The sequence below is a fragment of the Streptomyces sp. CA-243310 genome (assembly GCF_050936775.1).
Classification (GTDB): Bacteria; Actinomycetota; Actinomycetes; order Streptomycetales; family Streptomycetaceae; genus Streptomyces.
Genome location: NZ_JBNJMF010000001.1, coordinates 904,367 through 1,014,288, shown reverse-complemented (window position 1 = coordinate 1,014,288; position 109,922 = coordinate 904,367). Strand labels below are relative to the sequence as shown.

At 69.9% G+C, this 109,922-nt stretch carries 116 protein-coding genes, 5 tRNA genes and 1 pseudogene (1 of these 122 cut by a window edge); 25 read left to right on the top strand and 97 right to left on the bottom strand.

From position 1 onward, the window contains the following. Window positions 1-805 carry the 5' portion of a glycerol-3-phosphate dehydrogenase/oxidase gene (locus ACQEVM_RS04875; RefSeq protein ID WP_053682577.1) on the bottom strand. It extends 902 nt beyond the left edge of the window, so only the first 805 of its 1,707 coding nucleotides appear in the window; it begins with the start codon at window positions 803-805; its stop codon lies beyond the left edge, outside the window. A 251-nt stretch (window positions 806-1,056) separates the two neighbouring features. On the opposite strand from ACQEVM_RS04875, the gene ACQEVM_RS04870 reads away from it, so the two are divergent. Both ACQEVM_RS04870 and ACQEVM_RS04865 read left to right on the top strand, forming a co-directional pair. Further along, complete coding sequence (locus tag ACQEVM_RS04870; protein ID WP_433075329.1) at window positions 1,057-2,286, top strand: nucleotide sugar dehydrogenase; 1,230 nt, start codon at window positions 1,057-1,059, stop codon at window positions 2,284-2,286. A 181-nt stretch (window positions 2,287-2,467) separates the two neighbouring features. After that, complete coding sequence (locus ACQEVM_RS04865) at window positions 2,468-2,941, top strand: hypothetical protein (RefSeq protein ID WP_433075326.1); 474 nt, start codon at window positions 2,468-2,470, stop codon at window positions 2,939-2,941. Window positions 2,942-3,019: 78 nt separating this feature from the next. On the opposite strand, the gene ACQEVM_RS04860 is transcribed toward ACQEVM_RS04865, so the two are convergent. From ACQEVM_RS04860 to ACQEVM_RS04845, 4 genes are all read right to left on the bottom strand, one after another. Next, entirely contained in the window at window positions 3,020-4,144 is a 1,125-nt protein-coding gene (locus tag ACQEVM_RS04860; RefSeq protein WP_053682580.1) for a GuaB3 family IMP dehydrogenase-related protein, read from the bottom strand. 183 nt (window positions 4,145-4,327) lie between these two features. Then, window positions 4,328-5,833: an IMP dehydrogenase gene (guaB, locus tag ACQEVM_RS04855; protein ID WP_433075321.1), complete on the bottom strand. Its 1,506-nt coding sequence runs from the start codon at window positions 5,831-5,833 to the stop codon at window positions 4,328-4,330. Between the two features lie 149 nt (window positions 5,834-5,982). Then, on the bottom strand, window positions 5,983-6,612 hold the full coding sequence (locus ACQEVM_RS04850) for a sigma-70 family RNA polymerase sigma factor (protein ID WP_433075318.1): 630 nt from the start codon (window positions 6,610-6,612) through the stop codon (window positions 5,983-5,985). Window positions 6,613-6,876: 264 nt separating this feature from the next. Continuing rightward, window positions 6,877-7,488, bottom strand: coding sequence for a response regulator transcription factor (locus ACQEVM_RS04845; RefSeq protein ID WP_003948568.1), 612 nt, complete (start codon window positions 7,486-7,488; stop codon window positions 6,877-6,879). A 380-nt stretch (window positions 7,489-7,868) separates the two neighbouring features. Here ACQEVM_RS04845 and ACQEVM_RS04840 point away from each other — a divergent pair, with 380 nt between their 5' ends. Then, window positions 7,869-8,195, top strand: a complete 327-nt coding sequence (locus ACQEVM_RS04840; protein ID WP_030230767.1) for a WhiB family transcriptional regulator — start codon at window positions 7,869-7,871, stop codon at window positions 8,193-8,195. Window positions 8,196-8,361: 166 nt separating this feature from the next. Here ACQEVM_RS04840 and ACQEVM_RS04835 read toward each other — a convergent pair whose 3' ends face one another. After that, on the bottom strand, window positions 8,362-9,261 hold the full coding sequence (locus ACQEVM_RS04835; protein ID WP_433075314.1) for a LysR family transcriptional regulator: 900 nt from the start codon (window positions 9,259-9,261) through the stop codon (window positions 8,362-8,364). A 383-nt stretch (window positions 9,262-9,644) separates the two neighbouring features. On the opposite strand from ACQEVM_RS04835, the gene ACQEVM_RS04830 reads away from it, so the two are divergent. After that, on the top strand, window positions 9,645-10,418 hold the full coding sequence (locus ACQEVM_RS04830; protein WP_433075311.1) for an SDR family NAD(P)-dependent oxidoreductase: 774 nt from the start codon (window positions 9,645-9,647) through the stop codon (window positions 10,416-10,418). A 120-nt stretch (window positions 10,419-10,538) separates the two neighbouring features. Further along, window positions 10,539-11,240 carry an ester cyclase gene (locus ACQEVM_RS04825; protein ID WP_433075308.1) on the top strand — a complete coding sequence of 234 codons (702 nt, stop codon included), beginning with the start codon at window positions 10,539-10,541 and terminating at the stop codon, window positions 11,238-11,240. A gap of 134 nt (window positions 11,241-11,374) precedes the next feature. Here ACQEVM_RS04825 and groL read toward each other — a convergent pair whose 3' ends face one another. Both groL and groES read right to left on the bottom strand, forming a co-directional pair. Then, the gene (gene groL / locus ACQEVM_RS04820; protein WP_433075305.1) at window positions 11,375-12,997 is read right to left on the bottom strand and encodes a chaperonin GroEL; all 1,623 of its coding nucleotides are present in this window, start codon (window positions 12,995-12,997) and stop codon (window positions 11,375-11,377) included. 145 nt (window positions 12,998-13,142) lie between these two features. Beyond that, on the bottom strand, window positions 13,143-13,451 hold the full coding sequence (gene groES, locus ACQEVM_RS04815) for a co-chaperone GroES (RefSeq protein WP_053682586.1): 309 nt from the start codon (window positions 13,449-13,451) through the stop codon (window positions 13,143-13,145). A gap of 421 nt (window positions 13,452-13,872) precedes the next feature. On the opposite strand from groES, the gene ACQEVM_RS04810 reads away from it, so the two are divergent. From ACQEVM_RS04810 to ACQEVM_RS04795, 4 genes are all read left to right on the top strand, one after another. Continuing rightward, entirely contained in the window at window positions 13,873-14,553 is a 681-nt protein-coding gene (locus ACQEVM_RS04810; RefSeq protein ID WP_433075301.1) for a response regulator transcription factor, read from the top strand. Next, window positions 14,546-15,904, top strand: a complete 1,359-nt coding sequence (locus ACQEVM_RS04805) for an ATP-binding protein (RefSeq protein ID WP_433075298.1) — start codon at window positions 14,546-14,548, stop codon at window positions 15,902-15,904. The genes ACQEVM_RS04810 and ACQEVM_RS04805 overlap by 8 nt, the downstream gene beginning before the upstream one ends. Window positions 15,905-15,995: 91 nt before the next feature. Beyond that, window positions 15,996-17,231 carry an LCP family protein gene (locus tag ACQEVM_RS04800; RefSeq protein ID WP_433075295.1) on the top strand — a complete coding sequence of 412 codons (1,236 nt, stop codon included), beginning with the start codon at window positions 15,996-15,998 and terminating at the stop codon, window positions 17,229-17,231. Continuing rightward, the gene (locus ACQEVM_RS04795; protein ID WP_433075292.1) at window positions 17,219-18,652 is read left to right on the top strand and encodes an FtsW/RodA/SpoVE family cell cycle protein; all 1,434 of its coding nucleotides are present in this window, start codon (window positions 17,219-17,221) and stop codon (window positions 18,650-18,652) included. Before ACQEVM_RS04800 ends, ACQEVM_RS04795 begins: the two co-directional genes overlap by 13 nt. A 90-nt stretch (window positions 18,653-18,742) precedes the next feature. Here ACQEVM_RS04795 and ACQEVM_RS04790 read toward each other — a convergent pair whose 3' ends face one another. Both ACQEVM_RS04790 and ACQEVM_RS04785 read right to left on the bottom strand, forming a co-directional pair. Beyond that, window positions 18,743-19,696, bottom strand: a complete 954-nt coding sequence (locus tag ACQEVM_RS04790) for a polysaccharide deacetylase family protein (RefSeq protein WP_433079807.1) — start codon at window positions 19,694-19,696, stop codon at window positions 18,743-18,745. Between the two features lie 223 nt (window positions 19,697-19,919). Beyond that, window positions 19,920-20,855 carry a polysaccharide deacetylase family protein gene (locus ACQEVM_RS04785; RefSeq protein ID WP_433075289.1) on the bottom strand — a complete coding sequence of 312 codons (936 nt, stop codon included), beginning with the start codon at window positions 20,853-20,855 and terminating at the stop codon, window positions 19,920-19,922. 90 nt (window positions 20,856-20,945) lie between these two features. Here ACQEVM_RS04785 and ACQEVM_RS04780 point away from each other — a divergent pair, with 90 nt between their 5' ends. Next, window positions 20,946-22,124 carry a class I SAM-dependent methyltransferase gene (locus ACQEVM_RS04780; RefSeq protein ID WP_433075286.1) on the top strand — a complete coding sequence of 393 codons (1,179 nt, stop codon included), beginning with the start codon at window positions 20,946-20,948 and terminating at the stop codon, window positions 22,122-22,124. Here the strand turns inward: ACQEVM_RS04780 and ACQEVM_RS04775 are convergent. The 5 genes from ACQEVM_RS04775 to tsaB all read right to left on the bottom strand — a co-directional run bounded on the left by ACQEVM_RS04775 (window position 22,030) and on the right by tsaB (window position 25,503). Next, entirely contained in the window at window positions 22,030-22,770 is a 741-nt protein-coding gene (locus ACQEVM_RS04775) for a hypothetical protein (RefSeq protein WP_433075283.1), read from the bottom strand. The genes ACQEVM_RS04780 and ACQEVM_RS04775 overlap by 95 nt on opposite strands. Window positions 22,771-22,918: 148 nt before the next feature. After that, entirely contained in the window at window positions 22,919-23,191 is a 273-nt protein-coding gene (locus ACQEVM_RS04770) for a hypothetical protein (RefSeq protein WP_433075280.1), read from the bottom strand. Beyond that, window positions 23,188-24,330, bottom strand: a complete 1,143-nt coding sequence (gene tsaD, locus ACQEVM_RS04765) for a tRNA (adenosine(37)-N6)-threonylcarbamoyltransferase complex transferase subunit TsaD (protein ID WP_433075277.1) — start codon at window positions 24,328-24,330, stop codon at window positions 23,188-23,190. Before tsaD ends, ACQEVM_RS04770 begins: the two co-directional genes overlap by 4 nt. Beyond that, window positions 24,323-24,844 carry a ribosomal protein S18-alanine N-acetyltransferase gene (rimI, locus tag ACQEVM_RS04760; protein WP_433075274.1) on the bottom strand — a complete coding sequence of 174 codons (522 nt, stop codon included), beginning with the start codon at window positions 24,842-24,844 and terminating at the stop codon, window positions 24,323-24,325. Before rimI ends, tsaD begins: the two co-directional genes overlap by 8 nt. Then, window positions 24,841-25,503 carry a tRNA (adenosine(37)-N6)-threonylcarbamoyltransferase complex dimerization subunit type 1 TsaB gene (tsaB, locus tag ACQEVM_RS04755; RefSeq protein ID WP_433075271.1) on the bottom strand — a complete coding sequence of 221 codons (663 nt, stop codon included), beginning with the start codon at window positions 25,501-25,503 and terminating at the stop codon, window positions 24,841-24,843. The genes rimI and tsaB overlap by 4 nt, the downstream gene beginning before the upstream one ends. Window positions 25,504-25,672: 169 nt before the next feature. Between tsaB and ACQEVM_RS04750 the strand changes: the two genes are divergently transcribed. Further along, window positions 25,673-26,233: a hypothetical protein gene (locus tag ACQEVM_RS04750; protein WP_433075268.1), complete on the top strand. Its 561-nt coding sequence runs from the start codon at window positions 25,673-25,675 to the stop codon at window positions 26,231-26,233. Window positions 26,234-26,334: 101 nt separating this feature from the next. Here ACQEVM_RS04750 and ACQEVM_RS04745 read toward each other — a convergent pair whose 3' ends face one another. The 8 genes from ACQEVM_RS04745 to ACQEVM_RS04710 form a co-directional block, all read right to left on the bottom strand. Then, the gene (locus ACQEVM_RS04745; RefSeq protein ID WP_433075265.1) at window positions 26,335-26,514 is read right to left on the bottom strand and encodes a hypothetical protein; all 180 of its coding nucleotides are present in this window, start codon (window positions 26,512-26,514) and stop codon (window positions 26,335-26,337) included. Window positions 26,515-26,634: 120 nt separating this feature from the next. Then, window positions 26,635-27,210, bottom strand: coding sequence for a tRNA (adenosine(37)-N6)-threonylcarbamoyltransferase complex ATPase subunit type 1 TsaE (gene tsaE / locus ACQEVM_RS04740; protein WP_433075262.1), 576 nt, complete (start codon window positions 27,208-27,210; stop codon window positions 26,635-26,637). Next, window positions 27,167-28,306 carry an alpha/beta fold hydrolase gene (locus ACQEVM_RS04735; RefSeq protein ID WP_433079805.1) on the bottom strand — a complete coding sequence of 380 codons (1,140 nt, stop codon included), beginning with the start codon at window positions 28,304-28,306 and terminating at the stop codon, window positions 27,167-27,169. Before ACQEVM_RS04735 ends, tsaE begins: the two co-directional genes overlap by 44 nt. A 68-nt stretch (window positions 28,307-28,374) precedes the next feature. After that, window positions 28,375-29,511, bottom strand: a complete 1,137-nt coding sequence (gene alr, locus ACQEVM_RS04730; RefSeq protein ID WP_433075259.1) for an alanine racemase — start codon at window positions 29,509-29,511, stop codon at window positions 28,375-28,377. Between the two features lie 95 nt (window positions 29,512-29,606). Continuing rightward, entirely contained in the window at window positions 29,607-31,019 is a 1,413-nt protein-coding gene (locus ACQEVM_RS04725; protein WP_433075256.1) for an NAD(P)H-hydrate dehydratase, read from the bottom strand. A 66-nt stretch (window positions 31,020-31,085) separates the two neighbouring features. Next, window positions 31,086-31,454: a holo-ACP synthase gene (locus tag ACQEVM_RS04720; RefSeq protein WP_433075253.1), complete on the bottom strand. Its 369-nt coding sequence runs from the start codon at window positions 31,452-31,454 to the stop codon at window positions 31,086-31,088. A gap of 75 nt (window positions 31,455-31,529) precedes the next feature. Then, a complete protein-coding gene (gene glmS, locus ACQEVM_RS04715; protein ID WP_433075250.1) occupies window positions 31,530-33,377 on the bottom strand; it encodes a glutamine--fructose-6-phosphate transaminase (isomerizing) in 1,848 nt (615 codons plus the stop codon). A 110-nt stretch (window positions 33,378-33,487) separates the two neighbouring features. Continuing rightward, on the bottom strand, window positions 33,488-34,240 hold the full coding sequence (locus ACQEVM_RS04710) for a hypothetical protein (RefSeq protein ID WP_433075247.1): 753 nt from the start codon (window positions 34,238-34,240) through the stop codon (window positions 33,488-33,490). A gap of 302 nt (window positions 34,241-34,542) precedes the next feature. Between ACQEVM_RS04710 and coaA the strand changes: the two genes are divergently transcribed. Together coaA and ACQEVM_RS04700 are read left to right on the top strand one after the other, a co-directional pair. Further along, window positions 34,543-35,562, top strand: a complete 1,020-nt coding sequence (gene coaA, locus ACQEVM_RS04705; RefSeq protein ID WP_433075244.1) for a type I pantothenate kinase — start codon at window positions 34,543-34,545, stop codon at window positions 35,560-35,562. An 88-nt stretch (window positions 35,563-35,650) separates the two neighbouring features. Further along, complete coding sequence (locus tag ACQEVM_RS04700) at window positions 35,651-36,598, top strand: DUF389 domain-containing protein (protein WP_433075241.1); 948 nt, start codon at window positions 35,651-35,653, stop codon at window positions 36,596-36,598. Window positions 36,599-36,610: 12 nt separating this feature from the next. Here ACQEVM_RS04700 and glmM read toward each other — a convergent pair whose 3' ends face one another. The 37 genes from glmM to ACQEVM_RS04515 all read right to left on the bottom strand — a co-directional run bounded on the left by glmM (window position 36,611) and on the right by ACQEVM_RS04515 (window position 61,172). After that, on the bottom strand, window positions 36,611-37,969 hold the full coding sequence (gene glmM, locus ACQEVM_RS04695; RefSeq protein WP_433075238.1) for a phosphoglucosamine mutase: 1,359 nt from the start codon (window positions 37,967-37,969) through the stop codon (window positions 36,611-36,613). A gap of 135 nt (window positions 37,970-38,104) precedes the next feature. Then, window positions 38,105-38,626 carry a 30S ribosomal protein S9 gene (gene rpsI / locus ACQEVM_RS04690; RefSeq protein ID WP_433075235.1) on the bottom strand — a complete coding sequence of 174 codons (522 nt, stop codon included), beginning with the start codon at window positions 38,624-38,626 and terminating at the stop codon, window positions 38,105-38,107. 44 nt (window positions 38,627-38,670) lie between these two features. Further along, window positions 38,671-39,114, bottom strand: coding sequence for a 50S ribosomal protein L13 (rplM, locus tag ACQEVM_RS04685; protein ID WP_030230678.1), 444 nt, complete (start codon window positions 39,112-39,114; stop codon window positions 38,671-38,673). A 234-nt stretch (window positions 39,115-39,348) separates the two neighbouring features. Beyond that, window positions 39,349-40,647, bottom strand: coding sequence for a glycosyltransferase family 87 protein (locus ACQEVM_RS04680; RefSeq protein WP_433075231.1), 1,299 nt, complete (start codon window positions 40,645-40,647; stop codon window positions 39,349-39,351). A gap of 148 nt (window positions 40,648-40,795) precedes the next feature. Continuing rightward, entirely contained in the window at window positions 40,796-42,424 is a 1,629-nt protein-coding gene (locus tag ACQEVM_RS04675; protein WP_433075228.1) for an ATP-binding cassette domain-containing protein, read from the bottom strand. Between the two features lie 44 nt (window positions 42,425-42,468). Beyond that, window positions 42,469-43,320 (bottom strand): tRNA pseudouridine(38-40) synthase TruA, encoded by an 852-nt coding sequence (gene truA, locus ACQEVM_RS04670; RefSeq protein ID WP_433075225.1) that lies wholly within the window; start codon window positions 43,318-43,320, stop codon window positions 42,469-42,471. 112 nt (window positions 43,321-43,432) lie between these two features. Continuing rightward, the gene (rplQ, locus tag ACQEVM_RS04665) at window positions 43,433-43,897 is read right to left on the bottom strand and encodes a 50S ribosomal protein L17 (RefSeq protein WP_053682607.1); all 465 of its coding nucleotides are present in this window, start codon (window positions 43,895-43,897) and stop codon (window positions 43,433-43,435) included. A 98-nt stretch (window positions 43,898-43,995) separates the two neighbouring features. Next, window positions 43,996-45,018 carry a DNA-directed RNA polymerase subunit alpha gene (locus tag ACQEVM_RS04660; RefSeq protein WP_008739666.1) on the bottom strand — a complete coding sequence of 341 codons (1,023 nt, stop codon included), beginning with the start codon at window positions 45,016-45,018 and terminating at the stop codon, window positions 43,996-43,998. Window positions 45,019-45,155: 137 nt separating this feature from the next. Further along, window positions 45,156-45,560, bottom strand: coding sequence for a 30S ribosomal protein S11 (gene rpsK, locus ACQEVM_RS04655; RefSeq protein ID WP_053682608.1), 405 nt, complete (start codon window positions 45,558-45,560; stop codon window positions 45,156-45,158). 54 nt (window positions 45,561-45,614) lie between these two features. Continuing rightward, entirely contained in the window at window positions 45,615-45,995 is a 381-nt protein-coding gene (gene rpsM / locus ACQEVM_RS04650) for a 30S ribosomal protein S13 (protein ID WP_433075219.1), read from the bottom strand. A 199-nt stretch (window positions 45,996-46,194) separates the two neighbouring features. Beyond that, window positions 46,195-46,308: a 50S ribosomal protein L36 gene (gene rpmJ / locus ACQEVM_RS04645; RefSeq protein WP_003956441.1), complete on the bottom strand. Its 114-nt coding sequence runs from the start codon at window positions 46,306-46,308 to the stop codon at window positions 46,195-46,197. A 73-nt stretch (window positions 46,309-46,381) separates the two neighbouring features. Continuing rightward, window positions 46,382-46,603 carry a translation initiation factor IF-1 gene (gene infA / locus ACQEVM_RS04640; RefSeq protein ID WP_003956442.1) on the bottom strand — a complete coding sequence of 74 codons (222 nt, stop codon included), beginning with the start codon at window positions 46,601-46,603 and terminating at the stop codon, window positions 46,382-46,384. 142 nt (window positions 46,604-46,745) lie between these two features. Then, a complete protein-coding gene (map, locus tag ACQEVM_RS04635; RefSeq protein ID WP_053682610.1) occupies window positions 46,746-47,582 on the bottom strand; it encodes a type I methionyl aminopeptidase in 837 nt (278 codons plus the stop codon). Between the two features lie 92 nt (window positions 47,583-47,674). Further along, complete coding sequence (locus tag ACQEVM_RS04630) at window positions 47,675-48,322, bottom strand: adenylate kinase (RefSeq protein ID WP_433075215.1); 648 nt, start codon at window positions 48,320-48,322, stop codon at window positions 47,675-47,677. Further along, window positions 48,322-49,635 (bottom strand): preprotein translocase subunit SecY, encoded by a 1,314-nt coding sequence (gene secY, locus ACQEVM_RS04625; RefSeq protein WP_433075212.1) that lies wholly within the window; start codon window positions 49,633-49,635, stop codon window positions 48,322-48,324. The genes ACQEVM_RS04630 and secY overlap by 1 nt, the downstream gene beginning before the upstream one ends. A gap of 186 nt (window positions 49,636-49,821) precedes the next feature. Further along, window positions 49,822-50,277 (bottom strand): 50S ribosomal protein L15, encoded by a 456-nt coding sequence (rplO, locus tag ACQEVM_RS04620; protein WP_053682613.1) that lies wholly within the window; start codon window positions 50,275-50,277, stop codon window positions 49,822-49,824. Between the two features lies 1 nt (window position 50,278). Further along, window positions 50,279-50,461, bottom strand: coding sequence for a 50S ribosomal protein L30 (gene rpmD / locus ACQEVM_RS04615; protein ID WP_053682614.1), 183 nt, complete (start codon window positions 50,459-50,461; stop codon window positions 50,279-50,281). Further along, complete coding sequence (gene rpsE, locus ACQEVM_RS04610) at window positions 50,461-51,063, bottom strand: 30S ribosomal protein S5 (protein ID WP_053682615.1); 603 nt, start codon at window positions 51,061-51,063, stop codon at window positions 50,461-50,463. Before rpsE ends, rpmD begins: the two co-directional genes overlap by 1 nt. A gap of 45 nt (window positions 51,064-51,108) precedes the next feature. Continuing rightward, a complete protein-coding gene (gene rplR / locus ACQEVM_RS04605) occupies window positions 51,109-51,492 on the bottom strand; it encodes a 50S ribosomal protein L18 (protein ID WP_008739696.1) in 384 nt (127 codons plus the stop codon). Window positions 51,493-51,494: 2 nt separating this feature from the next. Beyond that, complete coding sequence (gene rplF / locus ACQEVM_RS04600) at window positions 51,495-52,034, bottom strand: 50S ribosomal protein L6 (RefSeq protein WP_053682616.1); 540 nt, start codon at window positions 52,032-52,034, stop codon at window positions 51,495-51,497. A gap of 20 nt (window positions 52,035-52,054) precedes the next feature. Further along, complete coding sequence (gene rpsH / locus ACQEVM_RS04595) at window positions 52,055-52,453, bottom strand: 30S ribosomal protein S8 (RefSeq protein WP_007265911.1); 399 nt, start codon at window positions 52,451-52,453, stop codon at window positions 52,055-52,057. A gap of 223 nt (window positions 52,454-52,676) precedes the next feature. Beyond that, a complete protein-coding gene (locus ACQEVM_RS04590) occupies window positions 52,677-52,862 on the bottom strand; it encodes a type Z 30S ribosomal protein S14 (protein ID WP_003956452.1) in 186 nt (61 codons plus the stop codon). 5 nt (window positions 52,863-52,867) lie between these two features. After that, complete coding sequence (rplE, locus tag ACQEVM_RS04585; RefSeq protein ID WP_030388859.1) at window positions 52,868-53,419, bottom strand: 50S ribosomal protein L5; 552 nt, start codon at window positions 53,417-53,419, stop codon at window positions 52,868-52,870. Beyond that, window positions 53,419-53,742 (bottom strand): 50S ribosomal protein L24, encoded by a 324-nt coding sequence (gene rplX, locus ACQEVM_RS04580; RefSeq protein WP_053682617.1) that lies wholly within the window; start codon window positions 53,740-53,742, stop codon window positions 53,419-53,421. Before rplX ends, rplE begins: the two co-directional genes overlap by 1 nt. Window positions 53,743-53,744: 2 nt before the next feature. Continuing rightward, entirely contained in the window at window positions 53,745-54,113 is a 369-nt protein-coding gene (gene rplN, locus ACQEVM_RS04575) for a 50S ribosomal protein L14 (RefSeq protein ID WP_053682618.1), read from the bottom strand. A gap of 123 nt (window positions 54,114-54,236) precedes the next feature. Beyond that, on the bottom strand, window positions 54,237-54,518 hold the full coding sequence (rpsQ, locus tag ACQEVM_RS04570; protein WP_053682619.1) for a 30S ribosomal protein S17: 282 nt from the start codon (window positions 54,516-54,518) through the stop codon (window positions 54,237-54,239). Then, complete coding sequence (gene rpmC, locus ACQEVM_RS04565; protein ID WP_008739703.1) at window positions 54,518-54,742, bottom strand: 50S ribosomal protein L29; 225 nt, start codon at window positions 54,740-54,742, stop codon at window positions 54,518-54,520. The genes rpsQ and rpmC overlap by 1 nt, the downstream gene beginning before the upstream one ends. Further along, window positions 54,742-55,161: a 50S ribosomal protein L16 gene (gene rplP, locus ACQEVM_RS04560; protein ID WP_030026326.1), complete on the bottom strand. Its 420-nt coding sequence runs from the start codon at window positions 55,159-55,161 to the stop codon at window positions 54,742-54,744. The genes rpmC and rplP overlap by 1 nt, the downstream gene beginning before the upstream one ends. 5 nt (window positions 55,162-55,166) lie before the next feature. Then, window positions 55,167-56,006, bottom strand: a complete 840-nt coding sequence (gene rpsC / locus ACQEVM_RS04555; protein WP_053682620.1) for a 30S ribosomal protein S3 — start codon at window positions 56,004-56,006, stop codon at window positions 55,167-55,169. After that, window positions 56,006-56,353, bottom strand: coding sequence for a 50S ribosomal protein L22 (rplV, locus tag ACQEVM_RS04550; protein WP_037792011.1), 348 nt, complete (start codon window positions 56,351-56,353; stop codon window positions 56,006-56,008). Before rplV ends, rpsC begins: the two co-directional genes overlap by 1 nt. Window positions 56,354-56,396: 43 nt before the next feature. Continuing rightward, the gene (gene rpsS, locus ACQEVM_RS04545) at window positions 56,397-56,678 is read right to left on the bottom strand and encodes a 30S ribosomal protein S19 (protein ID WP_023539342.1); all 282 of its coding nucleotides are present in this window, start codon (window positions 56,676-56,678) and stop codon (window positions 56,397-56,399) included. Window positions 56,679-56,690: 12 nt separating this feature from the next. Continuing rightward, entirely contained in the window at window positions 56,691-57,527 is an 837-nt protein-coding gene (gene rplB / locus ACQEVM_RS04540; protein ID WP_008739715.1) for a 50S ribosomal protein L2, read from the bottom strand. A 40-nt stretch (window positions 57,528-57,567) separates the two neighbouring features. After that, entirely contained in the window at window positions 57,568-57,891 is a 324-nt protein-coding gene (gene rplW, locus ACQEVM_RS04535; protein ID WP_037792012.1) for a 50S ribosomal protein L23, read from the bottom strand. Next, window positions 57,891-58,541: a 50S ribosomal protein L4 gene (rplD, locus tag ACQEVM_RS04530; RefSeq protein ID WP_433075198.1), complete on the bottom strand. Its 651-nt coding sequence runs from the start codon at window positions 58,539-58,541 to the stop codon at window positions 57,891-57,893. The genes rplW and rplD overlap by 1 nt, the downstream gene beginning before the upstream one ends. Window positions 58,542-58,545: 4 nt before the next feature. Next, window positions 58,546-59,190 carry a 50S ribosomal protein L3 gene (gene rplC / locus ACQEVM_RS04525; protein ID WP_053682621.1) on the bottom strand — a complete coding sequence of 215 codons (645 nt, stop codon included), beginning with the start codon at window positions 59,188-59,190 and terminating at the stop codon, window positions 58,546-58,548. A gap of 14 nt (window positions 59,191-59,204) precedes the next feature. Further along, window positions 59,205-59,513 carry a 30S ribosomal protein S10 gene (rpsJ, locus tag ACQEVM_RS04520; protein ID WP_003948644.1) on the bottom strand — a complete coding sequence of 103 codons (309 nt, stop codon included), beginning with the start codon at window positions 59,511-59,513 and terminating at the stop codon, window positions 59,205-59,207. 462 nt (window positions 59,514-59,975) lie between these two features. Beyond that, window positions 59,976-61,172 carry a hypothetical protein gene (locus tag ACQEVM_RS04515; RefSeq protein WP_433075195.1) on the bottom strand — a complete coding sequence of 399 codons (1,197 nt, stop codon included), beginning with the start codon at window positions 61,170-61,172 and terminating at the stop codon, window positions 59,976-59,978. A 486-nt stretch (window positions 61,173-61,658) separates the two neighbouring features. Here ACQEVM_RS04515 and ACQEVM_RS04510 point away from each other — a divergent pair, with 486 nt between their 5' ends. Continuing rightward, on the top strand, window positions 61,659-62,315 hold the full coding sequence (locus ACQEVM_RS04510; RefSeq protein ID WP_433075192.1) for a hypothetical protein: 657 nt from the start codon (window positions 61,659-61,661) through the stop codon (window positions 62,313-62,315). Here the strand turns inward: ACQEVM_RS04510 and tuf are convergent. The 4 genes from tuf to rpsL all read right to left on the bottom strand — a co-directional run bounded on the left by tuf (window position 62,305) and on the right by rpsL (window position 66,659). Next, window positions 62,305-63,498, bottom strand: a complete 1,194-nt coding sequence (gene tuf / locus ACQEVM_RS04505; RefSeq protein ID WP_053682624.1) for an elongation factor Tu — start codon at window positions 63,496-63,498, stop codon at window positions 62,305-62,307. The two genes, ACQEVM_RS04510 and tuf, sit on opposite strands and share 11 nt — an antisense overlap. 150 nt (window positions 63,499-63,648) lie before the next feature. Beyond that, window positions 63,649-65,775, bottom strand: a complete 2,127-nt coding sequence (gene fusA, locus ACQEVM_RS04500; protein ID WP_433075188.1) for an elongation factor G — start codon at window positions 65,773-65,775, stop codon at window positions 63,649-63,651. A gap of 39 nt (window positions 65,776-65,814) precedes the next feature. Next, a complete protein-coding gene (gene rpsG / locus ACQEVM_RS04495; RefSeq protein WP_433075185.1) occupies window positions 65,815-66,285 on the bottom strand; it encodes a 30S ribosomal protein S7 in 471 nt (156 codons plus the stop codon). A gap of 2 nt (window positions 66,286-66,287) precedes the next feature. After that, window positions 66,288-66,659: a 30S ribosomal protein S12 gene (rpsL, locus tag ACQEVM_RS04490; RefSeq protein WP_007265893.1), complete on the bottom strand. Its 372-nt coding sequence runs from the start codon at window positions 66,657-66,659 to the stop codon at window positions 66,288-66,290. 421 nt (window positions 66,660-67,080) lie between these two features. On the opposite strand from rpsL, the gene ACQEVM_RS04485 reads away from it, so the two are divergent. Then, window positions 67,081-68,562, top strand: a complete 1,482-nt coding sequence (locus tag ACQEVM_RS04485) for a DUF6056 family protein (protein ID WP_433075181.1) — start codon at window positions 67,081-67,083, stop codon at window positions 68,560-68,562. A gap of 180 nt (window positions 68,563-68,742) precedes the next feature. Here the strand turns inward: ACQEVM_RS04485 and ACQEVM_RS04480 are convergent, their stop codons facing one another. From ACQEVM_RS04480 to ACQEVM_RS04435, 10 genes are all read right to left on the bottom strand, one after another. Beyond that, entirely contained in the window at window positions 68,743-72,642 is a 3,900-nt protein-coding gene (locus tag ACQEVM_RS04480) for a DNA-directed RNA polymerase subunit beta' (RefSeq protein WP_433075178.1), read from the bottom strand. Window positions 72,643-72,739: 97 nt separating this feature from the next. Next, a complete protein-coding gene (rpoB, locus tag ACQEVM_RS04475) occupies window positions 72,740-76,222 on the bottom strand; it encodes a DNA-directed RNA polymerase subunit beta (protein WP_404132212.1) in 3,483 nt (1,160 codons plus the stop codon). 595 nt (window positions 76,223-76,817) lie between these two features. Then, window positions 76,818-77,201: a 50S ribosomal protein L7/L12 gene (rplL, locus tag ACQEVM_RS04470; protein ID WP_433075174.1), complete on the bottom strand. Its 384-nt coding sequence runs from the start codon at window positions 77,199-77,201 to the stop codon at window positions 76,818-76,820. 110 nt (window positions 77,202-77,311) lie between these two features. Continuing rightward, the gene (gene rplJ, locus ACQEVM_RS04465; protein ID WP_008739730.1) at window positions 77,312-77,842 is read right to left on the bottom strand and encodes a 50S ribosomal protein L10; all 531 of its coding nucleotides are present in this window, start codon (window positions 77,840-77,842) and stop codon (window positions 77,312-77,314) included. Between the two features lie 285 nt (window positions 77,843-78,127). Then, window positions 78,128-78,997, bottom strand: coding sequence for an LppX_LprAFG lipoprotein (locus ACQEVM_RS04460; protein ID WP_433075170.1), 870 nt, complete (start codon window positions 78,995-78,997; stop codon window positions 78,128-78,130). A gap of 209 nt (window positions 78,998-79,206) precedes the next feature. Continuing rightward, window positions 79,207-79,935: a 50S ribosomal protein L1 gene (gene rplA, locus ACQEVM_RS04455; RefSeq protein WP_266996557.1), complete on the bottom strand. Its 729-nt coding sequence runs from the start codon at window positions 79,933-79,935 to the stop codon at window positions 79,207-79,209. A gap of 86 nt (window positions 79,936-80,021) precedes the next feature. Then, window positions 80,022-80,456 (bottom strand): 50S ribosomal protein L11, encoded by a 435-nt coding sequence (gene rplK / locus ACQEVM_RS04450; protein WP_266934889.1) that lies wholly within the window; start codon window positions 80,454-80,456, stop codon window positions 80,022-80,024. A gap of 168 nt (window positions 80,457-80,624) precedes the next feature. Then, window positions 80,625-81,539, bottom strand: coding sequence for a transcription termination/antitermination protein NusG (gene nusG / locus ACQEVM_RS04445; RefSeq protein ID WP_433075165.1), 915 nt, complete (start codon window positions 81,537-81,539; stop codon window positions 80,625-80,627). 84 nt (window positions 81,540-81,623) lie between these two features. Next, entirely contained in the window at window positions 81,624-81,905 is a 282-nt protein-coding gene (secE, locus tag ACQEVM_RS04440; RefSeq protein ID WP_030298162.1) for a preprotein translocase subunit SecE, read from the bottom strand. Window positions 81,906-82,010: 105 nt separating this feature from the next. Continuing rightward, window positions 82,011-82,083: transfer RNA gene (locus ACQEVM_RS04435), tRNA-Trp, on the bottom strand. Window positions 82,084-82,287: 204 nt separating this feature from the next. On the opposite strand from ACQEVM_RS04435, the gene ACQEVM_RS04430 reads away from it, so the two are divergent. Next, window positions 82,288-83,514: a pyridoxal phosphate-dependent aminotransferase gene (locus ACQEVM_RS04430; protein ID WP_433075162.1), complete on the top strand. Its 1,227-nt coding sequence runs from the start codon at window positions 82,288-82,290 to the stop codon at window positions 83,512-83,514. A 164-nt stretch (window positions 83,515-83,678) separates the two neighbouring features. Next, window positions 83,679-84,698, top strand: coding sequence for an adenosine deaminase (locus ACQEVM_RS04425; RefSeq protein WP_433075159.1), 1,020 nt, complete (start codon window positions 83,679-83,681; stop codon window positions 84,696-84,698). On the opposite strand, the gene ACQEVM_RS04420 is transcribed toward ACQEVM_RS04425, so the two are convergent. The 4 genes and pseudogenes from ACQEVM_RS04420 to ACQEVM_RS04405 all read right to left on the bottom strand — a co-directional run bounded on the left by ACQEVM_RS04420 (window position 84,688) and on the right by ACQEVM_RS04405 (window position 88,517). Then, window positions 84,688-85,104, bottom strand: a complete 417-nt coding sequence (locus ACQEVM_RS04420) for a hypothetical protein (RefSeq protein ID WP_433075156.1) — start codon at window positions 85,102-85,104, stop codon at window positions 84,688-84,690. The genes ACQEVM_RS04425 and ACQEVM_RS04420 overlap by 11 nt on opposite strands. A 15-nt stretch (window positions 85,105-85,119) precedes the next feature. Next, window positions 85,120-86,190: pseudogene (locus ACQEVM_RS04415) on the bottom strand (UDP-N-acetylmuramate dehydrogenase); the annotation flags it as partial. A gap of 82 nt (window positions 86,191-86,272) precedes the next feature. Then, window positions 86,273-87,763, bottom strand: coding sequence for a DHA2 family efflux MFS transporter permease subunit (locus ACQEVM_RS04410; RefSeq protein ID WP_433075153.1), 1,491 nt, complete (start codon window positions 87,761-87,763; stop codon window positions 86,273-86,275). Window positions 87,764-87,932: 169 nt separating this feature from the next. Continuing rightward, entirely contained in the window at window positions 87,933-88,517 is a 585-nt protein-coding gene (locus ACQEVM_RS04405; protein WP_433075150.1) for a TetR/AcrR family transcriptional regulator, read from the bottom strand. A 101-nt stretch (window positions 88,518-88,618) separates the two neighbouring features. Here ACQEVM_RS04405 and ACQEVM_RS04400 point away from each other — a divergent pair, with 101 nt between their 5' ends. Further along, the gene (locus ACQEVM_RS04400; protein ID WP_433075147.1) at window positions 88,619-89,167 is read left to right on the top strand and encodes an NADPH-dependent FMN reductase; all 549 of its coding nucleotides are present in this window, start codon (window positions 88,619-88,621) and stop codon (window positions 89,165-89,167) included. Window positions 89,168-89,243: 76 nt separating this feature from the next. On the opposite strand, the gene ACQEVM_RS04395 is transcribed toward ACQEVM_RS04400, so the two are convergent. From ACQEVM_RS04395 to ACQEVM_RS04375, 5 genes are all read right to left on the bottom strand, one after another. After that, window positions 89,244-89,672, bottom strand: coding sequence for a MaoC family dehydratase (locus ACQEVM_RS04395; RefSeq protein ID WP_351385751.1), 429 nt, complete (start codon window positions 89,670-89,672; stop codon window positions 89,244-89,246). Window position 89,673: 1 nt separating this feature from the next. After that, window positions 89,674-90,126, bottom strand: coding sequence for a MaoC family dehydratase N-terminal domain-containing protein (locus tag ACQEVM_RS04390; RefSeq protein ID WP_267796335.1), 453 nt, complete (start codon window positions 90,124-90,126; stop codon window positions 89,674-89,676). Window positions 90,127-90,330: 204 nt separating this feature from the next. After that, entirely contained in the window at window positions 90,331-90,495 is a 165-nt protein-coding gene (gene rpmG / locus ACQEVM_RS04385) for a 50S ribosomal protein L33 (RefSeq protein WP_006604855.1), read from the bottom strand. Between the two features lie 89 nt (window positions 90,496-90,584). Then, window positions 90,585-90,657 (bottom strand) — tRNA-Met (locus ACQEVM_RS04380). Window positions 90,658-90,705: 48 nt separating this feature from the next. Beyond that, window positions 90,706-90,778: transfer RNA gene (locus tag ACQEVM_RS04375), tRNA-Thr, on the bottom strand. Window positions 90,779-91,151: 373 nt separating this feature from the next. Between ACQEVM_RS04375 and ACQEVM_RS04370 the strand changes: the two genes are divergently transcribed. Together ACQEVM_RS04370 and ACQEVM_RS04365 are read left to right on the top strand one after the other, a co-directional pair. After that, window positions 91,152-92,474: an amidohydrolase family protein gene (locus ACQEVM_RS04370; protein ID WP_433075142.1), complete on the top strand. Its 1,323-nt coding sequence runs from the start codon at window positions 91,152-91,154 to the stop codon at window positions 92,472-92,474. Between the two features lie 64 nt (window positions 92,475-92,538). Beyond that, window positions 92,539-93,195: an SDR family oxidoreductase gene (locus ACQEVM_RS04365; RefSeq protein WP_053682643.1), complete on the top strand. Its 657-nt coding sequence runs from the start codon at window positions 92,539-92,541 to the stop codon at window positions 93,193-93,195. Between the two features lie 46 nt (window positions 93,196-93,241). Here ACQEVM_RS04365 and ACQEVM_RS04360 read toward each other — a convergent pair whose 3' ends face one another. After that, a complete protein-coding gene (locus ACQEVM_RS04360) occupies window positions 93,242-93,682 on the bottom strand; it encodes a DUF3574 domain-containing protein (RefSeq protein WP_433075139.1) in 441 nt (146 codons plus the stop codon). A 104-nt stretch (window positions 93,683-93,786) separates the two neighbouring features. Between ACQEVM_RS04360 and ACQEVM_RS04355 the strand changes: the two genes are divergently transcribed. After that, entirely contained in the window at window positions 93,787-94,284 is a 498-nt protein-coding gene (locus ACQEVM_RS04355; RefSeq protein WP_433075136.1) for a hypothetical protein, read from the top strand. Window positions 94,285-94,343: 59 nt separating this feature from the next. Here ACQEVM_RS04355 and ACQEVM_RS04350 read toward each other — a convergent pair. After that, window positions 94,344-94,425 (bottom strand) — tRNA-Tyr (locus tag ACQEVM_RS04350). Between the two features lie 200 nt (window positions 94,426-94,625). On the opposite strand from ACQEVM_RS04350, the gene ACQEVM_RS04345 reads away from it, so the two are divergent. From ACQEVM_RS04345 to ACQEVM_RS04335, 3 genes are all read left to right on the top strand, one after another. Further along, window positions 94,626-95,114 (top strand): YajQ family cyclic di-GMP-binding protein, encoded by a 489-nt coding sequence (locus ACQEVM_RS04345; protein WP_433075134.1) that lies wholly within the window; start codon window positions 94,626-94,628, stop codon window positions 95,112-95,114. Between the two features lie 186 nt (window positions 95,115-95,300). Beyond that, window positions 95,301-95,375 (top strand) — tRNA-Ala (locus ACQEVM_RS04340). Window positions 95,376-95,785: 410 nt separating this feature from the next. Continuing rightward, entirely contained in the window at window positions 95,786-97,219 is a 1,434-nt protein-coding gene (locus tag ACQEVM_RS04335; protein ID WP_433075131.1) for a SulP family inorganic anion transporter, read from the top strand. A gap of 52 nt (window positions 97,220-97,271) precedes the next feature. Here the strand turns inward: ACQEVM_RS04335 and ACQEVM_RS04330 are convergent, their stop codons facing one another. From ACQEVM_RS04330 to ACQEVM_RS04275, 12 genes are all read right to left on the bottom strand, one after another. Then, window positions 97,272-97,664 carry a YccF domain-containing protein gene (locus ACQEVM_RS04330; RefSeq protein WP_053682648.1) on the bottom strand — a complete coding sequence of 131 codons (393 nt, stop codon included), beginning with the start codon at window positions 97,662-97,664 and terminating at the stop codon, window positions 97,272-97,274. Beyond that, window positions 97,661-98,524 carry a zinc metalloprotease HtpX gene (gene htpX, locus ACQEVM_RS04325; protein ID WP_433075128.1) on the bottom strand — a complete coding sequence of 288 codons (864 nt, stop codon included), beginning with the start codon at window positions 98,522-98,524 and terminating at the stop codon, window positions 97,661-97,663. Before htpX ends, ACQEVM_RS04330 begins: the two co-directional genes overlap by 4 nt. Before the next feature lie 222 nt (window positions 98,525-98,746). Then, complete coding sequence (locus ACQEVM_RS04320; protein ID WP_433075125.1) at window positions 98,747-100,306, bottom strand: NADH-quinone oxidoreductase subunit N; 1,560 nt, start codon at window positions 100,304-100,306, stop codon at window positions 98,747-98,749. After that, window positions 100,303-101,856 carry a complex I subunit 4 family protein gene (locus tag ACQEVM_RS04315; RefSeq protein ID WP_433079802.1) on the bottom strand — a complete coding sequence of 518 codons (1,554 nt, stop codon included), beginning with the start codon at window positions 101,854-101,856 and terminating at the stop codon, window positions 100,303-100,305. Before ACQEVM_RS04315 ends, ACQEVM_RS04320 begins: the two co-directional genes overlap by 4 nt. A gap of 38 nt (window positions 101,857-101,894) precedes the next feature. Further along, a complete protein-coding gene (locus ACQEVM_RS04310) occupies window positions 101,895-103,943 on the bottom strand; it encodes an NADH-quinone oxidoreductase subunit 5 family protein (protein WP_433075122.1) in 2,049 nt (682 codons plus the stop codon). Further along, entirely contained in the window at window positions 103,940-104,296 is a 357-nt protein-coding gene (gene nuoK / locus ACQEVM_RS04305; RefSeq protein ID WP_053682653.1) for an NADH-quinone oxidoreductase subunit NuoK, read from the bottom strand. The genes ACQEVM_RS04310 and nuoK overlap by 4 nt, the downstream gene beginning before the upstream one ends. Then, on the bottom strand, window positions 104,296-104,880 hold the full coding sequence (locus ACQEVM_RS04300) for an NADH-quinone oxidoreductase subunit J family protein (RefSeq protein WP_433075118.1): 585 nt from the start codon (window positions 104,878-104,880) through the stop codon (window positions 104,296-104,298). The genes nuoK and ACQEVM_RS04300 overlap by 1 nt, the downstream gene beginning before the upstream one ends. Further along, complete coding sequence (locus tag ACQEVM_RS04295) at window positions 104,877-105,473, bottom strand: NuoI/complex I 23 kDa subunit family protein (RefSeq protein ID WP_433079800.1); 597 nt, start codon at window positions 105,471-105,473, stop codon at window positions 104,877-104,879. Before ACQEVM_RS04295 ends, ACQEVM_RS04300 begins: the two co-directional genes overlap by 4 nt. Beyond that, a complete protein-coding gene (locus ACQEVM_RS04290; RefSeq protein ID WP_433075115.1) occupies window positions 105,470-106,438 on the bottom strand; it encodes a complex I subunit 1/NuoH family protein in 969 nt (322 codons plus the stop codon). Before ACQEVM_RS04290 ends, ACQEVM_RS04295 begins: the two co-directional genes overlap by 4 nt. Then, entirely contained in the window at window positions 106,435-107,496 is a 1,062-nt protein-coding gene (locus ACQEVM_RS04285; RefSeq protein WP_433075112.1) for an NADH-quinone oxidoreductase subunit C, read from the bottom strand. Before ACQEVM_RS04285 ends, ACQEVM_RS04290 begins: the two co-directional genes overlap by 4 nt. Next, window positions 107,493-108,104, bottom strand: coding sequence for an NADH-quinone oxidoreductase subunit B (locus tag ACQEVM_RS04280; protein WP_433075109.1), 612 nt, complete (start codon window positions 108,102-108,104; stop codon window positions 107,493-107,495). Before ACQEVM_RS04280 ends, ACQEVM_RS04285 begins: the two co-directional genes overlap by 4 nt. Further along, the gene (locus ACQEVM_RS04275) at window positions 108,095-108,502 is read right to left on the bottom strand and encodes an NADH-quinone oxidoreductase subunit A (RefSeq protein WP_267796350.1); all 408 of its coding nucleotides are present in this window, start codon (window positions 108,500-108,502) and stop codon (window positions 108,095-108,097) included. Before ACQEVM_RS04275 ends, ACQEVM_RS04280 begins: the two co-directional genes overlap by 10 nt. Window positions 108,503-108,658: 156 nt before the next feature. Between ACQEVM_RS04275 and ACQEVM_RS04270 the strand changes: the two genes are divergently transcribed. Further along, window positions 108,659-109,849, top strand: a complete 1,191-nt coding sequence (locus tag ACQEVM_RS04270; RefSeq protein ID WP_433075105.1) for a sensor histidine kinase — start codon at window positions 108,659-108,661, stop codon at window positions 109,847-109,849. Window positions 109,850-109,922: the final 73 nt, after the last annotated feature.

Here is a 109,922-nt window from a genome sequence, read left to right as displayed (position 1 = left end):
GGTCCTTCGGGACGACCAGGTGGATGCCCTTCGAGGCCCGTACGTGGAACTGGCCGCGCTCCCCGATCAGCGCCTGAGTGTCGTCCGTCCACACCCCGGTGGCGTTGACGACCTGCTTCGCGCGGATCTCGTACTCGCCGCCGCCCTCCACGTCCCGCACGAGCGCACCGACCACCCGTTCGCCCTCGCGCAGGAAGCCGACCACCCTCGCCCCGTTGGCGCACTGCGCCCCGTACGCGGAGGCCGTTCGGACCAATGTGGTGACGTACCGGGCGTCGTCCATCTGGGCGTCGTAGTACTGCAGGGCGCCCACCAGGGCGTCCTTGCGCAGCGCCGGGGCGACCCGCAGCGCGTGCTTGCGCGAGAGGTGCCGGTGGGTGGGGAGCCCACGGCCGTGCCCGCTGGAGAAGGACATCGCGTCGTACAGGGCCACGCCCGAGCCGGCGTAGAGGCGCTCCCAGCCCTTGTGCTGGAGCGGGTACAGGAACGGCACGGGCTTGACCAGGTGCGGCGCGAGTCGCTCCAGCAGCAGGCCGCGTTCCTTCAGGGCCTCGCGGACGAGGGCGAAGTCGAGCATCTCCAGGTAGCGCAGTCCGCCGTGGATCAGCTTGCTGGAGCGGCTGGACGTGCCCGAGGCCCAGTCCCGTGCCTCGACCAGCCCGGTGGACAGGCCTCTGGTGGCGGCGTCGAGCGCGGTGCCGGCGCCGACCACTCCCGCGCCGACGACCAGCACGTCCAGCTCCCGTTCGGCCATCCGGGCAAGTGCCTCGGCCCGCTGAACCGGTCCCAGTGTCGCTGTCCTCACGGCTGCCTCCCGTTGCTGCGGGGAAATCCCCGCTCGATGCGGGTGATCCCGCTCACATTCCCCGCTGTTGATTCTGACCGTCCGCACTCACTTCGGCCACCGCCTGTGGACAACACAACGGCAGCCACCACCTCACAATGCGACATATCTGTCATATATACGCCTAGTCTGACATTGCGCCTGCTCCAGCTCTCCACAGGACTTGCGCGCCCAGCCCCCTCATGCAAGGGAAGGGAAGGGACGGCACCTCCATGCCCGCAGATCTCGCCGTCATCGGACTCGGCCACCTCGGCCTCCCTCTCGCTCAGGCGGCCGTCGCCGCCGGAATCGAGACCGTCGGCTTCGACAGCGGTCCGACCACGGACAGCACCCTCACCGCCGCCGAGATCCGCCGCATGTCGGCGGCCGGCTTCCGGGTCACCACCAACCCCGCCGAACTGGGCCGGGTCCGTACCGCCGTCATCTGCGCCCCTACCCAGCTCGGCGCCGATCGTGCGCTCGATCTCTCCGCGGTCGGCGACGCGGGCCGCGCGCTCGCCGCACGGCTGCGCCCGCACACCACCGTCATCCTGGAGTCCGCCGCCCATCCGGGGGTCACCGAGGACTATCTGCGCCCGATCCTCGAAGCCGGATCCGGGCTGCGCGCGGGACGGGACTTCCACCTGGCCTACTCCCCCAGCCGGCACGACCCGGGCAATCGCACGCACGGGATCTCCAACACCGCCAAGGTGATCGGCGGCCTCACCCCCGCCTGCACCGAGTCCGCGCACGCCTTCTACGCCCGCCTCACCGAGAAGGTGGTGCGCGCCCGCGGCCTGCGCGAGGCGGAGACCGTGCAGCTGCTGGAGACCAACTACCGGCACGTGAACATCGCCCTCATGAACGAGATGGCCGTGCTCTGCCACGACCTCGGGGTCGACCTGTGGGACGTCATCCGGTGCGCCGAGACGAAGCCGTACGGGTTCCAGGCGTTCCGCCCCGGCCCCGGCGTCGGCGGCCACGGCGTCCCGCTCGACCCGAACTACCTCCCCCACACCACCCGCACCCCCGGTCACCCGCTGCGCATGGTCGGCCTGGCCCAGGAGATCAACAACCGGATGCCGCAGTACGTCATCCAGCGCTCCGCCGCCCTGCTGAACGAGCACGGGAAGTCCGCCCGCGGCGCCCGGGTCCTGCTGCTCGGGGTGACGTACAAGCCGGACCTCGCCGACCAGGAGGGCTCGCCGGCGCGCGAGATCGCGAGCCGGCTCATCGACCTCGGGGCCCAGATCAGCTACCACGACCCGTACATCCCGGCCTGGCGGGTCCGTGACCAGCCCGTCCCGCGCGCCGACTCGCTCTACGAGGCCGCCGCCAACGCGGACCTGACGATCCTGCTCCAGCACCACCGCACCTACGACCTCCAGGGCCTGGCGGTCAAGGCGCAGCTCCTGCTGGACACCCGGGGCGCCAGCCCGATCGGCGCCGCGCACCGCCTCTGACGCCCCGCCCGCGCCCGGAGCGGCCCTCGGTGGCCGCCCCGGGGGCCGTCGGGCGCGGTCCCCCGGTAAATTCCCCGCCGAATGTCAGGGCCTGCTGTTAGCCTGCGGCGTTCTTATCTCGCGCATACGTCCCGGTGGACACCGGTGACCCACGTGTGCCGTGTCCCTGGGGGGATTTCTCATGAGCCAGCAGTTCCAGCCGCCCGCGCCCGACTCCTACACCGCCGCCCCCGCCCCGGCCCCGGCGCGCCGCGGCGGCGTCGGCCTCGGCATCCTCGCCGCCGTCGTCGCCGCCCTGGTCGCGGCCGGCGCGTACGGCGGCATCATGAACGCCATCGACCGCCAGGTCGGTTACGCCGCGTTCGGCGTCGGGCTCCTCGTCGGCCTCGCCGCCGGCAAGGTGGGCGGCAGGAACCCGGCTCTGCCCGTGGTCAGCGCGATCCTCTCGATCGGCGCCGTCTACCTCGGCCAGCTGTTCTTCATCGCGCTCGCGCTCGCCGACTACGCCCACATCGGCCTCTCCGACGTGCTGAGCGACCCGGGCATCGGCGGCCTGAACGACATCTGGAAGGAATCGGCCGAGGCCATGGACTACCTCTTCCTCGGCATCGGCGGCTTCGTCGCCTTCGGCGCGGCCAAGAAGGTCAGCGACTGACCCCCGGCTCCGCACACGCCGGAGGGCCGGCGCCCCGATCGGGGCGCCGGCCCTCCGGCGTACTGGCGTTGTGGCGGGTCAGCGGCGGTGCTGCGAGTCCGCGACCGTGACCTCGACCCGCTGGAACTCCTTGAGTTCGCTGTAGCCGGTGGTGGCCATCGAGCGGCGCAGCGCGCCGAAGATGTTCATCGAACCGTCCGGGGAGTGCGAGGGGCCGGTCAGGATCTCCTCGGTGGTGCCCACCGTGCCGAGGTCGACCTTCTTGCCGCGCGGCACGTCCTCGTGGACGGCCTCCATGCCCCAGTGGTTGCCCTTGCCGGGCGCGTCCGTGGCACGGGCCAGCGGGGAACCCATCATCACGGCGTCCGCGCCGCAGGCGACGGCCTTCGGGATGTCGCCCGACCAGCCCACGCCGCCGTCGGCGATGACGTGCACGTAGCGGCCACCGGACTCGTCCATGTAGTCGCGGCGGGCCGCGGCCACGTCCGCGACGGCGGTGGCCATCGGGACCTGGATGCCGAGGACGTTGCGCGTGGTGTGAGCGGCGCCGCCGCCGAAGCCCACCAGGACACCGGCCGCGCCGGTGCGCATCAGGTGCAGGGCCGCGGTGTAGGTGGCGCAGCCGCCGACGATGACCGGGACGTCCAGTTCGTAGATGAACTGCTTGAGGTTCAGCGGCTCCGCGGCGCCGGAGACGTGCTCGGCCGAGACCGTGGTGCCTCGGATCACGAAGATGTCCACGCCGGCGTCGACGACGACCTTGGAGAACTCGGCCGTGCGCTGCGGGGAGAGCGCGGCGGCGGTGACGACGCCGGAGTCGCGCACCTCCTTGATGCGCTGCCGGATCAGGTCGGCCTGGATCGGCGCGGCGTAGATCTCCTGGAGGCGGCGGGTGGCGGCCTCCTCGTCCAGCTCGTTGATCTCGTCGAGCAGCGGCTGCGGGTCCTCGTACCGGGTCCACAGACCTTCGAGGTTCAGCACGCCGAGGCCGCCGAGCTCGCCGATGCGGATGGCGGTCTGCGGGGAGACCACGGAGTCCATGGGGGCGGCCAGGAAGGGGAGCTCGAAGCGGTACGCGTCGATCTGCCAGGCGATCGAGACCTCCTTCGGGTCCCGCGTACGCCGGCTCGGGACGATGGCGATGTCGTCGAACGCGTACGCCCTGCGGCCGCGCTTGCCGCGCCCGATCTCGATCTCAGTCACGTGTGGTGGCCTTTCCTCTGGGTCTGCCCGTCCAGTATCCCCGAACCCCGGGGGCCCGCGTTCCGGTGACCGCCGTACGGACGCCCACCGCCCGGGCGCGGACGCGATCCCCGGGTCCGGGAACGGTGAAGGGCGGCCCCGGATCAACCGGAACCGCCCAGTTCACGCGTGTGTGCGGGCCGCTCAGCCCTTGCGGGAGTAGTTCGGCGCCTCGACCGTCATCTGGATGTCGTGCGGGTGGCTCTCCTTGAGGCCCGCCGAGGTGATCCGGACGAACCGGCCGCGGTCCTGCAGCTCGGGGACCGTGCGCCCGCCGACGTAGAACATCGACTGGCGCAGGCCGCCGACGAGCTGGTGCACGACCGCGGAGAGCGGGCCGCGGTACGGGACCTGGCCCTCGATGCCCTCGGGGATGAGCTTGTCGTCGCCGCCCACGCCCTCCTGGAAGTAGCGGTCCTTGGAGAAGGACTTCTGCTCGCCGCGGGACTGCATCGCGCCCAGGGAGCCCATGCCCCGGTAGGACTTGAACTGCTTGCCGTTGATGAAGAGCAGTTCGCCCGGGGACTCCTCGCAGCCCGCGAGCAGGGAGCCCAGCATCACCGTGTCGGCGCCCGCCACCAGGGCCTTGGCGATGTCGCCGGAGTACTGGAGACCGCCGTCGCCGATGACCGGGACGCCCGCGGCCTTGGCGGCCAGCGCGGCCTCGTAGATCGCGGTGACCTGCGGGACACCGATGCCGGCGACGACACGGGTGGTGCAGATGGAGCCGGGGCCGACACCGACCTTGATGCCGTCGCAGCCGGCGTCGATCAGCGCCTGGGCGCCGTCGCGGGTGGCGATGTTGCCGCCGATGACGTCGACGGAGGAGTTCGACTTGATCTTGGAGACCATGTCGCCGACGAGCCGGGAGTGACCGTGGGCGGTGTCGACGACGATGAAGTCGGCGCCCGCCTCGATCAGGGCCTGGGCGCGCTCGTACGCGTCGCCCGCGACACCGACGGCCGCACCGACGAGCAGCCGGCCGCCCTTGTCCTTGGCGGCGTTCGGGTACTTCTCCGCCTTGACGAAGTCCTTGACCGTGATCAGGCCCTTGAGGGTGCCCGCTTCGTCGACCAGCGGAAGCTTCTCGATCTTGTGGCGGCGCAGCAGCTCCATGGCGTCCACGCCGGAGATGCCGACCTTGCCGGTGACCAGCGGCATCGGGGTCATGACCTCGCGCACCTGGCGGCTGCGGTCCGACTCGAAGGCCATGTCGCGGTTGGTGACGATGCCGAGGAGCTTGCCCGCCGCGTCGGTGACCGGCACGCCGGAGATGCGGAACTTCGCGCAGAGCTGGTCGGCCTCGCCGAGGGTGGCGTCCGGGTGCACGGTGATCGGGTCGGTGACCATGCCGGACTCGGAGCGCTTCACGAGGTCGACCTGGTTCGCCTGGTCGACGATGGAGAGGTTGCGGTGCAGGACGCCGACGCCGCCCTGGCGGGCCATCGCGATGGCCATCCGCGCCTCGGTGACCTTGTCCATGGCCGCGGACAGCAGCGGGACGTTGACGCGGACGTTGCGCGAGATGAGGGAGGAGGTGTCGATCTGGTCCGGCGCCATGTCCGACACGCCGGGGAGCAGCAGCACGTCGTCATACGTGAGGCCGAGTGTGGCGAATTTGTCGGGCACTCCATCGGCGTTCACAGTCATGACACCTTCCCAAATGGTCTTGCTCAGCGCGGATGTCCATGCTAACGGGATCGCGACGCGTCTCATTCCACGACCAAGGTCAAGCAGAAGTTTCGTCGTTTCCTACTACTGGACGCCCCTGCCGGACCCTGCCCCGAACCGACCGCGGTCTACTGCTCCGCGAGCGCCCGGAGTCGACTGAGCGCCCTGTGCTGGGCCACCCGCACCGCTCCGGGGGACATCCCGAGCATCTGCCCGGTCTCCTCGGCCGTCAGGCCGACGGCCACCCGCAGCACGAGCAGTTCGCGCTGGTTCTCGGGCAGGTTGGCCAGCAACTTCTTGGCCCAGGCGGCGTCGCTGCTGAGCAGCGCGCGTTCCTCCGGGCCGAGCGAGTCGTCGGGCCGCTCGGGCATCTCGTCCGACGGGACCGCCGTGCTCCCCGGGTGCCGCATGGCGGCCCGCTGGAGGTCGGCGACCTTGTGCGCGGCGATGGCGAAGACGAAGGCCTCGAAGGGGCGCCCGGTGTCCCGGTAGCGCGGCAGCGCCATCAGGACGGCGACACAGACCTCTTGCGCGAGGTCCTCGACGAAGTGGCGAGCATCACCCGGAAGGCGGGACAGCCGGGTGCGGCAGTAGCGGATCGCGAGGGGGTGCACGAAGGCCAGAAGATCGTGCGTGGCCTGCTCGTCGCCGTCCACGGCCCGGCGCACGAGAGCACTGACGGCCCCGGCTCCGCCGCCCTTGGCGGTGCCGGTGGAGCCTGTGGCCGCGGGTGACCCCGGGGCCTCGTCTTCGCGCATCAATCCATGGTGCCTTGGCGCGGGTGCATTTGCGGCGCCATGGTCCTTGTTGTGCATCGAAGCGTTATGAGCGGGTGCGCCAGTACTCATCGCCTGCGCCCTCCCCTCCGCTCGGCCCGAATGGTCCCTAGGCCACATCTTCGAGAATGCGGCACACCCTCAAGGATGCGGCATCGCGCACGAAGCGACACGTCCCCCGGATTGTGCCCCGCCAATCCCCGGTTTCGCACCGGGTCCGGGCGGGACACTCTCAACGGTCCGCGATCAGCGGACCAGGCCCCATCGGAACCCGAGCGCCACGGCGTGCGCCCGGTCCGAGGCGCCCAGCTTCTTGAACAGCCGGCGGGCGTGCGTCTTGACCGTGTCCTCGGAGAGGAAGAGCTCTCGCCCGATCTCCGCGTTGGACCGGCCGTGGCTCATGCCCTCCAGCACCTGGATCTCGCGCGCGGTGAGCGTGGGCGCGGCGCCCATCTCGGCCGAGCGGAGCCGGCGCGGGGCCAGTCGCCAGGTGGGATCGGCGAGGGCCTGGGTGACCGTGGCCCGCAGTTCGGCGCGCGAGGCGTCCTTGTGCAGGTACCCCCGGGCGCCGGCGGCGACCGCGAGGGCCACGCCGTCCAGGTCTTCGGCGACCGTCAGCATGATGATGCGGGCGCCGGGGTCGGCCGAGAGCAGCCGACGGACCGTCTCGACACCGCCCAGGCCGGGCATCCGTACATCCATCAGAATCAGATCGGAGCGGTCGGCACCCCAGCGGCGGAGGACTTCCTCGCCGTTGGCTGCCGTCGTCACACGCTCTACGCCGGGCACGGTGGCAACCGCGCGACGGAGCGCCTCTCGGGCAAGCGGGGAGTCGTCGCAGACGAGGACGGATGTCATGACCGCCCTCCGCAGCTGCTGATGCGCGTCACCTTGTGCCTCCAGGCTGGTACGTATCGTCACCTGTGCGGTCGATGCCCCCGGACACCTGTCCGAGAACTTATTGGTTCAACCGCCTTCGCACTCTCAACGATGGTCACTCGAAAGAGTTACGGGTCAGACGGACACCTTCGGCACTCTACGTGAGGATGCGATCACGACGTCGGAGGCGCGGGCAGCCTGTCCTCCATCTGGAGCTATGCCCTATTTGGCGGCTTTCCTTCCGTTTGGCACGTGTCTGAGGCTAGATTCCCAATGAGTCATATTTACATCTACTCCGACAGTAGGTGTGGAGACATGGACCGTATCCGCCTCAGTACCGGCATCAAGAGGGACTACCAATGGCAGATTTCTCCCGCCTCCCCGGACCGAACGCCGACCTCTGGGACTGGCAGCTGCTGGCTGCCTGCCGCGGGGTCGACAGCTCCCTCTTCTTCCACCCGGAAGGCGAGCGGGGCGCGGCCAGGAGCGCGCGCGAGGCCTCGGCTAAAGAGGTCTGCATGCGCTGCCCGGTCCGTTCGGAATGCGCCGCGCACGCCCTCGCCGTCCGCGAGCCCTACGGGGTGTGGGGCGGCCTCACCGAGGACGAACGCGAAGAGCTGATGGGTCGAGCCCGGCACCGCCTGATCCCCGCGTCGAGCACGATCGGCCCGATCGCACCGCACTAGCCGGTTCGCACGAAACGCCCGAAGGAACGTTTCCTCGAATCCGTGGCCCTCACGCACGCGTCGCGGACCCCCCGGGCCCGGTCCGTCACCCGCCCGGCCGTACCGCCGTGCGGCAGGCGCCCGACGGACCGCCCGGCGGGGGCCACCCGGCCCCCGCCGGCGCCCGTCAACGCGTCGCGGCCCGCTCCAGCTGGGTCAGCGTCGCCGCCACCGCGGGGACCCTCTCCAGGTCGGTCAGGGTCAGCGCCACGACCTCCCGCTCCACGGCGGGTTCCACCGCAACGGTGCTCACGCCCTTGGCCCGTACCGACTCCACGGCGAGCTCGGGCAACACCGCCACGCCGAGCCCCGCGCCCACCAGGCCGACCACGGCCGGGTAGTCGTCGGTGGCGAAGTCGATGCGCGGGGTGAAACCCGCGTCCTCGCACACCTCCACCAGGTGCCGGCGGCAGCGCGGGCAGCCCGCGATCCAGGGCTCGTCGGCCAGTTCGGCCATGCCCACCCGCTCGGCCCCGGCCAGTCGGTGCCCCTCGGGGACCAGGCCCACGAGGCGGTCGGTGAGCAGCGGGCGCACCACCAGGTCCTCCCATTCGGCCGCGGATGTCGACGAGCCCCCGTACCGGAAGGCCAGCGCCACGTCACAGTCGCCCTCGCGGAGCATCTCGACCGAACGCGGCGGCTCGGCCTCGACCAGGGAGATCCGGGTGCCCGGGTGCTCGGCGCGCATGGCCGCCAGCGCGGTCGGCACCAGGGTGGAACTGCCGCTGGGGAAGGAGACCAGCCGCACCCGGCCGGCGCGCAGCCCGGCGATGGCCGCGACCTCCTCCTCGGCGGCGGTCAGTCCGGCGAGGATTCCGGCGGCGTGCCGGACCAGGGCCTCACCCGCCTGGGTCAACCGCATCTCCCGGCCCGTACGGATCAGCAGCGGGGTGCCGGCGGACTGCTCCAACGCCTTCATCTGTTGGGACACGGCCGGTTGGGTGCAGCCCAGCTCGCGGGCGGCGGCGGAGAAGGAGCCGGTCCCGGCGACGGCGCGCAGGACCCGGAGATGACGTGCTTCGATCACCCTGTAAGCATAAGGGCATCTTTGATCGTGGCGTCAATATTCGGCGGACCCTTTGAGTGGTCTCGCCCGGGGTTCCCCCGCGCCGGACGCGCGGGAAGCCCCGGGCGAGCCGGACCGGGCGAGCGGTTCAGCCGGACCGCGAGGCGCCCGTGGAGTTCCGGTTCCGCCCCTTCACCACCGAACGGGCCCCGCCCGCGCCCCCGCTCGACGCGGTCCCGGCGGGGAACCGACCGCGCGGGAGCCCGCACGCGCACCCGGGCCGGTACCCGTTTCCACGGGAACGCGTCTCAACTCCGGCGCGCGGAGCGGGCCCTGACGCGGGGTCTCGCGGACCGGACGGGACCCTGACGACAGGGCCCCGCGGCGGCGACTAGGTTGCGCACATGACGACTGCGTTGATTACGGGATCCACGGCGGGCATCGGCGCCGCCTTCGCCCGGCGGCTCGCCGCCCAGGGCCACAACCTCGTGCTGGTGGCCCGCGACACCAAGCGACTCGCGGAGCAGGCCACCGAGTTGCACGACCGCCACGGCATCGAGGCCGAGGTGCTGCCGGCCGACCTCTCCACCGACGAGGGCATCGCGGCGGTCGAGGCCCGCCTCGGCGACCGCACCCACCCCGTGGACCTGCTGGTCAACAACGCGGGCTTCGGCAACAAGGGCCGCTACCTCGACGTCTCCATGGCCGACGAGCTGACCATGGTCAAGGTGCACGTCGAGGCCGTGCTGCGGCTGACCTCGGCCGCCGGCGAGTCGATGCGCTCGCGCGGGCGCGGCGGCGTGATCAACGTGGCCTCGGTCGCCGCGTTCCTGCCGCGCGGCACCTACGGGGCGAGCAAGGCCTGGGTCGTGCAGTTCACCCAGGGCGCGGCGAGGGACCTGGCGGGTTCCGGGGTGCGGTTGATGGCGCTGTGCCCGGGCTTCGTGCGCACGGAGTTCCACGAGCGGGCCGGCATGGGCACGGACAACATCCCGGGCTGGCTCTGGCTGGACGCGGACAAGCTGGTGGCTTCGGCGCTGGCCGACCTGGCGCGCGGCAAGACCGTCTCGATCCCGGATCCCCGCTACAAGGCGCTGATGAGCGTGGTGAAGCTGACTCCGCGCGGACTGCTCGGCGGCGTGTCCTCCCGTACGGGCCGCAAGTACGGCCCGCAGTAGCACGACCGGCGGCGACGCGGACGACGGCCGTCACGGGACACATCTGAACCAATCAAACCCGCCAAATGGATGAATTCTCCCTAAACTGGACCTGTCCCATCCAGCGCGGGAGGCGACGCCATGACTTTCGTACAGGTGATCGATTACGAAACCACGCGGTTCGAGGAGATGAACGCCCTCATCGACCGCTGGGCACAGCAGGCGAGCGGTCGGCGCACGGTCACGCACACCATGATCGGCCGGGACCGTGAAGCGCGGACGCACTACCTCGACCTCGTCGAGTTCCCCTCGTACGAGGACGCCATGAGGAACTCCCGACTCCCCGAGACCGACGGGATGTTCCAGGAGATGGTGGCCCTCTGCGAGGGCATGCCGAAGTTCATGAACCTGGACGTGGTCCGCAACGAGTACCTCGACAAGCTCCTCGTGAACCGGATCTTCGAGGACGTCGCGGAGAAGGGCGACTTCACCGTCGTCGACGAGTGCGTCGCGGCCGACTACACCGACCACGACATCATGGCGGCGCCCGGCACGGGCGACGGGCGGCAGGGCATGAAGCGGACGATGGGCATGTGGCGCGACGCGTTCGACTTCTCGTTCGACCTGCACCGTCAGATCGCCGAGGGCGACTGCGTCTCCACGCTGTGGGCCTGGACCGGCACCCAGAAGGGCGAGTTCATGGGCGTCCCGCCGACCGGGAAGGAAGTCACGATGTCGGGCTGCACGACCTTCCGCATCGAGAACGGTCAGGTGGCGGAGGGCTGGTGGTACTACGACGCGCCGGGCCTCATGCGGCAGATGGGCATGACGGACGCCGCGTAGGCCGTCCCCCATCGATGCCGGTCGGACCCGGGCACGGGGAAGGCCCCGGTCGGCACCGCTGGGCGGTGATGACCGGGGCCTTCCCTCGGATCAGCGGGGGCCCGCCGAAGCGGCGGACGCCCTGCGGCTCAACCTCAGTGGCTGTGGCCGTGACCGTGACCGGCGTCGGCCTCTTCCTCGGCCGGCTTCTCGACGACCAGGGTCTCGGTCGTGAGCAGCAGCGAGGCGATGGAAGCGGCGTTCTCCAGGGCGGAGCGGGTGACCTTGACCGGGTCGATGACGCCGGCCTTGACCAGGTCGCCGTACTCGCCGGTGGCGGCGTTGAAGCCCTGGCCCTTGTCGAGCTCGGCCACCTTCGCGGTGATGACGTAGCCCTCGAGGCCGGCGTTCTCGGCGATCCAGCGGAGCGGCTCGACGGCGGCGCGGCGGACCACGGAGACACCGGTGGCCTCGTCGCCGGAGAGACCGAGGTTGCCCTCCAGCACCTTCACGGCGTGGACGAGGGCGGAGCCACCGCCGGAGACGATGCCCTCCTCGACCGCGGCGCGGGTCGCCGAGATGGCGTCCTCGAGGCGGTGCTTCTTCTCCTTCAGCTCCACCTCGGTGGCGGCGCCGACCTTGATGACGCAGACGCCACCGGCGAGCTTCGCCAGGCGCTCCTGCAGCTTCTCGCGGTCCCAGTCCGAGTCCGTGGACTCGATCTCGGCCTTGATCTGGTTGACGCGACCGACGACCTCTTCGGAGCTGCCGCCACCGTCGACGATGGTGGTGTCGTCCTTGGAGATGGTCACGCGGCGCGCGGTGCCCAGTACGTCCAGACCGGCCTGGTCGAGCTTGAGGCCGACCTCCTCGGCGATGACGGTGGCACCGGTGAGGGTGGCCATGTCCTGGAGCATCGCCTTGCGGCGGTCACCGAAGCCGGGGGCCTTGACGGCGACCGCGTTGAAGGTGCCGCGGATCTTGTTGACGACGAGGGTGGAGAGCGCCTCGCCCTCGACGTCCTCGGCGATGATCAGCAGCGGCTTCGAGGCGCCGGCCTGGATGACCTTCTCCAGCAGCGGCAGGAGGTCCTGGATGGAGGAGATCTTGCCCTGGTTGATCAGGATGTACGGGTCGTCGAGGACGGCCTCCATACGCTCCTGGTCGGAGACCATGTACGGCGAGAGGTAGCCCTTGTCGAAGGCCATGCCCTCGGTGAACTCCAGCTCCAGGCCGAAGGTGTTGGACTCCTCGACGGTGATGACACCGTCCTTGCCGACCTTGTCCATCGCCTCGGCGATGAGCTCGCCGACCTGGGTGTCCTGCGCGGAGAGCGCGGCCACGGCAGCGATGTCGGACTTGTCCTCGATCGGACGCGCGGTCGCGAGGAGCTCCTCGGACACGGCCTTGACGGCGGCGTCGATGCCCTTCTTCAGGGCGGCCGGGGAGGCGCCGGCGGCGACGTTGCGCAGACCCTCGCGGACCAGCGCCTGGGCCAGCACGGTGGCGGTGGTGGTGCCGTCACCCGCGATGTCGTTGGTCTTGGTCGCCACCTCCTTCACGAGCTGCGCGCCCAGGTTCTCGTACGGGTCGTCCAGCTCGACCTCACGGGCGATGGTGACACCGTCGTTGGTGATGGTGGGGGCGCCGAACTTCTTGTCGATGACGACGTTGCGGCCCTTGGGGCCGATCGTCACCTTGACCGTGTCGGCAAGCTTGTTGACGCCGCGCTCAAGGGCACGACGGGCGTCCTCGTCGAACTTCAGAATCTTCGGCATGGAAGCGGTTCAGCCCTCTCGATAACTCGGGTTCAACGAACTGCGCCCCTCGCCGCCCGGCAATCAGCGGGGTGACCAGGGGCGCAGCTCAAAGCAAAACTGGTGAAGAGGAAGGGGATCGCTCCCCTTGCCTGCTTCGTTTCGACTACTTCTCGACGATCGCGAGTACGTCGCGAGCCGAGAGGACGAGGTACTCCTCGCCGCTGTACTTCACTTCGGTGCCGCCGTACTTGCTGTACAGCACGATGTCGCCGACGCTGACGTCCAGCGGGAGACGCTGGCCGTCCTCGAAGCGACCCGGACCGACCGCGAGGACGACGCCCTCCTGGGGCTTCTCCTTCGCGGTGTCCGGGATGACCAGGCCGGAGGCCGTGGTCTGCTCGGCGTCGAGCGGCTGGACCACGATGCGGTCCTCGAGCGGCTTGATGGCAACCTTGGAGCTGGTGGTCGTCACGATCCGACCTCCCCCTTCGGAGATCCGGGGTCAACTGTCTGAGGTGGCGACCAGGTCGATCCGTCGTCGCGGGTGCCGGACCTGCCTGTCGCTGTGTTGGCACTCACCAGGGGCGAGTGCCAGGTGCGACACTATTCCGGCGATTAGCACTCGGTCAAGCGGAGTGCCAATTTGCCTCTCGGCGAGGCGCGCTTCGAGCCGCCCGTCCGGGGCGGGCCGCCCTGCGGGCGGGGGCGTCCGGGCCCTTGCGCCGACTCCCCGGAAGCCGCCCGACCTGCCCCTCGGGCAGGCGTTCGGAGCGGCCGTCACGGCGCCGACCCCGCACGACACCGCGGGGGTCGGCCGGCGCGCGGCGATACGTGCCGCCGGCTCAGGTCCGGCCCGACATCGGCTCCGGCGACCGATATGTGACGCTTGAGCCGTGCGCATCCTGGTGGTCGAAGACGAAGAGGGGCTGGCCGAGTCCCTGCGGCTCGGCCTGTCCGCTGACGGTCACTGGGTCGAGGTCGCCCACGACGGACACCGCGGCCTCGACCTCGCGCTCACCGGCGGCCCGTACGACGCCGTGCTCCTCGACCTGATGCTCCCCGGCCTCGGCGGCCACGAGATCTGCACCCGCCTGCGCGCCCACGGCGACCGCACGCCCGTACTGATGCTGACCGCCAAGGACGGCGAGCACGACGAGGCCGACGGGCTCGACGCGGGCGCCGACGACTACCTGACCAAGCCGTTCTCGTTCGTCGTGCTGGCCGCGCGGCTGCGCGCGCTCGCCCGCCGCGCCGGCACCCCGCGGGTCGGCGTCCTGCGGGCCGGCGATCTCGTCCTGGATCCGTCCGGGCGCCGCTGCCGGCGCGGCGAGCGGGACATCGAACTCACCGCGCGCGAACTCGGCGTGCTCGCCTGCCTGATGGAGCAGGCGGGCCGGGCGGTCGCCAAGCAGGACATCCTCGACGAGGTCTGGGACGTCCCGCACGCCATCGACCCGAACATCGTCGAGGTGTACGTGTCCTCGCTGCGCCGGAAGATCGACGCGCCGTTCGGCCGCCGTTCCATCCTCACCGTGCACGGGACCGGCTACCGGATGGCACCCGACGGTGGTTAGGACCCTGCGGGCCCGGGCGGCCGTGGCCGCCGCCCTCGCCATGGCCGCGGTGCTCGGCGCCGGCGGGTTGTGGCTGTACGCGCTGCTGCGGGCCAATCTGCTCGACAACACCACCGGGCGCACGGAGCTGGCCGCACGGAAGGTCGTCGCGCAGCTCGACGCCCGCACCCTGCCGCCCGGCGGCCGACTGGCCGCGCCCGAGGGCGGGGTGGACCTCGTCCTCGTCCGGGACGCGGCCGGGCGGGCCGTCGCCACCAGCGGGGATCCGCGCGGCGCCCCGGACCTCGACGGGCTGCGCCCGGCGGCCGGGGAGGACTCCCGGTCGGCCGTGGTGCCCGTGGGGCGCGCCGGTTCGGAGCGGGGCGCGGCGGTGGTGGTCCGCTCGCCGGGGCCGCCCGGGGGAGAGGGCCCGTACACCGTGTACGCGATGACCGTCCTGCGCGACGTGGACGACGCGACGCGCGCCATCGGGGTCGGGCTGCTCGCCGGCGCGCCCCCGCTGATCGCCTTCGCCGCTGCGCTGGCCTGGTGGGTGACGGGGCAGGCACTGCGCCCGGTCACGGCGATCCGTACCGGGTTGGCGGCCGTCACCGCGAGAGAGCCCGGTCGCCGGGTCCCGGATCCGGGCGGGGCCGACGAGATCGCGCGGCTCGCCCGGACCGTCAACGCCACCCTCGACCGGTTGGAGCGTTCCGACGCCCGGCAGCGGCAGTTCACGGCGGACGCCTCGCACGAGCTGCGCAACCCCCTCGCGGCCGTGCGGTCCCGGCTGGAGGTGGCCCTGGCGCGGCCCGACCGGGCATCGGTGGCGGCCGCGCTGGCCGACACCGAGCGGCTCCAGCGGATCGCGGCGGACCTGTTGCTGCTGGCCCGCCTCGACGGCGCTCCGCCGCCCCGGTCGGAACCGCTGGACCTGGCGCTGCTGGCGGCGGAGGACGTGGCGCGCAGGCCGGCGCCCCGGGTGCCGGTGCGGCTGGAGGCGGGGGCGTCCGTACCCGCGTACGGGGATCCGGCGCGGTTGGAGCGGGCGCTGGCCAACCTGGTGGACAACGCGCTGCGCCATGCCCGTGCGGGCGTCGTCGTACGGGCGGCCACGGACGGGGCGTGGCGGGTGCTGGAGGTGTCCGACGACGGCGCGGGGATCCCGGAGGCCGACCGGGAGCGGGTGTTCGCGCGGTTCGTCCGGCTGGACGCGGACCGGGGGCGGGCGAGCGGTGGCACCGGGCTGGGCCTGCCCATCGCCCGCGAGATCGCCCGCGCCCACGGCGGTGACGTCCGCGCCGGGATCGCTCCGGGCGGTGGCGCCCTCCTCGTCCTCCGGATCCCCGGTCCCGGAGCAGGCCCGGCCTGAGGTGCGTCCCGGGTCCCGGGCAGGCACGGCCTGAAGGCGCCTTCAGGACCCTCAGGTTTCCTTCAGCGGGGCTCCCCCAGCATCGACAGGCATGAGCGCGCACCGCAGGAAGACCAGCCGCCGCCTGCCTCGGCGTCGCCGCCTCGGCCGCACCCTGCTGACCGCCGGCTGTGTGCTGACGGTCCTGGCCGGCGGCGCCGCCTGGTACGTCTACCGGGACCTGTCGTCGAGCATCGGCAGTTCCAAGGCCCTGGAGGGAGCCGAGAAGTCGGCGCACGGCGACACGAACATCCTCCTCATGGGGCTGGACAGCCGGCGCGACCAGAACGGAGACCCGCTCCCGGACGCGATCCTCGACAAGCTGCACGCGGGCAGTTCCGACATCGGCGGCTACAACGCCAACACCCTGATCCTGCTCCACGTGCCCGGCGACGGGAGCCGGGCCCGGGCGTTCTCGATCCCCCGCGACGACTACGTGGAACTGCGCGGGATGCCGGGCCGGGCGCCGGGCACGGGCACCGGCAAGGCCAAGATCAAGGAGGCCTACGGGCGGGCGAAGGCGCTGCGCGAGGAGCAGCTGGCGGGCGAGGGGGTCAAGGACCGGCGGCGGCTGGAGCGGGAGGGCCGGGAGGCGGGACGCAAGGCCGAGATCGAGACCGTACGGACCTTCCTGGGCGTGCCGGTCGATCACTTCGCCGAGCTGAACCTGGCCGGTTTCCACCACCTGGCGGAGGCCCTGGGCGGGGTGCCGGTGTGTCTGAACAAGGCGGTGAAGGACAGGTACTCGGGTGCGGACTTCCCCGCCGGCCCGCAGACGCTGAACGGGCGGCAGTCCCTGGCCTTCGTGCGGCAGCGGCACGGGCTGCCGGGCGGTGACCTGGATCGGACGAAGCGGCAGCAGGCGTTCCTGGCGGGCGCGACGAAGAAGCTGAACGAGGCGGACACCTTCACGGACCCGGTGAAATTGATCAAGCTGGTCGACGCGGCGAAGGAGGACGTGGTGACCGACGCCGGCTGGGATCTGCTGTCGTTCGTGAAGCAGGCCAAGAACCTGTCCGGCGGGAAAGTGCAATTTTCGACACTCCCCGTCGAGGGCTTCGCAAGGAACCATGACGGGGACATCAACGTCGTAGATGATATGAAGATAAAGCGCCTCATTGCCGAGCAGATCGGGCCCAAGGCCCCTGCGAGTCCGAGCGCGCCGGGCGCCGCTCCCTCCGGACCGGGCGCGTCGTCCCCGCCGTCTTCACCGCCGCCCGCACCGCCGTCTCCCGGGCCCTCACAGCCGGAGAAGATCGACGGTGGCGGCGTCCCGTGCGTGGACTGAGGCCCCTGACGGAGGCGGGCGCGCGGCGCCGCACCGAGGCGTTCCTCCTCGTCCTCGTCGTCGGCATCGCCACCCTCGGCCACTGCTCGGCGAGCCTGGCGATGAACGACGAGCTGCCGCGCAACCTCACCGGCTTCGTCATCAGCCTGTCGCTGCTGTCACTGGTGGGGCACCTGGGCATCCGCCGGTTCGCGGCGTACGCGGATCCGTTGATCTTCCCGCTCGCCATGTTGCTGACCGGACTGGGGCTGGTCCTGCTCCACCGGCTCGACCAGGGGTACATCGAGCGGTACAACTCGGACGCGAACGCTCCCGGCCAACTGTTGTGGACGGTGGTCGGGGTCGCCGCCTGCATCCTCGTGGTGGCGCTGCTGCGCGACCACCGGCTGCTGCAACGGTTCATCTACATCACGATGGCCGTGGCGCTGGTGCTGTTGATCGCCCCGGTGTTCTCGCCGGCCGACACGTACGGCGCGAAGCGCTGGATCGTCGTCGGCGGGTTCTCGCTCCAGCCCGGCGAGTTCGTCAAGATCATGATCGCGATCTTCTTCGCGGGCTACCTCGTGATCCACCGGGATTCGCTGGCACTGACGGGCCGGCGGTTCCTGGGCGTCCGGTTGCCGCCCATGCGACAGCTCGGGCCGATCATCACCGTGTGGATCCTGTCCATGCTGGTGCTCGTCTTCGAACGCGACCTGGGTACGTCACTGATCTTCTTCGGCGTGTTCGTGGTGATGCTGTACGTCGCCACCGAGCGCACCAGCTGGATCGTCTGCGGGGTGCTGATGGCCTCGGTGGGCGCCTTCGTGGTGGGCTCGACCGAACCGCACGTGAAGGGGCGGGTGGCCGCCTGGCTGAATCCGCTCTCCTACTACTGGAAGGACCGGCCGCCGGGGGTCGTCTCGGACCAGTCCGCACAGGCGCTGTTCAGCTTCGGCACGGGCGGCGTCACCGGCACCGGCCTCGGCATGGGCCACCCCGAACTGATCGCGTTCGCGGGGCGCAGCGACTTCATCCTGACCACCGTGGGCGAGGAACTCGGCCTGGCCGGGGTGATGGCGGTGCTGCTCCTGTACGCGCTCCTCGTCCAGCGGGGCCTGCGGATGGCGCTGGCCGCGCGCGACCCGTTCGGGAAGCTGCTCGCGGTGGGCCTGTCGGCGGCGCTGGCGCTCCAGGTCTTCGTGGTGGCGGGCGGTGTGACGGGCCTGATCCCGCTGACGGGCAAGGCACTGCCGTTCCTGGCGAAGGGCGGCTCGTCGCTCCTGGCCAACTGGATCATGATCGCCCTGCTGCTGCGGATCAGCGACAGCGCGGAACGCCAACGCGAGGCGGACGCCCGCGGCCCGGCGGAGACGACGATCACCCCGGTGGTGGCGGGCACGGAGGACCGGTCCGCGACGGTCGCCGGCGCCCCCGGGTAGGCCGCCGGGGGTGGTCCGCCCGGGAGTGCTCCGCCCCGGGCGGGTCCGCCTCCGCGGCGGCTCCGTGCGGTCCGTTCCCGCGGGGTCCGCCTACAGGTAGTCCTCCAGGCGGCCTATCGCGTAGCCCTGCTCCTGGATGCGCTTGAGCATCCGGGTCGTCATCTCGATCTCGGTGGAGCCCTTGAGCTCCGAGGGGCCGCGGAAGTGGGCCAGGATGACGTCGCCCGGTTTGAGGGCCGAGCCCTCGGCGTACTGGAAGTCGTTGATCTGCATCGACGCCCGCCAGAGGACGACCGTCGATATGCCGCACTCGGAGGCGGCCCTGAGGGTGTCGTCGTTGTAGTTGCCGAACGGCGGCCGGAAGAGCGTCGGCTTGGCGCCGAACCGCTTCGCCAGGCGTTCCTGCTGCCCGCATATCTCCTTCTTCTGCGCCGCGTAGGACAGGGTCCGGAGGTTGGGGTGGGTCAGGGTGTGGTTGTTGATCGTGCTGCCGCTGCCGTTGTCGCGCAGGGCCTGGAAGTGCCCGTAGTCGGACGAGGCCACGTTGTCCGTGAGGAACATGCCGATCGGCAGCTTCAGGTCGGCCGCCATCTTCAGGAACTCGGGGTTCTTCTCCGCTCCGTCGTCGAAGGTCAGGAAGACGACCTTCTCGGAGGGGGCCACGGGTATCCGGTCCACCAACGCCGGTCTGCCCGGGGCGGGCTTGGGGAGTCGGGGCTTCTGCGCCGGCTTGGGCGCGTACGCGACCGGGGCCTTCAGACCCCACTTCCGGTAGGGCTGCTCCTCCGTCGCGGGCGCTCCGGCGGGGGCGCTCGACACCGGGGCCGAGGCGGACGGGGAGGCGGCACCCGTCTCCGGCTTGGTCTTGCGGCCCAGTCGTTCGATGGGCTCCACGCTGTTGCCGCATCCCGCCAGCGACGCCACGAGGGCGCCGGCCGCGAGCGCCCCGGCCAGACCTCGACGGGCGGCGGGGCCGAGGGGACGACCGCCGAAGTGGCGCGCGCCCCCTGAAGGAGCAGTACGGGAAGGGTGTTTGAAAGTCATACGCACGTGCGGAATGTATACCCGGATGGGGATATTCCGCTGATATGACCAGTCGGGGCGGCCGAAACGCACGGTGCCGAAGGTGCGGCGGAGGCGTGCGGAGCCGGTTTCCCCGCGGGGAGGGATTCCGCACGCGTACCGCTCGTCGGTCGACACGGACCGGTCGACACCGATCAGTCGACTCGCATCAGACGTGCATCAGACGTGCATCAGTCGACGGGGATCAGACGTAGTCCTCCAGGCGGCCGATGGCGAAGCCCTTGTCCGTGACCGTCTTGAGGGTGTGGCGCACCATGTCGGTCATGGTGGCCTTCCAGTCCTCCTTGCCGCGGAAGTGGGTGAGGATGATGTCGCCCGCGTGCAGGTCCCGGTCCCATTCGCGCCAGTCCATGCGGTTGGGGAAGGCCTCGGCGTTCCACAGCGGGACCGCCTTGATGCCACAGGACTTGGCCGCGCGCAGCGTGTCCTGGTTGTAGTTGCCGTACGGCGGCCGGAAGAGGCTCGGCCGCTTGCCGAACTGCTTCTGGATCGTGTCCTGTTGGCCGCAGATCTCCTCGCGCTGCTGCTCGTAGGAGAGCGCGGGCATGTAGCGGTGGTTGAGCGTGTGGTTGTTCAGGGTGACGCCGGCGGCCTGCATCTCCTTGAAGTACGGGTAGTTGTCCTTCACGACGTAGTCGCTGAGGAACGCCGTGTACGGGATCTTGAGTTCCTTCATCATCTTCAGGAACTCGGGGTCCTTCTCGGCCCCGTCGTCGACCGTCAGGAAGACGACCTTCTCCTCGGTGGGGACCGTGGTGAAGACCGGCGGGTACTCCGACTGGTCCTCGACCTCGAAGCCGTCCCGCGTGGTGATCTCCGGCTTCACCTTGGGCGGCGCCGGCGCGACCAGCGGGACCTTCGCCAGGCCCCAGCGCTTCGCCGCGGCGACCCGGGCCTGCTGGGCGGCCTTGGCGCGCTCGGCGGGGTTCACGAGCGCGCCCGCGGCGCCCTCGGCGCCGGTCTTGGGCTTCGTGGCGGTGCCCGATTCCGTGGAGCTGCACGCCGTGCCGAGGGCGGCGACCAGCAGCGCGGCGAGGGCCACGCCGTACCGGCCGCGCGGACGCGCCGCTGACCGGTGACCTTGTTGCGTCTTATTTCCCTTTTGTCGTACAGGCTGCATAACGCCGGATCCTTACAGCACCACCCGGCGCGTCCGCGGCGACACCTCGACCGGATCCGGACCTTCCATCGACTGGCCCACAATGAACCGGTGACCCCCGAAGACTTCGCCGCACTGCTCACTCCCGAGGGCGACGCCCTCCTCGCCTCGCTCCGCGACCACGACCCCGCCCAGGAGCTCGCCCTCGCCACCCGGCTGCGCCGCGAGCACCCGGCCGCGCTGGTCTCCGCCGCGCTCGGTCAGGCCCGGCTGCGGCAGCGGGCGGTCCCGAAGTTCGGGGCCGAGGACGCGTTCCGGATGTACTTCACGCCCGGCGGCGGGGAGATGGCCACCCGCGCGTCGGTGGCCGGGTACCGCGCCGGGCGGCTCGCCGCCCTGGGGGTGCGCAGTGTCGCCGACCTGTGCTGCGGCATCGGCGGCGACGCCCTGGCCCTGGCTCGCCTGGGGATCCGGGTGCTGGCCGTGGACCACGACCCGCTGACGGTCGCGGTCGCTCGGGCCAACGCCGAGGCGCTGGGGCTGGCGGACCTGATCGAGGTCCGGGAAGCCGACGTGACGGACGTGGACACCACCGGGTACGACGCCGTCTTCATCGACCCGGCCCGGCGCGGCGGGCGCGGGCGGATCTTCGACCCCGAGGGCTACTCGCCGCCGCTCTCCTGGGCCGTGGAGGCCGCGCGGGCCGCGCGGTACGCGGCCGTCAAGATCGCCCCCGGGATCCCGCACGAGGCCGTGCCCGCCGAGGCGGAGGCCGAGTGGATCTCCGACCAGGGCGACGTCAAGGAGGCCGTGCTGTGGTTCGGGACCTCCCCCGGCACCGTGCGCGCCACCCTGCTGCCCGGACCGCGCGCGCTGGAGACCGCCGACCCGTTGCCCGATCCGGAGGCCGGCCCGGTCGGGCGCTGGCTGTACGAGCCCGACGGCGCCGTGATCCGCGCCCATCTGGTCGCGGAGGTCGCCGAGCGGCTGGACGGCCGGCTCATCGACCCGACCATCGCGTACATCACCGCCGACGAGCTGCGCGCGACCCCGTACGCGACCGCGTACGAGATCACCGACGTCTTGCCCTTCGGCCTCAAGAAGCTCAAGGCCCTGCTGCGCGAGCGCGGGGTGGGCGTGCTGACCGTGAAGAAGCGGGGTTCGGCGATCGAGCCCGAGGAGCTGCGCAGGAAGGTCAAACCGCAGGGCCCGAACTCCGCGACCGTGTTCCTGACGCGTGTGGCGGGCGCCCCGTCGATGCTGATCGGCGCGCCGGCGCCGCGGGACTGAGCCGCCCGGACGACGCGGGCCGCCCGAAGGGTCCGGCGGCTCGCAGGGCGCACAGCGCCCAGCGGTAGTGGGCGCCGGCCTTGCCGAGGCCCAGCAGGGCGGTGACCCACAGGATCAGGCCGAGTCCCATCGTCAGGACGAGTTCCGGGTACGCGCCCTCCCCCGGCCGGGGCCCGGCCGCCGCCCCGAAGGTCACCCGGAGGCCGAGCGCGCCCAGGGCGAGGGAGGACAGCAGCCAGGCCAGGCTCCGGCCGGGGGCGCGCAACCGGCGGTCGGCGGCCGGGTCGCGGTCCGAGGCCGCCCAGGCGCACTGCAGTTGCCGTATCCGCCGGTCCAGTCGGGCGCCCCGGCCGAACCAGATGCCGGCGGACACCAGCACGCCGGCGGCGAGCGCGGCGAAGACGAGGCCGAGGACGCAGTCGAGGGGACCGCCTTCCTCGAAGGCCATCAGGGCCATGCCGACGAAGGACCAGCCGAGCGCGAAGACGGCCGCGACGGCCCAGAGCAGCAGGAGCCGCTCGATGCCGAGGTTGTGCCGGACGAGTTCCGCCAGGGAGCGCGCGCGGTCCGCCCGTACGACGGACTCGTCCAGCCACTCGCGCAGGTGCGCGGGCGGGGGCGGAGGAGGCAGGTCACGGCGAGGCATGCGCACGACCGTAGCGGGACCCGCTCCAGGACCGCCGGAGGCGGCCTGGACCGACGGCGCGGAAACCGCCACCGGGCCGCTGCCGCACCGGCCCCGCCGCGCTCGGCCGAAGGCGCCGGCCCCGCCGCGCTCGGCCGAAGGCCCCGGCTCAGCCGCCCGTGACCTCCACCGACTCGAACCGCCAGCGGTGCACCGCCCGGGTGATCAGGTCCGCGTCCGGCTCGGGCAGTTCGGGGAGTTCCGCCGCCGCTCCCTCGGGGGCGTCCCACCAGGTGAGCACCAGCACCCGGTCCTGGGCGGCGCGGAACACCTCGCGACGCAGCGGTTCGCGGGCCAGGACCCGGGAACGGGCCCACTCCAGCAGTTCGTTGCCCCGCCCGGCAACGGCGCGGGCCTCCCACATCAGCGTCACGGTGCTCACGAGTAGAGGTTGTCCTTGCTCAGCTCGTGCACGTGATCGTGTGAGTGGGAGTGGGAGTGTCCGTGCGCGTGGCCGCCGTGGTCGTGGTCGTGCGCGGTCCCCGGCACGTGCGGGTCCGTCACCGGCAGCGAGGAGTCCGCGGACAGGTCCCAGTCCGAGGCCGGCCGGTTCCGCCTGACCATCTCCGCGCCCAGCGCCGCCACCATCGCGCCGTTGTCGGTGCACAGCTTCGGCCGCGGCACCCGCAGCACGATCCCCGCGTCGTCGCAGCGTTCCCGGGCCAGCGAGCGGAGCCGGGAGTTGGCCGCGACGCCGCCGCCGATCATCAGGTGGTCGACGCCCTCGTCCTTGCAGGCACGGATCGCCTTGCGGGTCAGCACGTCCACGACGGCTTCCTGGAACGAGGCCGCCACGTCGCGCACCGGCACGTCCTCGCCGGCCTTCCGCTTCGCCTCGATCCAGCGGGCCACGGCCGTCTTGAGCCCGGAGAAGGAGAAGTCGTACGCCGCGTCACGGGGCCCGGTCAGTCCGCGCGGGAAGTTGATCGCCTTCGGGTCGCCCTCGCGTGCGAGCCGGTCGATGACCGGGCCGCCGGGGAAGCCCAACTGGAGCACGCGCGCGATCTTGTCGAAGGCCTCGCCCGCCGCGTCGTCGATGGTCGCGCCGAGCGGTCGTACGTCGGTGGTGATGTCCGGGGCCAGAAGCAGCGAGGAGTGCCCGCCGGAGACGAGCAGGGCCATGGTCGGTTCCGGCAGCGGACCGTGTTCGAGTTGGTCGACGCAGATGTGCGAGGCCAGGTGGTTCACCCCGTACAGCGGCTTGCCCAGGGCGTACGCGTAGGCCTTCGCCGCCGAGACGCCGACCAGCAGGGCGCCGGCGAGGCCCGGGCCGGCGGTGACGGCGATGCCGTCGAGGTCGCGGGCGCTGACCCCGGCTTCCTTCAGGGCGCGCTCGATGGTGGGCACCATCGCCTCCAGGTGCGCCCGGGAGGCGACCTCGGGGACGACCCCGCCGAAGCGGGCGTGCTCGTCGACGCTCGACGCGATGGCGTCGGCCAGCAGGGTGGTGCCGCGGACGACGCCGACGCCGGTCTCGTCGCAGGAGGTCTCGATGCCGAGGACGAGGGGTTCGTCAGCCATGGGACTCACTTCTCACGGGTTGTGCGGAGCTCAGGGAGTTCGCGGGGTCGGCGAGGCGCATCACGAGCGCGTCGACGTTGCCCGGTTGGTAGTAGCCGCGTCGGAATCCGATGGGCTCGAAACCGAAGCGCTCGTAGAGCTTCTGGGCCCGCGTGTTGTCCACGCGCACTTCCAGGAGCACTTCCGCGCATTCGAAGGCGGTCGCGGCGCGCAGCAGGTCGGTGAGCAGCCGGGCGCCGAGACCGGTGCCCCACTGCTCGCGGGCGACCGCGATGGTCTGTACGTCGCCCAGGTCGCCGGCGGCGGCCAGTCCGGCGTAGCCGACCAGTCGACCGGCCGCGTCCTCGGCGACCACGTAGCGGCGGGTGGCGCGGGGGCCGCGTGCGTGGGCGAGTTCGGACCAGAACATCCCGGCGGACCAGGCGTCCTCGGGGAAGAGCGCGTGCTCCAGCTCCAGCACCGGTTCGATGTCCCACCAGCGCATGTCGCGCAGCACCACGGTCGGGGCCGTCACTGCGGGGTGACCACCTTGTAGTTCTTGGGTACCTGGGCGTCGGGTCGCCGCAGGTACAGCGGCGTCGGGGGCAGGAACTCCGCCCCGGCCGCCAGTCGTTCCGCGGCCAGGGCCGCGAGGGCGCCGGCGGACTGGTGCTCGGGGGCCCGCGCGTCGGTGAAGACGTCCGGGTAGAGCACGGCGCCCTGGCCGACGGAGGGCAGGCCCGCGACCTGTTCGGCGATGTCGGCCGGGCGGTCCACGGCGGGTTCGCCGACGCGCGTGCGCGGGTCCTCGTAGCGGGCCCAGTAGACCTCCTTGCGCCGCGCGTCGGTGGCGACGACGAAGGGGCCCTCGACGCCGGCGGCTCCCGCGGCGTACGCGAGGCCGTCGAGGGTGCACAGGCCGTGGACGGGGACGCCGAGGACGGAGGCGAAGGTGGAGGCGGTGACGAGGCCGACACGGAGTCCCGTGTAGGGGCCGGGGCCGACGCCGACGACGATGCCGGTGACGGCGTCGAGTTTCAGCCCGGCCGCGGCGAGCACCTTGTCGACGGAGGGCAGCAGCAGCTCCCCGTGGCGGCGGGCGTCGACCTGGTTCGACTCGGCGAGGACGGACTCGCCGTCGTGCAGGGCGACGGTGACGGCGGGCGTGGCGGTATCTACAGCGAGCAAGAGCACGCGAACAGCCTACGACTCCGGGGCCCCGGGCCCTTGCGGCCGGTCGCCGGGCACCCTGACTGCTACCTTTCGACCGGGGTACCGAGAGGTACCGCCCGAACGCCCCGGGGCAGGCCCGGTCGGATCGTTCGGCACAGGACTTCAGGACCGCGCGGAGAGGTGGAGCAAGGTGGCACGCAGCAGCTCGGGAATCGTGGCCGGGCTCACCGTGGCGGCGCTCGCCGCCGTCGGCTTCCTCGGCTACCAGGCCTCCGCGACGGCGCCCGCGCACCCCGTGAAGGCCTCCCCGCAGGCACCGGCGTCCGGCGCTCCGAGCCAGTCCCCCGCCAAGCCGGACCCGGCGAAGACCACGGCCGTGCCGGAGGGCTCGGGCACGGGCGAGCGCGTCGTGTACTCGGTGTCCGGGAAGCGGGTCTGGCTGGTGGCCGCGGACGGTCGCGCCGCGAAGACCTTCACGGTGACGCCGAGCACGGTGCACCCGGCGGCGGGCACCTACGTCGTCGGTTCCCGGGCGGGCGCGGTGCCCGGCTCGGACGGGGCGCCGATCGAGCACGTGGTGCGGTTCGCGAGCGTGGACGGCGTCTCGATCGGGTTCAGCGCCCGGGTGGACGGCAAGACGCCGGCACCGGACCCGGCCAAGAAGACCGGCGGCATCCGCATGTCGCGGCTCGACGGTGACGCGATGTGGACGTTCGCGACGATCAACTCGAAGGTCGTCGTCGTTCCCTGAGCGCGCGTCGCAGGACGCGCGTTTCCGGACCGCGACGCGCGGTCCCCGACCCGCGTCCCCGATCCGCCCGCGGGTCCGCCCGTTTCACCCGTATGTGGGAATCAGGCCGCTTCGGACTCCGGAGCGGCCTGTTCCGTGTTCGCGGATGCCGGGGTGGCGGGTTCCCACGCGGGCGGCGTCGAGACGGCCGTGGCGGCGGCGCACGAGGCGAGCAGGGCCCGCATGGACACGACCGTGCGGGCGGTTCGCTCCGCTCCCGCTGCTGCTCCTACTGCCGACATGGATGCCTCCTGGACGGGCCCGGGACGCCGTACTTAGGTAAACCTAACCAGCGCTCGCTACCATGTCACCACGAGCGCACCCACCGGCGCAACGTTTTCCCGACGAGTTGTCGGTACCTTTTACCGCGCGGCCCGATCCACCCGCCCGATCGCTTCGGTGAGCCCCGCGAGCCCGGCGTCCGCCCAGCGCGATCCGATGCCGCGCACCGTGACCCGGCGCACGTCGTCCAGGACCTCCTCGTGCCCCACCGCCCGGGCGATCACCACGTGCAGCCGGTCGTCGGAGAGCTCCTCGACCTTCCCGTCGCCCCACTCCACGACGACCACGGACTCGGGCAGCGAGACGTCGAGGTCGAGGTCCTCCATCTCGTCCAGGCCACCGCCGAGCCGATACGCGTCCACGTGCACCAGCGCCGGTCCGCCGACCAGCGAGGGGTGCACCCGGGCGATCACGAAGGTCGGCGAGGTCACGGCCCCGCGCACGCCCAGGCCCTCGCCCAGGCCCCGGGTGAGGGTGGTCTTGCCGGCGCCGAGTTCGCCGGTCAGCAGGACCAGGTCGCCGGGGCGCAGCAGGGCGGCAACGCGACGGCCCAGTTCCTGCATGGATTCGGGCGAGTCGACGGTGATCAGGGTCTCGGTGGCGGCGCCGGCCTCAGGAGCCTGGCTGCGCTGCGCTTCCCGCGGTGCTTCTTCCATGCCCGCCAACGTTAGCGGCTTCGGATCGCGTGTCCGGCACGACTCCGGTGCGGGCCAGCAGCCCGGTCAGCAGCCCGGTCACGATCTCCGGGCGCTCCAGCATCATCAGGTGCCCGGTGCTCTCCAGGACCACCAGTTCGGCGGCCGGCAGGGCCTCCTTCATGGCGACGCTGTGCTCCGCCGGGGTGATCATGTCCCGGTCGCCCGCGATCACGGTGACGGGGATCCCGGCGAACCGCTGGAGCGCGACGGTCTTGTCGTGGATCTGGAACGCCGGGTAGAACTCGGCGACCACGTCGATCGGCGTCGCCTCGATCAGCCGCTCGGCGAACCGCGCGACGCCCGGGTCCACGTCCCGCGAACCGAACGAGTACTGCTTGATCATGCCCGCGAAGAGGTCCGCGGTCGCCCGCCGGCCCCGCTCCACGAGCTCCACCTGCGAGCCGAGCACCTTGAGCACCCCGGGCAGCAGCCGGCGCACGGCGCCCATCCCGACCGCGGGAAGCCCGTACGTCACCTCGCCGAGCAGACCGCTGGAGGTGCCGACCAGTGCCACCCCCAGGACGCGGTCGCGCACCAGCTCGGGGAACTGCTCCGCCAGCGCCATGATGGTCATGCCGCCCATGGAGTGCCCCACCAGCACCAGCGGCCCCTCGGGGGCGGCGGCGTCGAGGACGGCCTTGAGGTCGCGGCCGAGCTGGTCGATGGTGACGGGTTCGCCGGCGGCCTGGGCGAGGCCGCGCATGCTGCGGCCGTGGCTGCGCTGGTCCCAGTACACGGCGCGGACCACTCCGCGCAGGGCGGCCCGCTGGAAGTGCCAGGAGTCCTGGCCCAGGCAGTAGCCGTGGCAGAAGACGACGGTGACCGCCGGAGGGGTCCTGCGGCGCAGCCGGCGCCGCTTGCCCGGATCCTCCGCGGGCAGCTCGTCCACCTCGTAGTACAGCTCGGTGCCGTCCTCGGCCAGGGCGGTCCCCTCGGTGCCGCGCAGGGAGCCGTAGTCCCCGGCGGCGTCGAGGGCCAGCCGGGCCTTCATCCGGATGCCGCGGCCCACCGTGATCCGTTCGACGGCGACACCGGCCGCCGCGCCGGCGGCCATCACCCCGATCGCGGCTCCGGCCCAGCCGGCCTTGCGCCAGTTCTCGCTCACGCCGTCGCCGTCCTCACTCAGCCGTTGCGGTACACCCGGGGCACGCGCCCCCCGATACGGGTGACGATCTCATACGCGATCGTGTGCGCCGCTTGAGCCCAGTCCTCCGCCGTGGGTTCGCCGAGGTCACCGGGGCCGAAGAGGATCGCCGGATCGCCGGCCGCGACGTCGGCGTCGCCGATGTCGACGACGAACTGGTCCATGGCCACCCGCCCGGCCACCCGCCGGACCTCCCCGCCCACCAGGACGGGGCCGGAGCCGGAGGCGTGGCGCGGGATCCCGTCGGCGTAGCCCGTGGGGATCAGGGCCAGTCGGGTCTCCCGGTCCGTCACGTAGTGGTGCCCGTAGCTGACTCCGTGGCCGGCGGGGACGCTCTTGACGAGCGCGACGGACGCCTTCAGGGACATCGCGGGCCGCAGCCCCAGCTGGGCCGGGGTGCCCAACTCGGGCGCGGGCGACACGCCGTACACGGCGATCCCGCAGCGCACCAGGTCGAAGTGGGTCTCCGGCAGCGTGAGCGTGGCGGGCGAGTTGGCGATGTGCCGCACCTCGGGCTCGATGCCCTCCTTCTCGGCGTAAGCGAGCATGTCGCGGAACGCGGCGAGCTGGAGCGCGATCGAGGGGTGGCCGGGCTCGTCGGCGCAGGCGAGGTGCGACCAGACGCCGGTGACGTCGACGGTCCCCTCCGCCTGCGCGGCGACGGCGGCGCCCACGAGTTCGGCCCAGTCGGCGGGCTGGCAGCCGTTGCGCCCGAGCCCGGTGTCGGCCTTGAGCTGGATCCGCGCGGGACGCCCGGCGGCGCGCGCGGCCTCCCGCACCTCCTCCAACGCCCACATCCCGCTGACCGCGACGTCCAGGTCGGCCTCGACGGCCTCCCGCCAGGGGCCGCCGGGCGTCCACAGCCAGCACAGGATCCGCGCCTCGATGCCGGCGGCGCGCAGCGCGAGCGCCTCCTCGGGCGTGGCGGTCCCCAGCCAGGTCGCCCCGGCCTCCAGGGCGGCGCGGGCGCAGGGCAGGGCCCCGTGCCCGTATCCGTTCGACTTGACGACGGCCATCAGCTCGGCCCGGGGTGCCCGCTCGCGCAGCGCGCGCACGTTGCTCCGCACGGCGGCAAGGTCGATCTCGGCGTAGACGCGCGTCGGTGTCTCGTTCATCCCGCACAGTCTCTCAGAAGCCCCCGGTGGCTCCGTTCCCCCGCGTGTCGGGGTGCGAACAGGCACCGCGCGTCGGCGGCCGAACCGGCGCGGCGTCACGCGGACCGTACGTCCCGCCAGGCCCGCGGCACCGCGTCCGCGACCTGCTGCGCGAGGACCGGCGCCCCGTCGGAGGCGAACCGCCCGGCGAGTCCGTGCAGGTACGCCGCCACGGCCCCGGCGTCCGCCCCGGAGAGTCCCGCCGCCAGCAGCGACCCCGCCACCCCGGACAGCACGTCCCCGCTGCCCGCGGTCGCCAGCCACGGCGTCCCCGTCGGGTTCACCCGGACGACCGGATCGCCGTCGGAGGCGATCAGCGTCGTGGAGCCCTTCAGGAGGGCCGAGGCGCCGTAGCGGCGCGCCAGCGCGCGCACCGCCGCCAGCCGCCCCGCCTCCACCTCCTGCCGGGACACGCCCAGCAGCGCCGCCGCCTCCCCCGCGTGCGGGGTCAGCAGGGTCGCCGCGGACCGCCCGCGCAGCACCTCGGGGTCCAGGCCGCGCAGCCCGTCCGCGTCGACCAGTACCGGTACGTCGGACCGCGCCAGCACGCCCGCGACCTCGTCGGACCGCGCGTCCCCCAGCCCCGGCCCGACCACCCACGCCTGCACCCGGCCCGGCCCGATCAGCGTCTCCGGGTACCGGGCGAGCACCGCGTCCGCCGCCGGGCCCACGTACCGCACCGCGCCCGCGCCGCCGCGCAGCGCGCCGGCCACGGCCAGCACCGCCGCGCCCGGGTAGCGCGCCGAGCCGGCGACGATGCCCACGACACCGCGCCGGTACTTGTCGCTCTCGGCCGTCGGCTCCGGCAGCAGCCGGGCCACGTCGGCGTGTTGCAGGGCCTCCAGCTCCGGCGCGGGCAGCGCGAGCCCGATGTCCACCGGCCGCACCACCCCGGCCAGCGCGGCCCCCGGGTCGATGAACAGGCCGGGCTTGTGCGCCCCGAACGTGACCGTGACGTCGGCCCGCACGGCGGGCCCCGCCACCTCCCCGGTGTCCGCGTCCACCCCGCTCGGCAGGTCCACGGCGACCACCGTCGCGCCCGTCGGGATCCGTTCCACCAGCGCGGCGGCCTCCGCGCGCAGGCCGCCCCGCCCGCCGATCCCGACGAGCCCGTCCACGACCAGGTCGGCGCGCCCCGGGACGTCCGACGCCATCCGGCCCCCCGCGGCCAGCAGCGCGGCGAGCCCGCCCGGGTGCACCCGGGCGGGCTCCATCGGCACCGCCGTCACCCCGGCGCCGCGCCGGGCCAGCCGGGCGCCGGCGTACAGGGCGTCGCCGCCGTTGTCACCGGGGCCCACGAGCAGTACGACCCGCGCCCCGTACACCTTGCCCCGACGCCGTGTCAGCAGGCCCGCGCACACGGCGGCCAGTCCGGCCGCCGCCCGCAGCATCAGGGCGCCCTGCGGCAACCCGGCCATCAGCTCGCGCTCGGCGGCCCGTACGGTCTCCACGCTGTAAGCAGTACGCATGGCACCAGCCTGCCCGAAATCCCGGCGGCGGCCCCGGCGACCCCGGCCCGTCCGGCCGGGCGGACGTCACCCTTCGGCGATCACCACGGCCGACGCCACGCCGGCGTCGTGGCTCAACGAGATGTGCCAGGACTTCACACCCAGGGCCAGCGCCCGGGCCTCGACGGTCCCGGACACCCGCAGCCTCGGCTGCCCCGTCTCCTCCACGTACACCTCGGCGTCGGTCCACAGCAGCCCGCCGGGCGCGCCGAGCGCCTTGGCCAGTGCCTCCTTGGCCGCGAACCGGGCGGCGAGCGAGGCGGTACCGCGCCGCTCGCCGCTCGGCAGCGTCAACTCGGAGTCGAGGAAGAGCCGTCGGGCCAGGTTCGGCGTCCGCTCCAGCGCGGCGCCGAACCGCTCGATCTCGGCCACGTCAATCCCCACACCGACAATCACGACGCCCACCACTCCCACGCAGCCCGTGTTCCCCCGTCACCGCCGCGGCGACGGATCGGCGCCCGCGTGCTTGGCTCACTCCACGGTCACCGACTTGGCGAGGTTACGCGGCTGGTCCACCTCGTTGCCCCGCGCCGTCGCCAGCTCGCACGCGAACACCTGCAACGGAACGGTCGCCACGAGCGGTTGGAGCAGCGTCGGCGTCGCCGGGATCCGGATCAGGTGGTCGGCGTACGGGACCACCGCCTCGTCGCCCTCCTCCGCGATGACGATCGTCCGCGCACCACGCGCCCGGATCTCCTGGATGTTCGACACGATCTTGTCGTGCAGCACGGAGCGCCCGCGCGGCGACGGCACGACCACCACCACCGGCAGGTCCTGCTCGATCAGGGCGATCGGCCCGTGCTTCAGCTCGCCCGCCGCGAAGCCCTCGGCGTGCATGTACGCCAACTCCTTGAGCTTGAGCGCGCCCTCCAGCGCCACCGGGTAGCCCACGTGCCGGCCGAGGAAGAGCACGGTGTTCTTGTCGGCGAGCGAGCGCGCGAGCTGCCGTACCGGCTCCATCGTCTCCAGGACGGTGTCCACGGCCGCCGCGATGTCCGACAGCTCCCGGATCACCGACTCGATCTCGTCGCCCCACTTGGTGCCCCGCACCTGCCCGAGGTACAGCGCCACCAGGTAGCAGGCCACCAACTGGGTGAGGAACGCCTTCGTCGAGGCGACGGCCACCTCGGGGCCGGCGTGCGTGTACAGCACGGCGTCCGACTCGCGCGGGATCGTCGAGCCGTTCGTGTTGCAGACGGCCAGCACCTTGGCGCCCTGCTCGCGCGCGTGGCGCAGCGCCATCAGGGTGTCCATGGTCTCGCCCGACTGCGAGATCGCGATCACCAGCGTCCGCTGGTCGAGGATCGGATCGCGGTAGCGGAACTCGCTGGCCAGTTCCGTCTCGCAGGGGATGCGGGTCCAGTGCTCGATGGCCAGCTTCGCGATCATTCCCGCGTGGTACGCCGTGCCGCAGGCCACGATCACGACCTTGTCCACCTCCCGCAGCACGGACGGCGGGATGCGCACCTCGTCGAGCGTCAGCAGGCCGCTCGCGTCGATGCGGCCCAGGAGGGTGTCGGCGACGGCCTTCGGCTGCTCGGCGATCTCCTTGAGCATGAAGTAGTCGTACCCTCCCTTCTCGGCCGCCGAGGCGTCCCAGTCCACGTGGTACGCCCGCACGGAGGCGACCGAGCCGTCGAAGTTGGTCACCGTCACCCCGTCGCGGCGCAGTTCGACGACCTGGTCCTGGCCCAGCTCGATCGCGGACCGGGTGTGGGCGATGAAGGCGGCCACGTCCGAGGCCAGGAAGTTCTCGTTCTCCCCCACGCCCACCACCAGCGGCGAGTTGCGGCGCGCCCCGACCACCACGTCCGGCTGGTCGGCGTGCACCGCGACCAGCGTGAACGCCCCTTGGAGGAGACGGCACACCTGCCGCATCGCCTCGGCGAGGTCCCCGCAGGCCTCGAACCGCTCCGCCAGCAGGTGGGCGACCACCTCGGTGTCCGTCTCGGACTCCAGGCGGTGGCCGCGCTCGGCCAGATCGGCGCGCAGCTCGGCGAAGTTCTCGATGATCCCGTTGTGCACGACGGCCACGCGTCCCGCGTTGTCGAGATGGGGGTGCGCGTTGACGTCGGTGGGCCCGCCGTGGGTCGCCCACCGCGTGTGCCCCAGGCCCGTGGATCCGGCCGGCAGCGGGTGCCCGACCAGTTCCTTCTCCAGGTTGACGAGCTTTCCGGCCTTCTTCGCGGAGGAGAGTTCCCCGTCCGCGAGCACGGCGACCCCTGCCGAGTCGTAGCCGCGGTATTCCAGTCGCTTGAGTCCGGCGATGACCACATCGAGCGCAGATTGCGCTCCTACGTAACCCACAATTCCGCACATAGGCGGCAGGGTACGCCGTGGTCGGCCTCCTGCCCGGTACCTGAACAGGACGAAAAAACACCGCCCCGGCGGACACGCCGGGGCGGTGGGGACGGCAGTGCCGCGAGGAGTCAGCCGAGCTTCTTGACCTGCGCGTCGACGACGACCTTCGGCTGCTCGGAATCGCCGGCCAGGTTCAGCGCCCAGAACGTCGCCAGGACGTTGCCCTTGCGCACGACGACCGTGTGCGTCTTCTTCTTCTGGCCGTCGCCCATGTCCATCACGGTGGAGAACCCGGCGGCCTCGTCACCGGAGGTCACCGGCTCGGAGGTGACGTTCCCGATCGGGGTCTTCTCCCCCTGCTGCGTGACGGCGAAGCCGCCGGCGCAGGCCGTGATCGCGGTCTTGACGGAGGCGAACGCGTCCTCGGCGCCCTTGCCGTCGTAGGAGGAGAGGGTGACCGAGGTCGCCGTCGACTTCAGGGCGCCCATGGCCGCCTCCAGCTTCTCGTCCACGCTCGCGCCCTCGGCCGCCGGCTTGGGCAGCTCGACGGTCATGATCCGGCCCACGCCGGTGGACGTGGCGAGCGGCTGCATGGACTGGGCCTGCGCCAGCACCTTGCACTCGGGCTTGTCGGAGTCGACCGGGGCGGTCTTCTCCTCCTTGAACGGCTCGATCTTGTGCGTGGGCAGCTCGGCCTGCGTGACCAGGAGCGGCGCCAGCTCGGCGGCCGTCTTCCCCTTGGCGGCGGGAGCGGCCGGGGCGGACGCCTTGCCGTCCGTCTTGGTGTCGGAGGCCTTGTCCGAGCCGCAGGCGGTGGCCAGCAGCGTCAGGGACACGGCGGAAGCGGTCAGGACGGTACGACGGACAAGAGCGGAACGCACGGTGTTTCTCCCCCACGGGCGGTACACGGAAAAGCGGTACACGGAAAAGTCGAAAGGCATGCCGGAGTGCCCCGGAAACGCCCAGGTGAGGGGCGCACATCGGAGCTGCGACGCGTATCAAGATAAAGTAAAACCCGATGACCCCATTGGGTTTATTCGGCCATCGGCGCCAATCGTGACCCCGGCGATACCGACCGTGGCGTCGAATCGAGACCAGCCGCCGGCACGCCCCCGCCCCGGACCCCGCCGCACGTGACCGACCACACCATCCACAAGCGGTCCGGAGCCCCGACAATGGCAGGGTGATCACTTCGCCGCCACGAAGCACGCCGGACCGCGCAACGGAGCGCACCGGCCATCGCCGGGCCCCCGACGCCTCCCCGTACGTCGACCTCACCCGGGCCGAGTGGAGCGCCCTGCGCGAACGGACGCCCCTCCCCCTCACCGCCGAGGAAGTCGAGCGGCTCCGGGGCCTGGGGGACGTGATAGACCTCGACGAGGTGCGGGACGTCTACCTGCCGCTGTCACGCCTGCTCAACCTGTACGTCGGCGCCACCAACAACCTCCGCGGCACCCTGAACACCTTCCTCGGTGACGCGGGCAACGGCCACGGCGCCCAGACGGGCACCCCCTTCGTCATAGGGGTCGCCGGCTCCGTCGCGGTCGGCAAGTCCACGGTGGCCCGCCTCCTCCAGGCCCTCCTGGCCCGCTGGCCCGAGCACCCGCGCGTCGAGCTGGTCACCACCGACGGCTTCCTCTACCCGATGGAGGAACTCCGGCGCCGCGGCCTGACCGCCCGCAAGGGCTTCCCCGAGTCGTACGACCGACGTGCCCTGACCCGTTTCGTCGCGGACATCAAGGCGGGCAAGGACGAGGTCACCGCCCCCGTCTACTCCCACCTGATCTACGACATCGTCCCGGGCGAGCAGCTCGTCGTGCGCCGCCCGGACATCCTGATCGTCGAGGGGCTCAACGTGCTCCAGCCGGCCCTGCCCGGCAAGGACGGCCGCACCCGCGTGGGTCTCGCCGACTACTTCGACTTCAGCGTGTACGTGGACGCGCGCCCCGAGGACATCGAGCGCTGGTACCTGGGCCGCTTCCGGAAGCTGCGCGAGACCGCCTTCCAGAACCCCTTCTCCTACTTCCGCAAGTACACGCAGGTCTCCGAGGAGGAGGCCGTGGAGTACGCGCAGACCATGTGGCGGACCATCAACAAGCCCAACCTGCTGGAGAACGTGGCGCCCACCCGCGGCCGGGCCACGCTCGTCGTCCGCAAGGGCCCGGACCACAAGGTCCAGAAGTTGAGCCTGCGAAAGCTGTGAGCCGTGCGGGTCGGGTCCTGTCGTCGAAGTGGCGCCGGTAGGGCCGCGGGCCCGGCGGGACTTCGACGACAGGGCCTAGGGTGCGGCCATGCTGCATCTGCGGATGATCACCCCGTCCGACCGCACCGACGCCGTCGTCGACGTCGTGGAGTCCACGGTCGGCACCGCCCACCTCGTCGTCCTGCCCGGCGCCGGCCGCGACCCCCGCGGCGATCTCGTCCTGTGCGACGTCGCCCGGGAGGCCGGTGACGAACTGCTCCGGGAACTCAAGGCACTCGGGATCGACGACGACGGCTCGATCGCCGTCGACCACATCGACCTGTCACTGTCGAAGCGGGCCGACGCCGCCGAGGAGGAGGCGCCGGGCGAGGGCGCCGACGCGGTGCTGTGGGAGCACCTGACCGAGGCGACGCACGAGGAGTCCACGCTCACCGTCACCTACTGCGCCTTCATGATGCTCGCGACGATGATCGCGGCCTGTGGCGTGGTCCTCGACAACGCCATCCTGATCGTGGGCGCGATGGCGGTCGGCCCCGAGTTCGGCCCGCTCGCCGGGGTCTGCACGGCGGTCGTGCAACGCGCGCCCGTGCTCGCGCTGCGCTCGCTGGGCGCGCTGCTGATCGGTTTCACCCTCGCCATCGCCGCCACCACGGTGTTCACCCTGGGGATGGACGGGATCGGACAGTTCGACGTCGCCATGCTGGACGGCCCCCGACCGAACACCGGCTTCATCTGGAAGCCGGATTCGCTCTCCTTCGTGGTCTCCCTGCTGGCCGGCGCGGCCGGGGTGCTCTCGCTGACCTCGGCGAAGTCCGGGGCACTGGTGGGCGTGGCGATCTCGGTCACGACCGTCCCCGCCGCCGCGAACGCCGCCGTGGCACTCGGCTACGGCGAGTTCGCCCAGATGTGGGGCTCGGCGGAACAACTTCTGTTGAACCTCGCCGGCATCATGATCGCCGGCATCCTGACCCTGCTCGGGCAGAAACTGCTGTGGCGGACCCGGCCAGGTCGCCGGGTCCGCCACGGGAAACGCTGAGGTGCGGGTCGGTCAGCCGAGGGCCGACTTCACCACGTCCGCGAGCCGCCCCGCGACAGCGCGGGCCTGCTCGATGTCCGCGGCCTCCACCATCACCCGTACGAGCGGCTCCGTACCGGACGGACGGAGCAGCACGCGACCGGTGGTGCCCAGCTCGCGTTCGGCGTCGGTGACCGCCGCCGCCAGCTCGGCCGAGGTCGTGACCCGGGACCTGTCCACGTCCGGGACGTTGATCAGGACCTGCGGCAGCCGCTGCATGACGCCGGCCAGGTCGGCCAGGGACCGGCCGGTGGCGGTGACGCGGGCGGCCAGCATCAGGCCGGTCAGCGTGCCGTCGCCGGTGGTCGCGTGGTCGAGGATGATCACGTGGCCGGACTGCTCGCCGCCCAGCGCGTAGCCGTGCTCCTTCATCGACTCCAGCACGTAGCGGTCGCCGACGCCGGTCTGTACGACCTGGATGCCCTCGCCCTCCATGGCCAGCTTGAAGCCGAGGTTCGACATCACGGTGCCGACCACGGTGTTCTCGCGCAGCTGTCCCGCCTCGCGCATGGCCAGCGCCAGCACGGCGAGGATCTGGTCGCCGTCGACCTCCTCGCCGTTGCCGTCCACGGCCAGGCAGCGGTCGGCGTCGCCGTCGTGCGCGATGCCGAAGTCGGCTCCGTGCTCGACGACGGCCTGCTTGAGCAGCCCGAGGTGGGTCGAGCCGCAGCCGTCGTTGATGTTCAGGCCGTTCGGCTCGGCGCCGATCGTGATGATCTCCGCGCCGGCCCGCGTGAACGCCTCGGGCGAGACCCGGGCGGCCGCGCCGTGCGCCTCGTCGAGCACGACCTTGAGGCCTTCGAGGCGGTTGGGCAGGACACCGATGAGGTGCGCGACGTACTTGTCGAAGCCCTCGTCGTAGTCGGAGACCCGGCCGACGCCGGAGCCCGTGGGCCGGTCCCAGGGAGCGCCGGTGCGGTGCTCCTCGTAGACGGACTCGATCCGCCCCTCCAGGTCGTCGGCCAGCTTGTGGCCGCCGCGCGCGAAGAACTTGATGCCGTTGTCGGGCATCGCGTTGTGGCTGGCGGAGAGCATCACGCCGAGGTCGGCGCCCAGCGCACCGGTGAGATACGCCACCGCCGGGGTGGGCAGCACACCGACGCGCAGGACGTCCACGCCCGCGCTCGCGAGGCCTGCGACGACCGCGGCCTCCAGGAACTCACCGGACGCGCGCGGATCGCGACCGACCACCGCGGTGGCCCGATGACCGGCGAACGTGCCCGCCTCGGCCAGTACGTGTGCCGCCGCCACGGAGAGACCGAGCGCGAGCTCGGCCGTCAGATCCGCGTTGGCAACGCCCCGTACACCGTCCGTCCCGAAGAGTCGTCCCACTGTTGTCCTCCCGAGTTAACGCTTCGCTTTGTGACCGCTGTGACAAATATGTGCCGCTTGTGGCGGTAAACGAACCGCCCCGGCAGCACGAAGAGTGCTGCCGGGGCGGTTTCGTTGCGGAACAGCAGGCGCAGATTAACGCTTGCTGTACTGCGGAGCCTTACGGGCCTTCTTGAGACCGGCCTTCTTGCGCTCGACCGCACGGTCGTCGCGGGAGAGGAAGCCGGCCTTCTTCAGCGCCGGGCGGTTGTTGTCCACGTCCGCCTCGTTCAGCGCACGGGCCACACCGAGGCGCAGGGCGCCGGCCTGGCCGGAGACGCCGCCACCCGAGATGCGGGCGATGACGTCGTAACGGTCGTCGAGCTCCAGGAGCTTGAACGGCTCGTTGACTTCCTGCTGGTGCACCTTGTTGGGGAAGTAGTCCTCAAGGGTGCGACCGTTGATCTTCCACTTGCCGGTGCCCGGAACGATCCGGACGCGGGCGATGGCGTTCTTGCGACGGCCCAGGCCGGCGGCCGGCTGGGGGTCGCCGAAGCGACCGGCAAGGGACTCGGAGGTGTAGTCGCCCTCGACGACGACCTCGGACTCGCTGGTGTACTCCTCGACGTTGCCCTCGAACTCTTCGACGGGGGTCGTCTCGGCGGTGGTCTCGGCCACGATGCTCCTCAGAATTTTCTACGTCTTAGGGGGTGTGGCCGGAACTACTGCGCGACCTGGGTGATCTCGAACGGCACCGGCTGCTGGGCAGCGTGGGGGTGCTGGTCGCCCGAGTAGACCTTCAGCTTCGAGAGCATCTGACGGCCCAGGGTGTTCTTGGGGAGCATGCCCTTGATGGCCTTCTCGACGGCCTTCTCCGGGTTGTTCGCCAGGAGGTCGTCGTAGCGCACCGAGCGGAGACCGCCCGGGAAGCCCGAGTGGCGGTACGCCATCTTCTGGGTCGCCTTGTTGCCGGACAGGTGAACCTTGTCGGCGTTGACGATGATGACGAAGTCGCCCATGTCCATGTGGGGGGCGTAGGTCGGCTTGTGCTTACCCCGCAGGAGGGCAGCGGCCTGGGTCGCCAGACGGCCGAGGACAACGTCCTGGGCGTCGATGACGAGCCACTGGCGCGAGATGTCGCCGGGCTTGGGGCTGAACGTACGCACGCGTATGCCTTCGCTTCTTCAGTGGTGGTATCCCAAGGGCGCAAGCCCCACGGGAAGGTCCTGACAGGGTCACCACGGACGATCACGACAGCCCTCGTTCACAACGGGGACGCAACCCGTGTGCGAACTGCTGGTCATCGGTCCGGTGGACCGGCGCAAGGCCCTTTCACGTGAGAATGAGCAAGGCCAATACGCAGAACAAACCAGCAGGGTACCCAAGCAGACCCGTACGGGTCAAAACGCGGTCCGTGATGCCGACTCTCTCGGCTTCGCGGCGCACTCCGGTTCGGTCCTGGGTGGGGACCCCGCAGTTGTTACCGGGTCCAGAGTAACCCGACCGGAGCGCGGTCCACGACGCGCCAGCACGATCGCGAGCCCGCACAGCGTCGCGCAGTCACGGAACGCCCGCCTCTTGCGGGCCAATTCGGTGGGCCACGGAACCCCCGCCAACTGCGGCGCCAGCGCCGCCCAGAACCAGGGCGAACGCGGTGTGGAACCGGCCCGCACCCCCGAGACCAGCAGCAGCGGAAGCACCACCAGGAGGTAGTGGTCGAAGGAGGGCCGCGACACCAGGAATGCGGCGAGCATCACCATGCAGGCCGTCTCGACCAGCCGCAGTTCCCCGTCGTCGGCGTCGTCGGTACGCCGCCAGCGGACCCAGGCCGCCCACAGGCCGCCCGCCGCCCCCGCGGACGCCACCAGCACGGCGAGCGGCACCGGCACCCCGAGCCGCGGCAGTACCGCGACCGGCGAGGCGTCCCACGGCAGCGCGTACGCGTCCTGCCCCTGGAGCAGGAACGGCAGCGTCTTGGTGAAGAACAGCGTCGGACTCGGCATCATCAGCGCCCCCAGCAGCGACAACGCCACCGGCGTCAGCACCGCCGCGGCCAGCCCCCGCCACTGCCGGGCCACCAGGAACAGCACGCCGATCGGCACCAGCATCGGCTTGCAGGCGATTGCCAGGCCCACCACCAGCCCGGCCGCCGCCCACGAGCGCCGGTGCGCCAGCAGCAGCGCCACCGGCAGGGCGGCCGCCGAGATCGCCGTCCAGTTCCCGATCAGCACCAGGTTCAGGTACGGCTTGTAGGCCAGGGCGAAGAGTCCGAAGCCGCCGATCGCGAACCGCGAGGTCACCGGCACCGCGAACAGCCGCAGCGCGGCCCACCAGCCGACGCCGATCAGCCCCGACATCCCCAGCGGCAGCAGCCAGCGCAGCGCCCACGTGGGCAGCAGCGCCTCCGGCACCGCCATGAGGACCGCGCTCGGCAGGTACAGGAACCGCTTGTCCTCGTACGGGGACACACCGGACAGCAGCGCCTCCGCGGCCTTGACCACGAAGGCGTTGTCCGAGCCCCAGTTCTCCCGCAGGCTCGTCGAGACCGAGATCGTCAGCACGATCGCGAGGGAGGCCGCCCACAGCGACCGCGGCGCCGGCCGGAGCAGCCGGGCGAGCCGGCCGCCTCCGGGCGCGGGCGCCCCCGCGCCACGTCGGGAAACCCGCTTCACGAGCCAGATGCCGGGCCGCAGCCGCACGCCGTCTCCCCCTCGATATCCGCGCCGGGGTGGTCCGCCCCTCACGCTTCCGCTCGACCCCGCGTTCGTCCCGCGCGGGCTCCCGGGACCCGTACCCCACCGCCGCCCTCGCACCCTTCGGCCCGGGGGGCCTCAGGGCCTCAGGACCTCAGCGCTTCCGCTCGACGCGCCGCTCGTCCCACACGGGCTCCTGAGTCTCCCGCACGACACCGTCCGAACCGAAGACCAGATAGCGGTCAAATGTGCGCGCGAACCAGCGGTCGTGCGTGACGCACAACACAGTGCCGTCGTACGACTCCAGACCGTCCTGGAGGGCCTCCGCCGACTCCAGGTCGAGGTTGTCCGTCGGCTCGTCCAGCAGCAGCGCCGTGGTGCCGGCCAGTTCGAGCAGCAGGATCTGGAAACGCGCCTGCTGCCCGCCCGAGAGCTTCTCGAAGGGCTGGTCGGCCTGACGCTCCAGCTCGTAGCGGCGCAGGGCGCCCATGGCCGCGCCGAGCGGCTTCGCCGCCTCCGTCCACAGGATGTCCACGAGGGTGCGCGCGAACAGCTCCGGATGGGCGTGCGTCTGCGCGAAATGGCCCGGCAGCACCCGGGCCCCCAGCTTCCAGGCACCGGTGTGCTTGACGTCCTCACCGGCCAGCAGCCGCAGGAAGTGCGACTTGCCGGAGCCGTTGGAGCCGAGCACCGCGACCCGCTCCCCGTAGAAGACCTCCAGGGAGAAGGGCTTCATCAGCCCCGTCAGCTCCAGGTTCTCCACGGTCAGCGCGCGCATCCCCGTACGCCCGCCCTTGAGCCGCATCCGGATGTCCTGCTCGCGCGGCGGCTCCGGCGGCGGCCCGGCCTCCTCGAACTTCTGGAAGCGGGTCTGCATCGCCCGGTACCGCGAGGCCATGTCGGGGCTGGACGCGGCCTGGCCCCGCAGCCGCAGCACCAGGGCCCGCAGCCGGGCGTGCTCCTCGTCCCAGCGCCGCTTGAGCTCCTCGAAGCGCGCGAAACGCTCCTTGCGGGCCTCGTGGTACGTCCCGAAGCCCGCGCCGTGCACCCACACGTCGCTGCCGGTCGGGCTCGCCTCCAGGCTGATGATCTTCTGGGCGGCCTGGGTGAGCAGCTCCCGGTCGTGGCTGACGAACAGCACCGTCTTGCGCGTCGCCTTCAGCTGCTCCTCCAGCCAGCGCTTGCCCGGGACGTCCAGGTAGTTGTCCGGCTCGTCGAGCAGCAGCACCTCGTCCGGCCCGCGCAGCAGCGCCTCCAGGACCAGCCGCTTCTGCTCACCGCCCGACAGCGTGCGCACCTCGCGGAACTGCGCGCTGTCGTACGGGATCGCCAGCGCGGCCATGGTGCAGACGTCCCACAGGGTCTCCGCCTCGTAGCCCTGTACGTCGGCCCAGTCGCTGAGCGCCTGCGCGTACGCCATCTGCGCGGCCTCGTCGTCCACCGTCAGGATCAGCTGCTCGGCCCGGTCCACGGCCTTCGCGGCCTCCCGCAGCCGCGGCTGCGCCACCGACACCAGCAGGTCGCGCACGGTCGTCTCGTCCCGGACGGAGCCCACGAACTGCGACATCACGCCGAGCCCGCCGCTCACGGTGACGCCGCCGCCGTGCGGCTGGAGGTCACCGGAGATCAGCTTCAGCAGCGTGGTCTTCCCGGCGCCGTTCGCCCCCACCAGGGACACCACCGAGCCCTCCCCCACGCGGAAGGAGACGTCGGGGAGCAGGACCCGCCCGTCGGGAAGGTAGTACTCCAGGTGGTTGACTTCGAGATGTCCCATGCCGGGCATTCTCCCGGCCGGCGCTCATCCGCCCAAACCGATTTGCTCCCGGGTCAGCAGCAGCCGGCCCCGGGAAGGGTGCGCAGGTTCCGCGCCTCCTTGCTGCGGGCGGCCAGCAGCTCGTCGGCCGGGTAGCCGACCTCCTCCAGGGTGAGCCCGTGCGGCTTCACCACGTGCACCGAGGAGTCCCGTACGGCCGCGGCCAGCACCTTGCCGGGCCAGTCGGTCGGCCGGTGGCCGTCGCCGACGTGCAGCAGCGCCCCCACCAGCGACCGGACCATGTTGTGGCAGAAGGCGTCGGCCCGGACGGTCGCGGTGACGATCCCGTCCTCGCCGCGCTCCCAGGAGAGCTGCTGGAGCGTGCGGATGGTCGTGGCCCCTTCGCGCTTCTTGCAGTACGCGGCGAAGTCGTGCTCCCCGAGCAGCGCGGCGGAGGCCTCGTTCATGGCGTCCACGTCCAGCGGCCACTGGTGCCACAGCACGTGCCCGCGGCGCAGCGGGTCCACCCCGGCCTGGTGGTCTCCGACGCGGTAGGCGTACCGGCGCCAGATCGCCGAGAACCGGGCGTTGAACCCCTCGGGGGCCTGGGCGGCCCGCCACACCCGCACGTCGTGCGGCAGCCGTCCGGCGAGCCTGCGCAGCAGCTTGTCGTGGTGCTCGGCCCACACCTCCTCGGCCAGGTCGAACTGCGCGACCTGGCCGCGGGCGTGCACCCCGGCGTCCGTGCGGCCGGCCACGGTCAGCTCGACGGGCTCGGCCAGCCGCATCACGGTCTTCAGGGCCGACTCCAGTTCGCCCTGCACGGTCCGCAGCACGCGCTGCTTCGCCCAGCCGGAGAAGTCCTTGCCGTCGTACGACAGGTCCAGCCGCACCCGGACGTGCCCGGGCTCCACCTCGTCACTCACGTGAGCGATCCTCTCAGAAACACGGAAACCTCCGGGCAACGCAGAACGGGCCCGCCCCGGAAAGGGGCGGGCCCGTTCAGAGCCGTTCAAGCAAGCGAGATCCCCGAGGGGATCAGGCCTCCTTGGTCTCCTCGGCGGCCGGGGCCTCGGCGGCCTCGGCTTCCTTCACGGCGCGCTTGGTGGCGGCCTCGGCCTCACCGGTGGCCTGCTGGGCGACCGTCAGGGCCTCGACCAGCTCGATGACCGCCATCGGGGCGTTGTCGCCACGACGGTTGCCGACCTTGGTGATGCGCGTGTAACCACCGGGGCGGTTCTCGTAGCGCGGGGCGATCTCGGTGAACAGCGTGTGCACGATGCTCTTGTCCGTGATCGTCTGCAGCACCAGGCGACGGTTGTGGATGTCGCCCTTCTTGGCCTTGGTGACCAGACGCTCGGCGTAGGGACGCAGGCGACGGGCCTTGGCCTCGGTGGTGGTGATGCGGCCGTGCTCGAAGAGCGCCTTCGCGAGGTTCGCGAGGAGGTGCTTCTCGTGCGCGGCGCTGCCGCCCAGACGGGCACCCTTTGCGGGACGCGGCATGGTGTTACTCCTTCATATCTGCACCGGCCGTGTCAGGTACCGGTGTCAGTTCCCCCGGGGCGGACGCCCCGGGAAAGTCTCTTGCTGCGAGCCGGGGCTCAGTACTGCTCGGTCTCCACGAAACCGGCGTCCGCGTCGTCGTCGGCGCCGAAGGCGTCGGCGGCGGCGGTCGGGTCGAATCCGGGCGGGCTGTCCTTGAGGGCCAGGCCCATGCCGGCGAGCTTCGCCTTGACCTCGTCGATCGACTTCGCACCGAAGTTGCGGATGTCGAGCAGGTCGGCCTCGGAGCGGGCGACGAGCTCACCCACGGAGTGGATGCCCTCGCGCTTGAGGCAGTTGTACGAGCGGACCGTGAGCTCAAGCTCCTCGATCGGCAGCGCCAGGTCGGCGGCCAGGGCCGCGTCCGTCGGCGAGGGGCCCATGTCGATGCCCTCGGCGTCGATGTTGAGCTCGCGGGCCAGACCGAACAGCTCGACCAGGGTCTTGCCGGCGGACGCCATGGCGTCACGCGGGCGCATGGCCTGCTTGGTCTCGACGTCGACGATCAGCTTGTCGAAGTCGGTGCGCTGCTCGACTCGGGTCGCCTCGACCTTGTAGGTGACCTTGAGGACCGGGCTGTAGATGGAGTCGATCGGGATGCGACCGATCTCCTGGCCCAGCTGCTTGTTCTGGACGGCGGAGACGTAGCCGCGACCGCGCTCGACGGTCAGCTCCATCTCCAGCTTGCCCTTGCCGTTGAGCGTGGCGAGGACGAGGTCCGGGTTGTGCACCTCGACACCGGCCGGGGGCGCGATGTCGGCAGCGGTGACCAGGCCGGGACCCTGCTTGCGCAGGTACATCACGACCGGCTCGTCGTGCTCCGAGGAGACGACCAGCTGCTTGATGTTGAGGATGATGTCGGTGACGTCTTCCTTGACACCCGGCACGGTGGTGAACTCGTGCAGGACGCCGTCCACGCGGATGCTGGTGACAGCGGCACCCGGGATGGAGGACAGGAGCGTGCGGCGCAGGGAGTTGCCGAGGGTGTAGCCGAAGCCCGGCTCCAGCGGCTCGATCACGAACCGCGAGCGGTACTCGTCGACGACCTCTTCGGTCAGCGAAGGACGCTGAGCGATAAGCATGTGTGTTCCTTCAGTCGTGGACGCCCACTATTTGACGTCCGACGGGTACTACGTACAGCAAGGGTACGGGCGGCACGTCCCCCGCGAGGGGTTCGTACCGCCCGGACACTCAAAGACGCACGAGTGCGTCCGTCGCGTCAGACGCGGCGGCGCTTCGGCGGGCGGCAGCCGTTGTGCGGGGTGGGGGTGACGTCCTGGATCGAGCCGACCTCGAGGCCGGTGGCCTGGAGGGAGCGGATCGCGGTCTCGCGGCCGGAGCCCGGACCCTTGACGAAGACGTCAACCTTGCGCATGCCGTGCTCCTGCGCGCGGCGGGCGGCCGACTCGGCGGCCATCTGCGCGGCGAAGGGGGTGGACTTGCGCGAGCCCTTGAAGCCGACGTGGCCGGCGGAGGCCCAGGAGATCACGTTGCCCGAGGGGTCCGTGATCGAGACGATGGTGTTGTTGAACGTGCTCTTGATGTGGGCGTGCCCATGAGCGATGTTCTTCTTTTCCTTGCGGCGCACCTTCTTGGCAGCGCCCTGACGTCCCTTGGGGGGCATCTAAATCTCCTACGGGAGGTGGTCGGTCCTACAGCGCAAGACCGCTGAACAGGACTACTTCTTGCCCGGCTTCTTCTTACCGGCGATCGCGCGACGCGGACCCTTGCGGGTACGAGCGTTCGTGCTGGTGCGCTGACCGTGCACCGGGAGGCCACGACGGTGGCGAACACCCTGGTAGCACTGGATCTCGACCTTGCGGCGGATGTCGGCCTGGATCTCGCGGCGGAGGTCACCCTCGGTGCGGAGGTTGGCGTCCACGTACTCGCGGATCTTGACCAGGTCTTCTTCGGCCAGGTCACGAACGCGGGTGTTCGGGTTCACACCGGTGGCCTCAAGGATTTCCTTGGACCGGGTGCGACCGACACCGAAGACGTAGGTGAGTGCGATCTCCACGCGCTTTTCGCGCGGGATGTCAACACCGGAAACGCGTGCCATTCAATGGCTCCTGTGTGTTCGGGGGTCTTCAGCAAAGCCACTCCCGACCGCCGACCACACCTGTTGGGTGGTGGTACGGCCGAGTCCCCGGCCCCCGCCGGAGGTGCCGCCGGCCCTTCTCAGGGCTGGGCGGGCTCTGCGTATGTACGTTTTCTTACGTCGCGCGAAGAACTGCGGAAGGCAGGTCGGTCGGCGTGCGTCAGCCCTGGCGCTGCTTGTGGCGCAGGTTGTCGCAGATGACCATGACCCGACCGTGACGGCGGATCACCTTGCACTTGTCGCAGATCTTCTTGACGCTCGGCTTGACCTTCATTGGGTGAGGTTCTCCGGGTCAGTGCCACCACCCGCGCCGGGACAAGACGCCCAGACGGGAGTGAAGACAAGATCTACTTGTATCGGTAGACGATCCGGCCACGCGTCAGGTCGTACGGAGAAAGCTCCACGACAACCCGGTCATCAGGGAGGATGCGGATGTAGTGCATGCGCATCTTGCCGCTGATGTGCGCGAGGACCTTGTGACCGTTCTGGAGTTCCACCTTGAACATCGCGTTCGGGAGGGACTCGATCACGGTGCCCTCGATTTCGATGGCACCTTGCTTCTTGGCCACGCTTCGCCTTTCGAATCGGCTACCTTGATCGGCACTGTGCGCGCCCATGCAGGGCATGGGGATGCACGAGAGCCGACGCATCAGTCTACGTCAGGGCATCCGGAAAGACGAATCCGGAAAGTTTGCCCCACATTGTAGATCATTAACCGAGGGGGTCCGGGGCCGTGGTGACCCCGTACTCCGCCAGTTTCGCCTTGCCGCAGTCGGGACTGGTCAGCACGATCGGACCCGCCTCGGTCAGGGCGATGGAGTGTTCCCAGTGGGAGGACCAGGTGCCGTCGGTCGTGATGACCGTCCAGTCGTCCGCCAGTACCTCCGTCTGGGGGGTACCGAGCGAGACCATCGGCTCGATCGCCAGGCAGACGCCCGGGACGAGCTTGATCCCCTTGCCCCGCTTGCGCGAGACGTAGTTCAGCAGGTGGGGATCCATGTGCATCTCGGATCCGATGCCGTGGCCGCCGTAGTCCTCGATGATCCCGTACTTGCCGGTCGCGGGACGCGGCTGGCGACGGATGTAGCCCTCGATCGCCTTCGAGATGTCCACGAGGCGGTTGCCGAGCTTCATGGCGGCGATGCCGGCCCACATGGACTCCTCGGTCACCCGGGAGAGCTCCAGGAGCTCGGGCGCGTGCCCGGTGCCCACGAAGGCCGTGTACGCGGCGTCGCCGTGCCAGCCGTCGACGATGGCGCCCGCGTCGATCGAGATCACGTCGCCGTCCTTGAGAACGGTCTTGTCGTCCGGGATGCCGTGGACGACGACCTCGTTGACCGACGTGCAGATCGTCGCCGGGAAACCGCCGTAACCGAGGAAGTTCGACTTCGCGCCGGCGTCCGCGATGACCTTGCGGGCCACCATGTCCAGATCCCGCGTCGTGGCGCCCGGCACGGCCGCCTCACGGGTCGCCGCGTGGATGGCCGCGACGACCAGCCCCGCCTCCCGCATCTTGGCGATCTGCTCGGGCGTCTTGAGCTGCACCATGGACGTGCCTTCCACCTTCTGAATCGGGACTTCTCAACAGTAAGGCCGCGGCGCCCTGAGGACACCGCGGCCGTACCTGCACAGCAGGGGTACTACTTCTTCAGGGCTTCCATCGCGCGCTTCGTGACGTCCGCGACCTCACCGAGGGCCGGGATGGTCACCAGCAGGCCCTGGGCCTTGTAGTAGTCGATGATCGGCTCGGTCTGCGTGTGGTAGACCTCCAGCCGGTTGCGGACCGTGGCCTCCGAGTCGTCACCGCGCTGGTACAGCTCGCCGCCACAGGTGTCGCAGACGCCCTCGGCCTTGGCCGGGGCGTAGGTGACGTGGAAGACGTGCGCGGAGTCGTTGCGGCAGATCCGGCGACCGGCGATGCGCTTGACGACCTCGTCCTCCTCGACCTCCAGGTCGAGGACGGCGTCCAGCTTCATGCCGGCGGTCCGGAGCATCTCGTCCAGGGCGACGGCCTGCGACACGTTCCTCGGGAAACCGTCGAGCAGGAAGCCGTTCGCGGCGTCCGCGTGCTCCATGCGGTCCTTCGCCATGCCGATGGTGATCTCGTCGGGGACGAGGTCACCGGCGTCCATGAACGCCTTGGCGCGCCGGCCGAGCTCCGTGTTCTGGCTGATGTTGGCGCGGAACAGGTCGCCCGTGGAGATGTGCGGGATCGACAGGTTCTTGGCAAGGAACGCGGCCTGCGTTCCCTTGCCCGCACCGGGGGGTCCGACGAGGACGATTCGCATCAGCGGAGGAACCCTTCGTAATTGCGCTGCTGAAGCTGGCTCTCGATCTGCTTCACGGTCTCCAGACCCACACCCACGATGATCAGGATGCTCGTCCCGCCGAACGGGAAGTTCTGGTTCGCGCCGAAGCCCGCCAACGCCATCGTCGGCACAAGAGCAATGAGACCCAGGTACAGCGACCCCGGCCAGGTGATCCGGTTGAGTACGTAGCTGAGGTACTCGGCGGTGGGTCGGCCGGCGCGGATGCCCGGGATGAACCCACCATACTTCTTCATGTTGTCGGCAACTTCCTCGGGGTTGAACGAGATCGCCACGTAGAAGAACGCGAAGAAGACGATCAGGAGGAAGTAGACGGCGATGTAGTACGGGTGGTCGCCCTTGACGAAGTGCTTCTGGATCCAGACGGCCCAGCCGGCGGTGGAACCGCTGAACTGGACGATCAGGGCCGGGATGTACAGCAGCGACGAGGCGAAGATGACCGGGATGACACCGGCCTGGTTCACCTTGAGCGGGATGTACGTCGAGGTGCCGCCGTACGCGCGGCGACCGATCATGCGCTTCGCGTACTGGACCGGGATGCGGCGCTGCGCCTGCTCGACGAAGACCACGAGGGCCACCATCGCGAGCCCGACCAGGATGACGACGCCGAACTCGACCCAACCGTCGGCGATCTTGCCCTGGAGCTTGATCTGCCAGAGGGCGCCGATGAAGCCGGCGGCGATCGAGATGAACATGAGGATCGACATGCCGTTGCCGATGCCGCGGTCGGTGATCAGCTCACCGAGCCACATGACGACACAGGTACCGGCGGTCATCGTGATGACCATGACGACCATGGTGAAGATCGAGTGATCCGGCACGATCTGACTGCGGAGCTGGCAGGACCCGAAGAGGGCGCCGCTCTTCGCGGTGGCGACGAGGCCGGTGCCCTGGAGGATCGCGAGGGCGACCGTCAGATAGCGCGTGTACTGAGTGATCTTCGCCGTGCCGGACTGACCCTCTTTTTTGAGGTTCTCCAGCTTCGGGATGACCACGGTCAGCAGCTGCAGGATGATGCTCGCCGTGATGTACGGCATGATGCCGAGCGCGAAGATCGTGATCTGCAACAGCGCGCCACCACTGAACATGTTGACGAGACCGAACAGGCTGTTGCCGCTCCCGGCCTGGTCCACACAGAACTGAACGTTCTTGTAGTTCACGCCGGGCACCGGGATGTGGGACCCGAGGCGGAACAACACGATGATGGCGAGCGTGAAGAACAGCTTCTTGCGCAGGTCGGGCGTCTTGAACGCCCGGGCGAACGCGGTGAGCACGGTGCCTCCTGCGACCCCCGCGCTACTGCGTCAGAGGTGACGGTCTGAGGGATCGACGAATACGTACAAGCAAAGGTGCAGGCCACCTTACCGGCGACAAGGCCCTCCGTGGAACGACCAACCGGGGATGCCCCATATGTGAGGCATCCCCGGTCGGGTTTCAGCTATTAATCACTGAGTTTCGTCTTAGACGAGCTCGGTGACCGTGCCACCAGCGGCGGCAATCTTCTCCTTGGCGGAGCCGGAAACGGCGTCAACCGAGACCTGCAGCGCAACGGAGATCTCGCCCTGGCCCAGGACCTTGACGAGGCTGTTCTTGCGAACCGCGCCCTTGGCGACCAGGTCGGCCACCGTGACTTCTCCACCCTCGGGGTAGAGAGCGCCGAGCTTGTCCAGGTTGACCACCTGGAACTCGGTGCGGAACGGGTTCTTGAAGCCCTTGAGCTTCGGCAGACGCATGTGGAGGGGCATCTGCCCACCCTCGAAGCGCTGCGGGATCTGGTAACGGGCCTTCTGGCCCTTCGTACCACGACCGGCCGTCTTACCCTTCGACGCCTCACCACGACCGACACGGGTCTTCGCGGTCTTGGCGCCGGGGGCGGGACGGAGGTTGTGGGCCTTCAGCGGGCTGTTCTCAGCCATGTTAGTCAACCTCCTCAACCGTCACGAGGTGGCGGACGGTCTGCACCATTCCGCGGAACTCGGGGCGGTCCTCCTTGACGACCACGTCGTTCAGGCGCTTGAGCCCGAGCGAACGCAGAGTGTCGCGGTGGTTCTGCTTGCTGCCGATGTACGACTTCGTCTGCGTGATCTTGAGGCGAGCCATTACGCACCCGCCCCGGCACGTGCACGAAGCAGAGCCGCGGGGGCGACGTCCTCGAGGGGCAGACCACGGCGAGCCGCGATCTCCTCGGGACGCTGCAGGCCCTTGAGGGCCGCCACGGTCGCGTGCACGATGTTGATCGCGTTGGAAGAGCCGAGCGACTTCGACAGGATGTCGTGAACGCCGGCGCACTCCAGAACGGCGCGCACCGGGCCACCGGCGATAACACCGGTACCGGGGGAAGCCGGCTTCAGGAGCACGACGCCCGCGGCACGCTCGCCCGTGATCGGGTGAGGGATGGTGCCCTGGATGCGCGGAACCTTGAAGAAGTTCTTCTTGGCTTCCTCGACACCCTTGGCGATGGCCGCGGGAACTTCCTTGGCCTTGCCGTAACCGACACCTACAGTGCCGTCACCGTCGCCCACCACGACCAGCGCGGTGAAGCTGAAGCGGCGACCACCCTTGACAACCTTGGCGACGCGGTTGATCGCGACAACGCGCTCAACGTAAGCGGTCTTCTCGGCGGCAGGGCCACCGTCGCGACCCTTCCGGTCCCGCCGCTCGCCGCCACCGGCACCGCTTCCGCGGCGCTGGGGTCCAGCCATTGGATTACCTCTCTCTGTTACGTCCGTGAGTCCCGGAACCGGGGCTTAGAACTTCAGCCCGGCTTCGCGGGCGGCGTCAGCCAGAGCGGCAATGCGCCCGGCGTATCGGTTGCCACCGCGGTCGAAGACAACGGTCTCGACTCCGGCAGCCTTCGCACGCTCGGCCACGAGCGCGCCGACGGCCTGGGCCTGGGCGCTCTTGTCGCCTTCGCCACCGCGGATCGAGGTGTCCAGGGTCGACGCGGACGCCAGGGTGTGACCCTGGAGGTCGTCGATGACCTGAGCAACGATGTTGCGGTTCGAACGCGTCACGACGAGGCGCGGACGCTCCGCCGTACCCGACACGTTCTTGCGAATGCGGATGTGGCGGCGAGCCTTGGCAGCGCGCTTGTACGCGTCGCCCTTGGCGATCTTCACACCGTATGCCATGGCTACTTACCAGCCTTTCCGACCTTGCGGCGGATGACTTCGCCGGCGTACTTGACACCCTTGGCCTTGTACGGGTCGGGCTTCCGCAGCTTGCGGATGTTGGCGGCGACCTCGCCGACCTTCTGCTTGTCGATGCCCTCGACCGTGAACTTGGTGGGCGACTCGACCTTGAAGGAGATGCCCTCGGGCGCCTCGATCAGGATCGGGTGGCTGTAGCCAAGCTGGAACTCCAGGTCGGAGCCCTTCGCGGCGACGCGGTAACCGACACCGCTGATTTCGAGAGCCTTGACGTATCCCGTGGTCACACCGGTGATCATGTTCGCCACCAGCGTGCGGGACAGGCCGTGGAGGGCCTTGTTCTGACGCTCGTCGTTGGGGCGGATGACGTTCAGAACGCCGTCCTCACCCTTGGCGACGGCGATGGGCGCAGCGACGGTGTGCGAGAGGGAACCCTTGGGGCCCTTCACCGCGACCGTGCGGCCATCGATGGTGACGTCCACACCGGCGGGAACCTGGATGGGGAGCTTGCCGATTCGCGACATTGCTTTTCCTCCGTTCCCGACTACCAGACGTAGGCGAGGACTTCCCCACCTACGCCCTTCTTGCCTGCCTGCTGGCCGGTGAGGAGGCCGTGGGACGTGGAGATGATCGCCACGCCCAGGCCGCCGAGCACCTTCGGCAGGTTGGTGGACTTCGCGTACACGCGCAGACCGGGCTTCGAGATCCGCTTGATGCCCGCGATGGAGCGCTCACGGTTCGGCCCGAACTTCAGCTCGAGGACGAGGTTCTTGCCGACCTCGGCGTCCTCGACCTTCCAGCCGGTGATGAAACCCTCTTGCTTGAGGATCTCTGCGATGTGCGACTTGATCTTGCTGTGCGGCATCACGACGGTGTCGTGGTACGCCGAGTTAGCGTTACGCAGACGCGTGAGCATGTCTGCGATCGGGTCAGTCATGGTCATGAAGTGGCCTTCGGCCTCTCTCGCCGGGGTTTCCTGTATGCGCCATCCCTCTCCCCACTCAGTGGCGGGACGGGTGCGGTGCGGGGACCTACGGCGTAGTAAGTCGTTATGGGCGGCAGACGCCCAACCACACAAGCCTAAGGCATGCGCGGCCGGGCACCTGCCGTCCAGATGCTTACCGAGAGTCTCTGGTTCTCTCCAAGTCCCTAAGGACAGGAGGGATTTACCAGGAGCTCTTGGTCACGCCCGGCAGCTCGCCACGGTGAGCCATCTCACGAAGGCAGACGCGGCACAGGCCGAACTTGCGGTACACGGAGTGAGGGCGACCGCAGCGCTGGCAGCGGGTGTACGCACGCACACCGAACTTGGGCTTGCGGGCAGCCTTCGCGATGAGAGCCTTCTTCGCCATCTCGCTTACGCCTCCTTGAAGGGGAAGCCGAGGTGACGAAGGAGGGCGCGGCCCTCGTCGTCGTTGGTCGCCGTGGTGACCACGGTGATGTCCATACCCCGGGTACGGTCGATCTTGTCCTGGTCGATCTCGTGGAACATGACCTGCTCCGTGAGACCGAAGGTGTAGTTGCCACGGCCGTCGAACTGCTTCGGCGACAGACCACGGAAGTCACGGATACGCGGAAGCGCGAGCGACAGCGTACGGTCCAGGAACTCCCACATGCGGTCACCACGGAGGGTGACGTGGCAGCCGATCGGCTGACCCTCACGCAGCTTGAACTGCGCGATGGACTTCCGGGCCTTCGTGACGGCCGGCTTCTGACCGGTGATCGTCGTCAGGTCCTTGATGGCGCCGTCGATCAGCTTGGAGTCGCGGGCGGCGTCGCCCACACCCATGTTGACCACGATCTTCACGAGGCCGGGGATCTGCATGACGTTCTCGTAGGAGAACTCTTCACGCAGCTTGCCCGCGATGTCCTCGCGGTACTTCGTCTTGAGACGCGGAGTGGTAGCCATCAGATGTCCTCACCCGTCCGCTTGGCAACGCGGATCTTGTTGCCCTCGTCGTCGAAGCGGTATCCGACGCGGGTGACGACCTTCTGGCCGTCCTTCTCCACAACCAGCTGAACGTTGCTGACGTGGATCGGCGCCTCGGTGATCACGATGCCACCGGTCTGCGAACCACCAGCGGTCTGACCGGCCTTGGTGTGCTTCTTGACCCGGTTGACACCCTCGACGAGGACGCGGTTCTCAGTAGGGATGGCCGTGATGACCTTGCCCTGCTTGCCCTTGTCCTTACCGGTGATGACCTGAACCAGGTCGCCCTTCTTGATCTTCATGCTTACAGCACCTCCGGCGCGAGCGAGATGATCTTCATGAACTTCTTCTCGCGCAGCTCACGGCCCACCGGGCCGAAGATACGGGTGCCACGAGGGTCGCCGTCGTTCTTGAGAATGACAGCGGCGTTCTCGTCGAAACGGATGTACGAGCCGTCCTGGCGGCGGCGCTCCTTGACGGTGCGAACGATGACGGCCTTGACGACGTCACCCTTCTTCACGTTGCCGCCGGGGATCGCGTCCTTGACGGTGGCGACGATGACGTCACCGACGCCCGCGTAGCGGCGACCGGAGCCACCGAGAACACGGATGCAAAGGATCTCCTTGGCACCAGTGTTGTCGGCGACACGCAGTCGCGACTCCTGCTGGATCACGTCTATCTCCTGATTGTCTGCCGGTTCCCGGCGGGGGCTTCACTCCGAAGAGCGCCGCCCCCACCGAGCCTGGCGGAACGAACCTGAGGGGCCCCTGAACTTTCTGCTCAGGGCCTCAGATACTTACTTGGCCTTCTCGAGGATCTCGACGATGCGCCAGCGCTTGCTCGCCGACAGCGGACGCGTCTCCATGATGAGGACGCGGTCGCCGACGCCGGCAGCGTTCTGCTCGTCGTGAGCCTTGAGCTTGTTCGTACGGCGGATGACCTTGCCGTACAGGGCGTGCTTCACGCGGTCCTCGACGGCGACGACGACAGTCTTGTCCATCTTGTCGCTGACGACGAGGCCCTCACGGGTCTTGCGGAAGCCGCGGTCCTGGGTCTCAGTCACATTCTTCTCGCTCATCAGGCGCTCTCCACCGTCTCGATGCCGAGCTCGCGCTCGTGCATCAGGGTGTAGATCCGGGCGATGTCCTTACGGACGGACTTGAGCCGGCCGTTGTTCTCCAGCTGGCCCGTGGCCGCCTGGAAGCGCAGCTTGAACAGCTCTTCCTTGGCCTCGCGCAGCTTGCCAACGAGCTCCTCGTTGCCGAGCTCACGCAGCTCGGACGCCTTGGTTCCCGTCGCCATCACGACTCACCTGCCTCGCGCCGAACAATCCGGCACTTCATCGGAAGCTTGTGAGCAGCGCGGGTGAGCGCCTCACGAGCAATCTTCTCGTTCGGGTAGGACAGCTCGAACATGACCCGACCCGGGTGCACGTTCGCGATCCACCACTCGGGAGAACCCTTACCGGAACCCATGCGGGTCTCGGCAGGCTTCTTCGTGAGCGGGCGGTCCGGGTAGATGTTGATCCAGACCTTGCCGCCACGCTTGATGTGACGGGTCATCGCAATACGAGCCGCCTCGATCTGGCGGTTCGTCACGTAGGCGGGGGTGAGCGCCTGGATGCCGTACTCGCCGAACGAGACCTCAGTACCGCCCTTGGCCATACCGCGGCGCTTGGGGTGGTGCTGCTTGCGGTGCTTGACCCTACGAGGGATCAGCATGTCGGTCAGGCCTCCGTTCCGGTGCTCTCAGCCGGAGCGGCGGCGGGAGCGTCGGCCTTGGGGGCCTCTGCACCAGCAGCCTGCTGCGGCTTGCGGCCGCCACGGCCGCCACGCTCGCCACCACGACCACCGCGGCCACCGGCCGGACGGTCGTTCGCGCCACCACGAGCCGGGCGGTTGCCCGCACGGGCCGCGGCGTTCTCGGCGCGAACCTCGGCGATGTTCTTGACGTCGCCCTTGTAGATCCAGACCTTCACACCGATACGGCCGAAGGTGGTCTTGGCCTCGAAGAAGCCGTAGTCCACGTTCGCGCGCAGCGTGTGCAGCGGCACACGACCCTCGCGGTAGAACTCGGAGCGGGACATCTCGGCGCCGCCGAGGCGACCGCCGCACTGGATCTTGATGCCCTTGGCGCCGGCCTTCATCGTGCCCTGCATGCTCTTACGCATGGCGCGACGGAAGGAGACGCGGGAGGAGAGCTGCTCGGCAACGGCCTGGGCAACCAGCTGAGCGTCAAGCTCGGGGTTCTTGACCTCGAGGATGTTCAGCTGGACCTGCTTGCCCGTGAGCTTCTCGAGGTCACCGCGGATGCGGTCGGCCTCGGCGCCACGACGGCCGATGACGATGCCGGGACGAGCGGTGTGGATGTCCACACGCACGCGGTCACGGGTGCGCTCGATCTCAACCTTCGAGATGCCGGCGCGCTCCATGCCGGACGTCATCATCCTGCGGATGGCGACGTCTTCCTTGACGTAGTCCTTGTACAGCTTGTCGGCGTACCAACGCGACTTGAAGTCGGTGGTGATGCCGAGCCGGAACCCGTGCGGGTTTACCTTCTGGCCCATTACCGGGAACCTTCCTTGCTGCTGACGACCACGGTGATGTGGCTGGTCCGCTTGCGGATCCGGTAGGCACGGCCCTGCGCACGCGGACGGAACCGCTTCAGGGTCGGGCCCTCGTCCACGAACGCCTCGCTGATGACCAGCGTGGAGGCGTCCGGGTGGTTGTAGTTGTGTGCGGCATTGGCAATGGCGCTGTCCAGCACCTTGCCAACCGGCACGCTCGCGGCCTGCGGGGCGAAACGCAGGACCGCCTGAGCCTCCGTGGCATCCATGCCACGGATAAGGTCCACCACTCGGCGGGCCTTCATGGGCGTGACGCGGATGTACCGCGCCTGGGCCCTGGCTTCCATGGTTGTCCCTTCGGTGTAAGTCATAGTCATAACCACCCCGCCTTTAGCGGCGCTTCGACTTCCGGTCGTCCTTGACGTGGCCGCGGAAGGTGCGAGTCGGCGAGAACTCGCCGAGCTTGTGGCCGACCATCGACTCGGTGACGAACACCGGGACGTGGATCTTGCCGTTGTGCACCGCGATGGTGTGACCCAGCATGGCCGGGATGATCATCGAGCGACGGGACCAGGTCTTGATGACGTTCTTGGTACCGGCTTCGTTCTGTACGTCCACCTTCTTGATGAGGTGTCCGTCGACGAAGGGTCCCTTCTTGAGACTGCGCGGCATCTAAACCCGCTCCTAGCGCTTCTTGTTCGTCTTGCGGCGGCGGACGATGTACTTGCTCGAAGCCTTCTTCGGCGAGCGAGTACGACCCTCCTTCTGACCCCACGGGGAGACCGGGTGGCGACCACCACTGGTCTTACCCTCACCACCACCGTGCGGGTGGTCGACCGGGTTCATCGCGACACCGCGGACGGAGGGGCGAACGCCCTTCCAGCGCATGCGGCCGGCCTTGCCCCAGTTGATGTTCGACTGCTCGGCGTTGCCGACCTCACCGACGGTGGCGCGGCAGCGCGCGTCGACCAGGCGGATTTCTCCGGACGGCATACGAAGGTGGGCCATGGTGCCCTCCTTCGCCAGCAGCTGCACGGACGCACCGGCGGAGCGGGCGAACTTCGCACCGCCACCGGGACGCAGCTCGATCGCGTGGATCGTTGTACCAACCGGGATGTTGCGCAGCGCCAGGTTGTTGCCGGGCTTGATGTCGGCCGTCGGGCCGTTCTCAATCCGGTCACCCTGCTTCAGGGCCTTCGGCGCGATGATGTAGCGCTTCTCGCCGTCGGCGTAGTGCAGCAGCGCGATGCGCGCGGTGCGGTTGGGGTCGTACTCGATGTGCGCGACCTTCGCCGGCACGCCGTCCTTGTCGTGACGACGGAAGTCGATCACACGGTAGGCGCGCTTGTGGCCGCCACCCTGGTGACGAACAGTGATCCGACCGGTGTTGTTACGGCCGCCCTTGCTGTGCAGCGGGCGAACCAGCGACTTCTCCGGCGTGGACCGCGTGATCTCGACAAAGTCGGCGACGCTGGAGCCACGACGGCCCGGGGTCGTCGGCTTGTACTTGCGGATACCCATTTCTCAGTCCTCGTCCGATTCCGGACGACTCAGGACTCCGTTAGGAGGCCTGGCCGCCGAAGATGTCGATTCGGTCGCCCTCAGCGAGGGTCACGATGGCGCGCTTGGTGTTCGCGCGCTTGCCGAAACCGGTCTTGGTGCGCTTGCGCTTACCCTGACGGTTGATCGTGTTGACCCCGGTGACCTTGACCGAGAAGACCGCCTCGACGGCCTGCTTGATCTGGGTCTTGTTGGCGCCAGGCGCGACGATGAACGTGTACTTGTTCTCGTCCAGCAGCGCGTAGCTCTTCTCCGAGACAACCGGCTTGATCAGCAGGTCGCGCGGGTCAGTGAAGGTCTTGCTGGTAACGGTCGCCTCAGACATCAGGCGTCGCTCCCTTCGGTCTCATCGGCCTTGGGGCCAGACACGAAGGACTCGAAAGCGGCCTGAGTGAAGACCACGTCGTCAGAGACGATCACGTCGTACGTGTTCAGCTGGCCCGGCTCCAGGATGTGAACCTGGGGCAGGTTGCGGGCGGACAGCCACGCGGCCTCGTCGGCACGGTCGACGACCAGGAGCAGGTTCTTGCGCTCCGAGATCTTGCCGAACAGCGTCTTGGCGGCCTTCGTGGAGGCGGCACCCTCGACCACGCCGGAAACGACGTGGATGCGGGAGTGACGCGCGCGGTCCGAGAGGGCACCGCGGAGGGCGGCGACCTTCATCTTCTTCGGGGTCCGCTGGGAGTAGTCACGCGGCTGCGGGCCGTGGACGACGCCACCGCCGACGAACTGCGGAGCGCGGGTCGAACCCTGGCGAGCGCGGCCGGTGCCCTTCTGGCGGTACGGCTTGCGGCCACCACCACGGACTTCGCCACGACGCTTGGTCTTGTGCGTGCCCTGACGGGCAGCAGCCAGCTGAGCGACAACGACCTGGTGGATCAGCGGAACGCTGGTCTTCGCGTCGAAGATCTCCGCGGGGAGCTCGACGGTACCGGCCTTGTCGCCTGCCGGCGAAAGGATGTCAATGGTGCTCATTACCTCAAGCCCCCTTGGCCGCGGTACGGACCAGGACGAGGCCGCCGTTCGGACCGGGGACCGCGCCCTTGATGAGGAGCAGACCCTTCTCCGCGTCAACCGCGTGGATGGTCAGGTTCTGGGTGGTGACGCGCTCGTTGCCCATACGACCGGCCATGCGCATGCCCTTGAAGACACGCCCAGGGGTGGCGCAGCCACCGATCGAACCGGGGGAGCGGTGCTTGCGCTGGACACCGTGACCGGCACCGAGGCCCTTGAAGTTGTGACGCTTCATGACACCGGCGAAGCCCTTGCCCTTGCTGTTGCCCGTGACGTCGACCTTGACGCCCGACTCGAACACAGCGGCGGTGATCTCCTGGCCGAGCGTGTACTCGCCGGCGTCGGAGGTGCGGAGCTCCACCAGGTGGCGGCGGGGGGTGACGTCGGCCTTGGCGAAGTGACCCTTGAGGGGCTTGTTCACCTTGCGAGGGTCGATTTCGCCGAAGGCGATCTGGACCGACTCGTAGCCGTCGATGTCGTTCTTACGGACCTGGGTAACGACGCAGGGTCCGGCCTTGACCACGGTCACCGGGACGACACGGTTGTTCTCGTCCCAGACCTGGGTCATGCCGAGCTTCTCGCCCAGGACGCCCTTGATCTGCTTTGCCATCTTCTCGACGCCTCTCAGAGCTTGATCTCGATGTCAACGCCGGCCGGAAGGTCCAGGCGCATCAGCGAGTCAACGGTCTTGGGGGTCGGGTCGAGGATGTCGATCAGGCGCTTGTGCGTGCGCATCTCGAAGTGCTCGCGCGAGTCCTTGTACTTGTGCGGCGACTTGATGACGCAGTACACGTTCTTCTCAGTGGGCAGCGGCACCGGGCCCGCGACCGACGCACCAGTGCGCGTCACCGTCTCGACGATCTTCTTCGCCGACGAATCGATGACCTCGTGGTCGTAGGCCTTGAGCCGGATGCGGATCTTCTGTCCCGCCATGGCTACTCCGTAGTCCTGTCTGTTGTGGAAACGCTCTGGCTCCCGGGCGGCTGTGGATCTCTCCACCGCTTCCCTCCGACCCACGCGGTCGGGCGTGTCGCACTCCCTCTACAGAAAATTCCCATACGGAAATTCCCTCGTCCAAGGGGGTGCGGTCCCAAGACCGCGGTTCGGGGGAGAAACACCCACCGGGTGCCTGGTCCGCACCGTGCTGACACTTCCCAGAAGATTCCCGTACGTCCGCCCCCATTGCTGCCCTGAGGGGCAGGTAAGGGCGACGAGTACTGTGGGACTCGCTTCCGGTCCTCCCGGCGGGAGGCGCGCAGCATCGGCACTCAACCGAGCAACTTGAGTAGTCTGCCATACAAGACACGTACTGCGCCAATCGGGCGCAGAACAATACCTCGCCACGCAGGCACGTCAAACCGTGCCGCGCGACGGGGGTCCGCGCCGGGCCCCTGGTCAGGAGCGCGAGACCGTCCCGCACTCCGTCGGCAGCCGCGAGATGTCCTGGCTGCGGTCGTACGGATCCGTGCGCGGACCCGAGGGGCCCGCGCCCGGCAGCGCCCTCGCGTCCGTGCGGAACGTCGGGTGCAGGTAGCCGGTGCCGCTCCGGTCGCAGTCGTCGTTGCCGGCCGTCTCCGACCACGTGACGATCGTCAGCGTTCCCGGGGTCACCTCGATCAACCGGGGATCGGACACCGCCACCGTGAGTTCGCGGCGCACGATGGTGCGCGCCACCTCCTGCGAGCCGGGCGCGGCCTTCACCACCGGGTAGACGAAGGTGTAGTCGGTGTGCACCTGCACCTCACCCGCACGGGCGCTGTCGAACCACATGCGCCCGCGCGTCTTGACGACCTCGCCGTACGGTCGCACCTCGGCCGGGTCGAACCGGCTGAAGAGCGAGAGCGGGTCCTCGTCCGCGGAGGGCTTCGCGAGCGCGCGTTCCAGCAGGCCTCGGCCTGACGGTTGGAGCGGGTCCAGCATCTCCAGGGCCGCGCGGGGGTGCCCGCCGCGGAGGGTGTTCGGATCCAGGTTGGCCGCGGTCAGCAGCTGCCGGGTCCTGGCGAGCCCGTCCGCCACCTGCTCCCGGGACAGCCCCGCCAGGGCCTTCGCCTCGGGGACCTCGATGCCGGCCGCGCCGTCGGCCCACCGGAGGGCCGGGGAGCCCCTGAACGGCTCGCTCAGGGTCGGCTGGTCGGGGAACGCCTCGGGCGGGGGCCCCGTGGGTCGCACCGACTCCCCGGGCAGCGGCGCGGCCGAGGCCGCCTCCTGGTCGGCCTTGCCCGTCAGCCGGTCGATGAGCAGCTCCGGCCGTACGACGACCAGGGCCAGGGCGGCGATGAACACGATGCCCGCGCCCGCCTTGAGCCGCCGGTTGCCCGTCCTGCCCCCGTCCCGCCCCTGCCACGCGGGTCCGGTGCGCCACCCCTCCGGTTCTGCGGCCCGACGGGCCTCCCGGGCCCGGCGCCCCCGCCACCCTCCCCGCTCCGCCGCGGCCCGCGCCTCGTCCTCCCGGCGCAGCCGCTCGGTCACCATCCGCGCCCGGGCGGACGGCTCGTGCGGGGCGGACCCTCCCCCGGCCCCGGACTCCCGCACGAACCGCTCCCACGCCTCGTCGGAAACGCCCGGTCTGCCGGCGTCGTCGTTGTTGCCCATGTCCCCGCCCCTGTGAAGATCCAACTCATGCGCTGCGGATCCTCGCACACCCCGTACAGCTCGCTCCCGCGGGGCCCGAGGGGGGGGCGAACCACCCTTCCCGGCCCGGGGGTTCGGGTTCCGGAGGAGTCGGCGCCACGTCCGACCGCGCCGCCCTGCCCGCCGCTCCGCAGGGGTGGTCGTCCGAGCCGCCGGCCGTCCTCGGCGCACGCCGCGACCGGGTCGCGAAGGCCACGACACGGTGGGCGGCGACCTGGTGGGCCTCGACGTCTGGTGCGAGTGCTCCGGAAGCGAAAGAACCACGCCAGACCCCTCCAGCCTCCCGCGGAGGGTGCGTCGCTCACACGAGTGGACTACGCCAACTGGGCAGGCCTGCAAGGGAGTTGTCGGGCACATTCTCGCCGCGACAACTCCAGACATGCGTCGGCCCCCGACGGGACTCGCAATCCCGGCGGGGGCCTACCAGCAAGGAAGTAGAGCTTCCCGATGGATGGCCAGAAGAGTACCGCCGTCGTGCGCACCCCCGGGCGGAATCCGGGCGACACCCCTCGATCAGGTGTCATCCACGTCAACGTCCGCCACACCCGGCGCTTCACCGTGGTCGGCAACCACCTCGCCCGGCACCCCGAGATGTCGCTCGTCGCGATCGGTCTCGCGGTCCACATCCAGTCGCTGCCGACGGGCGCCCGCATCGGCATCCTGGGCCTCGCCCCCCGCTTCCCCGAGAGCGAGTACCGCACCGCCGCCGCCCTGCGGGAGCTGGAGCTGCACGGGTACCTGGAGCGGACCCGCGTACGGCTCACCGGCGGCCAGGCCGTCACCCGGACCGTGTCCTACGACCGCCCCGGCTGCCTGGCCGAGGCCACGGAAGCCGGGACGGCGCCCCCGGCGCCCCCCGTGACACCCCCCGGCCACGCCCTCCTCCCCCGCCCCGGAAACCCCGGTCCAGGACGCAGCAGGGGCCCGACCCGCCGGCCGCCTGGCCCCAGCCCACCCCTTCCCCTTCGCACCGGGTACGGCTTCGCCCCGGGTACGACGAAGGGCTCCCTCCCCGACGCCGAAGCGTCGGGGAGGGAGCCCCTCTGTCAAACGTGGTGCCCGCTCTCGCGAGCCACCAGGTCAGACCGCGAAATTACTTCGTGATCTTGGTGACCTGGCCGGCGCCGACGGTACGACCACCCTCACGGATGGCGAACTTCAGGCCCTCTTCCATCGCGACAGGCTGGATGAGGTTGACCGTCATGTCGGTGTTGTCACCGGGCATGACCATCTCGGTGCCCTCGGGGAGGGTCACAACGCCCGTCACGTCCGTGGTACGGAAGTAGAACTGCGGGCGGTAGTTGTTGAAGAACGGGGTGTGACGGCCACCCTCGTCCTTCGACAGGATGTACGCGGCGGCCTCGAACTCGGTGTGCGGCGTGACCGAACCGGGCTTGATGATGACCTGGCCGCGCTCGACGTCCTCGCGCTTGATGCCACGGAGGAGCAGACCGACGTTCTCGCCCGCCTGGCCCTCGTCGAGCAGCTTGCGGAACATCTCGATGCCGGTGACCGTGGTGGTGGTCTTCTCCTGCTTGATGCCGATGATGTCAACGGTCTCGTTGACCTTCAGGACACCACGCTCGATACGACCGGTGACGACGGTGCCACGACCGGTGATCGTGAAGACGTCCTCGACGGGCATCAGGAACGGCTTCTCGGTGTCACGCGGAGGGGTCGGGATCGACTCGTCGACCGCGGCCATCAGGCCGAGAAGCTTCTCGCCCCACTCCTTGTCGCCCTCAAGAGCCTTGAGCGCGGAGACCTGAACGACCGGAAGGTCGTCGCCCGGGAAGTCGTACTCGGAGAGCAGCTCACGGACCTCGAGCTCAACGAGCTCCAGGATCTCCTCGTCGTCCACCATGTCGGCCTTGTTCAGCGCGACGACGATGTAGGGAACGCCGACCTGGCGGGCCAGGAGCACGTGCTCCTTGGTCTGCGGCATCGGGCCGTCGGTGGCGGCAACCACGAGGATCGCGCCGTCCATCTGCGCGGCACCCGTGATCATGTTCTTGATGTAGTCCGCGTGACCGGGGCAGTCGACGTGGGCGTAGTGACGCGCCTCGGTCTGGTACTCGACGTGCGCGATGGAGATGGTGATACCGCGCTGGCGCTCCTCAGGAGCCTTGTCGATCTGGTCGAAGGCCGAGGCCTCGTTCAGGTCCGGGTACGCGTCATGCAGCACCTTGGTAATGGCGGCCGTGAGGGTCGTCTTACCGTGGTCAATGTGACCGATGGTGCCGATGTTGACGTGCGGCTTAGTCCGCTCGAACTTCGCCTTCGCCACGGGGGTCCTCCTGGAGAGTGGTTCTGTACGCCTTACAGATCGGCGCCAGGTGATCTTTGCTGGATAGCCGGTTCCCCCGGGGCAGCGGGAGGTTTGCTCCTGTTGCCCCAGAGGCTCCGGTGACAAGCCTAAAGCGTGTACTCGGAAGAGTTACTCGCCCTTGGCCTTCGCGATGATCTCCTCAGCGACGTTCCGGGGAACCTCGGCGTAGGAGTCGAACTGCATCGAGTAGCTGGCGCGACCCGAGGTCTTGCTGCGGAGGTCTCCGACGTAGCCGAACATCTCCGAAAGCGGCACGAGGCCCTTCACGATGCGAGCACCGTGACGCTCCTCCATGGCCTGAATCTGGCCACGGCGAGAGTTGATGTCGCCGATGACCTCACCCATGTAGTCCTCGGGCGTGGTGACCTCAACGGCCATCATCGGCTCAAGGAGCACGGGAGAAGCCTTGCGCGCGGCCTCCTTGAAGGCCTGCGAACCGGCGATCTTGAACGCGAGTTCGGAGGAGTCGACCTCGTGGTAGCCACCGTCGAGAAGAATGACGCGGACGCCGGTCATCTCGTAGCCGGCGAGGATGCCGAACTTCATGGCTTCCTGCGCACCGGCATCCACGGAGGGGATGTACTCACGCGGGATGCGGCCACCGGTGACCTTGTTCACGAACTCGTAGGTCGCCTCGCCACCCTCGATGGGCTCGATCGCGATCTGCACCTTGGCGAACTGACCGGTACCACCGGTCTGCTTCTTGTGGGTGTAGTCGTGACGCTCGACGGTCTTGCGGATCGTCTCGCGGTAGGCCACCTGCGGCTTGCCGACGTTCGCCTCGACCTTGAACTCGCGACGCATGCGGTCGACGAGGATGTCGAGGTGAAGCTCGCCCATACCACCGATGATGGTCTGGCCGGTCTCCTCGTCCGAGTGAACCTGGAAGGAGGGGTCCTCCTCCGCGAGACGCTGGATGGCAACACCCAGCTTCTCCTGGTCACCCTTGGACTTGGGCTCGATGGCGACCTGAATGACCGGGGCCGGGAAGTCCATGGACTCCAGGATGACCGGGTTCTTGTCGTCACACAGCGTCTCACCGGTGGTGGTCTGCTTCAGGCCCATGACGGCGACGATGTCGCCGGCGCCCACCGAGTCGATCTCCTCACGCTTGTTCGCGTGCATGCGGTAGATCTTGCCGATGCGCTCCTTCTTGCCCTTGACGGAGTTCAGCACCGCGGTGCCGGCCTCCAGGCGACCGGAGTAGATCCGGACGAAGGTGAGCTTGCCGAGGTGCGGGTCGCTCGCGATCTTGAACGCGAGGGCCGACAGCGGCTCGGAGTCGGACGGCTTGCGCTTGACCACGGCCTCCGGGTCCTTGACGTCGTGGCCTTCGATGGCCTCGACGTCCAGGGGGGAGGGCAGGTAGCGCACGACGGCGTCGAGCAGGGGCTGAACGCCCTTGTTCTTGAACGCGGTGCCGCAGAACACGGGGGTGACGGTGGTGTCGCCGCCCTTGCCGGACGCGATGGTGATACGACGAACAGCGGCGTAGAGCTGCTCCTCGGTGGGCTCGACGCCCTCCAGGAACAGTTCCATCAGCTCTTCGTCGTTCTCCGCGACGGCCTCGACGAGCTTGCCGCGCCATTCCTCGGCGAGCTCGGTGTGCGAGGCGGGGATGTCGACGACGTCGTACATCTCGCCCTTGGAGGCTTCGGCGGACCAGACGAGGGCCTTCATGCGCACCAGGTCGACAACGCCCTGGAAGTCCATCTCGGCGCCGATCGGGAGCTGCATGACGATCGGGGTCGCGCCGAGGCGGTCCGTGATCATGTCAACGCAGCGGAAGAACTCGGCGCCGGTACGGTCCAGCTTGTTCACGAAGCAGATGCGCGGCACGCCGTAACGGTCGGCCTGACGCCAGACCGTCTCGGACTGCGGCTCGACACCGGCGACACCGTCGAAGACGGTGACGGCGCCGTCGAGGACGCGGAGCGAACGCTCCACCTCGACGGTGAAGTCGACGTGGCCCGGGGTGTCGATGATGTTGATGGTGTGGTCAACGTCTTCGAGGGGCCAGTGGCAGGTCGTCGCGGCAGACGTGATGGTGATACCACGCTCCTGCTCCTGCTCCATCCAGTCCATCGTGGCGGCGCCGTCGTGGACCTCACCGATCTTGTACGACACACCGGTGTAGAACAGGATGCGCTCGGTGGTGGTCGTCTTGCCCGCGTCGATGTGGGCCATGATCCCGATGTTGCGGACCTTGGCCAGGTCAAGCGAAGTGGTAGCCATAAGGCTTCGGTCTTCTCTCGGTCTCGATGTGGGGTGGGACTACCAGCGGTAGTGCGCGAAGGCCTTGTTGGACTCGGCCATCTTGTGCGTGTCCTCGCGCTTCTTGACGGCAGCGCCAAGACCGTTGGAGGCGTCGAGCAGCTCGTTCATGAGGCGCTCGGTCATGGTCTTCTCGCGGCGGGCGCGGGAGTAACCCACGACCCAACGCAGCGCGAGGGTGGCCGCACGACCGGGCTTGACCTCGATCGGCACCTGGTAGGTGGCGCCACCGACACGGCGGGACTTGACCTCGAGGGACGGCTTGACGTTCTCCAGCGCGCGCTTCAGCGTGATGACCGGGTCAGCGCCGGTCTTCTCGCGGAGGCCTTCCATGGCGCCGTAGACGATGCGCTCGGCGGTGGAGCGCTTGCCGTCCAGGAGGAGCTTGTTGATGAGCGACGTCACCAGAGGAGATGCGTAGACCGGGTCGATGATGACCGGGCGCTTCGGGGCGGGGCCCTTACGAGGCATTCTTACTTCTCCTTCTTGGCGCCGTAGCGGCTGCGGGCCTGCTTGCGGTTCTTGACAGCCTGCGTGTCAAGCGCACCGCGGATGATCTTGTAACGAACACCCGGCAGGTCCTTCACACGGCCACCACGCACGAGCACGATCGAGTGCTCCTGCAGGTTGTGCCCCTCACCCGGAATGTAGGCCGTGACCTCGATACCGGAGGTCAGACGCACACGCGCGACCTTACGGAGGGCCGAGTTCGGCTTCTTCGGGGTGGTCGTGAACACACGCGTGCAGACGCCACGGCGCTGGGGCGAAGCCTCAAGCGCGGGGGTCTTGGTCTTCTCGACCTTGTCCTGCCGGCCCTTCCGGACCAGCTGCTGGATCGTAGGCACTACTTCTCCGGTTTCTGTGTGCCGTGTAGTGAAACTAACCTGGAACTTCTCCGACCCACGCGGTCGGGTGTGTCGGATCCGGCGGACCTCCGTGCATGCACGGAAACGCTTGGATCGCGGTGGCTGATTCGTCCCTCGTGCGGTTGATGGACACGCACGGGAACCAGACACACCCCAGGCACAAGGTATGAGCGTACCTACCTCACTCACTCCGGTCAAAACAAATGCTCCCGGGCACCTTCGACGCAGGCCGACGACCTCCCGACCTGCGGACCGCCGCGCGGCGCGCCGAGGAGGTGAGAGCGACAGGGGCGCGAAGTCTAGACTTCTACCCGATCATCCCCGGTCCCAGACGCCGTTCTCGCCTCCTGTGGCACGGCGCGCGGCCGCCGCGGAACGGCCCCGTCGCGAAAGATCCCGAATGCCGCTCGATTCCATACGAGAACGCCTGCGTCCGCTCGTGGCGTACGCCGCAGTCGTCATCGCCCTCGCCGCCTCGGCCCTGCTGGCCGTCGGCGCCTTCCTGGGCCTCTACGTCCGCCCCACCTCGGATGACTGGTGCGCCGCCTGGAAGGCCCGCGACATGGGCATCTTCGGGATCACCGCCGACTTCTACAACACGCAGAACGGCCGGCTCACCAACGCCTTCATGAGCGGGATCGTCTACTCCGACGGAATCCTCGGCACGAAGGTCATGCCCACCCTCATCATCCTGACGATGGGCGCCGGCCTGGTGATGCTGGCCCGCGTCGGCCTGCGCGCGTTCGGCTGGCAGGTGCCGATCGCGGTGCTGATCGCGGCGTCCGTCGTGGTGACCGCCCTCTTCTCCTTCGCGGGCACCCGCAACTACCAGGCCCTGCTGTGGGCCCCGGCCACGATCTCGCACACGGTCCCCGCCATCATCGGCATCTGGGCCGTGCTCATCGCCGTCTGGGCCGGTCGTTCGGGCCGCGCCTGGCCGCGCCGCCTCGCCCTCGCCGCCGCCGTCCTGATCGGCTTCGGCATCGGCACCCTGAGCGAGCCCTTCACCATCGTGGGCGGGCTGTTCATGGGCGTGGCCATGCTGCTGAGCATCCCGAAGGTGGGCCTCGCCCGTACCTGGTGGTCGTTCACCTGGCTCGCCACGTACTGCGTCAGCAGCCTCGTCGGACTGGCCGTGCTGTACACCTCCCCCGGCGCGAAGTGGCGCCGCTCGGTGCAGCCGCCCTCCGACTCGGTGCTCTCCGGTAAGGCCCTGCGCAAGTCCTTCGAGGACTGGGGCAACATCTGGGACGCCATCGGCGGCCAGTGGGCCTACCTCGGTGCCGTCGCCGCGGGCCTCCTGATCGGTCTGGCCGTCGCCTACCTCTCCCCCGCGGGCGCCGAGCGCGTCACCGCGATCCCGGGCCGCCTGAAGGTGCTGCTGATCGTCCTGCCGGTGCCGGTCCTGATGCTCGCCTCGTTCGTGGTGGCCATGGCCCTGAACAACGGCTACGGCCCCACCGGCTGGACCTACGCGCGGACCTGGAACAGCTTCATGGTCCCGTTCCTGATGACCCTGTGCCTGTACGGGATCCTGGCCGGCCGCGCCATCGGCGTCCGGCTCGCCTCCGTCGACCGCGGCAGCCCGCTCCCGGGCGCCCTCGTCGTGGTCCTCGCCGCCGGGTTCACCGTCGCCTCCGTGGGCGCGCTCGTGCCCGCCGTGCAGGAGATGACCAAGGACACCGTCTACCGCTCCCTGGTGTGGGACAAGCAGGACGCCCGGATCCGCAAGGAGGTCTCCCGCGGTGCGACGGACGTGATGTACAAGCCGTCCTACATCGGGAAGCTCGCCGAGCCGTACTTCACCAAGAACAAGGACAAGGACTGGGTCGCCCAGTGCGTCTCCAAGTACTACGGCGTCGAGGACATCCACAAGCCCTGACACCCGGCCGTGCCCCCGGCCCGCGGCCGTCACCCGGCGCCCCCCGGACTCTCGGGGGGCGCCGGCGTCGTACGGCCCCCGTGCGGCCCCCGTACGGCCCCGGACGGGACGGCCGCCCACGAACACGAAGAAGCCCCCCGCCGCTCCTCTCGGAGCGACGGGGGGCTTTCTCGGTGACTCTTAGCCGTTGTACGGGCCGTAGTCGTAGTCCTCCAGCGGGACAGCCTGGCCGGAGCCGGTGCCGAAGGGCGAGTAGTCGATGTCGTCGTAGCCGACGGCCGAGTACATCGCGGCCTTGGCTTCCTCGGTGGGCTCGACCCGGATGTTGCGGTAGCGGGACAGACCCGTACCGGCCGGGATGAGCTTACCGATGATGACGTTCTCCTTGAGGCCGATCAGGGAGTCGGACTTGGCGTTGATCGCCGCGTCCGTCAGAACCCTGGTCGTCTCCTGGAAGGACGCCGCCGACAGCCACGACTCGGTGGCGAGCGAGGCCTTGGTGATACCCATCAGCTGCGGACGGCCGGAGGCGGGGTGACCGCCCTCGGTGACCACACGACGGTTCTCGGTCTCGAACTTCGACCGCTCGACCAGCTCGCCCGGCAGGAGCTCCGCGTCGCCGGACTCGATGATCGTCACGCGGCGGAGCATCTGCCGAATGATGATCTCGATGTGCTTGTCGTGGATCGACACGCCCTGCGAGTTGTAGACCTTCTGGACTTCGCCGACCAGGTGGACCTGGACCGCGCGCTGACCGAGGATGCGCAGCACGTCGTGCGGGTTGGTGGCACCCATGGTGAGCTTCTGGCCCACCTCGACGTGGTCGCCCTCGTGCACGATGACCTTGGCGCGCTTGGAGATCGGGAACGCCGTCTCCTCGCTGCCGTCGTCGGGCGTGATGACGATCTTCTTCGTCTTCTCGGTCTCCTCGATCCGCACGCGACCGGCGGCCTCGGAGATCGGGGCGACACCCTTCGGGGTACGGGCCTCGAAGAGCTCGACGACACGCGGCAGACCCTGCGTGATGTCGTCACCGGCCACACCACCGGTGTGGAAGGTACGCATCGTCAGCTGGGTACCGGGCTCACCGATGGACTGGGCGGCGATGATGCCGACCGCCTCACCGATGTCGACCAGCTTGCCGGTGGCGAGCGAGCGTCCGTAGCAGAAGGCACAGGTGCCGACCGCGGACTCACAGGTCAGGACCGAGCGGGTCTTGACCTCCTCGACGCCGTTCGCGATGAGGGCGTCGATGAGCACGTCACCGAGGTCCACGTTGGCCGGCGCGATGACCTTGCCGTCGATGACGACGTCCTCGGCCAGCATGCGGGCGTAGATGGAGGTCTCGACGTCGTCGGCCTTGCGCAGAACGCCGGCCTCGTCCTTGACACCGATCTTGAGCTTGAGGCCGCGCTCGGTGCCGCAGTCCTCCTCGCGGATGATGACGTCCTGCGAGACGTCCACCAGACGACGGGTGAGGTAACCCGAGTCGGCGGTACGCAGGGCGGTGTCCGCCAGACCCTTACGGGCACCGTGCGTGGAGATGAAGTACTCCAGAACGGTGAGGCCCTCACGGAAGGACGCCTTGATCGGACGCGGGATGGTCTCGTTCTTCGCGTTCGACACCAGACCACGCATACCGGCGATCTGTCGCATCTGCATCATGTTTCCTCGGGCACCCGAGTCAACCATCATGAAGATGGGGTTCGTCTTGGGGAAGTTCGCGTTCATCGCCTCGGCAACCTCGTTGGTCGCCTTGGTCCAGATCGCGATGAGCTCCTGCGTGCGCTCGTCCTTGGTGATCAGACCGCGCTCGTACTGCTTCTGGACCTTCTCGTCCAGCTCCTCGTAGCCCTTGACGATGGCCTTCTTGGCCTCGGGCACGACGACGTCGGAGATGGCCACGGTGACGCCCGAACGGGTCGCCCAGTGGAAGCCGGCCGCCTTGAGGTTGTCGAGCGTCGCCGCCACGATGACCTTGGGGTAGCGCTCCGCCAGGTCGTTGACGATCTCGGAGAGCTGCTTCTTGCCCACCGAGTAGTCGACGAACGGGTAGTCCTCGGGAAGCAGCTCGTTGAAGAGCGCGCGACCCAGGGTCGTCTTCAGACGGAAGCTGTCGCCCGGCTGGAACTCCTGCTCGCCTTCCTCGGCGACCGGCGCCACCCAGCCGCGCGGCGGGATGGTGCCCACCGGGAAGCGGATGTCGACGGCCGACTGGAGGGCCAGCTCGCCGTTGTCGAACGCCATGGTCGCCTCGGCCGTGGAGCCGAACGCGCGGCCCTCGCCCTTGACGTCACGGAGCTCGCCGTCGGTGGTGAGGAAGAACAGACCCAGCACCATGTCCTGGGTCGGCATGGTGACGGGACGACCGTCTGCCGGCTTCAGGATGTTGTTAGAGGACAGCATCAGGATGCGGGCCTCGGCCTGCGCCTCTGCCGACAGCGGCAGGTGCACGGCCATCTGGTCACCGTCGAAGTCCGCGTTGAACGCGGTGCAGACGAGCGGGTGGATCTGGATGGCCTTGCCTTCGACCAGCTGGGGCTCGAAGGCCTGGATGCCGAGGCGGTGCAGCGTGGGCGCACGGTTCAGCAGAACCGGGTGCTCCGCGATGACCTCTTCGAGCACGTCGTAGACGACCGTGCGGCCGCGCTCGACCATGCGCTTCGCCGACTTGATGTTCTGCGCGTGGTTCAGGTCGACCAGGCGCTTCATCACGAACGGCTTGAAGAGCTCCAGCGCCATGGCCTTCGGCAGACCACACTGGTGCAGCTTCAGCTGGGGACCGACGACGATCACGGAACGCGCGGAGTAGTCCACGCGCTTGCCGAGGAGGTTCTGACGGAATCGACCCTGCTTGCCCTTGAGCATGTCGCTCAGGGACTTCAGGGGACGGTTGCCGGGACCGGTGACCGGGCGACCACGACGACCGTTGTCGAAGAGGGCGTCGACGGCCTCCTGGAGCATGCGCTTCTCGTTGTTCACGATGATCTCGGGGGCACCGAGGTCGAGAAGGCGCTTCAGGCGGTTGTTGCGGTTGATCACACGGCGGTACAGGTCGTTCAGGTCGGAGGTCGCGAAGCGGCCACCGTCCAGCTGCACCATCGGACGCAGGTCCGGCGGGATGACCGGAACGCAGTCCAGAACCATGCCCTTGGGCTTGTTGCTGGTCTGCAGGAACGCGGAGACGACCTTGAGGCGCTTGAGCGCACGGGTCTTCTTCTGGCCCTTGCCGGTCCGGATGATCTCGCGGAGGCGCTCGGCCTCCTCCTCCAGGTCGAAGGACTCCAGGCGCTTCTGGAGCGCCGCGGCGCCCATGCAACCGTCGAAGTACGTGCCGAAGCGGTCACGCAGCTCGCGGTAGAGGAGCTCGTCGCCCTCCAGGTCCTGGACCTTGAGGTTCTTGAAGCGGGCCCACACCTCGTCGAGGCGGTCGATCTCGCGCTGGGCGCGGTCACGGAGCTGCTTCATCTCGCGCTCGGCACCTTCGCGCACCTTGCGGCGTACGTCGGCCTTCGCGCCCTCGGCCTCGAGCTCGGCCAGGTCGGTCTCGAGCTTCTTGGCACGGCCTTCGAGGTCCGCGTCACGGCGGTTCTCGATCTGCTGGCGCTCGACGGAGACGTGCGCCTCCAGCGACGGGAGGTCGCGGGTGCGACGCTCGTCGTCGACGAACGTGATCATGTACGCGGCGAAGTAGATGACCTTTTCGAGGTCCTTCGGCGCGAGGTCCAGCAGGTATCCGAGGCGCGACGGGACGCCCTTGAAGTACCAGATGTGGGTGACGGGAGCGGCAAGCTCGATGTGGCCCATCCGCTCACGACGCACCTTGGCGCGCGTGACCTCGACGCCGCAGCGCTCGCAGATGATGCCCTTGAAGCGGACACGCTTGTACTTGCCGCAGTAGCACTCCCAGTCCCGGGTCGGACCGAAGATCTTCTCGCAGAAGAGTCCGTCCTTCTCGGGCTTGAGGGTGCGGTAGTTGATGGTCTCCGGCTTCTTGACCTCGCCGTGCGACCAGGTTCGGATGTCGTCCGCGGTGGCAAGGCCGATCCGCAGCTCGTCGAAGAAGTTGACGTCGAGCACTGTGCGTCAATCCCTCTTTCGGGGTCGAGTCTCAATCATGGTCTGAACGGTCCCGGGGATGACGGGGGGCTCTTGAGCGAGCCCCCCGTCAGGCCCGTCAGACCTCTTCGACGCTGCTCGGCTCGCGCCGGGACAGGTCGATACCGAGCTCCTCCGCCGCGCGGAAGACGTCCTCGTCGGTGTCGCGCATCTCGATGGACATGCCGTCCGAGGACAGCACCTCCACGTTGAGGCAGAGCGACTGCATTTCCTTGATGAGCACCTTGAAGGACTCGGGAATGCCCGGCTCGGGGATGTTCTCGCCCTTGACGATGGCCTCGTAGACCTTCACGCGGCCGGTGACGTCATCGGACTTGATGGTCAGCAGCTCCTGGAGGGCGTAAGCGGCGCCATAAGCCTCGAGCGCCCACACCTCCATCTCACCGAAGCGCTGGCCACCGAACTGCGCCTTACCACCCAGCGGCTGCTGCGTGATCATCGAGTACGGACCGGTCGACCGAGCGTGGAGCTTGTCGTCGACCAGGTGGTGGAGCTTGAGGATGTACATGTACCCGATGGAGACCGGGTCCGGGAACGGCTCGCCGGAGCGGCCGTCGAACAGACGCGCCTTGCCGGACGGGAGGACCAGGCGGTCACCGTCACGGTTCGGGATGGTGTGCTCGAAGAGGCCGGCGAGTTCGTCCTCACGGGCACCGTCGAACACCGGGGTGGCGACGTTGGTACCGGGCTCGACGCGGTCGGCACCGATGACCTTCAGTCGCTCGGCCCATTCCTCGGCGAGACCGGAGACGTCCCAGCCGCGGCTGGCGAGCCAGCCGAGGTGGATCTCCAGGACCTGTCCCGGGTTCATTCGGGACGGGACACCCAGGGGGTTCAGGATGATGTCGACCGGCGTGCCGTCCTCAAGGAAGGGCATGTCCTCGATCGGAAGGATCTTGGAGATGACACCCTTGTTGCCGTGGCGGCCGGCGAGCTTGTCACCGTCGGTGATCTTGCGCTTCTGGGCGACGTAGACGCGGACCAGCTGGTTCACGCCCGGAGGAAGCTCGTCGCCCTCCTCGCGGTCGAAGACGCGGACACCGATGACCTTGCCGATCTCACCGTGAGGAACCTTGAGCGAGGTGTCACGCACCTCGCGGGCCTTCTCACCGAAGATCGCGCGGAGCAGGCGCTCCTCCGGGGTCAGCTCGGTCTCACCCTTGGGCGTGACCTTGCCGACCAGGATGTCGCCGGCGACGACGTCCGCACCGATGCGGATGATGCCGCGCTCGTCGAGGTCCGCGAGGACCTCCTCGGAGACGTTCGGGATGTCCCGGGTGATCTCCTCGGGGCCCAGCTTGGTGTCACGGGCGTCGACCTCGTGCTCCTCGATGTGGATCGAGGAGAGGACGTCGTCCTGCACGAGGCGCTGCGACAGGATGATCGCGTCCTCGTAGTTGTGACCTTCCCAGGGCATGAACGCCACGAGCAGGTTCTTGCCGAGGGCCATTTCGCCCTCTTCGGTCGCGGGACCGTCGGCGAGGACCTGGGACTCGATGATCCGGTCACCCTCGTTGACGATGACCTTCTGGTTGACCGAGGTGCCCTGGTTCGAGCGGGAGAACTTCGCGACGCGGTACGTGGTGTACGTGCCGTCGTCGTTGGCGACGGTGATGTAGTCGGCCGAGACCTCCTGGACCACACCGTCCTTCTCCGCACGGATCGAGTCACCGGCGTCGACGGCGCAGCGGTACTCCATGCCGGTGCCGACGAGCGGCGCCTCCGCCTTGATGAGCGGAACGGCCTGGCGCATCATGTTCGCGCCCATGAGGGCACGGTTGGCGTCGTCGTGCTCCAGGAAGGGGATCATCGCGGTCGCGACGGACACCATCTGGCGCGGGGAGACGTCCATGTAGTCGACGTCGTCGCCGGCGATGTAGTCGATCTCGCCACCACGACGGCGAACCAGCACGCGGTTCTCGGTGAAGCGCATGTCGTCGGACAGGCCGGCGTTGGCCTGGGCGATGACGAAGCGGTCTTCCTCGTCGGCGGTCAGGTAGTCGACGTCGTCGGTGACGACACCGTCGATGACCTTGCGGTACGGGGTCTCGACGAAGCCGAACGCGTTGACGCGGCCGTAGGACGCGAGCGAGCCGATCAGACCGATGTTCGGGCCTTCAGGGGTCTCGATCGGGCACATGCGGCCGTAGTGCGACGGGTGCACGTCACGGACCTCGAAGCCGGCCCGCTCACGGGAGAGACCACCCGGGCCAAGCGCCGACAGGCGTCGCTTGTGGGTGAGACCCGACAGCGGGTTGTTCTGGTCCATGAACTGCGACAGCTGGCTGGTGCCGAAGAACTCCTTGATGGAGGCGACGACCGGCCGGATGTTGATCAGGGTCTGCGGCGTGATCGCCTCGACGTCCTGAGTCGTCATGCGCTCGCGGACGACGCGCTCCATGCGCGCCAGACCCGTGCGGACCTGGTTCTGGATGAGCTCGCCGACGTTGCGCAGACGACGGTTGCCGAAGTGGTCGATGTCGTCGGTCTCGACGACGATCGAACGGCCGGACTCGCCGGTCGTCTCGGTCTCACCGGCGTGCAGCTTGACCAGGTACTTGATGGTCGCGATGACGTCGTCGGTGGTCAGCACACCGGCGTCGAGCGGCTCGTCGGCGCCGAGCTTCTTGTTCACCTTGTAGCGGCCGACCTTGGCGAGGTCGTAGCGCTTCGGGTTGAAGTAGAGGTTCTCGAGCAGCGTCTGAGCGGCCTCGCGGGTCGGCGGTTCGCCCGGACGCAGCTTGCGGTAGATGTCGAGCAGCGCGTCGTCCTGGCCCTGGGTGTGGTCCTTCTCCAGGGTGGCGCGCATGGACTCGTACTCGCCGAACTCCTCGAGGATCTGCTCGGTGGTCCAGCCGAGAGCCTTCAGGAGGACGGTGACGGACTGCTTGCGCTTGCGGTCGATGCGGACACCGACCATGTCGCGCTTGTCGATCTCCATCTCCAGCCAGGCACCCCGGGAAGGGATGATCTTGGCGGCGAAGATGTCCTTGTCGGACGTCTTGTCGATGGAGGAGTCGAAGTAGACACCGGGGGAACGGACAAGCTGCGACACGACGACACGCTCGGTGCCGTTGATGACGAAGGTGCCCTTGTTGGTCATGAGCGGGAAATCGCCCATGAAGACCGTCTGAGACTTGATCTCTCCGGTCTCGTTGTTCGTGAACTCGGCAGTGACGAACAGCGGAGCCGCGAACGTGAAGTCGCGGTCCTTGCACTCGTCGACAGAGTTCTTCGCCGGCTCGAAACGGTGGTCGCGGAAGGTCAGCGACATCGACCCGGAGAAGTCCTCGATCGGCGAGATCTCCTCGAAGATCTCTTCCAGACCGGACTTGGTGGGGACGTCCTGTCCACTCTCAAGCGCCGACTCGACGCGAGACTTCCAGGCCGCGTTCCCGAGCAGCCAGTCAAAGCTCTCGGTCTGCAGCGCCAGGAGGTTCGGAACCTCGAGGGGCTCCTTGATCTTTGCAAAGGAGATGCGCAGCGGGGCAGTGCTGGCACCGTTGTTCGTATTGGTCGAGGCGTTGCGCGAGGCGGCCAAGAGGGGGTCCTTCCGAGGGCTCGGACTCACTACGCGCGTACCGGTCCCAGCCGACACAGAAGACGGAAGCCCTCGACCTGGCCGAAAGACCAGGTCAGAACGGATCAATCAAGTGTGCTGAAGCGTGGGCATGCCCCTGGCGACGGGCAGGGGGCAGCTAACAGGCAGCGCAAAGGGTCAGTGTAGCCACTCGGCTCACTGATGTCCAGACCAGGTTTCCGGAAACCGGCAACAGGCCTTCCCCGTGTCGTTTAAAAACCAACCCTGCATCCAACGCTGCGGCGCTCTCGTACACAGAGCGCGTATCAGTACTGCCCTCTTCGTAGTCGATCCATGCCTCGGATCGTCGATCCTCGCCTCGGATCACCGGAGCGAGCCGACCCATCTCACGACGGGACTGAGAATTGCGCGCCACCGGCCGTTCGTCAAGGCCCCCTGCTCCGAGCGGATCATCTCCGGACCCTGCTTCGAGGCAACGAAGATCACCCTACTCCCCAGCGAGACCAGGGCAAGTCAGGCGCTCCGGGTACACCAAAGGGCGACCACCCGTACGGGTGATCGCCCTTGGAAGAGGCTTCAGAGAGCCTCTGAGGTGTTACTTGACCTCAACGCCCGCGCCGGCGGCCTTGAGGGACTCGGCGGCCTTCTCAGCGGCCTCCTTGGCGACCTTCTCGAGGACCGGCTTCGGAGCGCCGTCGACGAGGTCCTTGGCCTCCTTCAGACCCAGCGAGGTCAGCTCACGCACGACCTTGATGACCTGGATCTTCTTGTCGCCGGCACCGGTGAGGATGACGTCGAACTCGTCCTGCTCCTCGACGGCCTCGGCAGCGGCGCCCGGGCCGGCCGGACCGGCAACGGCGACGGCCGCGGCGGCGGTGACGTCGAACTTCTCCTCGAACGCCTTCACGAACTCGGAGAGCTCGATGAGGGTGAGCTCCTCGAACTGGGCGAGGAGTTCGTCCTGGGTGAGCTTCGCCATGATGGGCGATCCTTCCACTAATTCGGCAGGTGCCGGATGTATTGAGAGGCGGGCGTAACGGCCCGCTACGACCCACGCACTAGGCGGCGTGGATCAGTGCGCGAGCCGAATTACTCGGCACCGCCCTGCTCGGCGAGCTTGACGCGAAGCGCTTCCGCGGTGCGGACGAACTTCGACGGCAGCGCCTGGAAGAGCGAGGCAGCCTGAGACTGCTTGCCCTTGAACGCGCCGGCCAGCTTGCTGAGCAGAACCTCGCGGGACTCGAGGTCCGCAAGCTTCTTGATCTCATCGGCGGTGAGCGCCTTACCATCAAGGACACCCGCCTTGATGATGAGGTTCGGGTTGTCCTTGGCGAAGTCACGCAGGCTCTTCGCCGACTCCACCGGGTCACCGGTGATGAAGGCGACCGCGGTCGGACCAGCGAAGTGCTCGTCCAGCGCGGTGATCCCGGCCTGGTTGGCCGCAATCTTGGTCAGCGTGTTCTTCACCACGGCGTACTGGGCGTTCTCACCGAGCGAACGACGCAGCGTCTTGAGCTGCGCCACGGTGAGACCCCGGTACTCGGTCAGCACGGCGGCGTTCGAGCTCTGGAACGCGTCCTTGAGCTCGGCTACCGCGGCAGCCTTGTTGGGCGTCGGCATAGCGCTTCGGCCTCCTTCCGGGTGATGAGGACCGCTCAGAAGGGGCTGAACAACAAGAACGCCCCGGCGCAAGCGCACGGGGCGTAGCTCAACCGGATGACTCCGGGAACTTTCCACGAACACCTGCGCAGGACGTCCGCATTCAGCGGATCCTTCGGCCACCGCACCCTTGCGAGCACGGCAACGACCAGCGGTCTTTGGCTTCCGGGGAATCGTACGTGAACCAGACGTTGTCAAGCAAATCCGCTCGGGAGCAGCTCGTACGGCAGGTCCGGGAGGGGCCGATCAGCCCTGCTCGCCGCCGTCCTTCATCATCTCGGCCAGGTCCATGACCTGGTCGGCCGGCGGGGCGGCGATCTCGACCGGCTTGTTGAAGTCGAGGAACTTGATGGTCATGTCCATCGGGCCCTTGGTTCCAGTGCCGCGGGTGCGGACCTGCTTGGTGTGGTCCTGCTCGTCGATCCACATGTCCACGGTCAGGCTCTTGATGCCCTGGTCCTCCAGCGCCTTGACGGACTTCTCCCGGCGCTCCTTCTCCTCCGGGGTACCCGTCGCGGACGAGGCCCGCACCTTGTCCACGGGGACGGTGCCGACGAGGTGCCGCGTCTTCACTCCGTCAACGGTCTCGTCGCCGAGGGACTTGAGGTCCTCGGCCTTGAGCAGCGCGTCGGCCTTGTCGCCCGGGTTCTCGGTCTGTGAGCTCTGACCGAGGCCTTCCAACTTCTTCGCGGACTCGGCGCCCATCGCCTTCATGTCGAACTTCATCCACTTGCCCTCGCTGCCCATGTACATGGCACCGTCCAGCAGGCGGATCTCGACCGACTCGGCACCACCCGTGGCGCCGGGGGCGGCCATCTTCATGGCCATGGCCACCGTGGGCTTCATGCGCAGGGAGACCTCGCCGGAGATCTTCTCGCCCATGGCGCTCCCGGACATGGTGTAGCGAAGCGAGGTGAACTCCTCGGACTTCTTCTTCACCTTCTCCAGGTACGCGGCCGGCGTCACCTCGACGGCGGCCTTGGACGGCGCCGAGGCGGCCGGGGCCGCCGGCTTGGCCGCTCCGTCCTTCTTGCCGTCCTCACACGCCGTGGCCCCACCCACGAGCAGGACGGCGGCCAGGACGGCGCCGGCGGTCTTGTTGCGGTGTACGAGCATGGAGTCCCCACCCCTGATGTAATTGTTCGATTAATTTCGACCATACGTGCTGCGTTCTGCCGTCGTGGTGCGTATTTCCCGCAATCCGTGCAGGTGTGACGTGCTCCACAGAAGTCAGGAAAAAACGGAACGGGCCCCTCGGATCCCGTGAGGGAGCCGAGGGGCCCGTTCTGTCGTTCAGCGAGCCCGAGGGCTCAGAGCCGTGAGGCTCAGACCGCGGCCGGGTCTTCCTCGACGAGGAGGTTGCGGGTGCGGTTCGAGTCCAGCTGGATGCCGGGACCCATCGTGGTGCTCAGGGCGGCCTTCTTGATGTAACGGCCCTTCGCGGCGGACGGCTTCAGACGAAGGATCTCGTCCAGGGCCGCGCCGTAGTTCTCGACGAGCTGCTCATCGGAGAAGGAGACCTTGCCGATGATGAAGTGCAGGTTCGAGTGCTTGTCGACGCGGAACTCGATCTTGCCACCCTTGATCTCGGTGACAGCCTTGGCGACGTCCATCGTGACGGTGCCGGTCTTCGGGTTCGGCATGAGGCCACGGGGACCGAGCACGCGGCCGAGGCGGCCGACCTTGCCCATGAGGTCCGGGGTGGCGACAACGGCGTCGAACTCGTTGAGGCGGTTGCCCTTCGCGATCTCGTTGATCAGCTCGTCGTCGCCGACGATGTCGGCGCCGGCGGCTTCCGCGGCCGCAGCACGGTCACCGGTCGCGAAGACCAGGACCCGGGCGGTCTTGCCGGTGCCGTGCGGGAGGTTCACGGTGCCGCGGACCATCTGGTCGGCCTTGCGCGGGTCTACACCCAGGCGGAAGGCGACCTCGACGGTGCTGTCGAACTTGGTGGCGGAGGTCTCCTTGGCGAGACGGACGGCCTCGAGCGGGGCGTACTGCTTCTCCCGGTCGATCTTGGCGTCCGCAGCGCGGAGAGTCTTGCTGCGCTTCACTTCTGCTCCTGTGTTGTGGCTTCAGGCATGGAGTCGTGGTGCGGACCAGCGCTTGGCCCTACCACTGGTGGTGCTGGGTGGCTGGATCAGCCTTCGACCGTGACGCCCATCGAACGCGCGGTGCCGGCGATGATCTTCATCGCGGCGTCGACGTCGTTGGCGTTGAGGTCGGGCATCTTCAGCTCGGCGATCTCGCGGACCTGGGCGCCGGTGAGCTTGGCGACCTTGGTCTTGTGCGGCTCGCCGGAGCCCTTCTCGATGCCCGCGGCCTTCAGGATGAGGCGCGCGGCCGGCGGAGTCTTGGTGATGAAGGTGAAGGAGCGGTCGTCGTAGACCGTGATCTCCACCGGCACGACCATGCCACGCTGCGACTCGGTCGCGGCGTTGTAGGCCTTGCAGAACTCCATGATGTTGACGCCGTGCTGACCGAGCGCGGGGCCGACCGGCGGAGCCGGGTTGGCCGCACCGGCCTTGATCTGGAGCTTGATAAGCCCCGTGATCTTCTTCTTCTTGGGAGGCATTGCTCTCTCCGGGTCCTAGTGAGAGTTTTCGCCTTCATCCGGTCATCCGGATGGAGGCATACCGCACCACGATAACGGGTATCGGTGCGAGGCTAAAAACCGAGCAGGTCAGACCGCCCTTTTCGGGGCGATCTGACCTGTTCGAAGCAGTTGTTCAGAGGAACGTGATCAGTTCTTCTGGATCTGGTCGAAGCTGAGCTCGACCGGGGTCTCGCGGCCGAAGATCTCGACGAGACCCTTGACCTTCTTCGAGTCCGGGTTGATCTCGTTGATCGTCGCCTGCAGCGTCGCGAACGGTCCGTCGGTGACGGTGACCGAGTCGCCGACCTCGAAGTCCAGGACCTCGATCGTGCGCTTGACGGCCGGCGCGGGCAGGCCCGCGGCCTCGGCGGCGGCCTTGTCGGCCTTCTCCTTGGCCTCCGGCGCGAGCATCTTGAGGATCTCGTCCAGGGTCAGCGGGTACGGGTCGTAGGCGTTGCCGACGAATCCGGTGACACCGGGGGTGTTGCGGACGACGCCCCAGGACTCGTTCGTCAGATCCATGCGGACGAGAACGTAACCGGGCAGCTTGTTCTGCCGGACGTTCTTGCGCTCGCCGTTCTTGATCTGGACGATCTCTTCCTCGGGCACCTCGGCCTGGTAGATGAACTCCTCGACGTTCAGCGAGACGGCGCGCTGCTCCAGGTTCGCCTTCACGCGCTTCTCGTAGCCCGCGTAGGTGTGGATCACGTACCACTCGCCCGGCAGGGAGCGCAGCTCCTGGCGCAGGGCCTCGGTGGGGTCGACCGGCTCGGCGGGCTCGACCTCGGCGGCCTCTTCGGCAGCCTCGTCGTCCTCGGCCTCTTCGGCGTCCTCGTCGGTCTCGACGTCGTCGGTGGCCTCTTCGGCCTCCGCGTCGTCCTCGGCCTGCGCGTCAACCTCGTCCTCGACGTGCAGCGCGGCCTCTTCGGCGGCGGCACCCGCCTCGGCGACGGCGAGTTCGGCTTCGTCGGGGTCCACGGCGTCTGCAGCCTCGACGATGTCGAGCTCGTCCTCGACGGACTCGACGGAGTCGGGGCTCACGTTCAGGTTCGGGTCAGACACGGTGGCTGCTTCTTCCTGGATACAAAAGGTGGTCGAACATGCGAAAACGGGCGGCACCCATCAAGGCGCCGCCCTCCGCGGGGATCAGCCGAAGACGAACTTGATGGCTTCCTGGAACCCATAGTCAATCACGGTCACCAGACCGATCATGATGACGACGAAGACAATCACCACAGTGGTGTACGTCGTGAGTTGGTTGCGGGTCGGCCATACAACCTTGCGGAGTTCCGCGACGATCTGGCGGTAGAACAGCGCGAGCCGGCCCAGAGGGCCCTTCTTGCCGCGCTTGCCGCCCTTGCGGGCCTTCTTCTCGCGAGTGTCGTCCTCGGCGTCAGGCATGTCGATGGAGCCCAGGGCGTCCGTCACGTCTCTCACCTGAATCCGGGTCGTGGCCGTAGCCGCGCCCGGTTGCGCCGCACGGCGTTGCATCGAAGTACGTACCTGCGCACACGTCCGAGACGGAGTGTGAAGCAGGGCCGGAGGGACTCGAACCCCCAACCGCTGGTTTTGGAGACCAGTGCTCTACCAATTGAGCTACGACCCTTTGCGTTCCCCAACCTACCGCATCCGAGCGAGTGCACGGAGTGCGCACGCTTTGGAGCTGTCGGCGAGGTCCAACGACAGGTGAGCATACGTGCTCCCGGCCCTGACGTCGAACAGAAGCCGCCGGGAAGGGCGTCCGGATCTCGTTCGTCCGGTACCTGAAACGGTGTGCGGCGCTTCCGGGCCGTCTGGGACGATTGGACCCATGACCTCTGCAACGCCTTCCTCCGAGCGCCGGGTGTCCGCCCGTATCGGCGCCATTTCCGAGTCCGCCACCCTCGCCGTGGACGCCAAGGCCAAGGCCCTCAAGGCCGCCGGGCGTCCGGTGATCGGCTTCGGCGCCGGCGAGCCCGACTTCCCGACGCCGGACTACATCGTCGAGGCCGCTGTCGAGGCCTGCCGCGACCCGAAGAACCACCGTTACACGCCGGCCGGCGGTCTGCCCGAGCTGAAGGCCGCCATCGCCGCGAAGACGTTGCGCGACTCCGGCTACGAGGTCGACGCCTCCCAGATCCTGGTGACCAACGGCGGCAAGCAGGCGATCTACGAGGCGTTCGCGGCCATCCTCGACCCGGGTGACGAGGTCATCGTCCCGGCTCCGTACTGGACCACCTACCCCGAGTCGATCCGCCTGGCGGGCGGCGTCCCGGTGGAGGTCGTCGCCGACGAGACCTCCGGCTACCGGGTCTCGGTCGAGCAGCTGGAGGCCGCGCGCACCGAGCGCACCAAGGTCGTCCTCTTCGTCTCCCCGTCCAACCCGACGGGCGCCGTCTACTCCGAGGCCGACGCCGAGGCGATCGGTCGCTGGGCCGCCGACAAGGGCCTGTGGGTCCTGACGGACGAGATCTACGAGCACCTGGTCTACGGCGACGCGAAGTTCGTCTCGCTGCCGGCGATCGTTCCCGAGCTGGCCGACAAGTGCATCATCGTGAACGGCGTCGCCAAGACGTACGCGATGACGGGTTGGCGCGTGGGCTGGATCATCGGCCCGAAGGACGTCGTCAAGGCCGCGACCAACCTCCAGTCCCACGCCACCTCCAACGTCTCCAACGTGGCGCAGGTCGCGGCGCTGGCCGCCGTGTCCGGCAACCTGGACGCGGTCCACGAGATGCGCGTCGCCTTCGACCGCCGCCGTCAGACGATCGTTCGGATGCTGAACGAGATCGACGGCGTGTTCTGCCCGACGCCCGAGGGCGCCTTCTACGTGTACCCGTCGGTCAAGGACGTGCTCGGCAAGGAGATCCGCGGCAAGCGCCCGCAGACGTCCGTCGAGCTGGCCGCGCTGATCCTCGACGAGGTCGAGGTCGCGGTCGTCCCGGGCGAGGCCTTCGGCACCCCGGGTTACCTCCGTCTCTCGTACGCCCTGGGCGACGAGGACCTGGTGGAGGGCGTGTCCCGGATCCAGAAGCTGCTGGCGGAGGCCACGGCCTAGTCCTGCGGGGCTTTCCGAGCGGTTCACGGGCGGCGGTTCCCCGGTCAGGGGGGCCGCCGTCCGTGCGTCCGCGAGGTCCGACAGGGTTCGCTCACGTGTTCGAGCAAGACCCCGATGGGTAAAACGCCCTCCCGCTCGGCGCGTGAGTACGGCAGGATCACCGGATGGAGCACGTACGCGATCTCACGCTTCTGCCGAAAGCCCACCTCCACCTGCACTTCACCGGCTCGATGCGCCCGTCGACCCTGCTGGAGCTGGCCGACAAGTACGGCGTGCGCCTGCCCGAGGCGCTGACCGGCGGGGAGCCGCCCAAGTTGCGGGCCACGGACGAGCGGGGCTGGTTCCGCTTCCAGCGCCTCTACGACACGGCCCGGTCCTGTCTGCGCGAGCCCGACGACATCCGCAGGCTGGTGCGCGAGGCCGCCGAGGAGGATGTGCGGGACGGCAGCGGATGGCTGGAGATCCAGGTGGATCCCACCTCCTACGCCCCGCTCCTCGGCGGGATGATCCCGGCCGTGGAGATCATCCTCGACGCCGTGGACGCGGCCTCCCGGGAAACCGGCCTGGGAATGCGGGTGATCATCGCGGCCAACCGCATGAAGCACCCCCTCGACGCCCGCACACTGGCCCGGCTCGCCGTCCGGTACGCCGATCGCGGCATCGTCGGCTTCGGCCTCTCCAACGACGAACGCCGCGGGATGGCCCGTGACTTCGACCGGGCCTTCGCCATCGCCCGCGAGGGCGGCCTGCTGGCGGCCCCGCACGGCGGGGAGCTGACCGGCCCGGCCTCGGTACGGGACTGCCTGGACGACCTGGACGCCTCCCGCATCGGGCACGGCGTGCGGGCGGCCGAGGATCCGCGGCTGCTGAAGCGGCTCGCGGACCGGCAGATCACCTGTGAGGTCTGCCCGGCGTCCAACGTGGCCCTGGGCGTCTACGAGCGCCCCGAGGACGTGCCGCTGCGCACGCTCTTCGAGGCGGGGGTGCCGATGGCGCTGGGGGCCGACGATCCGCTCCTGTTCGGATCCCGGCTCGCGGCCCAGTACGAGATCGCGCGCCGCCACCACGGTTTCACGGACGCGGAGTTGGCGGAGCTGGCCCGGCAGTCGGTGCGCGGTTCGGCCGCGCCGGAGGACGTCCAGGGGAAGCTGCTGGCGGGGATCGACCACTGGCTCACCGGGTGAGCCGCAGGTCTCCCTCGTAACAGTCGGCCCGGACCCGGTCGCCGTCCACGAAGCCGATCTCCAGATGGGTGCGCCCGGTCTCGGGGACGGCGTACTCGGCCACGGCGGCGACGGTCTCGCCGAGGTGGCGCAGGAAGGGGTGGTAGCCGAGGTCCTCGCCGACCTCGATGCGGCCCCACTCCCCCATGTCGTAGGGCGCGTGCGGGGACTCCGACTCGACGATGAGGCACTGGTCGGACCCGGTGGTGATCCGGGTGGACTCGCCCTCGTTGTCGATGAGCCACACGTCGAGCGGCGCCTCGGAGCGTTCGCCCTCGTAGACGTGCCAGGACGCGACGACGCTGCTGATCGTGCGTCCCACCAGCCGGGTGGGGTCCGTGCCGGCACCGTGCAGGGGGCATTGCATGGCGGCCGGGACTCCTCAGATGCTGACGCCGACCGTCACCGGTTCGTTGACCAGGGTGACGCCGAAGGCCGCGTGGACGCCCGCGACGACCTCGCGGGCCAGGGCGAGGAGGTCCTCGGTGGTGGCCTCGCCGCGGTTGGTGAGGGCGAGGGTGTGCTTGGTGGAGATGCGGGCGGGGCCGGTGCCGTAGCCCTTGGTGAAGCCGGCCTTGTCGATCAGCCAGGCCGCGCTGGTCTTCGTCCGGCCGTCGCCCGCGGGGTAGGCGGGCGGGGCGGTCTCGGCGCCGAGGCGGTCCTGGACCCGGGCGAGGAAGGCGGCGTACGCCTCGTCGGTCAGGATCGGGTTGTGGAAGAACGAGCCGGCCGACCAGGTGTCGTGGTCGGTGGGGTCCAGGACCATGCCCTTGCCGGCGCGCAGGCGCAGTACGGTCTCGCGGGCGACGGCTGCCGGGACCCGGTCACCGGCCTCCACGCCGAGGGCGCGGGCGGTCTCGGGGTACTTGATCGGCGCGGACAGGCCGCCGGCGTCTTCGAGTGCGAAGCGCACGCGCAGGACCACGTAGCGGTCGGGCTGGTCCTTGAAGGTGCTGTTGCGGTAGCGGAAGCCGCACGCTTCGGCGGGGAGGGTGACCGTTTCGCCGGTGGTTCGGTCGTAGGCGACGACCTCGGTGATGGTGTCGCAGACCTCCTGGCCGTACGCCCCGACGTTCTGGATGGGCGTGGCGCCGGCGGAGCCGGGGATCCCGGCGAGGCACTCGACGCCGGCGAGGCCGGTTTCCACGGTGCGGGCGACCGCGTCGCTCCAGTTCTCGCCGGCGGCGAGCTCCAGGCGCGTGCCGTCGAGGGTGAACCCGGTGGTCGCGATGCGCAGGGCGGTGCCGGCGAATCCCCGGTCACCGATGACGAGGTTGCTGCCGCCGCCGATGATCAGCAGCGGGGTGCCGCCGTCGTCCGCGGCACGGACGGCGGCGATCACCTCGGCGTCGGTGGTCGCGGTGACCAGGCGGGCCGCGGGTCCGCCGAGGCGGAAGGTGGTCAGCGGGGCGAGGGGGGCGTCGTGGAGTTCCTGCACGGGGACAAGAGTACGGTCCGTCCCCCTCGCATCCCTGCGGGGCCACGGACCGTACCGGTTCTTCGCCCGTGTCGGCGGGGTGCCCGCCGAGCCTGCCTCAGCCGGCGGCGGGCACCTTGGCGGGGGCCGGGGCGGAGACCTCGGGGCTCGCGGGAGTCGCGGAGAGGTCCTGGCCCGGGGCCTTGGCCCGGCGCGGGAGCAGGAGGGCGAGGCCTGCGGCGAGGGCGACGGCGACGGCGCCGATCCACAGGGCCGGGATCGTGCCGTCGGTGAAGGCCTGGGGGCTCTCGTAGCCGCCCTGGGCGGAGAAGACCGAGGCGAGGACGGCGACTCCGAGGGCGCCGCCGACCTCGCGGAGGGCGTTGTTGGTGCCGGAGGCCCTGCCCTGGTCGGCGGGGGACACGGTGGACATCAGCACGTTGGCGGCGGGGGCGAAGTACAGGGCCATGCCGATGCCGCTGAGGACGAGGGCGGGGAGCTGGGCGGCGTAGGAGACGTCGGCGCTGAGGATGACCGCGAACCAGCCGAGCCCGAGGGCCTGGAAGGCCAGTCCGGCGGCGACGACCGGCCGGCCACCGATGCGGTCGGAGAGGATGCCCGCGATCGGCGCGACGATCATCGGCATGCCGGTCCAGGGGAGCATGCGCAGCCCGGCCTCGGTGGGCGAGTAGCCGGCGACGCCCTGGAGGAACTGGGCGAGCAGGAAGATCGAGCCGAACATGCCGAGGAACATCAGCAGGCTGGCCAGGTTGATCCCGAGGAAGCCCCGGTTACGGAAGAGCCGCATGGGGAGCATGGGGTTCGCGTGGCGGAAGCCGTGGCGGATGAAGGCACCGACGAGCGCACTGCCGACGATCAGGCCGGTGAGCACGGGGGCGCTGGTCCAGCCGTCGGAGTTGGCGTTGACCAGGGCGTAGACGATGCCGAAGAGGCCGCCGCTGATCAGGATCGTGCCGGGGACGTCGAGGCGGGAGTCGGGGGCCGTGGACTCGGCGAGGCGCAGTCGGGCGAGGGGGATCAGGGCGAGACCGATCGGCACGTTGAGCCAGAAGATCCACTGCCAGGAGATGTGTTCGGTGAGGCTGCCGCCGATGAGGGGGCCGCTGGCGACGGCGAGGCCGGTGACGGCCCCGTAGATGCCGAGGGCCATGCCGCGTCGGGCGGCCGGGACGGCGGCGGTGAGGAGGGTGAGGGTGAGCGGCATCATGATCGCCGCGCCCACGCCCTGGACGGCCCGGGCGGCGATCAGCTCGTCTATGCCGGGCGAGAGGGCCGCGGCGGCGGAGGCGCCGGTGAAGATGGAGAGCCCGACGGTGAACAGCCGGCGGCGGCCGAAGCGGTCACCGAGGGCGGAGCCGAACATGAGGAGCACGGCGAAGGTGAGCGTGTAGGCGTTCACCGTCCACTCCAGGTCCTCCAGTTTGCCGCCGAGGTCCTCGCGGATCGCGGGCAGGGCGGTGGTGACGACGAGGTTGTCGAGGGCCGCCATGAAGCTGGCGACGCCGGTGAGGATGAGGGCCCAGACGGCGGGTGCCTTGAGTCTGGTGTCGGCGCTCGTGTCGCCGGTTGCGGTGCCTTGCCTGTCCACGGTTTCCCCCTACGGATGCTGCTTATTAGTTATCGATGACTAACTTTCTGGCCCGCACGACCGCCGGGACGGGGTCGAACGGTGTCCCGGCCGACGAAGCGGCCGGCCGCGCACTACGCCCTGTCGTCGAAGTCTCGCCTGGCCCGCGGCGCCACTTCGACGACAGGACCTAGGCGCTCGTACGGATGTCGGGCTCGGGGCCGTCCGCCTCGTCCAGGAGGCCGCACCCCTCCCAGACGCGGTGCTCGGGCGGGAAGCCCAGGGCGGAGAGGGTGTTGATGAGCATCCCGTGCGCCATGAACCCGGCGGTCTGGTCGGCGTCGCCGCCGATCGCCGCCCGCACGGTGTCCCACAGCTGCATCCAACCGGCCCGGACCATCACCCCGAACTCCGTCTCCCCCGCGGCCTCGGCGGCCGCGACGGCCACGTTCGACTGGAGTTGCATGAGGAGCTTGTCGGGGTGCTCGGCGATGAGCCGCTTGTACGTCTCCGCCATGGCCTTGAGCGCATCCTCGCCCCCGAGGCCCTCGGAGGCCTCCTCGAAGGCGAGCCGGATGTCCTCGGTGCAGCGGGCGACCGCCTCGATGAAGATCGCCTGCTTGCTCGGGAACAGCCGGAACAGGTAGGGCTGCGAGACGCCCACCCGCTTGGCGATCGTGTCGGTGGAGGTCCCGTGGTAACCGCCGCGAGCAAACTCGTGCGTCGCCGCACGGATGACGCTCTCGCGTCGCTCGTCTGCGCTCATCCTTGCCATGAGGCAAAGTTATTGCTCAATCACTAACTTGGTCAAGTCCTTCTCGGTCGCTTCCCCGATCCCGCCGGGCCGCGGCAGCACGCGGCCGTAGCATCACGCCCGTGACCCGAACCCCACACCTCGCCCTGATCAGCGGCAGCACCCGCGCCGGTTCCACCAACACCTCGGTGATCCTCACGGTTCCCGAGGTCCTCGGCGAGGCGGTGCGCGCCACGCCCTACCTCGACCTGACGAGGCTCCCGCACTTCAATCCGGACGACGACGTCGAACCCCTGCCGGCCGAGGTCGTCCGACTGCGCGAACTGATCGCGCGGGCGGACGCGGTGCTGTTCTGCACGCCGGAGTACGCGGGCGATCTCCCGGGCTCGTTCAAGAACCTGCTGGACTGGACCGTCGGCGGTGTCGAGATCGTGGACAAGCCGGTCGGTTGGATCAACGCGTCCTCGTCCCCGACCGGCGCCGCCGGGGCTCATCGGGCGTTGCGCACGGTCCTCGGGTACACGGGGGCGAGCGTCGTGGAGGAGGCCTGTGCCCGGGTGCCGGTGCCCCGGGCCGCCGTGGACGAGGGGACGGGGACGATCACCGACCCGGCCGTCCGCGAGGCGGTCGCGGAGGCCGCCCGCCGGCTGCTCGCCGCGGTCCCCCGATAGGACGTCCGCCGCGAGGCGGCGCCGCGGCGACCGCCGGACCGGGACGGCCCCGGCCCGGCGGTCGCGGGCACCGGCCTCAGGCCAGTCGGACCACCGCGCGCGACATGCCCAGGACCTTCTGTCCCGCGCTCATCGCCGTCAGGTCCACCCGGACCCGGTTGTCGTCCAGCTTGGCCGCCACCTTGGCGGTGACCTCGATCAGCGCGCCCTGCTCGTCGTTCGGGACGACGACGGGCTTGGTGAAGCGCACCCCGTACTCGACGACCGCGCCCGGGTCGCCCAGCCAGTCGGTGACCACGCGGATCGCCTCGGCCATGGTGAACATGCCGTGCGCGATCACGTCCGGCAGCCCGACCTCCTTGGCGAACTTCTCGTTCCAGTGGATCGGGTTGAAGTCGCCGGAGGCGCCCGCGTACCGGACGAGCGTGGCGCGCGTCACGGGGAAGGAGGCCGCCGGGAGTTCGGTGCCGACCTCCACGTCGGCGTACTGGATCTGCGCGGTCATCTCAGGCCTCCTGGGGAGCGCGGGACACGAGCTTGGTCCACGCCGTCACCACGTGCTCGCCGGAGGCGTCGTGGACCTCGCCCCGGATGTCGATGATGTCGTTGCCCGCGAGCGACTTCACGGCCTCGATGGTGGAGGTCACGGAGAGCCGGTCACCGGCCCGCACGGGGCGCACGTACGCGAACTTCTGGTCGCCGTGCACGACGCGGCTGTAGTCCAGACCCAACTGCGGGTCCTCGATGACCTGGCTCGCCGCCTGGAACGTGATGGCGAACACGAAGGTCGGCGGCGCGATCACGTCCTGGTGGCCGAGCGCCTTAGCGGCTTCGGGGTCGGTGTAGACGGGATTCTCGTCACCGACGGCGACGGCGAATTCGCGGATCTTCTCCCGGCCGACCTCGTACGGATCGGTGGGCGGGTAACTCCGCCCCACGAAGGTCTGGTCGAGGGCCATGGCTCACTACCTCCTGTTGAGGGACATGAAAGTCACGAGGAACACGTCACGGATCGCCGGCCGCGCCCCCTCGGGCGCGGGGACGTCACGCACGGGGATGGGAAGTGGGGCCGCGAAGGATCCGGACGCGGAAACGACACGAGGCCGCCCCCCGATGAAAGGGGACGGCCTCGTGACGGTGCCTGTATTCGAGACTCGCCAGGATCAGCGGGTCTCGCGGTGCGCGGTGTGCGAGTTGCAACGCGGGCAGTGCTTCTTCATCTCAAGACGGTCCGGGTCGTTACGCCGGTTCTTCTTGGTGATGTAGTTCCGCTCCTTGCACTCCACGCAGGCCAGCGTGATCTTCGGGCGGACGTCGGTGGCAGCCACGTGAGTGCTCCTTGACGGACAATTGGGACGGATGAACGCATACAAGAGTAGCCGACCGGGAGACCGACCCCGCAATCGGCTACTGTGTGTAGCGGCGACCGGACTTGAACCGGTGACACAGCGATTATGAGCCGCTTGCTCTACCGACTGAGCTACGCCGCTTTGATGTGATCGACTCCCCACCCGAGGGCGGGGAACCTCTCTCACCAGAGCCCCAATGCGGAATCGAACCGCAGACCTTCTCCTTACCATGGAGACGCTCTACCGACTGAGCTATTGGGGCGAGCGAGGAAGACATTACACGGTTGCCCGCCGATCGCCCAAATCCTTTGCGGGGCCCGGGCTCCGAGGGTCCGGTCCGGTCGGCCGGATCGGCCCGCCCATCCCTCCCGCCCCCGTTTCCCGCCGAGTTCCGGCTCGAATGTGGGTGAGGTCACACGGCCGGCACCGGTGATCACGCCCCGATCTCACGCTCTGTGCATCCCGAGCGCCCGCGCACGCCGGATCCCTTCGCGGGGGCACCACACCGGTACGACTATTTCGCTCCTCCGCGAACCGGGGAGTCCCGCGCCCTAGGCTCGGGGCACGCTGCGTGATCTTGGGCCGCGGGCCGCGGCCACGGAACCGGGATGCGCCCGAGCCACCGCAGGAGCGCGATGTCCGACAGCCCGCCGCAGCAGCCGTCCCACTCCCCGCACGGCGGCCGGGGCGAGGGCGGCGGCCACGGGTCCGCACACGGTCCCCGGAGCCACGCGGGTGGTCCCGCCGGCGGACCCGAGTCCACCACCCTGCTGCTCGCCGGCGCCCGCCTCACCGACGGCCGCACCGTCGACGTCCGGCTGGGCGGGGGTGGCCGCATCCAGGCCGTCGGGACCCCCGGGAGCCTGCCCGCCCCCGCGCTGTCCCGTGTCGACCTGAGCGGGTACCTGTTGCTGCCGGCCCCCGCCGAGCCGCACGCGCACGGCGACACCGCCCTGACCGCGGACGGTGAGGGGCCCGTCTCCCACGCCCCCGACGAGGTGCAGCGCCGGGCCACCGAGGCGGCGCTGCTCCAGCTCGGGCACGGCGCCACCGCCCTGCGCTCCCACGTACGGATCGGCGACGTCCACGGGCTCGGCCCGATGGAGGCCGTGCTCCAGGCGCGCCGCTCGCTGCGCGGCCTCACCGACCTGACCACCGTCGCCGTGCCCCGGCTGCTGACCGGTGTCGCCGGGGCGGACGGACTCGCCATGCTCCGGGACGCGGTCAAGATGGGGGCCTCCGTGATCGGTGGTTGCCCGGACCTCGACCCCGATCCCACCGGCTTCGTCGAGGCCGTCCTGGAACTCGCCGCCGAGCACGGCTGCCCCGTGGACCTCCACACGGACGGGGACGACCCGGTGCGCCTGGCCCGGCTCGCGGCCATGGCCGGCGGGCTGCGCCCCGGTGTCGGCATCGGCCCCTGCGGCGGTCTGTCCCGGCTCCCGCTGGACGTGGCGACCCGCGCCGCCGACCAACTGGCCGCGGCCGGCGTACGGGTCACCTGTCTTCCCCAGGGGGACTGCTCCGCCCTGGAGCGGCGCGGCCTGCGCACCGCACCGGTCCGGCTGCTGCGTGCCGCCGGGGTCCGGGTCGCGGCCGGGAGCGGGGCCCTGCGCGACGCCGGCAACCCGGTCGGCCGGGGCGACCCGCTCGAAGCGGCGTACCTGCTGGCCTCCCAGGGCGGGCTCCGGGCGGCGGAGGCCTACGAGACGGTCAGCGCCTGTGCCCGCGAGGCCATGGGCCTGCCCGAGGTGCGGGTGGAGGCGGGCTTCCCGGCGGAACTGCTCGCGGTGCGCGGGGACCGGATCGCCGGGGTTCTCTCGCTGGCGTACAGCCGGATCGTGATCCACCGCGGGCGCGTCGTAGCCCGGACGAGTGCCGTACGGGAGTACTGCGACTCGGCGGTCGCGGTGGCCCTGGACCTGCCCCGGCAGGGGCGTACCGAGCCCGGCCCCTGAGCGGCGGGGGCCGTTCGCCGCCGCTTCGCGGGCGGCGGCGCCCGGCTCGACGTACGGTCGGGGCATGCGCATCGTCATCGCGGGTGGACACGGTCGGATCGCGCTGCGGCTGGAGCGGCTGCTCTCCGCGCGCGGGTACGAGGTCGCGGGCATCGTCCGCGACCCGGAACAGGGCGACGACCTGCGGGACGCGGGGGCCGAACCGGTGCTCTGCGACCTGGAGTCGGCGACCGTCGAGCACGTGGCGGGGATCCTCCAGGGCGCCGACGTGGCCGTCTTCGCGGCCGGCGCGGGAGCGGGCAGCGGCATCGAGCGCAAGGACACCGTGGACCGGGGCGCGGCCGTCCTCTTCGCCGACGCGGCCGAACGGGCCCGCGTACGGCGCTTCCTGATGGTCTCCTCGATGGGCGCCGACGCCCGCCACGACGGGGACGAGGTCTTCGACCACTACCTGCGGGCGAAGGGCGAGGCCGACGACCACCTCCGCACCCGGCTGGGCCTGGAGTGGACGATCCTGCGGCCGGGCGCGCTCACCGACCAGGCCGGTACGGGTCTGGTCCGCCTGGAGGCGGACACGGGCCGGGGGTCGATCCCGCTCGACGACGTCGCGGCGGTCCTCGCGGAGCTGATCGAGACCCCGGCGACGGCGGGCCTGATCCTGGAGCTGCTCTCGGGCTCGACCCCGGTCTCGGTGGCCGTCAAGGACGTGGCGGGCAACTGACGCGGTTGCCCGGCGACCGGGTCCCGGCCCCCGGACCGCGGGTGGTTCAGAACCCGGCGCTCACCTTGTCGTCCGAACGGCCCACCGAGTCCTGCCGGAACCGGTGCTCGTAGGTCCGCCGGATGCGCTCGATGCGCGCGCCGCGCTCCTGCGCCTCCCCCTCCGGATACAGCAACACCACCTCGTACGAGGTCTCGTGGACGATCCGGCCGTCCCTGCCGCGCCATTGGCCCCGCCCGTGGTGGACGGTGAGTCCCTCGGGGAAGGCCGGGGTGATCTCGCCGTCCAGGAACCGGGTGAACTCCCCCTCCCCGACCGGCCTCTGACCGCCCGGGCGGTCAGTGCCGAAGTACAGCCGCGTCTCCTGGTACGGCTCCCCCACGCGGGTGTCCAGAGCCGCCCCGATCAGGGCCGGGATGCCGGCGCCGAGCAGGGCGAGCAGGACGCCGCCCCCGACCTTGCCTCGTGTGTCCGATGTCCGATGCACGGTCCTTGAACGACCCGACGTCCCCGTCGTTGCGCGGGAGGCGCCCGATAGGGTCACTGCGGATTCGGCCGCGGGGACGGTCGTACGAGGCACCGGGGTGGGGCATGGGCGACGGCGACTGGCGGATCGGCGAGGCGGAGGGTGCCCGGCTCGCCGCCCGGTGGTGGAAGTGGGCCCTGTCCGCGCCGGAGGACCGCAGCCCCGTCGGTGACACCACGGGGCGCAACGCCGGGTGGCGGCAGCCCGAGGACATCTGGTTCCTCGCCGGGACGCACGGCGGCCGCGTGGTGCGTCGGTGCACGGTCCCGGGCGGCCGGAGGTTGTTCTTCCCGGTGCTGAACACCCAGCGGGCGGCGGTCCCGTTCGTCACCAGGCCGTGGACGCCGACCGTGGCGCGGGCGCGGGCGCGCCTGAACAGCGTGCCGCTCAGGCTGGAGGAGTTCTCGTCGAGGCCGTTCCAGGCGCTGGGAATGCCCCGGGTCGCCTGGGGCCTGTGGTGCGGGCTCGACCCGCTCCCGGCGGGTCAGTACGTACTGGAGATCGCGGCGTCCGCGACGAACGGCTTCTGGGTCGACACGACATACCACCTGACGGTGGAGTGAGGGCGGCCGGAGAACGAAGAAGGCCCCCGTTCACTGGGTGAACGGGGGCCTCTTTCGCGTGGCGGCGCCAGGGTTCGAACCTGGGTAGGCTGAGCCGGCAGATTTACAGTCTGCTCCCTTTGGCCACTCGGGCACACCGCCAAGAGATGTTGCCGTTTTTCCGCCTTGCGGCGGCGCTCCGTGGCAACGACGTAAACAATACCCGATGGCCGGGGGTGCTTCGCCACAGGATTGATCAGCGCCGCACGCGGGCGCGGTGGCTAGGCTTTGCCGCGCGGGCCGGGGTTGTCCGGCCGCGCCCTCCGGGGCACCACACAGCCGACTTCAAGGAGCCACAGCACATGGCCGACTCCAGTTTCGACATCGTCTCGAAGGTCGAGCGGCAGGAGGTCGACAACGCCCTCAACCAGGCCGCCAAGGAACTCTCCCAGCGTTACGACTTCAAGGGCACGGGTGCGTCGATCGCCTGGTCCGGCGAGAAGATCCTCATGGAGGCGAACTCCGAGGAGCGCGTGAAGGCCATCCTCGACGTCTTCGAGACCAAGCTGGTCAAGCGCGGGATCTCGCTCAAGGCCCTGGACGCCGGCGAGCCGCAGCTGTCCGGCAAGGAGTACAAGATCTTCGCGACGATCGAGGAGGGCATCTCCCAGGAGAACGCCAAGAAGGTCGCGAAGATCATCCGCGACGAGGGTCCCAAGGGCGTCAAGGCCCAGGTCCAGGGCGAGGAGCTGCGCGTCAGCTCCAAGAGCCGCGACGACCTCCAGGCCATCCAGGCCCTCCTCAAGGGCAAGGACCTGGACTTCGCGATCCAGTACGTGAACTACCGCTGATCAGGGCCTCTGACCTGCAAAAGCGCTTCACGGCGGGCTTGGCAGGGCACAACGGGGGCGCGGCACCGAGCACCGTCTCGGCGGCTGCCCGCGTTGTGCCGTCGTCCGGCCACAGGTGCGGCTCGGCGAGCCCGTCGGAAAAATCGCCGGCCCTGTGGCGGGGCGGGCCGGCTATGATCACGGCAAGCGGGGTCGTAGCACAGAGGTAGTGCGCCTACACAGCATGGAGGAGGACGTCGGTTCGAATCCGGCCGCCCCGCCCCTTCCACCTTGAACGGCCTTTCATCGGCCTGCCGTCGAGAGATCCGGCAGAGCCGCGTCCGTGCGCGGTCGCGAGGGTGCCCGGGACGCGTCGGCCGCCGTTCCCGCGGCCGTGACCCCGCCTGCGGCGATGGACCCACGCGGTGAGGCATCCACCGGCAACGAGGTGGAGAGGCCCGTCACGGCTGCGCCCGTTCGTGTCCGTGGACGGGCTCGCGGCGCTCTGGTGCCGGTGGTTGCCGGTTCGGGGCGGTGTCCCGTCGTCCCCTGGCCGTCCGGGTGGTGGACCGCGCGTGTGCGGGGCGTGTGCGGCGCGTGCTCCGCCGTGGGCCCCTGTGGTCACTGGGCGGGGGCCGGTGCGCCCACCACGCTGGGTGACAACCATCCATCACGTGGCAGGGGGTTCTCGCATGCCTGGGGCCGGTACGTTTCGCGAAGACTTCGGGGCGTCCGTCGTCGTCGCGCTCGTCGCGCTGCCGCTCTGTGTGGGCGTCGCCGTCGCCTCCGGGGTGCCGGCCGAACTCGGCATCGTCACCGGAGTGGTCGGAGGCCTCGTCACCGGCTGGTTCCGCGGAAGTTCGCTCCAGGTCAGCGGCCCGGCCGCGGGGCTGACCGTACTCGTCTACGAGGCCGTGAAGGAGTACGGTCTGCCCGCGCTCGGGGTGCTGGTGGTGGCCGCCGGGCTGCTGCAACTCGGCATGGGGGCGCTCCGGCTCGGGCGGTGGTTCCGGGCGATCTCCGTCGCCGTGGTGCAGGGGATGCTGGCCGGGATCGGGCTCGTGCTGATCGCGGGTCAGTTGTACGCGCTGGGCGGGGTCCGGGCCCCCGGGCAGACCCTCGCGAAGCTGGGCGGGATGCACGTGCTCGGGGCGCAGGCCGACTGGGCCGCCGTGGCCCTCGGGGCCGGGACCATCGCCGTGATGGTGCTCTGGCGGCGCGCGCCGGCCCGGATCAGGATCGTGCCGGGGGCGCTCGTCGGCGTGGCGGCGGCGACCGCCGCGGCCGCCCTGTCGGGGCTCCCGGTGGACCGGGTGCGGGTGACGGGCGTGCTGGAGGCGGTGACGCTGCCGGCTGTGGACGACTTCGGGGTGCTGCTGTCCGCGGGAGCCGTCGGGACGGTGGTGGCGCTCGCGCTCATCGCCTCCGCGGAGACGCTGTTCAGCGCGGCTGCCGTCGACCGCATGCACGACGGGCCGCGCACCCACTACGACCGGGAGCTGGTCGCCCAGGGCGTCGGGAACCTCACCTGCGGGCTGCTCGGGGCGCTGCCGATGACCGCGGTGATCGTGCGCAGCTCCGCGAACGTGGAGGCGGGGGCGCGGACCCGGGCGGCGCGGGTGATGCACGGGGCCTGGCTGCTGCTGTTCGCCGTGGCCCTGCCGCAGGTGCTGGAGGTGGTGCCGCTCGCGGCGCTGGCCGGGGTGCTGCTGCACGCCGGATGGAAGTTGCTGCCGGCCAGGGCGGTGGCCGCGCTGTGGCGGACGCACCGGGGAGAGGCCGTGGTGCTGGTGGTGACCGCGTCCGCGATCGTGGCGACCAACCTGTTCGAGGGGGTGCTGGTCGGGCTGGGCCTGGCCGTCGCCAAGGCGGCCTGGGAGACCTCCCACGTGCACCTGGAGGAGGTCTGGGAGGGTGAGGTGCTGTGTGTCCGGGTGCTGGGGAACGCCAACTTCCTGCGACTGCCGAAGCTGTTGGACTCCCTGGACGCGCTGCCGCCCGGGCAGCTCGTACGGCTGGACCTGAGCGGGCTGCGGCACCTCGACCACGCCTGCCTGACGGCCCTCGACGGGTGGGAGCGGGCCCGTGCGCGTACGCCGCTGCCCGGCCGCGAGGGCGTCGCCTAGGCCGACACCCGGGGCCCCGGGCCCGTGGGCCCGGGGCCGTCCGCCCCGCGGGTCAGCGGGAGGCGAAGGGGGCGTCGGTCGGGACGATCTCGCGGCCCAGCGGGAGCAGGGAGAGCGGGACCATCTTGAAGTTGGCGATGCCGAAGGGGATGCCGATGATCGTGACGCAGAGCGCGATGCCGGTGACGATGTGGCCGAGGGCCAGCCACCAGCCCGCCAGAACCAGCCACAGGACGTTGCCGACGCAGGAGCCGGCGCCGGAGTCGTGGCGTTCGACGGTGGTGTAGCCGAAGGGCCACAGGGCGTACACCGCGATGCGGAACGCGGCGATGCCGAAGGGGATGCCGATGATGGTGATGCAGAGGATCACACCCGCGAGGCAGTAGCCGAGGAACAGCCAGACGCCGCTGAGTACGAGCCAGATCACGTTCAGGATTGTCTTCACTGCGTACGGCCTGCCATCTGTTCGAGCCGGGCGATGCGCTCGGCCATCGGGGGGTGTGTCGAGAACATCCTCGACACACCCTCACCGGGGCGGAAGGGGTTGGCGATCATCATGTGGCTCGCCGTCTCCAGACGTGGCTCCGGGGGCAGCGGCAGCTGTTTGGTGCCGGCGTCCAGCTTGCGCAGGGCGCTCGCCAGGGCCAGCGGGTCGCCGGTGAGCTGGGCTCCGGAGGCGTCGGCCTCGTACTCGCGCGAGCGGCTGATGGCGAGCTGGATCACGGACGCGGCCAGCGGGCCGAGAATCATGATCAGCAGCATGCCGAACAGGCCGGGTCCCTCGTCGTCGTTCGAGCGGCCGATGGGGATCAGCCAGGCGAAGTTGACCAGGAACATGATCACGGAGGCGAGTGCTCCGGCGACGGACGAGATGAGGATGTCGCGGTTGTAGACGTGGCTCAGCTCGTGGCCGATCACCCCGCGCAGCTCGCGTTCGTCGAGGATGCGCAGGATGCCCTCGGTGCAGCAGACCGCGGCGTTGCGCGGGTTGCGGCCGGTGGCGAAGGCGTTGGGGGCCTCGGTCGGCGAGATGTAGAGCCGGGGCATGGGCTGGCGCGCGGAGGTGGAGAGCTCGCGGACCATGCGGTACAGCTCGGGTGCCTCGAACTCGCTCACGGGGCGGGCGCGCATCGCGCGTAGAGCCAGCTTGTCGCTGTTCCAGTACGCGTACGCGTTCGTCCCGAGGGCGATGAGGACGGCGACGATCAGGCCGCCCCGCCCGAAGAAGCTTCCGATGACGATGATGAGTGCGGACAGCCCGCCGAGGAGTACGGCGGTCTTCAGCCCGTTGTGCCGGCGGTGCACGGTACGCCCTCCAAGTGGTGCGGCAGGGGGACCCCGTCCAGGATCTTCGGTGCGAAGGGTCTCCGGTCCAGTGGACCCTTCCTTCCTGGTCAACGCGAGGTGAGGGCGTCTGGTTCCCGGGGCACGACGGGGACGCCGCACCGGTGGGCGGGGCGGCGGGGCGGCCGTGGGCACTGCTCCGTACGGGTCACGGCGTGCGGGACGGACGGGCGGGGCGGGCGTCTACTGCGGGAAGAGGCTGCCCGCGGCGAAGCGCAGGATCAGCTGCGGGGCGCCCGAGAGGACCAGGGCGGCGACTCCGGTGAGCACGATGGCGACGGTGATCGGCAGGGGGGCCCTCACCCGGGCCCCGGCGGGCGCCACGCCCTCCCCCGCGCCCTCGCCCGCGGCCTCCCGCGGGGCGCGGAAGAGCAGGGCCGTCCAGCGCAGGTAGTAGTACAGGGCGATCACGACGTTGATCGCCATCAGTACGGCCAGCCAGCCCAGGCCGGCGTCGACCGCCGAGCGGAACACGGTGACCTTCGCGAAGAGGCCGATGAGGCCGGGCGGCAGTCCGGCCAGGCACAGCAGGAAGAAGGCCAGGGCCAGGGCGGCGGCGGGGCGCTCGGCGTACAGGCCCCGGTAGTCGTCGATGCGGTGCAGCGGCTTGGTGCGGGCGACCAGGGCGGCCACGGCGAAGGCACCGAGGTTCACGGCCGCGTACATGAGGGCGTAGGCGACGGTGGAGCCGATCTGGTCGCGGTCGGAGTACGCGGCGGCGGCGATCGGGACCAGCAGGTAACCGGCCTGGCCCACCGAGGACCAGGCGAGGAGGCGGACGGCGCTGTTCGGGCGGTCGGCGGACTGGCGCAGGGCGGCGACGTTGCCGACGGTCATGGTCAGCGCGGCGAGGACGGCCAGCGCCGGGCCCCAGATGTCGGAGTACGCGGGGAAGGCGATGACGGTGACGAGGATCAGGCCGGTGAAGCCGACGGCCTTGCCGATCACCGAGAGATAGCCCGCGATGGGCAGCGGGGCGCCCACGTAGGTGTCGGGGACCCAGAAGTGGAAGGGGACGGCCGCCGTCTTGAAGGCGAAGCCGACGAGGGTGAGGGCGACGCCCGCCATGGCGAGGGTGTCGAACCGCGCGGGCACGTCTTCGAGCCGGTCGGCGACCTGGGCGAGGTGCAGGGAGCCGGTGGCCGCGTAGACGAAGGCGACGCCCATCAGGGACACGGCGGTGGCGGTGACCGAGGACAGGAAGAACTTGAGGGCGGCCTCGGAGGACAACCGGTCGCCGCGGCGCATGCCGACGAGGGCGAAGGCCGGCAGCGAGGCGACTTCGAGGGCGACGATCAGGGTGGCGAGGTCCCGGGAGGCGGGCAGCAGGGCCGCGCCGGCGGCCGAGGAGAGCAGCAGGAACCAGTACTCGCCCGCCGGCATGCGGGCGTCGCCTACGGCGGTGACCGACAGCAGGGCGGTGACCAGGGCGCCGGCCAGCACCAGGAACTGCACGACGAGCGCGAAGTGGTCGGCGGTGTAGCTGCACGCGCCGGGGTCGCCGGTGAGGCAGAAGGTGGCACGGTCGCCGGCGCGCAGCGGCAGCAGGGAGGCGGTCGCGACGGCGAGCCCGGCCACGGAGACCCATCCGAGCAGCGGCTTGCGCTGCTCGGGCAGGAAGAGGTCCGCGACCAGGACGACGAGGGCGACGGCGGCGGTGATGACGACGGGGGCGATGGCGAGCCAGTCCACGGACTGGACCAGGCTCGGGGTCTGCGCGCCCGCGGCGGACAGGACCGTCATGAGTTGCCTCCTGCGAGGAGCTTCTGGACGGCCGGGTCGGTGAGGCCGAGGAGGACGGCGGGCCACAGGCCGGCGAGGACGGTGAGGGCGACGAGCGGGGTCCAGGCGGCGAACTCGTAGTGCCGGACGTCCGCGACGGTGATCTCGGGTCCGGCCTTCGGGTCGCCCATGCAGACCCGCCGTACGACGACCAGGAGGTAGGCGGCGGTGAGCAGCGTGCCGGACGCGCCGACGGCCGTGTACGTGAGGAACGCCGACCGGGGCAGTCCCTCGGCCGGGTCGAACGCGCCGAACAGGGCCAGCATCTCGCCCCAGAACCCGGCGAGGCCGGGCAGTCCCAGGGAGGCGACGGCGGCGAAGGCGAGGAGCGCGCCGAGGCGGGGGGCGCGGCCGTAGAGGGCGGCTCCGGTCGCCCCGGCGAGGGTGTCGAGGTCGGCGGTGCCGTAGCGGTCCTTGAGTGCGCCGACCAGGAAGAAGAGGAGCCCGGTGATCAGGCCGTGGGCGATGTTGGCGAACAGCGCGCCGTTGACGCCGGTGGGGGTCATGGAGGCGATGCCGAGGAGCACGAAGCCCATGTGGCCGACGGAGGAGTAGGCGATGAGCCGCTTGAGGTCGCCCTTGTTGCCCTTGCGGGCCAACGCGAGGCAGGCGAGGGACCCGTAGACGATGCCGACGACGGCGAACGCGCCGAGGTAGGGGGCGAAGGTGGCCATGCCGTCGGGGGTGATCGGCAGCAGGATGCGGACGAAGCCGTACGTGCCCATCTTCAGCATCACGCCCGCCAGCAGCACCGATCCGACGGTGGGGGCGGCGGTGTGCGCGTCCGGCAGCCAACTGTGCAGGGGCCACATGGGGGTCTTCACGGCGAGGCCGAGGCCGATGGCGAGTACGGCCAGGAGCTGGGTGGTGTGGGACAGTTCGCGGCCGTTGTCGGAGGCGAGTGCCACCATGTCGAAAGTGCCGCTGTCCAGCCCGATCAGCAGCAGGCCGAGCAGCATGACCACGGAGCCGAGGAGGGTGTAGAGGATGAACTTCCAGGCGGCGGCCTGCCGCTGAGCGCCGCCCCAGCGGGCGATGAGGAAGTACATCGGGATGAGGACCATCTCGAAGGCGAGGAAGAAGAGCAGCAGGTCCAGGACGGCGAAGGTCGCGAGGGTGCCGGACTCCAGGACGAGCAGCAGGGCGACGAAGGCCTTCGGGGAGGGGCCCTCGGGGAGCTTGAAGTAGCTGTAGAGCGCGCAGAGGAAGAACAGCAACGCGGTCATCAGGAGGAGGGGGAGCGAGATGCCGTCGATGCCGAGGTGGATCCGGATGTCCAGCGCCGGGATCCAGCCGATGTCCGTCGTCGCCTGGAAGCGGGACGGGGCGTCGTGGTCGAAGCCCAGGGTCAGGGCGATCGTCGCGGCGAGGATCACGCCGGTCACGGTCACGCCGTGGCGCAGCACGGCCTGTTCGGGGCTCTTGCCCTTGAGGCCGGGCGGGGCCGGCAGGAGGGCGGCGACGGCGCCGAGGAGCGGTACGGCCACGACGAACGCCAGGAGGAACTGCATCACGGACGGGCTGATATCAATCACGGCTGACTCACGGCTCACGATCCGGCGTTGACGTTGGCGAGGACGGCGGTGGCGATTGCCAGGACCACGGCGCCGGCGAGCAGGGCGCTCAGGTAGCTCTGCACGTTGCCGGTCTGGGCGCGGCGGACGAGGGCGCCGAGCAGCCGTGGACCCGCGCCCGCGCCGCGGACGTACGTGTCCACGACCTCCCGGTCGAGGAAGCGGACCAGGCCGGCGGCGGCCCGTACGGGGCGGACGAACAGCCGGTCGTAGGCGGCGTCGAGGTGGAAGCCGTCCGCCGCGTGGCGGTGCAGCGGGCCGAGGAGCGCCTTGCCGGGGTCGGGGGCGGGGCGCGCGGGGACGGTGGGGTGCTCCTGGGCGACCTCCGCGACCTCGGGGGTCTCGGCGGCGGATTCCGCCGCGGCGGTGGCGGCGGAGACACGGGCCGCGACGGCGGCGGGCTCGTCGGTGACGGCGGCGGCCGCGGGTCCGATCGCGGCGGGGGCCGCGTATGCCGTGGCGGCGGCGCGCTGCCAGAGGCCGTAGGTCAGCAGGACGCCGATGACGGCGGCGCCGACGCCGAGGACCGAGGTGACCACGGACGGGGTGAGCTGCTCGCCGTCGAACCAGTCGGCGAGGGGGCCGGCGGCGAGACCGAAGGCCACCGTGGGGATCGCCAGCAGCCACAGCACACCGGTCATGGCGACGGGCTCCTTGCCGTGGTCGGGGACGGCTGCGCCCCGGCCGCGGAAGGCCATCAGCCACAGTCGGGTGGCGTAGGCGGCGGTGAGCAGGGCGGTCAGCACGCCGGAGACGAGCACCAGCCAGCCGGCCGCGGCGGGGGCGAGGCCGGAGTGGCCGGTGGCGGTGCGCTCGGCGGCGACGAGGATCGCCTCTTTGGAGAAGAAGCCGGCGAAGGGCGGGATGGCGGCGAGCGCGAGGAGCGCGAGCGTCATCGTCCAGAACGCGTCGGGGATGCGCTTGGCCAGGCCGGCCGTACGGGACATGGCGGCCAGGGAGTTCGTCCCGGCGGCGTGGATGATCACGCCCGCGCCGAGGAAGAGGAGCGCCTTGAACGCGCCGTGCGACAGGAGGTGGAAGACGGCCGCGCCCCGGTCGCCGACGGCCAGGGCGCCGAGCATGTAGCCGAGCTGCCCCATCGTGGAGTAGGCCAGTACGCGCTTGATGTCGTCCTGCGCCAGGGCGGCGAGGGCCGAGCCGATCATGGTGACGGCCGCCATGGCGGCCATCACCACCAGCGCGGCCCGGGAGGCCGCGAAGACCGGGAGCAGGCGGGCGACGAAGTACACGCCGGCGGCGACCATCGTCGCGGCGTGGATCAGCGCGGAGACCGGGGTGGGGCCCGCCATGGCATCGGGCAGCCAGGTGTGCAGCGGGAACTGCGCGGACTTGCCGGCGACCCCGGCGAGCAGGAGCAGCGCGATCGGCGTCGGGTGGTCGAGGCCACCGGCGGCGACGGTGTCCAGGATGTCGGTGATCCGGAAGGAGTCGGCGTCGGTGGCGAGCGCGAACAGGCCGATGAGGAAGGGCACGTCGCCGAGCTTGGTGACGAGGAAGGCCTTCAGGGAGGCGGAGCGGGCCGCCTCGGTCTCCCAGTAGTGGCCGACGAGGAAGTACGAGCAGATGCCCATGACCTCCCAGCCGACGAGCAGCACCATCAGGTCGCCGGAGTAGACGACGACCAGCATGGCGGAGGTGAAGAGGGAGACCAGGGCGGCGTACGAGGGGTGGCGCGGGTCCTCGCGCAGGTAGGCCGTCGAGTACACCTGTACGCAGGTGGCGACCACGCCGACGAGCACGGCGACCAAGGCCGCGAAGCCGTCCAGGTACAGGCCGAGCTCGATCGGCACCGAGCCGGTCGGGGTCAGCTCGGTCGCGGTGTCGATGGCCGGGCCGCCGCCTTGCCGGACGGCGACGAGCACGGCCAGCACGGCGGCGCCCAGCGTCGGCAGGATGGCGAGCGGCCGGACGAAGCCGGGGGCACGGCGGCCGCACAGCAGTCCCGCCACCGCGCCCAGGAACGGGAGGAGGGGGACGAGGACCGCGAGGGTCGTGGTGCTCACGCGGTGACCTCGCTCTGGATGCTCGGATCGGTCGGGGCGGGCTCGTGGCCCTCGGCGGTGTCGCGCAGTCTGTCGACGTCCGAGGTGCCCCGGTTGCGGTACACCGTCAGCACGATCGCGAGGCCGATGCCGATCTCGGCGGCGGCGATGGCGATGGTGAAGAGGGTGAGGGCCTGGCCGGCGTGCAGGGCGTCGCGCAGCCAGACGTCGAAGGCCACCAGGTTGAGGTTGACGGCGTTGAGCATCAGCTCGACGGCCATCAGCACGAGGATGGCGTTGCGGCGGGCGAGTACCCCGTACAGGCCGACGCAGAAGAGGAGCGCCGCGAGGACGGCCGGGTAGGCGAGGTGCATCAGCGCGGCCCCTTCTGGTCGTCGGGGCCGGCGGCGGGGTCGTTCCTGCGGGACAGGACGATGGCGCCGATCAGGGCCGCGAGGAGGAGCACGGAGAGGGCCTCGAACGGCAGCACCCAGTGCTGGAAGAGGTACTCGCCGGTGACCCGGGTGGATCCCTGGGCGGCCCCGTCGAGGTCGATCCAGGTGGTGCGGAAGGCGTCGACGACGACCCAGACGAGTGCGACGGCGGCGACGATCGCGACGCCGAGGGCGACGGGGCGGTTGCCCGAGTCGGCGTCCGGGGACCGGCCGATGGGCGCCTTGGTCAGCATCAGTCCGAAGAGGAGCAGGACGACCACGGAACCGAGGTAGATCAGCACCTGCACCCACGCGATGAACTCGGCGGTCAGCAGCAGGTACTCGACGGCGATCCCGCCGAGCGCCACGACCAGCCACAGCGCGGCGTGCACGAGCTGTTTGGTGGTGACCGTGACGAGCGCCGCGCCGAGGGTGGCGAGGCCGACGAGGACGAACGCGATCTCGACGCCCGTCGGGGAGAGGAAGCCGGGGCCGGTGGCGGCCAGGGTGGCGGCGGGGCTCACGCGTCTCCCTCCGGGTCGGTCGGTGTCTCGGTCGCGGCGGCGGCTTCCGCGGCGGCGGCTTCCGCGGCGGCGGCTGCTTCCGCCTTGTCCACCGCCTTGCGGGCGGCGGCGATCTCCTTGGGCTCCTCTGCGGCCGGGTCCAGGGCGGGCGGGGCCGGCACGGTCCACATCCATTCGCGGAGCTTGTCGCGCTCGTGGGTGAGTTCGAGGATGTCGGTCTCCGCGTACTCGAACTCCGGCGACCAGAAGAGGGCGTCGAAGGGACACACCTCGATGCAGATGCCGCAGTACATGCAGAGGGAGAAGTCGATGGCGAAGCGGTCGAGGACGTTGCGGCTGCGCTCGCGGCCACCCGGGGCGGCGGCGGGCACCGTCTCCTTGTGGGAGTCGATGTAGATGCACCAGTCGGGGCACTCGCGCGCGCAGAGCATGCAGACCGTGCAGTTCTCCTCGAACAGACCGATGACGCCGCGGCTGCGCGGCGGGAGTTCGGGCTGCACCTCGGGGTACTGGGCGGTGTGCGAGCGCCTCGTCATCGTGCGCAGGGTGACGGCGAGGCCCTTGGCCAGGCCGGATCCGGGAACGGGCATCAGTTGATCGCCACCTTCACGATGCCGGTGAGCGCGATCTGGGCGAGCGCGAGGGGGATGAGGACGGTCCAGGCGAGCTTCTGCAACTGGTCCTCGCGCAGCCGGGGGTAGCTCACGCGGAGCCAGATCACCACGAAGGCGAGGACGGCGACCTTGAGGAGGGTCCAGACCCACCCCAGGTCGTCCCCGCCGAAGGGGCCGTGCCAGCCGCCGAGGAAGAGGACGGTGGTGAGGCCGCACAGGACGACGATGCCGGCGTACTCGGCGAGCAGGAACAGCGCGAAGCGCAGGCCGGTGTACTCGGTGTACGCGCCGAAGATGATCTCGGAGTCGGCGACGGGCATGTCGAAGGGCGGTCGTTGGAGTTCGGCGAGGCCGGCGACGAAGAAGACGAGCGCGCCGACGATCTGCCAGGGCAGCCACCACCACTGGAAGGCGTCGACGATGCCGGGGAGGGAGACCGTGCCGGCCGCCATGGCCACCGAGGCGGCCGTGAGCAGCATGGGCAGCTCGTACGCCAGCAGTTGGGCGGCGGTGCGGAGACCGCCCAGCAGCGAGAACTTGTTCGCGGAGGCCCAGCCGGCCATCAGGCTGCCGAGCACGCCGACGCCCATGACGGCGAGGGCGAAGAACAGGCCCGCGTCGACGACCTGGCCGACCGCGCCCTCGCCGGGGCCGATGGGGATGACGAGGAGGACCAGGAGGTAGGGGAGCAACGCGACGGCGGGGGCGATCTGGAAGATCCGCCGGTCGGCGTCGGCCGGGACGATGTCCTCCTTCTGCGCGAACTTCACGCCGTCGGCGACGAGCTGGGCCCAGCCGTGGAAGCCGCCCGCGTACATGGGGCCGAGGCGGCCCTGCATGTGGGCCATCACCTTGTGCTCGGTCTGCCCGACGACGAGCGGGAGCACGAGGAAGACGACGAAGACGACGATCAGTCGCAGGGCGACGTCGAGGACGTCGTTCACGCGTCGCCTCCGTTGTCGGGGGTGGGGTCGGGGGTGGAGTCGGGGGTGGACTCGGACCCGGGCGCCGAGTCCGGCTTCTTGTCCGGGGCCGTGGCCGGGGACTTGTCCGGGGCGGGTCCGTCCTCCGGGGTCGGGGGCGGGGCGGGCGGGGCGGCCGGCGCCGGTTCCTCGAAGGCGGGCTTCGGGTCGTGCCAGGGCGCGTCGCTGCTCCGCCCGGCCGGCGGCGCCGCGGGCGCGTCCGGGGTCCCGGGCGCCGGCGCGGGCGGACCGGCCTGGCTCGCGGAGCCGTCCGCGACCGACCTGCTGCGCCGCACCGGGCGTGCGGGGGCTTCGCCTTCGGCCGGGGGCGCCTGGGTCGCGGAGCCCTCGGCCACCGAGCGGGTACGGCGGACCGGAGCGCCCTCGCGGGGCGTGCGGGCCGGGGCGCCCGCGCCGCCGGCCGCGCGCGGGGTGCGGGCGGGGCGGGTGGGAGCCGGTGGCAGCTGGCCCTTGAGCGGGCCCCAGTCGTTGGGGTCGGGGACGCCCGGCGGCAGCATCTGCCGTCGCTTGGGCGCGTCGGGGTCGTGTGCCTCGCCCGGCTCCTTGGCGCCCGGCCAGGCCTTGGCGACGCGGGCCGCGAGCACGAAGTCCTTGCGCAGCGGGTGGCCCTCGAAGTTCTCGGGGAGCAGGAGGGGGACGAGGTGGGGGTGGTCGGTGAAGGTCACCCCGAACATCTCGAAGGTCTCCCGCTCGTGCCATTCCGCCCCCGCGTAGACGGCGACGGCGGACGGCAGCGAGGCCGCCGCGTGCGGGACGGTGGTCCGCAGCAGCAGGCGTCGCACGCGGTGGTTCTCCAGCGAGACGACGTGCGCGCAGACCTGGAAGCCGGTGCCCGGCTCGTCGACCGCGCTCAGCCAGTCGAAGTAGGTGCAGCCCAGCTTGTCGCGGGCGATCTCCAGCGAGGAGATCCAGGATCCGACGGGCACGTCGACCGTGAGGACGTCGTACGCGAACGAGCCCACGGCCTCGGCGCCGAAGACGGTCGCCGCCGCGTCGGGCAGGGAGTCGTAGAGGTTCACTCGCCGGCTCCCGCCGTGGCCGAGGGCGCGGGCGGGGGCGTGACCAGGCCGCTGGTGAGTTGGGCGACGGACGGATTCGCGTAGCGGTCCGCGAGCGACTCTCGGGCGATCTTCTCCTGGAGCTTGAGGATCCCCTGGAGCAGCGCCTCGGGGCGCGGCGGGCAGCCGGGCACGTAGACGTCGACCGGGATGATCTGGTCGACGCCCTTCGTGACGGAGTACGAGTCCCAGTACGGTCCGCCGCAGTTGGAGCAGGCGCCGAAGGAGATGACGTACTTCGGCTCGGGCATCTGCTCGTAGAGCCGCTTCACGGCGGGGGCCATCTTGTCGGTGACCGTGCCCGAGACGATCATCAGGTCGGCCTGCCGGGGACCCGGTGCGAAGGGGATGACACCGAGTCGGATGAAGTCGTGTCGGGCCATGGACGCGGCGATGAACTCGATCGCGCAGCAGGCCAGGCCGAAGTTGAAGACCCACAGGCTGTAGCGGCGGCCCCAGTTCAGGACCACCTTCATGGGTTCGGGTGCCAGTCGGGAGAGCACTCCCAGCCGCTTCGGCTCGGGAAGCGGCTGCGGCTCGGCCGGTGTCCCCGCCGGTGTCACAGCCATTCGAGGACGCCCTTCTTGTACGCATAGAGCAGGCCGACGGCCAGGAAGCCCAGGAAGACGAACATCTCGACCAGGGTCGTGGCGCCGTAGCCGGCGGCGGCGAACACGGTCGCCCACGGGAACAGGAAGATCGAGTCGACGGCGAAGATGACGTAGAGGAACGCGTAGACGTAGTAGCGGACCTGGGTGTGTGCCCAGCCCTCGCCCACGGGGTCCACGCCGCACTCGTACGTCAGGAGCTTCTCGGGGGTGGGGACCACGGGCCGCAGCAGTCGGCCGGCGCCGAAGGCCACGGCGACGAACAGCACGCCGAGCACGGCGAGCAGGCCGACGACCGAATAGCTTCGGAAGTAGTCCGCCGCGTGCACGGTCACGGTCGATACCGTTGGGTCGGGCACGTCCGTTCCTCGCTCCTCGGCCACTGTCGACGATCTGGGTGATCTGGTACGCACGGGAGTCTAGGGCCTGGGCCAGGCGGGGTGGGGTTATCCCCCGTTCACCGCCGCCGGGCCACCCCATGGCGACTCCTGACGGAAATTGGCAGGCTGTGCGGCATGACCGCGAGCATCCGCACTTCCCAGGACGACCTCCTCCCACCCGTACGTGCGGCCTTCGGCGCGGCCACGTGGAAGGAGATCGCGTACCTGCTGAGCAATCTGCCGGCGGCCCTGGTCGGTTTCGTCTACACGGTGGTCACGGTCTCGACCGCGGGCGGTCTGTCCGTGACCGCGATCGGGCTGCCGTTGCTCGCGTGCGGGCTGCTCGGTTCGCGACAGCTCGGCAAGCTGGAACGGGCCCGTTCCCGGTGGCTGTTGGGCATACGGCTGGACGAGCCGACGCCGATCCCCGGCCCGCGGCGCTCCGGCGGGTTCTTCCCCTGGCTGTGGTCGAGCATCAAGGATCCCGTCGCCTGGCGGACCGTGCTGTTCGAACTGGTTCGGCTGCCCTGGGGGGTGCTCACCTTCACCGTCGCGTTGACGGGGCTGTTCGTGTTGTGGCCCGTCCTGCCGTGGGTGGCCCGCTGGCTGACGAGCGTGGACCGGGCGATGGTACGGGGCCTGCTGTCCCCCTCCGACGAGCTGGAGCGGCGGATCGCGGAGCTGGAGTCCGACCGGACGGTGGTCGTCGACACCTCGGCCGCCGACCTGCGGCGCATCGAGCGGGACCTGCACGACGGGGCCCAGGCCCGGCTGGTGGCCCTGGCGATGGGGCTGGGCCTGGCGAAGGAGAAGCTGCTGGAGGACCCGGAGGGCGCGGCCGCGATGGTGGACGAGGCACACGGGGAAGTGAAACTGGCGCTCCAAGAGCTGCGGGACCTGGCGCGGGGCATCCACCCGGCGGTCCTGACGGACCGGGGGCTGGACGCGGCGCTGTCCTCGGTGGCCGCGCGGTGCCTGGTGCCGGTGAAGGTGCACGTGGACCTGGCGGCGCGACCGGCGGCGGCGATCGAGGGGATCGCGTACTTCGTGGTGTCGGAGCTGCTGCAGAACGTCAGCAAGCACGCGGCTGCGCGGGGCGCGGGCGTGGAGGTGTGGCGGACGGGTCCGCGGCTGCTGATCCGGGTGTCGGACGACGGGCGCGGTGGCGCGTCGGCGCGGGCCGGTTCGGGTCTGGCGGGGCTGACGGAGCGGCTGGACGCGGTGGACGGGGTGTTCGTCGTGGACTCCCCGGAGGGTGTGGGGACGACGGTCACGGCGGAGCTGCCGTGGCGCGACCGGGAGCCGGCGGAGGTACCGGGCCGGTAGGTCCCGCCGGGCCGGTGGGCCCCGTCGTGCCGGTGGGCCCCGCCGTCTCGTTCGGTTCCGTCGTCTCGTCCGG

What these genes read in the sequence shown, in the direction of transcription:
- rplK (WP_266934889.1), bottom strand. Translation starts at nt 80,456, where the DNA reads ATGCCTCCCAAGAAGAAGAAGATCACGGGGCTTATCAAGCTCCAGATC.
- rplE (WP_030388859.1), bottom strand. Translation starts at nt 53,419, where the DNA reads ATGGCTACCACTCCGCGTCTCAAGACGAAGTACCGCGAGGACATCGCG.
- rplX (WP_053682617.1), bottom strand. Translation starts at nt 53,742, where the DNA reads ATGAAGATCAAGAAGGGCGACCTGGTTCAGGTCATCACCGGTAAGGAC.
- alr (WP_433075259.1), bottom strand. Translation starts at nt 29,511, where the DNA reads ATGAACGAGACACCGACGCGCGTCTACGCCGAGATCGACCTTGCCGCC.
- rpmJ (WP_003956441.1), bottom strand. Translation starts at nt 46,308, where the DNA reads ATGAAGGTCAAGCCGAGCGTCAAGAAGATCTGCGACAAGTGCAAGGTG.
- ACQEVM_RS04425 (WP_433075159.1), top strand. Translation starts at nt 83,679, where the DNA reads ATGGAGCACGTACGCGATCTCACGCTTCTGCCGAAAGCCCACCTCCAC.
- ACQEVM_RS04460 (WP_433075170.1), bottom strand. Translation starts at nt 78,997, where the DNA reads ATGCTCGTACACCGCAACAAGACCGCCGGCGCCGTCCTGGCCGCCGTC.
- ACQEVM_RS04405 (WP_433075150.1), bottom strand. Translation starts at nt 88,517, where the DNA reads ATGGCAAGGATGAGCGCAGACGAGCGACGCGAGAGCGTCATCCGTGCG.
- map (WP_053682610.1), bottom strand. Translation starts at nt 47,582, where the DNA reads ATGGTGCAGCTCAAGACGCCCGAGCAGATCGCCAAGATGCGGGAGGCG.
- ACQEVM_RS04845 (WP_003948568.1), bottom strand. Translation starts at nt 7,488, where the DNA reads ATGACATCCGTCCTCGTCTGCGACGACTCCCCGCTTGCCCGAGAGGCG.
- ACQEVM_RS04870 (WP_433075329.1), top strand. Translation starts at nt 1,057, where the DNA reads ATGCCCGCAGATCTCGCCGTCATCGGACTCGGCCACCTCGGCCTCCCT.
- rplV (WP_037792011.1), bottom strand. Translation starts at nt 56,353, where the DNA reads ATGGAAGCCAGGGCCCAGGCGCGGTACATCCGCGTCACGCCCATGAAG.
- ACQEVM_RS04775 (WP_433075283.1), bottom strand. Translation starts at nt 22,770, where the DNA reads ATGCCTCGCCGTGACCTGCCTCCTCCGCCCCCGCCCGCGCACCTGCGC.
- ACQEVM_RS04675 (WP_433075228.1), bottom strand. Translation starts at nt 42,424, where the DNA reads ATGCCCGGCATGGGACATCTCGAAGTCAACCACCTGGAGTACTACCTT.
- rpsH (WP_007265911.1), bottom strand. Translation starts at nt 52,453, where the DNA reads ATGACCATGACTGACCCGATCGCAGACATGCTCACGCGTCTGCGTAAC.
- ACQEVM_RS04800 (WP_433075295.1), top strand. Translation starts at nt 15,996, where the DNA reads ATGAGCGCGCACCGCAGGAAGACCAGCCGCCGCCTGCCTCGGCGTCGC.
- tsaD (WP_433075277.1), bottom strand. Translation starts at nt 24,330, where the DNA reads ATGGCTGACGAACCCCTCGTCCTCGGCATCGAGACCTCCTGCGACGAG.
- ACQEVM_RS04390 (WP_267796335.1), bottom strand. Translation starts at nt 90,126, where the DNA reads ATGGCCCTCGACCAGACCTTCGTGGGGCGGAGTTACCCGCCCACCGAT.
- rplC (WP_053682621.1), bottom strand. Translation starts at nt 59,190, where the DNA reads ATGGCAAAGCAGATCAAGGGCGTCCTGGGCGAGAAGCTCGGCATGACC.
- rplW (WP_037792012.1), bottom strand. Translation starts at nt 57,891, where the DNA reads ATGTCTGAGGCGACCGTTACCAGCAAGACCTTCACTGACCCGCGCGAC.
- ACQEVM_RS04510 (WP_433075192.1), top strand. Translation starts at nt 61,659, where the DNA reads ATGGATGGCCAGAAGAGTACCGCCGTCGTGCGCACCCCCGGGCGGAAT.
- ACQEVM_RS04790 (WP_433079807.1), bottom strand. Translation starts at nt 19,696, where the DNA reads ATGACTTTCAAACACCCTTCCCGTACTGCTCCTTCAGGGGGCGCGCGC.
- ACQEVM_RS04725 (WP_433075256.1), bottom strand. Translation starts at nt 31,019, where the DNA reads ATGCGTACTGCTTACAGCGTGGAGACCGTACGGGCCGCCGAGCGCGAG.
- rpsS (WP_023539342.1), bottom strand. Translation starts at nt 56,678, where the DNA reads ATGCCGCGCAGTCTCAAGAAGGGACCCTTCGTCGACGGACACCTCATC.
- ACQEVM_RS04365 (WP_053682643.1), top strand. Translation starts at nt 92,539, where the DNA reads ATGCGCATCGTCATCGCGGGTGGACACGGTCGGATCGCGCTGCGGCTG.
- rplB (WP_008739715.1), bottom strand. Translation starts at nt 57,527, where the DNA reads ATGGGTATCCGCAAGTACAAGCCGACGACCCCGGGCCGTCGTGGCTCC.
- ACQEVM_RS04335 (WP_433075131.1), top strand. Translation starts at nt 95,786, where the DNA reads ATGCCTGGGGCCGGTACGTTTCGCGAAGACTTCGGGGCGTCCGTCGTC.
- rplL (WP_433075174.1), bottom strand. Translation starts at nt 77,201, where the DNA reads ATGGCGAAGCTCACCCAGGACGAACTCCTCGCCCAGTTCGAGGAGCTC.
- ACQEVM_RS04590 (WP_003956452.1), bottom strand. Translation starts at nt 52,862, where the DNA reads ATGGCGAAGAAGGCTCTCATCGCGAAGGCTGCCCGCAAGCCCAAGTTC.
- guaB (WP_433075321.1), bottom strand. Translation starts at nt 5,833, where the DNA reads ATGACTGTGAACGCCGATGGAGTGCCCGACAAATTCGCCACACTCGGC.
- rplP (WP_030026326.1), bottom strand. Translation starts at nt 55,161, where the DNA reads ATGCTGATCCCTCGTAGGGTCAAGCACCGCAAGCAGCACCACCCCAAG.
- rplD (WP_433075198.1), bottom strand. Translation starts at nt 58,541, where the DNA reads ATGAGCACCATTGACATCCTTTCGCCGGCAGGCGACAAGGCCGGTACC.
- rplR (WP_008739696.1), bottom strand. Translation starts at nt 51,492, where the DNA reads ATGGCATACGGTGTGAAGATCGCCAAGGGCGACGCGTACAAGCGCGCT.
- rplJ (WP_008739730.1), bottom strand. Translation starts at nt 77,842, where the DNA reads ATGCCGACGCCCAACAAGGCTGCCGCGGTAGCCGAGCTCAAGGACGCG.
- ACQEVM_RS04370 (WP_433075142.1), top strand. Translation starts at nt 91,152, where the DNA reads ATGTCCGACAGCCCGCCGCAGCAGCCGTCCCACTCCCCGCACGGCGGC.
- rpmC (WP_008739703.1), bottom strand. Translation starts at nt 54,742, where the DNA reads ATGGCGACGGGAACCAAGGCGTCCGAGCTGCGTGAGCTCGGCAACGAG.
- fusA (WP_433075188.1), bottom strand. Translation starts at nt 65,775, where the DNA reads ATGGCTACCACTTCGCTTGACCTGGCCAAGGTCCGCAACATCGGGATC.
- groL (WP_433075305.1), bottom strand. Translation starts at nt 12,997, where the DNA reads ATGCCGAAGATTCTGAAGTTCGACGAGGACGCCCGTCGTGCCCTTGAG.
- rplO (WP_053682613.1), bottom strand. Translation starts at nt 50,277, where the DNA reads ATGGCTGAGAACAGCCCGCTGAAGGCCCACAACCTCCGTCCCGCCCCC.
- ACQEVM_RS04735 (WP_433079805.1), bottom strand. Translation starts at nt 28,306, where the DNA reads ATGGCCGCCGGCGCGGCGGCCGGTGTCGCCGTCGAACGGATCACGGTG.
- rpsE (WP_053682615.1), bottom strand. Translation starts at nt 51,063, where the DNA reads ATGGCTGGACCCCAGCGCCGCGGAAGCGGTGCCGGTGGCGGCGAGCGG.
- ACQEVM_RS04355 (WP_433075136.1), top strand. Translation starts at nt 93,787, where the DNA reads ATGGGCGACGGCGACTGGCGGATCGGCGAGGCGGAGGGTGCCCGGCTC.
- ACQEVM_RS04270 (WP_433075105.1), top strand. Translation starts at nt 108,659, where the DNA reads ATGACCGCGAGCATCCGCACTTCCCAGGACGACCTCCTCCCACCCGTA.
- ACQEVM_RS04315 (WP_433079802.1), bottom strand. Translation starts at nt 101,856, where the DNA reads ATGCAGTTCCTCCTGGCGTTCGTCGTGGCCGTACCGCTCCTCGGCGCC.
- ACQEVM_RS04320 (WP_433075125.1), bottom strand. Translation starts at nt 100,306, where the DNA reads ATGACGGTCCTGTCCGCCGCGGGCGCGCAGACCCCGAGCCTGGTCCAG.
- ACQEVM_RS04830 (WP_433075311.1), top strand. Translation starts at nt 9,645, where the DNA reads ATGACGACTGCGTTGATTACGGGATCCACGGCGGGCATCGGCGCCGCC.
- ACQEVM_RS04280 (WP_433075109.1), bottom strand. Translation starts at nt 108,104, where the DNA reads ATGGCTGTGACACCGGCGGGGACACCGGCCGAGCCGCAGCCGCTTCCC.
- rpsG (WP_433075185.1), bottom strand. Translation starts at nt 66,285, where the DNA reads ATGCCTCGTAAGGGCCCCGCCCCGAAGCGCCCGGTCATCATCGACCCG.
- ACQEVM_RS04825 (WP_433075308.1), top strand. Translation starts at nt 10,539, where the DNA reads ATGACTTTCGTACAGGTGATCGATTACGAAACCACGCGGTTCGAGGAG.
- ACQEVM_RS04430 (WP_433075162.1), top strand. Translation starts at nt 82,288, where the DNA reads ATGACCTCTGCAACGCCTTCCTCCGAGCGCCGGGTGTCCGCCCGTATC.
- rpsJ (WP_003948644.1), bottom strand. Translation starts at nt 59,513, where the DNA reads ATGGCGGGACAGAAGATCCGCATCCGGCTCAAGGCCTACGACCACGAG.
- ACQEVM_RS04865 (WP_433075326.1), top strand. Translation starts at nt 2,468, where the DNA reads ATGAGCCAGCAGTTCCAGCCGCCCGCGCCCGACTCCTACACCGCCGCC.
- ACQEVM_RS04785 (WP_433075289.1), bottom strand. Translation starts at nt 20,855, where the DNA reads ATGCAGCCTGTACGACAAAAGGGAAATAAGACGCAACAAGGTCACCGG.
- ACQEVM_RS04515 (WP_433075195.1), bottom strand. Translation starts at nt 61,172, where the DNA reads ATGGGCAACAACGACGACGCCGGCAGACCGGGCGTTTCCGACGAGGCG.
- tsaE (WP_433075262.1), bottom strand. Translation starts at nt 27,210, where the DNA reads ATGGAAGAAGCACCGCGGGAAGCGCAGCGCAGCCAGGCTCCTGAGGCC.
- rplQ (WP_053682607.1), bottom strand. Translation starts at nt 43,897, where the DNA reads ATGCCGCGTCCCGCAAAGGGTGCCCGTCTGGGCGGCAGCGCCGCGCAC.
- rpsC (WP_053682620.1), bottom strand. Translation starts at nt 56,006, where the DNA reads ATGGGCCAGAAGGTAAACCCGCACGGGTTCCGGCTCGGCATCACCACC.
- ACQEVM_RS04850 (WP_433075318.1), bottom strand. Translation starts at nt 6,612, where the DNA reads ATGCGCGAAGACGAGGCCCCGGGGTCACCCGCGGCCACAGGCTCCACC.
- ACQEVM_RS04660 (WP_008739666.1), bottom strand. Translation starts at nt 45,018, where the DNA reads ATGCTTATCGCTCAGCGTCCTTCGCTGACCGAAGAGGTCGTCGACGAG.
- ACQEVM_RS04745 (WP_433075265.1), bottom strand. Translation starts at nt 26,514, where the DNA reads ATGTCGGCAGTAGGAGCAGCAGCGGGAGCGGAGCGAACCGCCCGCACG.
- rpmD (WP_053682614.1), bottom strand. Translation starts at nt 50,461, where the DNA reads ATGGCTCGCCTCAAGATCACGCAGACGAAGTCGTACATCGGCAGCAAG.
- glmS (WP_433075250.1), bottom strand. Translation starts at nt 33,377, where the DNA reads ATGTGCGGAATTGTGGGTTACGTAGGAGCGCAATCTGCGCTCGATGTG.
- rplF (WP_053682616.1), bottom strand. Translation starts at nt 52,034, where the DNA reads ATGTCGCGAATCGGCAAGCTCCCCATCCAGGTTCCCGCCGGTGTGGAC.
- rpsK (WP_053682608.1), bottom strand. Translation starts at nt 45,560, where the DNA reads ATGCCCCCCAAGGGACGTCAGGGCGCTGCCAAGAAGGTGCGCCGCAAG.
- ACQEVM_RS04345 (WP_433075134.1), top strand. Translation starts at nt 94,626, where the DNA reads ATGGCCGACTCCAGTTTCGACATCGTCTCGAAGGTCGAGCGGCAGGAG.
- ACQEVM_RS04630 (WP_433075215.1), bottom strand. Translation starts at nt 48,322, where the DNA reads ATGCGAATCGTCCTCGTCGGACCCCCCGGTGCGGGCAAGGGAACGCAG.
- nuoK (WP_053682653.1), bottom strand. Translation starts at nt 104,296, where the DNA reads ATGCACCTCGCCTACCCGGCCGTCCTCGCGGCGCTCCTCTTCTGCGTC.
- ACQEVM_RS04840 (WP_030230767.1), top strand. Translation starts at nt 7,869, where the DNA reads ATGGCAGATTTCTCCCGCCTCCCCGGACCGAACGCCGACCTCTGGGAC.
- ACQEVM_RS04700 (WP_433075241.1), top strand. Translation starts at nt 35,651, where the DNA reads ATGCTGCATCTGCGGATGATCACCCCGTCCGACCGCACCGACGCCGTC.
- rpsM (WP_433075219.1), bottom strand. Translation starts at nt 45,995, where the DNA reads ATGGCACGCGTTTCCGGTGTTGACATCCCGCGCGAAAAGCGCGTGGAG.
- ACQEVM_RS04395 (WP_351385751.1), bottom strand. Translation starts at nt 89,672, where the DNA reads ATGACCGCGCAGATCCAGTACGCCGACGTGGAGGTCGGCACCGAACTC.
- rpsQ (WP_053682619.1), bottom strand. Translation starts at nt 54,518, where the DNA reads ATGAGCGAGAAGAATGTGACTGAGACCCAGGACCGCGGCTTCCGCAAG.
- ACQEVM_RS04485 (WP_433075181.1), top strand. Translation starts at nt 67,081, where the DNA reads ATGCCGCTCGATTCCATACGAGAACGCCTGCGTCCGCTCGTGGCGTAC.
- ACQEVM_RS04420 (WP_433075156.1), bottom strand. Translation starts at nt 85,104, where the DNA reads ATGCAATGCCCCCTGCACGGTGCCGGCACGGACCCCACCCGGCTGGTG.